Annotated in this window: 108 protein-coding genes, 34 tRNA genes, 5 rRNA genes, 1 pseudogene and 1 other annotated feature (2 of these 149 cut by a window edge); of the genes and pseudogenes, 17 read left to right on the top strand and 131 right to left on the bottom strand. The window is 40.6% G+C overall.

What is annotated here, in order from left to right; all coding sequences use genetic code 11:
* Both PL11_RS10475 and PL11_RS00320 read left to right on the top strand, forming a co-directional pair.
* Positions 1-484: pseudogene (locus tag PL11_RS10475) on the top strand (amino acid ABC transporter substrate-binding protein/permease) (its annotated part extends 875 nt beyond the left edge of the window); the annotation flags it as partial.
* Complete coding sequence (locus PL11_RS00320; protein ID WP_035166808.1) at positions 481-1,233, top strand: amino acid ABC transporter ATP-binding protein; 753 nt, start codon at positions 481-483, stop codon at positions 1,231-1,233. The pseudogene PL11_RS10475 and the gene PL11_RS00320, both read left to right, overlap by 4 nt.
* Before the next feature lie 65 nt (positions 1,234-1,298).
* Here PL11_RS00320 and PL11_RS00325 read toward each other — a convergent pair whose 3' ends face one another.
* The 18 genes from PL11_RS00325 to PL11_RS00410 form a co-directional block, all read right to left on the bottom strand.
* On the bottom strand, positions 1,299-1,775 hold the full coding sequence (locus tag PL11_RS00325) for a prolyl-tRNA synthetase associated domain-containing protein (RefSeq protein WP_257787911.1): 477 nt from the start codon (positions 1,773-1,775) through the stop codon (positions 1,299-1,301).
* Positions 1,776-1,880: 105 nt separating this feature from the next.
* Positions 1,881-1,964: transfer RNA gene (locus PL11_RS00330), tRNA-Leu, on the bottom strand.
* Between the two features lie 39 nt (positions 1,965-2,003).
* Positions 2,004-2,074, bottom strand: a tRNA-Cys gene (locus PL11_RS00335).
* 76 nt (positions 2,075-2,150) lie between these two features.
* Positions 2,151-2,223, bottom strand: a tRNA-His gene (locus PL11_RS00340).
* A 14-nt stretch (positions 2,224-2,237) separates the two neighbouring features.
* A tRNA-Trp gene (locus tag PL11_RS00345) sits at positions 2,238-2,308 on the bottom strand.
* A gap of 1 nt (position 2,309) precedes the next feature.
* Positions 2,310-2,395, bottom strand: a tRNA-Tyr gene (locus tag PL11_RS00350).
* A gap of 5 nt (positions 2,396-2,400) precedes the next feature.
* Positions 2,401-2,473: transfer RNA gene (locus PL11_RS00355), tRNA-Phe, on the bottom strand.
* Positions 2,474-2,531: 58 nt separating this feature from the next.
* Positions 2,532-2,606, bottom strand: a tRNA-Asp gene (locus tag PL11_RS00360).
* A gap of 16 nt (positions 2,607-2,622) precedes the next feature.
* Positions 2,623-2,695, bottom strand: a tRNA-Val gene (locus PL11_RS00365).
* 6 nt (positions 2,696-2,701) lie between these two features.
* Positions 2,702-2,773 (bottom strand) — tRNA-Glu (locus PL11_RS00370).
* Positions 2,774-2,789: 16 nt separating this feature from the next.
* Positions 2,790-2,881 (bottom strand) — tRNA-Ser (locus PL11_RS00375).
* A 14-nt stretch (positions 2,882-2,895) separates the two neighbouring features.
* A tRNA-Asn gene (locus PL11_RS00380) sits at positions 2,896-2,968 on the bottom strand.
* Between the two features lie 6 nt (positions 2,969-2,974).
* Positions 2,975-3,091 (bottom strand): 5S ribosomal RNA (gene rrf, locus PL11_RS00385).
* Positions 3,092-3,167: 76 nt separating this feature from the next.
* Positions 3,168-6,088: ribosomal RNA gene (locus tag PL11_RS00390) — 23S ribosomal RNA — on the bottom strand.
* Positions 6,089-6,264: 176 nt separating this feature from the next.
* A tRNA-Ala gene (locus PL11_RS00395) sits at positions 6,265-6,337 on the bottom strand.
* A gap of 27 nt (positions 6,338-6,364) precedes the next feature.
* Positions 6,365-6,438, bottom strand: a tRNA-Ile gene (locus tag PL11_RS00400).
* Positions 6,439-6,524: 86 nt separating this feature from the next.
* Positions 6,525-8,099: ribosomal RNA gene (locus PL11_RS00405) — 16S ribosomal RNA — on the bottom strand.
* Together the 16S, 23S and 5S rRNA genes with 13 tRNA genes alongside form the textbook arrangement of a ribosomal RNA operon.
* A gap of 340 nt (positions 8,100-8,439) precedes the next feature.
* The gene (locus PL11_RS00410; protein WP_035168433.1) at positions 8,440-8,820 is read right to left on the bottom strand and encodes a CvfD/Ygs/GSP13 family RNA-binding post-transcriptional regulator; all 381 of its coding nucleotides are present in this window, start codon (positions 8,818-8,820) and stop codon (positions 8,440-8,442) included.
* A gap of 154 nt (positions 8,821-8,974) precedes the next feature.
* Between PL11_RS00410 and PL11_RS00415 the strand changes: the two genes are divergently transcribed.
* Positions 8,975-9,616, top strand: a complete 642-nt coding sequence (locus tag PL11_RS00415) for a VTT domain-containing protein (protein ID WP_035168435.1) — start codon at positions 8,975-8,977, stop codon at positions 9,614-9,616.
* Positions 9,617-9,671: 55 nt separating this feature from the next.
* Positions 9,672-9,760, top strand: a tRNA-Ser gene (locus PL11_RS00420).
* A 42-nt stretch (positions 9,761-9,802) separates the two neighbouring features.
* Here the strand turns inward: PL11_RS00420 and PL11_RS00425 are convergent.
* The 5 genes from PL11_RS00425 to rnz all read right to left on the bottom strand — a co-directional run bounded on the left by PL11_RS00425 (position 9,803) and on the right by rnz (position 14,376).
* Positions 9,803-10,033: a hypothetical protein gene (locus PL11_RS00425; protein WP_035168437.1), complete on the bottom strand. Its 231-nt coding sequence runs from the start codon at positions 10,031-10,033 to the stop codon at positions 9,803-9,805.
* A 94-nt stretch (positions 10,034-10,127) separates the two neighbouring features.
* Positions 10,128-10,646 carry an adenine phosphoribosyltransferase gene (locus PL11_RS00430; RefSeq protein WP_035168439.1) on the bottom strand — a complete coding sequence of 173 codons (519 nt, stop codon included), beginning with the start codon at positions 10,644-10,646 and terminating at the stop codon, positions 10,128-10,130.
* Positions 10,636-12,993 (bottom strand): single-stranded-DNA-specific exonuclease RecJ, encoded by a 2,358-nt coding sequence (recJ, locus tag PL11_RS00435; RefSeq protein ID WP_035168441.1) that lies wholly within the window; start codon positions 12,991-12,993, stop codon positions 10,636-10,638. The genes PL11_RS00430 and recJ overlap by 11 nt, the downstream gene beginning before the upstream one ends.
* A gap of 23 nt (positions 12,994-13,016) precedes the next feature.
* Positions 13,017-13,418: a lipopolysaccharide assembly protein LapA domain-containing protein gene (locus PL11_RS00440; protein ID WP_035168443.1), complete on the bottom strand. Its 402-nt coding sequence runs from the start codon at positions 13,416-13,418 to the stop codon at positions 13,017-13,019.
* A gap of 22 nt (positions 13,419-13,440) precedes the next feature.
* Positions 13,441-14,376, bottom strand: a complete 936-nt coding sequence (rnz, locus tag PL11_RS00445; RefSeq protein ID WP_035168445.1) for a ribonuclease Z — start codon at positions 14,374-14,376, stop codon at positions 13,441-13,443.
* 106 nt (positions 14,377-14,482) lie between these two features.
* Between rnz and PL11_RS00450 the strand changes: the two genes are divergently transcribed.
* Positions 14,483-14,770, top strand: a complete 288-nt coding sequence (locus PL11_RS00450) for a hypothetical protein (protein WP_035168447.1) — start codon at positions 14,483-14,485, stop codon at positions 14,768-14,770.
* 11 nt (positions 14,771-14,781) lie between these two features.
* Complete coding sequence (locus PL11_RS00455) at positions 14,782-15,579, top strand: hypothetical protein (protein ID WP_035168449.1); 798 nt, start codon at positions 14,782-14,784, stop codon at positions 15,577-15,579.
* A 64-nt stretch (positions 15,580-15,643) separates the two neighbouring features.
* Here PL11_RS00455 and PL11_RS00460 read toward each other — a convergent pair whose 3' ends face one another.
* From PL11_RS00460 to PL11_RS00480, 5 genes are all read right to left on the bottom strand, one after another.
* On the bottom strand, positions 15,644-17,578 hold the full coding sequence (locus tag PL11_RS00460) for an acyltransferase family protein (protein ID WP_035168451.1): 1,935 nt from the start codon (positions 17,576-17,578) through the stop codon (positions 15,644-15,646).
* A 31-nt stretch (positions 17,579-17,609) separates the two neighbouring features.
* Positions 17,610-18,902 (bottom strand): GTPase ObgE, encoded by a 1,293-nt coding sequence (gene obgE / locus PL11_RS00465; protein WP_035168453.1) that lies wholly within the window; start codon positions 18,900-18,902, stop codon positions 17,610-17,612.
* A gap of 117 nt (positions 18,903-19,019) precedes the next feature.
* The gene (uvrC, locus tag PL11_RS00470) at positions 19,020-20,828 is read right to left on the bottom strand and encodes an excinuclease ABC subunit UvrC (protein ID WP_035168455.1); all 1,809 of its coding nucleotides are present in this window, start codon (positions 20,826-20,828) and stop codon (positions 19,020-19,022) included.
* Between the two features lie 213 nt (positions 20,829-21,041).
* A complete protein-coding gene (locus PL11_RS00475) occupies positions 21,042-21,791 on the bottom strand; it encodes an amino acid ABC transporter ATP-binding protein (protein WP_035168457.1) in 750 nt (249 codons plus the stop codon).
* Positions 21,784-23,253 (bottom strand): ABC transporter substrate-binding protein/permease, encoded by a 1,470-nt coding sequence (locus PL11_RS00480; protein ID WP_035168459.1) that lies wholly within the window; start codon positions 23,251-23,253, stop codon positions 21,784-21,786. Before PL11_RS00480 ends, PL11_RS00475 begins: the two co-directional genes overlap by 8 nt.
* Positions 23,254-23,439: 186 nt before the next feature.
* On the opposite strand from PL11_RS00480, the gene PL11_RS10300 reads away from it, so the two are divergent.
* Positions 23,440-23,616: an SPJ_0845 family protein gene (locus PL11_RS10300; RefSeq protein WP_191982071.1), complete on the top strand. Its 177-nt coding sequence runs from the start codon at positions 23,440-23,442 to the stop codon at positions 23,614-23,616.
* Between the two features lie 62 nt (positions 23,617-23,678).
* Here the strand turns inward: PL11_RS10300 and argH are convergent, their stop codons facing one another.
* The 10 genes from argH to rpsO all read right to left on the bottom strand — a co-directional run bounded on the left by argH (position 23,679) and on the right by rpsO (position 34,880).
* Entirely contained in the window at positions 23,679-25,061 is a 1,383-nt protein-coding gene (gene argH / locus PL11_RS00485) for an argininosuccinate lyase (protein WP_035168461.1), read from the bottom strand.
* Positions 25,061-26,350: an argininosuccinate synthase gene (locus PL11_RS00490; protein ID WP_035168462.1), complete on the bottom strand. Its 1,290-nt coding sequence runs from the start codon at positions 26,348-26,350 to the stop codon at positions 25,061-25,063. Before PL11_RS00490 ends, argH begins: the two co-directional genes overlap by 1 nt.
* 180 nt (positions 26,351-26,530) lie before the next feature.
* Positions 26,531-26,824: a nucleoside triphosphate pyrophosphohydrolase family protein gene (locus PL11_RS00495; protein ID WP_035168463.1), complete on the bottom strand. Its 294-nt coding sequence runs from the start codon at positions 26,822-26,824 to the stop codon at positions 26,531-26,533.
* A gap of 1 nt (position 26,825) precedes the next feature.
* The gene (yihA, locus tag PL11_RS00500) at positions 26,826-27,407 is read right to left on the bottom strand and encodes a ribosome biogenesis GTP-binding protein YihA/YsxC (protein WP_035168464.1); all 582 of its coding nucleotides are present in this window, start codon (positions 27,405-27,407) and stop codon (positions 26,826-26,828) included.
* Between the two features lie 70 nt (positions 27,408-27,477).
* Positions 27,478-28,725: an ATP-dependent Clp protease ATP-binding subunit ClpX gene (clpX, locus tag PL11_RS00505; RefSeq protein ID WP_152638979.1), complete on the bottom strand. Its 1,248-nt coding sequence runs from the start codon at positions 28,723-28,725 to the stop codon at positions 27,478-27,480.
* A gap of 150 nt (positions 28,726-28,875) precedes the next feature.
* Entirely contained in the window at positions 28,876-30,192 is a 1,317-nt protein-coding gene (gene tig / locus PL11_RS00510; protein WP_035168467.1) for a trigger factor, read from the bottom strand.
* Positions 30,193-30,349: 157 nt separating this feature from the next.
* The gene (tuf, locus tag PL11_RS00515) at positions 30,350-31,537 is read right to left on the bottom strand and encodes an elongation factor Tu (RefSeq protein ID WP_035168468.1); all 1,188 of its coding nucleotides are present in this window, start codon (positions 31,535-31,537) and stop codon (positions 30,350-30,352) included.
* A gap of 183 nt (positions 31,538-31,720) precedes the next feature.
* Complete coding sequence (locus tag PL11_RS00520) at positions 31,721-32,644, bottom strand: hypothetical protein (protein ID WP_035168469.1); 924 nt, start codon at positions 32,642-32,644, stop codon at positions 31,721-31,723.
* Positions 32,645-32,720: 76 nt separating this feature from the next.
* Positions 32,721-34,478 carry a ribonuclease J gene (locus PL11_RS00525; protein WP_035168472.1) on the bottom strand — a complete coding sequence of 586 codons (1,758 nt, stop codon included), beginning with the start codon at positions 34,476-34,478 and terminating at the stop codon, positions 32,721-32,723.
* Positions 34,479-34,610: 132 nt separating this feature from the next.
* Positions 34,611-34,880 carry a 30S ribosomal protein S15 gene (rpsO, locus tag PL11_RS00530; protein WP_035168476.1) on the bottom strand — a complete coding sequence of 90 codons (270 nt, stop codon included), beginning with the start codon at positions 34,878-34,880 and terminating at the stop codon, positions 34,611-34,613.
* 239 nt (positions 34,881-35,119) lie between these two features.
* Here rpsO and rpsT point away from each other — a divergent pair, with 239 nt between their 5' ends.
* A complete protein-coding gene (rpsT, locus tag PL11_RS00535; RefSeq protein ID WP_035168479.1) occupies positions 35,120-35,371 on the top strand; it encodes a 30S ribosomal protein S20 in 252 nt (83 codons plus the stop codon).
* A gap of 79 nt (positions 35,372-35,450) precedes the next feature.
* On the opposite strand, the gene holA is transcribed toward rpsT, so the two are convergent.
* From holA to pdhA, 16 genes are all read right to left on the bottom strand, one after another.
* Positions 35,451-36,476: a DNA polymerase III subunit delta gene (gene holA, locus PL11_RS00540; RefSeq protein WP_035168482.1), complete on the bottom strand. Its 1,026-nt coding sequence runs from the start codon at positions 36,474-36,476 to the stop codon at positions 35,451-35,453.
* Between the two features lies 1 nt (position 36,477).
* The gene (locus PL11_RS00545) at positions 36,478-38,520 is read right to left on the bottom strand and encodes a DNA internalization-related competence protein ComEC/Rec2 (protein WP_035168621.1); all 2,043 of its coding nucleotides are present in this window, start codon (positions 38,518-38,520) and stop codon (positions 36,478-36,480) included.
* A gap of 203 nt (positions 38,521-38,723) precedes the next feature.
* On the bottom strand, positions 38,724-39,200 hold the full coding sequence (locus PL11_RS00550; protein ID WP_035168484.1) for a ComE operon protein 2: 477 nt from the start codon (positions 39,198-39,200) through the stop codon (positions 38,724-38,726).
* Between the two features lie 46 nt (positions 39,201-39,246).
* On the bottom strand, positions 39,247-40,002 hold the full coding sequence (locus PL11_RS00555) for a helix-hairpin-helix domain-containing protein (protein WP_035168486.1): 756 nt from the start codon (positions 40,000-40,002) through the stop codon (positions 39,247-39,249).
* Between the two features lie 58 nt (positions 40,003-40,060).
* Complete coding sequence (locus tag PL11_RS00560) at positions 40,061-41,098, bottom strand: SepM family pheromone-processing serine protease (RefSeq protein ID WP_035168488.1); 1,038 nt, start codon at positions 41,096-41,098, stop codon at positions 40,061-40,063.
* A 16-nt stretch (positions 41,099-41,114) separates the two neighbouring features.
* Entirely contained in the window at positions 41,115-41,594 is a 480-nt protein-coding gene (coaD, locus tag PL11_RS00565) for a pantetheine-phosphate adenylyltransferase (protein ID WP_035168490.1), read from the bottom strand.
* The gene (rsmD, locus tag PL11_RS00570; protein WP_035168492.1) at positions 41,591-42,151 is read right to left on the bottom strand and encodes a 16S rRNA (guanine(966)-N(2))-methyltransferase RsmD; all 561 of its coding nucleotides are present in this window, start codon (positions 42,149-42,151) and stop codon (positions 41,591-41,593) included. The genes coaD and rsmD overlap by 4 nt, the downstream gene beginning before the upstream one ends.
* Positions 42,148-42,429, bottom strand: coding sequence for a DUF2129 domain-containing protein (locus PL11_RS00575; protein WP_035168494.1), 282 nt, complete (start codon positions 42,427-42,429; stop codon positions 42,148-42,150). Before PL11_RS00575 ends, rsmD begins: the two co-directional genes overlap by 4 nt.
* 19 nt (positions 42,430-42,448) lie before the next feature.
* Positions 42,449-43,615, bottom strand: coding sequence for an FtsW/RodA/SpoVE family cell cycle protein (locus PL11_RS00580; RefSeq protein ID WP_035168496.1), 1,167 nt, complete (start codon positions 43,613-43,615; stop codon positions 42,449-42,451).
* A 164-nt stretch (positions 43,616-43,779) separates the two neighbouring features.
* Entirely contained in the window at positions 43,780-45,615 is a 1,836-nt protein-coding gene (typA, locus tag PL11_RS00585; protein ID WP_035168623.1) for a translational GTPase TypA, read from the bottom strand.
* Between the two features lie 90 nt (positions 45,616-45,705).
* Positions 45,706-46,485 carry an inositol monophosphatase family protein gene (locus PL11_RS00590; RefSeq protein ID WP_035168498.1) on the bottom strand — a complete coding sequence of 260 codons (780 nt, stop codon included), beginning with the start codon at positions 46,483-46,485 and terminating at the stop codon, positions 45,706-45,708.
* Positions 46,478-46,771, bottom strand: a complete 294-nt coding sequence (locus tag PL11_RS00595) for a UPF0223 family protein (protein ID WP_035168500.1) — start codon at positions 46,769-46,771, stop codon at positions 46,478-46,480. The genes PL11_RS00590 and PL11_RS00595 overlap by 8 nt, the downstream gene beginning before the upstream one ends.
* 143 nt (positions 46,772-46,914) lie before the next feature.
* Positions 46,915-48,339 (bottom strand): dihydrolipoyl dehydrogenase, encoded by a 1,425-nt coding sequence (gene lpdA / locus PL11_RS00600; RefSeq protein ID WP_035168503.1) that lies wholly within the window; start codon positions 48,337-48,339, stop codon positions 46,915-46,917.
* A 7-nt stretch (positions 48,340-48,346) separates the two neighbouring features.
* Positions 48,347-49,666, bottom strand: coding sequence for a 2-oxo acid dehydrogenase subunit E2 (locus PL11_RS00605; RefSeq protein WP_035168505.1), 1,320 nt, complete (start codon positions 49,664-49,666; stop codon positions 48,347-48,349).
* A 28-nt stretch (positions 49,667-49,694) separates the two neighbouring features.
* On the bottom strand, positions 49,695-50,672 hold the full coding sequence (locus PL11_RS00610) for an alpha-ketoacid dehydrogenase subunit beta (protein WP_035168508.1): 978 nt from the start codon (positions 50,670-50,672) through the stop codon (positions 49,695-49,697).
* A 2-nt stretch (positions 50,673-50,674) separates the two neighbouring features.
* Entirely contained in the window at positions 50,675-51,796 is a 1,122-nt protein-coding gene (pdhA, locus tag PL11_RS00615) for a pyruvate dehydrogenase (acetyl-transferring) E1 component subunit alpha (RefSeq protein ID WP_035168510.1), read from the bottom strand.
* 288 nt (positions 51,797-52,084) lie between these two features.
* Between pdhA and def the strand changes: the two genes are divergently transcribed.
* Entirely contained in the window at positions 52,085-52,645 is a 561-nt protein-coding gene (gene def, locus PL11_RS00620; protein WP_035168512.1) for a peptide deformylase, read from the top strand.
* A 62-nt stretch (positions 52,646-52,707) separates the two neighbouring features.
* On the opposite strand, the gene PL11_RS00625 is transcribed toward def, so the two are convergent.
* Positions 52,708-53,163 (bottom strand): hypothetical protein, encoded by a 456-nt coding sequence (locus tag PL11_RS00625; RefSeq protein ID WP_237047499.1) that lies wholly within the window; start codon positions 53,161-53,163, stop codon positions 52,708-52,710.
* A 222-nt stretch (positions 53,164-53,385) separates the two neighbouring features.
* Between PL11_RS00625 and PL11_RS00630 the strand changes: the two genes are divergently transcribed.
* From PL11_RS00630 to PL11_RS00645, 4 genes are all read left to right on the top strand, one after another.
* Positions 53,386-53,604, top strand: coding sequence for a DNA-directed RNA polymerase subunit epsilon (locus PL11_RS00630; protein ID WP_035168519.1), 219 nt, complete (start codon positions 53,386-53,388; stop codon positions 53,602-53,604).
* Positions 53,604-55,289, top strand: coding sequence for a ribonuclease J1 (rnjA, locus tag PL11_RS00635; protein ID WP_035168521.1), 1,686 nt, complete (start codon positions 53,604-53,606; stop codon positions 55,287-55,289). The genes PL11_RS00630 and rnjA overlap by 1 nt, the downstream gene beginning before the upstream one ends.
* Positions 55,290-55,363: 74 nt before the next feature.
* Entirely contained in the window at positions 55,364-56,308 is a 945-nt protein-coding gene (locus PL11_RS00640) for a diacylglycerol/lipid kinase family protein (protein ID WP_035168523.1), read from the top strand.
* 33 nt (positions 56,309-56,341) lie between these two features.
* Complete coding sequence (locus PL11_RS00645; protein ID WP_035168524.1) at positions 56,342-57,301, top strand: ADP-ribosylglycohydrolase family protein; 960 nt, start codon at positions 56,342-56,344, stop codon at positions 57,299-57,301.
* A 54-nt stretch (positions 57,302-57,355) separates the two neighbouring features.
* Here PL11_RS00645 and PL11_RS00650 read toward each other — a convergent pair whose 3' ends face one another.
* The 43 genes from PL11_RS00650 to PL11_RS00855 all read right to left on the bottom strand — a co-directional run bounded on the left by PL11_RS00650 (position 57,356) and on the right by PL11_RS00855 (position 96,706).
* Positions 57,356-57,565, bottom strand: coding sequence for a hypothetical protein (locus tag PL11_RS00650; RefSeq protein WP_035168526.1), 210 nt, complete (start codon positions 57,563-57,565; stop codon positions 57,356-57,358).
* 153 nt (positions 57,566-57,718) lie between these two features.
* Complete coding sequence (rbsK, locus tag PL11_RS00655; RefSeq protein ID WP_035168528.1) at positions 57,719-58,636, bottom strand: ribokinase; 918 nt, start codon at positions 58,634-58,636, stop codon at positions 57,719-57,721.
* A gap of 95 nt (positions 58,637-58,731) precedes the next feature.
* A complete protein-coding gene (gene rbsR, locus PL11_RS00660; protein WP_035168530.1) occupies positions 58,732-59,739 on the bottom strand; it encodes a ribose utilization transcriptional repressor RbsR in 1,008 nt (335 codons plus the stop codon).
* A 94-nt stretch (positions 59,740-59,833) separates the two neighbouring features.
* Entirely contained in the window at positions 59,834-60,823 is a 990-nt protein-coding gene (locus PL11_RS00665) for an aldo/keto reductase (RefSeq protein WP_035168624.1), read from the bottom strand.
* Positions 60,824-60,853: 30 nt separating this feature from the next.
* The gene (locus PL11_RS00670) at positions 60,854-61,813 is read right to left on the bottom strand and encodes a ribose-phosphate diphosphokinase (protein WP_035168532.1); all 960 of its coding nucleotides are present in this window, start codon (positions 61,811-61,813) and stop codon (positions 60,854-60,856) included.
* 71 nt (positions 61,814-61,884) lie between these two features.
* The gene (recD2, locus tag PL11_RS00675) at positions 61,885-64,347 is read right to left on the bottom strand and encodes an SF1B family DNA helicase RecD2 (protein ID WP_035168534.1); all 2,463 of its coding nucleotides are present in this window, start codon (positions 64,345-64,347) and stop codon (positions 61,885-61,887) included.
* 18 nt (positions 64,348-64,365) lie between these two features.
* Entirely contained in the window at positions 64,366-65,118 is a 753-nt protein-coding gene (locus PL11_RS00680) for a tetratricopeptide repeat protein (protein WP_035168536.1), read from the bottom strand.
* Positions 65,119-65,127: 9 nt separating this feature from the next.
* Positions 65,128-65,784 (bottom strand): histidine phosphatase family protein, encoded by a 657-nt coding sequence (locus PL11_RS00685; RefSeq protein ID WP_035168537.1) that lies wholly within the window; start codon positions 65,782-65,784, stop codon positions 65,128-65,130.
* 139 nt (positions 65,785-65,923) lie between these two features.
* Positions 65,924-67,060: a tRNA 2-thiouridine(34) synthase MnmA gene (gene mnmA / locus PL11_RS00690; RefSeq protein WP_152638980.1), complete on the bottom strand. Its 1,137-nt coding sequence runs from the start codon at positions 67,058-67,060 to the stop codon at positions 65,924-65,926.
* A gap of 101 nt (positions 67,061-67,161) precedes the next feature.
* Positions 67,162-68,232, bottom strand: a complete 1,071-nt coding sequence (hisC, locus tag PL11_RS00695; RefSeq protein WP_035168540.1) for a histidinol-phosphate transaminase — start codon at positions 68,230-68,232, stop codon at positions 67,162-67,164.
* 14 nt (positions 68,233-68,246) lie between these two features.
* A complete protein-coding gene (gene hisE, locus PL11_RS10205; RefSeq protein WP_035168541.1) occupies positions 68,247-68,576 on the bottom strand; it encodes a phosphoribosyl-ATP diphosphatase in 330 nt (109 codons plus the stop codon).
* Between the two features lie 3 nt (positions 68,577-68,579).
* Positions 68,580-68,912, bottom strand: coding sequence for a phosphoribosyl-AMP cyclohydrolase (gene hisI / locus PL11_RS10210; RefSeq protein WP_035168542.1), 333 nt, complete (start codon positions 68,910-68,912; stop codon positions 68,580-68,582).
* Positions 68,909-69,667, bottom strand: a complete 759-nt coding sequence (gene hisF, locus PL11_RS00705; protein ID WP_035168543.1) for an imidazole glycerol phosphate synthase subunit HisF — start codon at positions 69,665-69,667, stop codon at positions 68,909-68,911. Before hisF ends, hisI begins: the two co-directional genes overlap by 4 nt.
* Positions 69,657-70,385 (bottom strand): 1-(5-phosphoribosyl)-5-[(5-phosphoribosylamino)methylideneamino]imidazole-4-carboxamide isomerase, encoded by a 729-nt coding sequence (gene hisA / locus PL11_RS00710; protein ID WP_035168544.1) that lies wholly within the window; start codon positions 70,383-70,385, stop codon positions 69,657-69,659. Before hisA ends, hisF begins: the two co-directional genes overlap by 11 nt.
* The gene (gene hisH, locus PL11_RS00715; protein ID WP_035168546.1) at positions 70,363-70,992 is read right to left on the bottom strand and encodes an imidazole glycerol phosphate synthase subunit HisH; all 630 of its coding nucleotides are present in this window, start codon (positions 70,990-70,992) and stop codon (positions 70,363-70,365) included. The genes hisA and hisH overlap by 23 nt, the downstream gene beginning before the upstream one ends.
* Positions 70,992-71,576, bottom strand: coding sequence for an imidazoleglycerol-phosphate dehydratase HisB (gene hisB, locus PL11_RS00720; RefSeq protein WP_035168547.1), 585 nt, complete (start codon positions 71,574-71,576; stop codon positions 70,992-70,994). Before hisB ends, hisH begins: the two co-directional genes overlap by 1 nt.
* Positions 71,573-72,217, bottom strand: a complete 645-nt coding sequence (gene hisG / locus PL11_RS00725) for an ATP phosphoribosyltransferase (RefSeq protein WP_035168548.1) — start codon at positions 72,215-72,217, stop codon at positions 71,573-71,575. Before hisG ends, hisB begins: the two co-directional genes overlap by 4 nt.
* Positions 72,210-73,361, bottom strand: coding sequence for an ATP phosphoribosyltransferase regulatory subunit (locus PL11_RS00730; RefSeq protein ID WP_035168550.1), 1,152 nt, complete (start codon positions 73,359-73,361; stop codon positions 72,210-72,212). The genes hisG and PL11_RS00730 overlap by 8 nt, the downstream gene beginning before the upstream one ends.
* A 50-nt stretch (positions 73,362-73,411) precedes the next feature.
* Positions 73,412-73,672 (bottom strand) — a binding site (T-box leader).
* A 44-nt stretch (positions 73,673-73,716) separates the two neighbouring features.
* Positions 73,717-74,571 carry a histidinol-phosphatase HisJ gene (gene hisJ, locus PL11_RS00735; RefSeq protein ID WP_035168552.1) on the bottom strand — a complete coding sequence of 285 codons (855 nt, stop codon included), beginning with the start codon at positions 74,569-74,571 and terminating at the stop codon, positions 73,717-73,719.
* Between the two features lie 6 nt (positions 74,572-74,577).
* The gene (locus PL11_RS00740) at positions 74,578-75,615 is read right to left on the bottom strand and encodes a branched-chain amino acid aminotransferase (protein WP_035168554.1); all 1,038 of its coding nucleotides are present in this window, start codon (positions 75,613-75,615) and stop codon (positions 74,578-74,580) included.
* 178 nt (positions 75,616-75,793) lie between these two features.
* Positions 75,794-76,141 (bottom strand): DUF1831 domain-containing protein, encoded by a 348-nt coding sequence (locus PL11_RS00745; protein WP_035168557.1) that lies wholly within the window; start codon positions 76,139-76,141, stop codon positions 75,794-75,796.
* On the bottom strand, positions 76,141-77,304 hold the full coding sequence (locus PL11_RS00750; RefSeq protein ID WP_035168560.1) for a cysteine desulfurase family protein: 1,164 nt from the start codon (positions 77,302-77,304) through the stop codon (positions 76,141-76,143). The genes PL11_RS00745 and PL11_RS00750 overlap by 1 nt, the downstream gene beginning before the upstream one ends.
* Before the next feature lie 5 nt (positions 77,305-77,309).
* A complete protein-coding gene (locus PL11_RS00755) occupies positions 77,310-78,011 on the bottom strand; it encodes a 5'-methylthioadenosine/adenosylhomocysteine nucleosidase (RefSeq protein ID WP_035168562.1) in 702 nt (233 codons plus the stop codon).
* Positions 78,012-78,020: 9 nt separating this feature from the next.
* Complete coding sequence (locus tag PL11_RS00760) at positions 78,021-78,308, bottom strand: hypothetical protein (protein WP_035168563.1); 288 nt, start codon at positions 78,306-78,308, stop codon at positions 78,021-78,023.
* A gap of 8 nt (positions 78,309-78,316) precedes the next feature.
* Entirely contained in the window at positions 78,317-78,868 is a 552-nt protein-coding gene (locus PL11_RS00765) for an NUDIX domain-containing protein (protein ID WP_035168625.1), read from the bottom strand.
* A 69-nt stretch (positions 78,869-78,937) separates the two neighbouring features.
* Positions 78,938-79,147, bottom strand: coding sequence for a cold-shock protein (locus PL11_RS00770; protein ID WP_035168564.1), 210 nt, complete (start codon positions 79,145-79,147; stop codon positions 78,938-78,940).
* A gap of 67 nt (positions 79,148-79,214) precedes the next feature.
* Positions 79,215-82,022, bottom strand: coding sequence for an isoleucine--tRNA ligase (ileS, locus tag PL11_RS00775; protein ID WP_035168565.1), 2,808 nt, complete (start codon positions 82,020-82,022; stop codon positions 79,215-79,217).
* A gap of 218 nt (positions 82,023-82,240) precedes the next feature.
* On the bottom strand, positions 82,241-82,915 hold the full coding sequence (locus PL11_RS00780) for a DivIVA domain-containing protein (RefSeq protein WP_035168566.1): 675 nt from the start codon (positions 82,913-82,915) through the stop codon (positions 82,241-82,243).
* Positions 82,916-82,927: 12 nt separating this feature from the next.
* Entirely contained in the window at positions 82,928-83,719 is a 792-nt protein-coding gene (locus tag PL11_RS00785) for a YlmH family RNA-binding protein (RefSeq protein ID WP_035168567.1), read from the bottom strand.
* Between the two features lie 19 nt (positions 83,720-83,738).
* On the bottom strand, positions 83,739-84,014 hold the full coding sequence (locus PL11_RS00790) for a YggT family protein (RefSeq protein ID WP_237047500.1): 276 nt from the start codon (positions 84,012-84,014) through the stop codon (positions 83,739-83,741).
* A gap of 23 nt (positions 84,015-84,037) precedes the next feature.
* Positions 84,038-84,292, bottom strand: a complete 255-nt coding sequence (locus PL11_RS00795) for a cell division protein SepF (RefSeq protein WP_237047501.1) — start codon at positions 84,290-84,292, stop codon at positions 84,038-84,040.
* Positions 84,293-84,421: 129 nt separating this feature from the next.
* Positions 84,422-85,723, bottom strand: coding sequence for a cell division protein FtsZ (ftsZ, locus tag PL11_RS00800; protein WP_035168570.1), 1,302 nt, complete (start codon positions 85,721-85,723; stop codon positions 84,422-84,424).
* 30 nt (positions 85,724-85,753) lie between these two features.
* Positions 85,754-87,058 carry a cell division protein FtsA gene (gene ftsA, locus PL11_RS00805; protein WP_035168572.1) on the bottom strand — a complete coding sequence of 435 codons (1,305 nt, stop codon included), beginning with the start codon at positions 87,056-87,058 and terminating at the stop codon, positions 85,754-85,756.
* Positions 87,059-87,158: 100 nt separating this feature from the next.
* Complete coding sequence (locus PL11_RS00810; RefSeq protein WP_052127848.1) at positions 87,159-88,070, bottom strand: cell division protein FtsQ/DivIB; 912 nt, start codon at positions 88,068-88,070, stop codon at positions 87,159-87,161.
* Between the two features lie 23 nt (positions 88,071-88,093).
* Positions 88,094-89,185, bottom strand: a complete 1,092-nt coding sequence (murG, locus tag PL11_RS00815) for an undecaprenyldiphospho-muramoylpentapeptide beta-N-acetylglucosaminyltransferase (RefSeq protein ID WP_035168574.1) — start codon at positions 89,183-89,185, stop codon at positions 88,094-88,096.
* The gene (murD, locus tag PL11_RS00820; protein ID WP_035168576.1) at positions 89,182-90,564 is read right to left on the bottom strand and encodes a UDP-N-acetylmuramoyl-L-alanine--D-glutamate ligase; all 1,383 of its coding nucleotides are present in this window, start codon (positions 90,562-90,564) and stop codon (positions 89,182-89,184) included. The genes murG and murD overlap by 4 nt, the downstream gene beginning before the upstream one ends.
* 69 nt (positions 90,565-90,633) lie before the next feature.
* Positions 90,634-91,593 (bottom strand): phospho-N-acetylmuramoyl-pentapeptide-transferase, encoded by a 960-nt coding sequence (gene mraY, locus PL11_RS00825; RefSeq protein WP_035168578.1) that lies wholly within the window; start codon positions 91,591-91,593, stop codon positions 90,634-90,636.
* Positions 91,594-91,615: 22 nt separating this feature from the next.
* The gene (locus tag PL11_RS00830) at positions 91,616-93,775 is read right to left on the bottom strand and encodes a penicillin-binding transpeptidase domain-containing protein (protein WP_035168580.1); all 2,160 of its coding nucleotides are present in this window, start codon (positions 93,773-93,775) and stop codon (positions 91,616-91,618) included.
* A complete protein-coding gene (ftsL, locus tag PL11_RS00835; RefSeq protein WP_035168583.1) occupies positions 93,772-94,149 on the bottom strand; it encodes a cell division protein FtsL in 378 nt (125 codons plus the stop codon). The genes PL11_RS00830 and ftsL overlap by 4 nt, the downstream gene beginning before the upstream one ends.
* A 23-nt stretch (positions 94,150-94,172) precedes the next feature.
* Positions 94,173-95,123 (bottom strand): 16S rRNA (cytosine(1402)-N(4))-methyltransferase RsmH, encoded by a 951-nt coding sequence (rsmH, locus tag PL11_RS00840; protein WP_035168585.1) that lies wholly within the window; start codon positions 95,121-95,123, stop codon positions 94,173-94,175.
* A gap of 36 nt (positions 95,124-95,159) precedes the next feature.
* Positions 95,160-95,585: a division/cell wall cluster transcriptional repressor MraZ gene (mraZ, locus tag PL11_RS00845; protein WP_035168587.1), complete on the bottom strand. Its 426-nt coding sequence runs from the start codon at positions 95,583-95,585 to the stop codon at positions 95,160-95,162.
* A 283-nt stretch (positions 95,586-95,868) separates the two neighbouring features.
* Entirely contained in the window at positions 95,869-96,321 is a 453-nt protein-coding gene (locus PL11_RS00850; RefSeq protein WP_035168589.1) for an NUDIX hydrolase, read from the bottom strand.
* 4 nt (positions 96,322-96,325) lie between these two features.
* Positions 96,326-96,706 carry a DUF3397 family protein gene (locus PL11_RS00855; protein ID WP_052127849.1) on the bottom strand — a complete coding sequence of 127 codons (381 nt, stop codon included), beginning with the start codon at positions 96,704-96,706 and terminating at the stop codon, positions 96,326-96,328.
* Between the two features lie 93 nt (positions 96,707-96,799).
* On the opposite strand from PL11_RS00855, the gene PL11_RS00860 reads away from it, so the two are divergent.
* Positions 96,800-96,922, top strand: coding sequence for a DUF4044 domain-containing protein (locus tag PL11_RS00860; RefSeq protein ID WP_078256877.1), 123 nt, complete (start codon positions 96,800-96,802; stop codon positions 96,920-96,922).
* Between the two features lie 65 nt (positions 96,923-96,987).
* Here the strand turns inward: PL11_RS00860 and PL11_RS00865 are convergent, their stop codons facing one another.
* The 5 genes from PL11_RS00865 to yjbM form a co-directional block, all read right to left on the bottom strand.
* On the bottom strand, positions 96,988-99,309 hold the full coding sequence (locus PL11_RS00865) for a DNA translocase FtsK (protein ID WP_035168590.1): 2,322 nt from the start codon (positions 99,307-99,309) through the stop codon (positions 96,988-96,990).
* Positions 99,310-99,326: 17 nt separating this feature from the next.
* Entirely contained in the window at positions 99,327-99,839 is a 513-nt protein-coding gene (locus PL11_RS00870) for a tRNA (cytidine(34)-2'-O)-methyltransferase (RefSeq protein WP_035168592.1), read from the bottom strand.
* A 178-nt stretch (positions 99,840-100,017) separates the two neighbouring features.
* Positions 100,018-100,920, bottom strand: coding sequence for an RluA family pseudouridine synthase (locus tag PL11_RS00875; RefSeq protein ID WP_035168594.1), 903 nt, complete (start codon positions 100,918-100,920; stop codon positions 100,018-100,020).
* Positions 100,913-101,725: an NAD kinase gene (locus PL11_RS00880; RefSeq protein WP_035168596.1), complete on the bottom strand. Its 813-nt coding sequence runs from the start codon at positions 101,723-101,725 to the stop codon at positions 100,913-100,915. Before PL11_RS00880 ends, PL11_RS00875 begins: the two co-directional genes overlap by 8 nt.
* Positions 101,703-102,356: a GTP diphosphokinase gene (gene yjbM / locus PL11_RS00885; RefSeq protein WP_035168598.1), complete on the bottom strand. Its 654-nt coding sequence runs from the start codon at positions 102,354-102,356 to the stop codon at positions 101,703-101,705. Before yjbM ends, PL11_RS00880 begins: the two co-directional genes overlap by 23 nt.
* A gap of 203 nt (positions 102,357-102,559) precedes the next feature.
* Between yjbM and PL11_RS00890 the strand changes: the two genes are divergently transcribed.
* A complete protein-coding gene (locus tag PL11_RS00890) occupies positions 102,560-103,183 on the top strand; it encodes a DsbA family protein (RefSeq protein ID WP_035168602.1) in 624 nt (207 codons plus the stop codon).
* 146 nt (positions 103,184-103,329) lie between these two features.
* On the opposite strand, the gene pepF is transcribed toward PL11_RS00890, so the two are convergent.
* A complete protein-coding gene (gene pepF / locus PL11_RS00895) occupies positions 103,330-105,141 on the bottom strand; it encodes an oligoendopeptidase F (RefSeq protein WP_035168605.1) in 1,812 nt (603 codons plus the stop codon).
* A 47-nt stretch (positions 105,142-105,188) separates the two neighbouring features.
* Complete coding sequence (locus tag PL11_RS00900; protein ID WP_035168607.1) at positions 105,189-106,292, bottom strand: competence protein CoiA; 1,104 nt, start codon at positions 106,290-106,292, stop codon at positions 105,189-105,191.
* An 84-nt stretch (positions 106,293-106,376) separates the two neighbouring features.
* Here PL11_RS00900 and PL11_RS00905 point away from each other — a divergent pair, with 84 nt between their 5' ends.
* Complete coding sequence (locus PL11_RS00905; RefSeq protein ID WP_035168609.1) at positions 106,377-107,870, top strand: hypothetical protein; 1,494 nt, start codon at positions 106,377-106,379, stop codon at positions 107,868-107,870.
* Between the two features lie 44 nt (positions 107,871-107,914).
* On the opposite strand, the gene PL11_RS00910 is transcribed toward PL11_RS00905, so the two are convergent.
* From PL11_RS00910 to PL11_RS00920, 3 genes are all read right to left on the bottom strand, one after another.
* Positions 107,915-108,580 carry an adaptor protein MecA gene (locus tag PL11_RS00910; RefSeq protein ID WP_035168611.1) on the bottom strand — a complete coding sequence of 222 codons (666 nt, stop codon included), beginning with the start codon at positions 108,578-108,580 and terminating at the stop codon, positions 107,915-107,917.
* 115 nt (positions 108,581-108,695) lie between these two features.
* A complete protein-coding gene (gene spx / locus PL11_RS00915; protein ID WP_035168613.1) occupies positions 108,696-109,094 on the bottom strand; it encodes a transcriptional regulator Spx in 399 nt (132 codons plus the stop codon).
* 111 nt (positions 109,095-109,205) lie between these two features.
* Positions 109,206-109,946, bottom strand: a complete 741-nt coding sequence (locus PL11_RS00920; protein ID WP_035168615.1) for an MBL fold metallo-hydrolase — start codon at positions 109,944-109,946, stop codon at positions 109,206-109,208.
* 108 nt (positions 109,947-110,054) lie between these two features.
* Here PL11_RS00920 and PL11_RS00925 point away from each other — a divergent pair, with 108 nt between their 5' ends.
* Positions 110,055-110,543, top strand: a complete 489-nt coding sequence (locus tag PL11_RS00925) for a hypothetical protein (protein WP_035168617.1) — start codon at positions 110,055-110,057, stop codon at positions 110,541-110,543.
* Positions 110,544-110,584: 41 nt separating this feature from the next.
* Here the strand turns inward: PL11_RS00925 and PL11_RS00930 are convergent, their stop codons facing one another.
* From PL11_RS00930 to PL11_RS01040, 23 genes are all read right to left on the bottom strand, one after another.
* Positions 110,585-111,001, bottom strand: coding sequence for an OsmC family protein (locus tag PL11_RS00930; RefSeq protein WP_035168619.1), 417 nt, complete (start codon positions 110,999-111,001; stop codon positions 110,585-110,587).
* A gap of 130 nt (positions 111,002-111,131) precedes the next feature.
* A tRNA-Ser gene (locus tag PL11_RS00935) sits at positions 111,132-111,221 on the bottom strand.
* Between the two features lie 102 nt (positions 111,222-111,323).
* A tRNA-Asp gene (locus PL11_RS00940) sits at positions 111,324-111,398 on the bottom strand.
* Between the two features lie 4 nt (positions 111,399-111,402).
* Positions 111,403-111,476: transfer RNA gene (locus PL11_RS00945), tRNA-Met, on the bottom strand.
* Between the two features lie 26 nt (positions 111,477-111,502).
* A tRNA-Glu gene (locus tag PL11_RS00950) sits at positions 111,503-111,574 on the bottom strand.
* A 7-nt stretch (positions 111,575-111,581) separates the two neighbouring features.
* Positions 111,582-111,669, bottom strand: a tRNA-Ser gene (locus tag PL11_RS00955).
* Positions 111,670-111,678: 9 nt separating this feature from the next.
* Positions 111,679-111,752: transfer RNA gene (locus PL11_RS00960), tRNA-Ile, on the bottom strand.
* A 14-nt stretch (positions 111,753-111,766) separates the two neighbouring features.
* Positions 111,767-111,837, bottom strand: a tRNA-Gly gene (locus tag PL11_RS00965).
* Between the two features lie 26 nt (positions 111,838-111,863).
* Positions 111,864-111,936 (bottom strand) — tRNA-Phe (locus tag PL11_RS00970).
* 6 nt (positions 111,937-111,942) lie between these two features.
* A tRNA-Asp gene (locus PL11_RS00975) sits at positions 111,943-112,017 on the bottom strand.
* A gap of 4 nt (positions 112,018-112,021) precedes the next feature.
* Positions 112,022-112,095 (bottom strand) — tRNA-Met (locus PL11_RS00980).
* A 9-nt stretch (positions 112,096-112,104) separates the two neighbouring features.
* A tRNA-Ser gene (locus PL11_RS00985) sits at positions 112,105-112,194 on the bottom strand.
* A gap of 43 nt (positions 112,195-112,237) precedes the next feature.
* Positions 112,238-112,311, bottom strand: a tRNA-Ile gene (locus tag PL11_RS00990).
* 10 nt (positions 112,312-112,321) lie between these two features.
* Positions 112,322-112,395, bottom strand: a tRNA-Met gene (locus tag PL11_RS00995).
* Between the two features lie 37 nt (positions 112,396-112,432).
* A tRNA-Pro gene (locus PL11_RS01000) sits at positions 112,433-112,506 on the bottom strand.
* A 6-nt stretch (positions 112,507-112,512) separates the two neighbouring features.
* A tRNA-Arg gene (locus PL11_RS01005) sits at positions 112,513-112,586 on the bottom strand.
* A gap of 6 nt (positions 112,587-112,592) precedes the next feature.
* Positions 112,593-112,678: transfer RNA gene (locus PL11_RS01010), tRNA-Leu, on the bottom strand.
* A gap of 7 nt (positions 112,679-112,685) precedes the next feature.
* Positions 112,686-112,757 (bottom strand) — tRNA-Gly (locus tag PL11_RS01015).
* A 5-nt stretch (positions 112,758-112,762) separates the two neighbouring features.
* Positions 112,763-112,835: transfer RNA gene (locus PL11_RS01020), tRNA-Thr, on the bottom strand.
* Positions 112,836-112,875: 40 nt separating this feature from the next.
* A tRNA-Lys gene (locus PL11_RS01025) sits at positions 112,876-112,948 on the bottom strand.
* Between the two features lie 4 nt (positions 112,949-112,952).
* Positions 112,953-113,025, bottom strand: a tRNA-Val gene (locus PL11_RS01030).
* A gap of 6 nt (positions 113,026-113,031) precedes the next feature.
* Positions 113,032-113,148: ribosomal RNA gene (gene rrf, locus PL11_RS01035) — 5S ribosomal RNA — on the bottom strand.
* 76 nt (positions 113,149-113,224) lie between these two features.
* Positions 113,225-115,343, bottom strand: a 23S ribosomal RNA gene (locus PL11_RS01040); it runs 802 nt beyond the window's last position.

Here is a 115,343-nt window from a genome sequence, read left to right on the forward strand (position 1 = left end):
CATTATTTATATTTTCCGGGGTTTGCCACTTCTTGTGCTCGCCCTATTCATCTATACTGGTATTCCAAGTTTGACTGGTACAAAAATTCCAGCATTCATTGCCGGGGTTGTAACCTTGACGTTTAACGAAGGTGCCTACATTGCAGCGTTCGTGAAGGGTGGAATTCAAGCAGTAGATTCTGGTCAAATGGAAGCTGCTCGAAGCCTTGGATTACCGTTTGGTAAATCGATGAGGAAAGTTATTCTGCCACAAGGAATCAGGATCATGATTCCATCATTCATCAACCAATTCATCATTACATTGAAAGATACCTCAATCTTGTCAATTATTGGATTACTAGAATTGACCCAAACTGGTAAGATTATCATTGCCAGAAACCTTGAAGGGTTTAAGGTTTGGGCAATCATCGCGGTAATTTACCTGGTTATAATCACCCTCTTAACTTGGTTATCCAATTGGGTACAAAGGAGAACTAAACTATGAGCGAAAAAAATGAATCTGCAAAAGTAAAAGTAACTGGTCTCACAAAGAAGTATGGCGATAATTTGGTTCTTAAGGGAATCGATCTCTCCGTAAAAAATAACGAAGTGGTCGTTGTTATTGGCCCTTCTGGATCAGGAAAAAGTACATTCTTAAGAACATTAAACAAGCTTGAAGAACCATCTTCTGGTTCAATCATTATTGACGATGTAGATATTGCAAAGAAAGATACAGACATCAACACAGTCCGTGAAAATATTGGGATGGTTTTCCAACATTTTAATCTGTTTAATAACTTAACTGTCGGCGAAAACATCATGCTTGCCCCGGTACAACTCAAAAAAGAAACTCCTGAAGATGCTGCTGAACATGCCAAGAAATTACTAAGTATGGTCGGATTGGCAGAAAAGTTCGATGCTAAAGTTCAGTCACTATCAGGTGGACAACAACAACGGGTTGCAATCGCTCGTGCTTTAGCCATGAAGCCAGACGTAATGTTATTCGATGAACCAACCTCGGCCTTGGATCCTGAAATGGTTGGTGATGTATTGGCCGTTATGAAGGATTTGGCCAAACAAGGTATGACTATGATCGTTGTTACCCATGAAATGGGATTTGCTAAGGAAGTTGCCGATCGTGTTGTCTTTGTTGATGATGGTCGGATTCTTGAACAAGGAACTCCAGAAGATGTATTTAATCACCCACAGAATGCCCGTCTCCAAGACTTCTTAAACAAGATTCTAAACGTTTAAAAAGCTATTCAATACACAAACACCCGTAACTAGCGAAATGCTAACTACGGGTGTTTTTTTGCGTTTTAAAAAATATCGGTGATAACCACTTGATTACCATGCTGTTTGATAATGTTTACCAAATCCTTAGTTTTCATCCAGACAGTGGCTGTATTATCGTTTGGATGGACTCCAATAATCCCAGGGGCTTTAGTGAACTGCTTATCTAGGTATAGGTCCACGTCATGTGCCTTGTTGTTAAGCAAGCCAAATGGCGTTACCGAACCAGGACTTAGACCAAGCTTATCTTTTAAAACAGTCTCAGACGCAAATGATAAGTGTCTGGTTCCATGATCCTGGCTAAATTTCTTTAAGTCCACTCTATGGGAACCGTCTACTGTAATTAAATAATACTTTCTGTTCTTATCATCTCTAACGAAAATGTTTTTTGCATCTGCATTAGGATACGGGAGATTAACCTTACTGACTTCTTGCATGTTATACACGGCTTGGTGCTCAGTGACTTCAAACCAGACATCATGCTCGTCAAGAAACGAATAGATTTGTTACTTATCCATCAAGATTATCTCCAATTCAATATATACAAAGAAAGGAAGCATTGAATAATCAATGCTTCCTTTCATTAGCAAACTCGTGTAATTCTCTTATACCGGAGGTGGGGTTCGAACCCACACGTCCTTGCGGACACTAGATTTTGAGTCTAGCGCGTCTGCCAGTTCCGCCACTCCGGCAAAATAACTGATAAATATTAGAATAACATGATTGGAAAAAGGCGGTAATCGGATTCGAACCGACGATGAAGGTTTTGCAGACCTCTGCCTTACCACTTGGCTATACCGCCAGAACAACCTCTGAAACCTCAATAAGAGATTCAAAGTAATCTATTGCCTTACCACTTGGATATCATCCAATCAAAGGGCGGTATGTGGGAATCGAACCCACGCGTGTCGGATCCACAAACCGATGTGTTAACCACTTCACCAATACCGCCATAACATTATTAACAGGGATAGTAGGAGTTGAACCCACACCGACGGTTTTGGAGACCGTAGTTCTACCATTAAACTATATCCCTATGGTGGAGGGGAGTGGATTCGAACCACCGAACCCGAAGGAGCGGATTTACAGTCCGCCGCGTTTAGCCAGACTTCGCTACCCCTCCATAAATGGCGCGGGACAGAATCGAACTGCCGACACATGGAGCTTCAATCCATTGCTCTACCGACTGAGCTACCGAGCCAAATACCAGAGTATATAATGCTATATAATGTTGTGTATTCAATTGTAATACATAACAACGGTCCGTACGAGACTCGAACTCGTGATCTCCTGCGTGACAGGCAGGCGTCCTAAACCAACTAGACCAACGGACCAGTGCTGCTATGAAAATGGAGGATACAGGGATCGAACCTGTGACCTCCTGCTTGTAAGGCAGATGCTCTCCCAGCTGAGCTAATCCTCCATAAAGTGACCCGTACGGGATTTGAACCCATGTTACCGCCGTGAAAGGGCGGTGTCTTAACCACTTGACCAACGGGTCATTCTCTTATTATTAACGGAGAGTAAGGGATTCGAACCCTTGAAACAGGCGTTTACCCGTTTACATCATTTCCAATGATGCTCCTTCGGCCAGCTCGGACAACTCTCCATTTTTAATAATAACTCCGGCAGGCGGGCTCGAACCGTCGACAACCTGATTAACAGTCAGGTGCTCTACCAACTGAGCTATGCCGGAATAATCGCGTGGCAACGTCCTACCCTTGCAGGGGGCGATCCCCCAACTACTATCGGCGTGCTGAAGCTTAACTTCTGTGTTCGGCATGGGAACAGGTGTATCCTTCAGGCTATCGCCACCACACTATTTACTTTAGAGAACTTTGTTCTCTCAAAACTAGCTAATATTAATTTTCTGCTGCCGATACTTACCATTTATTTTGGTTAAGTCCTCGACCGATTAGTATTGGTCCGCTCCGTACATCACTGCACTTCCACTTCCAACCTATCTACCTCATCATCTCTGAGGGGTCTTACTTCCATATAGGAATGGGAAATCTCATCTTGAGGCGAGTTTCACACTTAGATGCTTTCAGCGTTTATCTCATCCATACATAGCTACCCAGCGATGCGCCTGGCGGCACAACTGGTACACCAGCGGTATGTCCATCCCGGTCCTCTCGTACTAAGGACAGCTCCTCTCAAATTTCCTACGCCCGCGACGGATAGGGACCGAACTGTCTCACGACGTTCTGAACCCAGCTCGCGTACCGCTTTAATGGGCGAACAGCCCAACCCTTGGGACCGACTACAGCCCCAGGATGCGATGAGCCGACATCGAGGTGCCAAACCTCCCCGTCGATGTGGACTCTTGGGGGAGATAAGCCTGTTATCCCCAGGGTAGCTTTTATCCGTTGAGCGATGGCCCTTCCATGCGGAACCACCGGATCACTAAGCCCGACTTTCGTCCCTGCTCGACCTGTCTGTCTCGCAGTCAAGCTCCCTTCTGCCTTTACACTCTATGAATGATTTCCAACCATTCTGAGGGAACCTTTGGGCGCCTCCGTTACTGTTTGGGAGGCGACCGCCCCAGTCAAACTGCCCACCTGACACTGTCTCCCGCCACGCTTAGTGGCGCGGGTTAGAGTGTTCACACAGCGAGGGTAGTATCCCACCAACGCCTCAGTCGAAACTAGCGTTCCGACTTCATCGGCTCCTACCTATCCTGTACAAGCTGTGTCAACACCCAATATCAAGCTACAGTAAAGCTCCATGGGGTCTTTCCGTCCTGTCGCGGGTAACCTGCTTCTTCACAGGTATCTTAATTTCACCGAGTCTCTCGTTGAGACAGTGCCCAGATCGTTACGCCTTTCGTGCGGGTCGGAACTTACCCGACAAGGAATTTCGCTACCTTAGGACCGTTATAGTTACGGCCGCCGTTTACTGGGGCTTCATTTCTGGGCTTCGCCGAAGCTAACTCATCCACTTAACCTTCCAGCACCGGGCAGGCGTCAGCCCCTATACGTCATCTTACGATTTTGCAGAAACCTGTGTTTTTGATAAACAGTCGCCTGGGCCTTTTCACTGCGGCTGACCTTGCGGTCAGCACCCCTTCTCCCGAAGTTACGGGGTCATTTTGCCGAGTTCCTTAACGAGAGTTCACTCGCTCACCTTAGGATTCTCTCCTCGACTACCTGTGTCGGTTTGCGGTACGGGTAGTTGATTACTCACTAGAAGCTTTTCTCGGCAGCGTGACATCAGTCGCTTCCCTACTTAAATTTCGGTCCTCATCACTACTTGTCAACCCGCTGAGAAGCATTTGACTCCTCAACTGACTTGTAGCTTGAACGCACATTTCCAATCGTGCGCACAACTTAGCCTTCTGCGTCCCTCCATCGTTCAAACATAATCAACTAGTACAGGAATCTCAACCTGTTGTCCATCGCCTACGCCTCTCGGCCTCGGCTTAGGTCCCGACTAACCCTGGGAGGACGAGCCTTCCCCAGGAAACCTTAGTCATTCGGTGGATCAGATTCTCACTGATCTTTCGCTACTCATACCGGCATTCTCACTTCTAAGCGCTCCACCAGTCCTTACGGTCTGACTTCATTGCCCTTAGAACGCTCTCCTATCACATGACCATAAGGTCATGTCCACAGTCTCGGTAGTATGCTTAGCCCCGGTAAATTTTCGGCGCGGAATCACTCGACTAGTGAGCTATTACGCACTCTTTAAATGAGTGGCTGCTTCTAAGCCAACATCCTAGTTGTCTATGCAACTCCACATCCTTTTCCACTTAGCATACATTTAGGGACCTTAACTGGTGGTCTGGGCTGTTCCCCTTTCGACGATGGATCTTATCACTCACCGTCTGACTCCCGGATATAAATCAATGGTATTCGGAGTTTATCTGAATTTAGTAACCCATGACGGGCCCCTCATCCAAACAGTGCTCTACCTCCATGATTCTAAGTCCGAGGCTAGCCCTAAAGCTATTTCGGAGAGAACCAGCTATCTCCAAGTTCGTTTGGAATTTCACCGCTACCCACACCTCATCCCAGCACTTTTCAACGTACACGGGTTCGGCCCTCCAGTAAGTTTTACCTCACCTTCAGCCTGGACATGGGTAGATCACCTGGTTTCGGGTCTACGGCAACATACTTAAACGCCCATTTCAGACTCGCTTTCGCTGCGGCTCCGGCTTTTTCACCTTAACCTTGCATGTTACTGTAACTCGCCGGTTCATTCTACAAAAGGCACGCTATCACCCATTAACGGGCTCTAACTGCTTGTAGGCACATGGTTTCAGGAACTATTTCACTCCCCTTCCGGGGTGCTTTTCACCTTTCCCTCACGGTACTGGTTCACTATCGGTCACTAGGGAGTATTTAGCCTTGGGAGATGGTCCTCCCGGATTCCGACGACGTTTCACGTGTGTCGCCGTACTCAGGATCCTGAACTGAGGGTCATTGATTTCATCTACGGGGCTATCACCCTGTCTCGCCAATCTTCCCAGATTGTTCGATTATCAACAACTTTGGTAACTCAAATGTTCAGTCCTACAACCCCAAAGAGCAAGCTCTTTGGTTTGGGCTGTTCCCCGTTCGCTCGCCGCTACTTAGGGAATCGATTTTTCTTTCTCTTCCTGTGGGTAATTAGATGTTTCAGTTCCCCACGTCTACCTCTGATCAGCTATGTATTCACTGAACAGTAACAGTCGATTAAAACTGCTGGGTTTCCCCATTCGGAAATCTCCGGATCAAAGCTTACGTACAGCTCCCCGAAGCATATCGGTGTTAGTCCCGTCCTTCATCGGCTCCTAGTGCCAAGGCATTCACCATGCGCCCTTAATAACTTAACCTAGTATCACTTCGTGATACTCAAGTTAATTGAGTTTTACGCGAATAAAACATTTCGTTAATTTGACTCAATAAACGCGGTGTTCTCGGTTGAAATTATATTTTAAATATAATTCACTACAGAAAATTAATATTATCTAGTTTTCAAAGAACAAAATCCCTGACGCTCTCGCGTCAATGGAGAATAGCGGGATCGAACCGCTGACCCCCTGCTTGCAAAGCAGGTGCTCTCCCATCTGAGCTAATTCCCCATACTCTCCGGTCGTATGGCCGGTGGATGGGCCTAAATGGACTCGAACCATCGACCTCACGCTTATCAGGCGTGCGCTCTAACCAGCTGAGCTATAGGCCCAAAAAAGCGTTAACCAGAATTGAGAGTAGACCTCTCAAAACTAAACAAAACTTTCGACATGTGTAGGTTTCCGTATTATTCCTTAGAAAGGAGGTGATCCAGCCGCAGGTTCTCCTACGGCTACCTTGTTACGACTTCACCCTAATCATCTGTCCCACCTTAGGCGGCTGGCTCCAAAAGGTTACCTCACCGACTTTGGGTGTTACAAACTCTCATGGTGTGACGGGCGGTGTGTACAAGGCCCGGGAACGTATTCACCGTGGCATGCTGATCCACGATTACTAGCGATTCCAACTTCATGCAGGCGAGTTGCAGCCTGCAATCCGAACTGAGAACGGCTTTAAGAGATTAGCTTGACCTCGCGGTTTCGCGACTCGTTGTACCGTCCATTGTAGCACGTGTGTAGCCCAGGTCATAAGGGGCATGATGATTTGACGTCGTCCCCACCTTCCTCCGGTTTGTCACCGGCAGTCTTGCTAGAGTGCCCAACTAAATGCTGGCAACTAACAATAAGGGTTGCGCTCGTTGCGGGACTTAACCCAACATCTCACGACACGAGCTGACGACAACCATGCACCACCTGTCATTCCGTCCCGAAGGGAACGCCCAATCTCTTGGGTTAGCAGAAGATGTCAAGACCTGGTAAGGTTCTTCGCGTAGCATCGAATTAAACCACATGCTCCACCGCTTGTGCGGGCCCCCGTCAATTCCTTTGAGTTTCAACCTTGCGGTCGTACTCCCCAGGCGGAGTGCTTAATGCGTTAGCTGCAGCACTGAAGGGCGGAAACCCTCCAACACTTAGCACTCATCGTTTACGGCATGGACTACCAGGGTATCTAATCCTGTTCGCTACCCATGCTTTCGAGCCTCAGCGTCAGTTACAGACCAGACAGCCGCCTTCGCCACTGGTGTTCTTCCATATATCTACGCATTTCACCGCTACACATGGAGTTCCACTGTCCTCTTCTGCACTCAAGTCTCCCAGTTTCCGATGCACTTCTCCGGTTAAGCCGAAGGCTTTCACATCAGACTTAAAAGACCGCCTGCGCTCGCTTTACGCCCAATAAATCCGGACAACGCTTGCCACCTACGTATTACCGCGGCTGCTGGCACGTAGTTAGCCGTGGCTTTCTGGTTAAATACCGTCACGGTGTAAACAGTTACTCTTACACCTGTTCTTCTTTAACAACAGAGTTTTACGAGCCGAAACCCTTCTTCACTCACGCGGCGTTGCTCCATCAGACTTTCGTCCATTGTGGAAGATTCCCTACTGCTGCCTCCCGTAGGAGTTTGGGCCGTGTCTCAGTCCCAATGTGGCCGATTACCCTCTCAGGTCGGCTACGTATCATTGCCTTGGTGAGCCGTTACCTCACCAACTAGCTAATACGCCGCGGGTCCATCCTCAAGTGATAGCCGAAACCATCTTTCAAATGAAAACCATGCGGTTTTCATTGTTATACGGTATTAGCACCTGTTTCCAAGTGTTATCCCCTGCTTGAGGGCAGGTTACCCACGTGTTACTCACCAGTTCGCCACTCGTCCAAATGTTGAATCAGAATCCGTGCAAGCACTTCAACTTCATCAGCGAGGACGCGTTCGACTTGCATGTATTAGGCACGCCGCCAGCGTTCGTCCTGAGCCAGGATCAAACTCTCATTTTAAAAATGATAAGCTTGTAAGCTCATGATTATATTTGTTCTTTATCGCGAATTGACTTCGCAAATGTTTGTCTTTGATCTAACGATCAAAGGACCCTACACATTTGTTTGTCGAAAATTTTGTTCAGTTTTCAAAGGTCTACTTTGTTCAGTTAATGTTGCCTCAACGACTGATGTCATTGCTTTTGACAACTATTATAATATATCAGATTTTCAATTTGAAATCAAGAAGTTTTTGAATTAAAATTTCAAATTTCTTAATCGATACAACTGCGTGTTACCAAAAGGCAACGAAAATAAGTTTATCAAGTATAGCGCCATAGGTCAAGGCTTAAATCCAATTTCATTGAAAGTTTTTTTCTGCTTCACTTAACCAGCTGTTACGATTTGCTTCAATTGAGCTAAATCCTCGGTTAATGTGGTAGTTAGTCCAATAGTTCTGAGTCCTTTTAGCTGGGCGTCCACGGTCGTCTAAAACACCGAAATCAACGGTATTTACCCGAGTCGACAGACTAATTCTCCCTGAGTATTCATCTATATCAATAATGGTCGCAGTAACCACATCCCCTATAGTAAACAATTCGTTGATATCAGAAACATATCCTTCTTTGCATTCTGAAATATGGATTAATCCACGATATTCACCCATGATGTCCACAAACGCACCATAGGGTTGAATGCCGGTAACTTTAACAGGAATCCTCATCCCTACCTTTGGTTTCATCTCGCTCACATCCTAACTTAGAAGTATTTTACTTGCTTTATTTGTCCTTGTCCACATTTCTAAAACTTACATTTTGTTTAACACCTTTACCAAATTGATGAATAAGATATGGTTTTTGGTATTATAGTAGACAAACATTAAAAGGACTGATTATTTGAGCACACTGATTGACTTCATCCTACATATTGACGCTCACCTGGTCAATATCGTAACCACTTTCGGGAATTGGACATATCTAATTCTATTTGCCATTATCTTCATTGAAACGGGTGCAGTAATCATGCCGTTTCTCCCTGGTGATTCACTTTTGTTTGCCGCCTCAGCACTGACCGCTAATCCCACGTATGGTTTACAGCCTTGGATATTTGTGGTCATCTTCTTGATTGCTTCTATTGGTGGAGACTCATTAAACTTCTACTTAGGAAGTAAATTCGGAGAATTAATTCCTCGTCACAAGTTACTTGGCCGGTTCATTAAAGAAAAGGATTTACAAAGTGCCAGAAACTTCTTTGATAAATACGGGGCCTGGGCAATCTTTCTAGCTAGGTTTATGCCAATCATCCGTACACTTGTACCGTTTGTTGCTGCCACCAGTAATTTCTCATACAAAAAATTCGTTAAGTACAACATCCCAGCATGTATTACCTGGGTAATTATTTGTTGTGGTGGTGGCCACTTCTTCGGTAACATCCCATTTGTGAAGGAACACTTCTCAATGGTTGTAATTGGCATCGTTTTAATCTCCCTAATTCCAGCAATCGTTGGTTTTTTAAAGGGAAAACTATCCAAGTCTTAATCACTAGATTCTAATTTACAACTCCCGTGACAATTGATATAATTATCTCTGTTGTGGTGAGTTGGCAGAGTGGTAATGCACCGGACTCGAAATCCGGCGAACCCGTGTTGAGCGGGCGCGCAGGTTCAATTCCTGTACTCACCTTAATAATAAAGGACCAGTCATTAAATGACTGGCCCTTTTTTATTAACTAATATTGTGTTCCTTTTCGTAATCAGCTATGGATTGATTTCCCTTATCCGTCAAACCGTTTATAAATCTATCTGCATCAATATACCCTTCAGCTATTAATGGGCGCGGATCACCACCAATCACGTTATCGCAATAGTCAACAAAGTGACTAGGACTTGTTCCGGACTCTACTCGCCCTGATTGGATTGCCTTTAAAATATTGTAATCGGTCTGTGTAATTTCCACACTACTTCCTCCTTTATTTAGTTGATACCAAAATTCTAACACAATCATTTTCTCTAAATACAAAAAGAGCACTCAAAATGAGTGCTCTCGTTTTTTAATATTTAACTAAGCTCAAAATGTCGTAATCTGCAATCTTGTCACGACCCTTTAAATCTTCTAATTCAACGATGAATGCAGTTCCGATTACGATTCCGCCTAACTCTTCTACCATTCTGATAGTAGCATCAATTGTTCCACCTGTGGCAAGCAAATCGTCGGTAACCAAAACCTTCTGGCCCTTCTTAACTGCGTCCTTACGCAAGCAAAGAGTGGCTTGACCATATTCTAGATCATAGCTAGCACTAACAATTTCACCAGGAAGCTTGTCTTGTTTCCTAGCAGGAGAAAAACCAATTCCAAGTTCATTTGCAACTGGACAGCCGACAATAAAGCCACGAGCTTCTGGTCCAACTACCATATCAGCGTCACGTTCACGTGCAAACTTGACGATTTCATTTGTAGCCGCCTTGTAAGCATCCCCATTTTCAAGTAGTGGGGAAATGTCTCTAAAGAGCACCCCTGGTTCAGGATAATTCTCATAAGAAGCTATATACTGTGTAAAATCAATTGCCATTTAATTTCTTCCTTTCATCAGGCTCCAAATATTGAGATATGAAGCTGACTAATTCCCTTGTGTTTGCTAACAATAGATGTTGTTCTGCGTCGATCTGCTTTTCTCTAAGTTGGTAGCTCGGTGCTGTTTGCAAATTTTTGCTTTCAGGATTATCGATTAAATTAATCTGGTTCCCTGATTTTGACACAAAGCCAAGTTCCAAAAACACCTTAACCATAAACGCGAGCGTCCGTTCACTTACATCAAGTGCTTTGGCCGCAACTGAGCGCTGATTAACTATGTCGAAATCATGATGACTTGAAACGAACTTAAATAGTTTAGCATAAGATTGTCTTTCTGGCATCCCTATTTTTGAAAGCATCTGTTTTTTATATAAATAAAAGACTGTAGTATCAGGCTGAGCAACATCTAATACTTGAGTTAAATCATCGATAGAATCTGGACAATCAACAACAAATAAAGTGTCCTGATGAATGTTCAAATCAATCAAATCAGTATACAGAATTGGTTTCCCCGTTTCCGGGATTACACTCATTAATTGTTTCATAATCGATTCATGGAAAAACACATATGTGCCAGGTCTACTAAACATCTTTTTGTGGAGCTGATTAGTCCGCAAATCAACGATTGGAGCACTAATTTGCTGAATATCCTCCACCATGATTTGCAAATTAGTACGATTACGCCACGTATTAACTCCAATCTCACCAATCACCTTAGTGGAGGCAGTCGAGCTAACCAAATCATCAGCACAATCCCCCATTTGAAAGGCAATTGCCCCGATTTTTTTATGAGTCCCTTGGAAAGCAAACTTCAAGTGAGACGAATCTTGACCGATCCGTTTCACATCAACTAACTGATCAAATTTAAACTCAAAAACCGGTTGTGGATTATCCTCACCAAACGGTGCCAGTTTCCGTAAGTCTTTGTAAAAGCTATTATCTAAAGAATCAACGTTAACCGATGCCGTAATCAGTTCAGACTGCTTGGTTGTTAAATCAAGACCCTGTTCATTAGCAGCAACCTCCAATTGTTTCCTAAGGTCAGCTACTTTGTCTGACTTAATCGTCAACCCGACTGCTGAATGGTGGCCACCGAAACCAACCATCTGGTCACGAATTGGATTAATTGCTGCAAATAAATCAAAGTCAGAAATACTTCTTCCTGAACCTTTAACTTCATCAGAATCAGGTAAAGTTGTCATAACGATTGCTGGTCTTTGGTACTTATCAACTAACCGGCTGGCAACAATTCCTAGAACCCCCTGGTGCCAATCCTGCCCAACTACAACAATCACAGGAGGCATTTCATCATCATGATTCTTCTCTAACATTTGAACTGACTTGTCGAAAAAGTCTGCCACATAGTCCTTACGCTCATCATTTTGTTGGTCAGCAAACTTGGCAATCTTTTGAGCTTCATCTTCATCAAAAGTATGCAATAAGTTTACGCCAACCTTTGCATCACCCATTCTCCCAAGAGAATTTAAGCGGGGAGCAATGGCAAAACCAATATCCTGCTCGTCGAAATTTTCAATATCTGTCCCTGCTTGCTTAAGCAATGCACTAAGACCAGGGCGCTGAGTGTTTTTGATGGCTTGGATTCCAAACGAAACAATTGCCCGATTTTCCCCAGTTAAAGAAACAACGTCTGCGACAGTCCCAATTGCGGCAATGTCTAACAAATCATAGGGAATCTCCTCTAATAGAGCCGTTGCTACTTTGAAAGCTACGCCTGCTCCGGAAAGCATTCCAAATGAATACTGAGCACCATCCTTTGCTACTCGAGGATGAATAATGGCAAACGCATCCGGTAACACCTCTGGTAGATCATGGTGATCAGTAATGATAACGTCACAGCCTAGGTCTTTAGCAAGTTTAATTGAATCATTACCAGCAACCCCATTGTCAACAGTGATGATGAGGGTAGTCCCATCGTCAATAATCCGCTTAAACGCATCATCGTTTGGGCCATAACCATCTGTAAACCTATTTGGAACGTAAAAATCAACATTTCCACCTAGATCTTCAATAGTTTCATACATAATGGTCGTACTAGTGATTCCATCGGCATCATAATCACCATAAACAGTAATTTGCTCCTCATTTGCAATCGCTGTTTGAATACGCTCAATCGCTTTTTGCATATCTGGAAATTCAAATGGGTCATTAAAGTCACTAACGTCAGGATTCAAAAAATGGTTAGCTTCATCAACTGACTTAATTCCCCTAGCTACCATAATCTTAGCAATCAGTTCACTAACACTTAGTTCATCAACAATTTGGCTAACTAGTTGACTATTTGTCTGTGCGTCAACAACTTCCCAGTTGTACTTTGAATTAATCATTAAATACCTACCCTAACCTGTGATTACAAATTTTTGTTGAGACGCTCAATTTGTTTTTCGAGATCTGCAATTTGTTGATCCTTTGCGCCGATTTCTTGTTTGCCGGCAGAATTCTTTAACCGAGTTTCCATTTCCTTTAGACTTGTCTTAAGTTCCTGGATCTGGGTTGCCAATTCTGCTTGTTTTTTATCACTCAATTTTTCAAAACGCTTGATTTGCCGATTTTTCTTAACATTTTGAGTCGAAGAGAACACAAAAATAATCAGTGCACCAAATAATAGCGAAAATAAAATCAAAATAATCAGCGGCGCTTGTAATCTTGTAAAACCAAAGTTTACCTCGACAGAATTTAAATTCATCAATGAGAATGCCGCCACGATAATAATTAAAATAATCCCAATAATTGTACCAACTTGTTTTTTCATACTGTTCTCCCCCTACGTCAAATTATTTATTAAACGGTACATCCACGATGTCAAAGTCACGGACAACCTTTGTGTTTGGAAAGACTGACTGAGCTTGCTTTTCAAGCTCATGAGCCATTTTACCTGTATACCTAGCTGAGATATGGTTTAATAACAGTTTTTTAACTCCGGCCTTTTTTGCCATCGTAGCTGCTTGAATATTTGTTGAATGGTAGTAATTTCTGGCAAGCTTATTTTCGCCCTTGCTAAAAGTACTTTCATGAACTAATACATCAGCTGACTCAGCTAGGGTTATTGCGTTATTTGTTTGTCTAGTATCACCAAGAATGGCAACAATTCTACCAGGTTGAGCATGGCCAATTACATCATGACCATCGATTACTCTGCCATCTGCCAGGGTAACAGTCTCTCCATTCTTAAGTTTACCGTAAACCGGGCCGGATGGAATATTTAACTCTTTTAACTTGTCTACCATTAATTCACCCGGATGATCATGTTCAACTACCCGGTAGCCAAAACTTTCGATTCGGTGATCAAGTGGCTCAACGTAAACTGAAAATTTCTTATCTTCAAAAATTAGCCCAGATTGCTTGTGCTCAAGTTCATGATAGTTAATGTTGTACGATAATCTGGTCGCTGAGACCTTTAAACTAACTTCGATATACTGTTTTATCCCTTTAGGCCCATAGATATCAAGATCACCCTCGCCACCTTGAAATGAGCGACTGCTTAACAGTCCAGGCAGTCCAAAAATATGGTCGCCATGAAGATGAGTGATAAAAATCTTATCAATTTTTCTTGGTCTAATCGTTGACCTCAAAATTTGGTGTTGAGTACCCTCACCGGCATCAAACAGCCAAACTGAGTTGATTTCATCTAGTAATCTAAGTGCTAGACTTGAAACGTTACGAAACTTACCCGGAGACCCTGCTCCAGTACCTAAAAATTCAATTTGCATGTTTATCTTTTCCTTATTTGAGTCGATTTACCATTTCTGGTTTCAAGAAATACTATATAATTGTATCATAATTCGCAGTCGATTTTTTATGTTAGGAGGCGGAACATTGAACCTAGATGAGTTTGCACGCGCTACATATTCACTGAATAAGAGCTTGACACTACTAGTTGCAAAGGAAAAACATTTTGAGCCAGTTACCCAAATCACGTTGGGAAAATCTGAAATTTACTTACAGGTAAAGGCTGATGCCCCAACAACGAACTCTACCCTTAGCTTAGAACAATTTGAAGCAAGAGTTAAGAAAACACCAAGTTCTTTCAATATTAGGTTCTTTTCATCCCAAAAATTGGCTTTTGGGTTTAGAATCATTGGTAAGACATTAGTATTTTATTAGGGAGAGCGCTTATGAAAAAAATTGGATATGTATTGGGGATAGCCAGTCTAACTTTACTTCTGGCAGCATGTGGTAATAACGCCGATAAAAAGACGGATAGCGAAAATAGTACTAAGGATTCTTATTCTGCAAAAATGCAGAACAATTCTTCAACTAGTAAAACTAATAAAAATCAATCATCAACTAATAATTCCGGATCTGCAAATAACGCTTCATCAAAAGCAGATTTATCTAATTACCAATATTCAGTTCCTAAAAAGGACACAAAAAAAGCTAACTACGTTAAAACTGGTAATTTAGCTAAACCAAGACAGTTTACCTTTGATCGATTCGGAACTCGTCAGCAATTAACTAAAATTAGTCAATCTCCAAAATCAATGACTGCTGACGGATTGACGTACAAAATTACTAAAGTCAGGGTTGTTGAGAATAGTCCAAAGACTGAAGCTGCAAAACAAGCTGCGGCACAGACTTTAAACCTTCAGAGTGTTCCAAACAAATACTACACATTTGTAATCAATTACTCCGTCACTAATAACCGCAATTCATCAGTTGCTCTAAATGGAATTAACAACATCAAAACGAACCGAGGCCAAACGCTGACAACCGCAAGCCAGCTATCTGATTCATCTGCTGGTAATCACCTTACAAAAGGTCAAAGCAAAACTTTTGTTTCAGTTGGCTACTTGCATGATTATGCTACACAACCGACAACCAAAGTCACGATGAACTTTGGTGCAATTTATGATTTAAATGGCAAGCAACTTGCCGCCGCTCCAAATCAAGGACTGCTAGTTTCCTTAAACTAAATATTTCCATTAAAAAAGCAGGTTATCTATCATTCTTATGGAATGGTTGATAACCTGCTTTTGTCTATTTAACTTTTAAAACTTTACTCATATCAGATGCAACTAATCTAACGAAAGCAACGTTTCCAGTTGGGTTTGGATGGACATTGTCCTGCCAGAACCACTTAGAATTACCTTCACTGTATCCATGCCAGTCGATCATGTAGACATTTGAATACTTCTTAGCAGCCTTGGAAATAGTTCGGTTAACTTCATCTTCCCAATTTCTAGTTGGGACGTGACAGTTAATCCAGAAGATTTTCCGCTTTGAACCGATTTCTTTAATAACTTCAGTAATTTGTTGTGTGGTCATTGGTGAGTTAGTTCCCAAGTTGATAACAACGTTGTCAGCTAATTCATCCTTGCTCTTCAACTGCTTAATTACTGATGACGCTTGCCAAATCTGACGGCCGACGGCAGCAGACACGTAAGCTTGTTTAAATACAGTTTGGAAATCATGACTAGTATCCGCCATGATTGAATCACCAATTGCCGTAACTGGTTGTTGATGAACCGTCAGGTACTGCTTCTTCGACAAACTAAACTTATTAGCAATCCGTTTTTGCTTAGGCGTCAATTTCTTCTTTAGCAAAGCCTTTTGCTTCTTAACATCTCGGGCAGCAGCCTGAGCTTTCTTTTGCTTTGCCAATGCCTGTTTGTTGTTTTGAGCAGCCTTCTTTTGATTCTTAGTAATGTCATTTTGAAGTACTGTCTTAGTAGCTTTTGATGGTGCAATCGCACTTCCGTATGCACAAACTCCAATTAAAAAGATGGCAGGAACTAACCATAATCTCTTTAACCCATAAGGAGATTGAGTTGAAAAGAAGTATTTAATCGCACTAGGCAATTGTAAGTAATGATAGCGCCGCAGAGGCGTTTCAATATACCGATAAGAAAGTTCACTAATTACACAGATAATCACAATTTCAATCAGTGCGTTCATCAGTGGGTGAGCCGCAATGTTCGTGACCTTCATTTCATAGAAGATCATAACTGGAAATTGATAAAGATAAATCCCGTAACTTCTTGTTCCTATCCAGGCAAACACTGGGTTAGTCAACCAACGGTTAACGTCAGATCCTGGGTGAGCACAAGCAGCAATCAATGCCGCAGAGGCAACGGCCATAATGAACATCCCGCCACGATAAGTGAAGGTATTTTGGCCTGACAGTGTAAAGTAGAACCACGCCATTACAGTAAACGCTGCTATCCCAATCCCATTAAGAGTCCAACGCCCTCGGCTGGAGATTGCGGCTTTCAAATGTGTAGATGGCCAAATAATGGCTAGCGTTACACCTAAAATGATCGAGAACATTCTAGTGTCTGTACCGTAATATACCCGGTTTAACGCATCAGGTCCTGTGTAAAAAAGCCCCATCAGAATTGCTGATAATACTCCAAATGCGAATGTGATCCAAGCAATAATCTTCTTTCTTCTGATTAGAATAATCATTGCTGTTAAAAGTAACGGCCAAATCAGGTAATATTGGCCTTCAATCGAAAGTGACCATAGATGAGTAAATGGAGACTCACCATTAAACCTATCAAAGTAACTTTGCCCGTGGCCAACTTCCCACCAGTTGTATAAGTAAACTAAGTTAGTGCCAATAATCGATCGAAGATTGGTTAATAAAGATCTTTGAAATAAAGTTATGTATGCCCCAGTCCCAATCAACATCGCGACAAGAGCTGGGTACAATCTCTTTAATCTTCGAACATAAAAACCGATAAAATCAATGCGACCATTTTGCTCCCATTCTTGAAGCAAGAGGTCCGTAATCAGATATCCTGATACCGCAAAAAATATCGGTACCCCCATATATCCACCTTGCAAATTATACGGTAGCAAGTGATAAATAATTACCCCCGCCACAGCTAAAGCTCTAATTCCATCAAAACCTGTAATGTATCGACTCTTCTTGAGTCGCTTCCCTTTTGAACTGCTGTGTACTTGTTGCATATTAAATTCCTACCTTGTAATTACTTTTTAATTATTCTACGTAAGTAAAGGAGAAATCAAGGATCGTAACGGTGTCCCCATCTTTGGCTCCAGCTTCCCGAAGAGCCTTATCTATCCCCATTCCCCTCATTTGACGCGCAAATCTTAACATACTTTGTTCATGCATTGTGTCAGTCATCTTAAAGAGTTTTTCAATCTTTTCTCCAGAAATGACCCAAGACTCAATTTCATCATCAAAACTAATGTGAAATTCATCTTCACTTGTTCCATGATACTCGTAATCTTTAGTTTCTTCCAGAGTATTCATAGGAATTACAGCAGTTTTTTCAAGTAAATCAGCCGTTTTCTGAATCAACTCTTGCAAACCACTATGAGTAACTGATGAGATTGCTAAAATTTCATTCTCATTTTTATCAGATTCTGCTAACTTTTGCTTAAACTCTTCTAAGTTGTCTGCAGAATTTGGTAAGTCCATCTTAGTCGCAACAATAATCTGTGGCCGTTCCAAAATTGACTCATCGTACGCAGTTAATTCCTTGTTGATTGCAAGGTAATCCTCATAGGGGTCACGTCCTTCTTCACCAGACATGTCGACAAGATGAAGGATAACCCTGGTCCGTTCAACGTGTCGCAAGAATTGGATTCCCAGTCCAACTCCCTCTGACGCACCTTCGACTAATCCAGGTAAGTCAGCGACGGCAAAGTCTCTACCATCGTCTAACCTAACCATTCCTAGGTTAGGCACCAACGTCGTAAAGTGGTAACCCGCAATCTTTGGTTTAGCACTGGTAATTACAGACAGCAACGTACTTTTCCCTGCTGATGGAAAACCAACTAAACCTACATCAGCCAAGACTCTAAGTTCTAGTTTTAGAGCAACTTCTTCACCAGGTTCACCATTTTCGGCAATTTCTGGGGCGGGATTTTTGGCACTCGCAAAGTGGATGTTTCCACGACCTCCACGCCCCCCCTTAGCAACAATTAGCTCTTGGTTGGCATCAGTAAGGTCGCCGATTACATCACCAGTTTCCTCGTTTATGACCGTTGTCCCTTCTGGAACTAGAACGATCATGTCTTCAGCACTCCGGCCGGTCATTGACTTATTAGCGCCATTTCCACCGGAAGGTGCTTTGAATTTACGATGATAGCGGAAATCCATCAAGGTATTCATTCCTGAATCGACTTTAAAAATCACGTTAGCTCCGTGACCGCCATCCCCGCCAGCAGGACCACCATTAGGAACATACTTCTCACGACGGAAGGCAACCATTCCGTTACCACCGTTTCCTGCCTTAACATCAATTTTAACTTGATCAACAAACATGTTTTTTCACCATTTTTACCTTACTAATTTTAATTCAGTATATACAAACCCAATTTGAAGTATACAGACAATATAAATCAACGTCAAAGTAATTTGTGAGTCTACACAAATCTTTAACTATTCTGACGAATCACTAGATTTACCTATCTTGCCTAAAGAAAATTTAATTGTCTTGGCGACTGTTTCGCTAATCCCCAAATTCCTGATATCCTGCTCGGAAGCATCAGAAATTTTTTTAAGCGATCCAAATTTTCGCAGCAGCTTGTTACGGGTTTTAGGACCGACACCAGAGATTGCATCCAATCTGGAGGTTAATGTGTTCTTTGTATGCACCTTTCGATGAAAAGTGATTGCAAACCTATGAACTTCATCTTGAATTCGTTGCAACAAATAAAACCCTTGGCTCTTTGGATCAAGATGGAGCGGTGTATCTGCATCCCCAAACAATAGGTCAGCAGTCTGATGATGGTCATTTTTGACCATTCCACCAACCGGAATGTTTAGGCCAAGCTCATTAACCAGAACGTCCTTAGCCGCATTCATTTGAATCTCGCCACCATCCATCAATATCAAATCAGGCATATCTGCATGCTCTTTTAACAATCTGGAATAACGCCGACGAATTACTTCTTTTGTACTTGCAGTTTCATCAGCATGATCAACCGTCTTAGACTTATACTTTCGGTACATATTTTTGTTTGGCTGACCGTCTTCAAACACAACCATTGCCGAAACAATGTCAGTTCCTTGAATGTGGGAGTGATCAAACGCTTCAATTCTATGCCCTGGGGCAATCCCCATCGCGTCAGTCAACTCTTTCATCGCACCCGTGGTCTTTGATTCATCCAATTCCATCAGCCTGAATTTCTCTTCTAAAACCAGTTGAGCATTAGTTCCCGCCATATTCAACAGGTCCCGCTTTTGGCCACGCTGTGGTGTCCTTACGGGGACATCCTCAACTACGTGACTAATCACATCGGTTGGTAGCGTATTCGGCACCAAAATCTCTTTTGGTAATAATTGATTTTTTTGTTGATAAAACTGGGCAATGAAACTGACCATTTCTTCATCAGGATCATTAATAATTGGGAAAAGGCGCTTTTCTCGTTTCATCAGCCTTGATTGCCGAATGAAAAAAATTTGAATCGACAGCCACCCCTTATCCATATAGTAGTTAAAGATGTCTCGAGGTGTATTATCATTACTAATAATCTTTTGCTTTTCAACCGTAATTTCGATGTACTTTATTTGATCACGGATTTCTGCAGCCCGCTCATATTCCATTTTTTCAGCTGCTTGTTGCATCCGCTTAGTTAATAACTTTTTTGCACTGTCCACATTTCCATTTAAGAAGGATTTGATCTTCTTGATTTGCTTATCATACTCTTCTTTTGGAACCTCTTTAAAGCAAGGCCCCAGACACTGCCCCATGTGATAATAAAGGCATGGACGGCCTTGATAACCGTTACAGCGTCTTAGCGGATAAACCTTTTGGAGAAAATTTACAGTTTCATCTGCGGCATACACGTTGGGATAAGGGCCGTAATAATATGCCCCGTCCTTTAGTAGCGTGTTCACAATTTTAATTTGTGGGTCACGTTCATTAGTAATTTTAATGTACGGATAACCGCCATTTCCCTGTTTCAACTTAATGTTGAAATAAGGTCGATGCTTTTGAATCAAAGTTATTTCTAACAAGAAGGCTTCCTTATCCGTAGAAGTCACAATGGTTTCAAAATCTGCAATTTCAGAAACAAGCTTCGCAGTTTTCCCCTCATGACTACTCTTGAAATAAGAGCGGACACGGTTCTTCAAATTCTTCGCTTTCCCGACATAGATAATCTTACCGTTGATGTTTTTCATCAGGTAACATCCCGGCATATCGGGTAATAGCGCTAGCTTATGTTCTAAATACTCACTAGCCAAGTTGTCCACCCCCTTCTAAAAGTCCATTCAAAATTATATCGCGAATATACGTTTGCTTCAATTAATCTGAACCACTCAGATACAGTACCTTGATTAAACAACAAATGGCCGAAAAAAATATAAAAGTAGCCACGATGTGTTAATCCTAAAAACATCGCAGCTACTTTTTTATTTTGGTGATGCTTCCCCCCTCAGAAACAAAGTGAAAGCAAACTACCTAGTTTCAATAATTTTTGAAATGAAGTCCTTTGTCCGTTCATTTTTAGGGTTTTGGAAAATTTCATCCGGCTTGTCTTTCTCCAAAACATAGCCATCTGCCATAAACCAAACTTCGTCTGCAACTTCCTTGGCGAATCCCATTTCATGGGTTACCACCACCATGGTCATCCCCTCCTCAGCGAGTTCCTGCATAACCGCTAAGACTTCACCAACCATTTCTGGATCAAGTGCCGAAGTTGGCTCATCAAACAGCATCACTTCCGGATTCATTGCTAATGCTCTGGCAATCGCAACCCGTTGCTTCTGACCACCTGAAAGACTGTCTGGATATGCATCAGCTTTTTCAGCTAAGCCAACTCGATCAAGCAACTTCATCGCCACTTTGGCAGCCTCTGCATCACTCATCTTTTTAACCCTCACCGGAGCAAGTTTTAGATTATCAAGAACAGTCATGTTGGGGAAGAGGTTAAAGTTTTGAAACACCATTCCCATCTTCTCGCGAACTTGAACTAATTCCGCATCGCTAATTCCCATTAAATTCTGACCGTCAAACTGAACAGTTCCTTTAGTAGGCTTTTCTAATAAATTTAAGCATCTTAGAAAAGTACTCTTTCCAGCTCCGGAGGGGCCAATGATACAGATTACTTGGCCTGATTTAACCGTTCCTTCAATGTCCTTCAAAATAACATTGTCGCCAAATTTCTTTTCTAATCCACTAACTTCAATAACTGATTTATCAAGCATGTTTCATCTTCCCTTCGTAGTAGTTTAGCAATCTAGTCAACGCAAACGTCACAATAAAGTAGATTACCATGGCAACGAAAATTGGCATTACTCCACGGTACGTATCAGCCCTAACAATGTTAGTTTGGTAAATCAAATCGGTTACCCCGATGATAGAAACAATTGAACTTTCCTTAATCAACGAGATGAATTCATTACCGAGGGCAGGCCAGATGTTTTTAAATGCTTGCGGTAAGATAACAAACCTCATTAGATCGGTTTTCGATAGCCCTAAACTAGCTGCTGCTTCGGTTTGCCCCTTTGCGACTGAGTTAATTCCACCACGAATGATTTCAGCAACGTATGCACCACTGTTAAGTGAAACTGCAATAATTCCTGAAAGTAGCGCCGGAATATTGACGATGACACCAATCCCAAAGTAAACAAACATTACTTGGACCATCAACGGGGTTCCCCGAATAAACTCGGTATAACTGATTGAAATTCCCCGTAGAATTTTGGACTTACTGAAACGCATCAGTGCCAAAGCAACCCCTAGAACAACTCCAAACAGTGATGAAACTAATGAAATCAGAACGGTGTACTTAATTCCCTTTACAAAGTATGACCAGTAATGAGTCATCGAAGTGTTGACTGTATTGACTTTCATGTACTTTCCTGCTGACGCCAAATACTTTTCAGTCAAGTTTTGCTTTTTAATTTTGGCAATGGTCTTATTTGTTGCATTGACTAATGAAGTTGATCCTTTCTTCATTGCAATTGCCGCACCAACTTCATTTGTGCTTAGCTTATACCCTGACGGAATCATTGCCATTGTCTTATCGTTCTTCACGTAGGCTTCAGCTGAAGGCTTTTCAATTCCCAATGCATCAATCTTGTGCGTTTTTAGAGCCAAAACCAAATCGGTCGACTTATCCATCCCTTTAACATTAGCACCTGGAATTTTCTTCTTGGCTAAATCATATTGTAATGTTCCGGTTTGAGCACCGATTTTTTGGTTTTTCAGGTCTTTAACACTCTTTATCTTGTTCACATCTGATTTGTTAATCAAAAAACTTTGACCACCGTTGTAATAGATATCAGAAAAATCAACGCTCTGCCGTCTTTCCTTAGTAGGATTAATTCCACCAATAGCCATATCAGCTTTACCAGTTTCAATTGCTACTAGTAGTGAATCAAAATTCATACTCTTGATGACTAGCTTAACGTGCAAATCATCAGCAATCTTCTTAACCACATCCATATCCATCCCAACGATTTTATCCTTGCCCTTATGATTAACTTGAAACTCGTACGGTGGGTAATCAGGACTAGTTACCACAATCAATTCTTTTCGCTGCTTGACTCGATTTAGTGAATCATCCGCAGCGTATGTATTGATACTTAGTAACGCTGTAAAACTAATAATTGCAATCAAACTAAGAATAATTTTGGATAACCATTTAGATTTTAAAATATTCATCAACAAACCCTCTCAAATTTAATAATGACAAGATTACACTTATTTTTGTATTTATGCAACAAATTTTGAAAATTAATTGTTTTTATTCATAATTTTAGCCAACTAATGAATAATGTTATATTTAAGCGCTGTCAGTGACAATAAATCGGATATCTGCTATTATCTTGAATGAAGGAGTGACATGCCATGGGATTAAAAGTTAATCGCCAAGATAACCTTGACGCAATGTTTGGTAAATTTTCCGAACTTGATCTAGATGATAAAAAGCGGGACAAGTTTTTAAAACACGACCGCAAAGATAATAAAAAGCGTAAGAACGAGAAGCGTCCTGAAAAGAAACATCATGACACTGACAACGATTAAATTGCGCAATAAAAAACTGTCAAAGACATTTGTCTTTGACAGTTTTTTATTTCTTCATAATTCTATTCAGAAAGTTCAGCTTTAGCAGCTTTAATCTGCATCCGAACTTGGTCGAATCCAGTTCCACCTAATGAGTGGCGCCTTTCAACCGCAACTTCTGATTTAAGGTCCTCGAATACATCCTCATCGATTTTATCTGATGCTTCTTTTAGCTCAGTAATCGACATGTCTTGCAGATTTTTACCTTCATTGATCCCCTTAAGAACCAATTTACCAACGATTGCATGAGCTTCCCTAAATGGGATTCCCTTTGCTGCAAGGTAATCGGCAAGCTCAGTTGCGTTGGAGAAATCATTTTCAGTTGCAGCTTTCATCCGCTCAACATTAGGCTTTGCCGTTTTGATCATCCCATTAAACACCTTCAAGCAAGGCAAGATAGTTTTGACAGTATCAAAAACGCCTTCCTTATCTTCTTGAAGGTCCTTATTATATGCAAGTGGCAAAGACTTCATAGTGGTCAATAGTCCCATTAAGTTACCATAAACCCGACCAGACTTGCCCCTAATTAATTCATCCATATCTGGATTCTTTTTTTGAGGCATGATCGAACTGCCAGTCGTGTAAGCATCACTGAGTTCAAGATAGTTAAATTCATGTGACACCCACATACTGATTTCTTCACAGAACCTGGTTAAATGCATCATCAAAATTGAAGCATTACTCAAAAATTCAAGAGCAAAGTCTCTGTCTGACACAGCATCAAGCGAATTTAGGTAGATTTTCGAAAAGCCTAGTTCATTTGCTGTGTATTCACGGTCAGTTGGAAAGGTCGTCCCTGCCAATGCAGCGGCACCAATTGGTGAAATATCAGTATGAACATTATTAAACTGAAAACGTTCCTTATCACGTTTAAACATCTGATAATATGCCATCAAATAATGCCCGTACGAAATTGGTTGGGCATGCTGCAAATGAGTATACCCTGACATAATTGTCTCTACATTTTTCTCAGCCATTTCAACCAAAGTAGTCTGCAAAGTAGTAATTTCTTCAATTACTTGTGGCAGGCGATTTCTAACATAAAGGTGAAAGTCTAATGCAACTTGGTCATTCCGAGAGCGTGCCGTATGCAACTTACCGGCAACTGGACCAATTTTTTCGGTCAACAGAGCCTCCATGTTCATGTGGATATCTTCATTTTCAGTCGAAAATTCAAGCTTTCCTTGATGAAGCTCATCTCTGAGTTCTTCCAAGCCAGCCACGATCTTGTCACAATCATCCGCTGGTAAGATTTTTGTATGCTTAAGCATTTTCACGTGGGCAAGCGAACCTTCTAGGTCTTCATCTGCCATCAACTGGTCGAATGAAATTGATGCCCCAAATTCGTCGACCCATGATTCAGCTTGGGCAGTAAATCGACCGCCCCATAACTTTTTAGTGCTCATTATTTCTCTTCTCCTTTTGAAGAGAAACCTCCTGAAACAGTAACCTTTTGCTTTTCGTCATTATGGGTCACTGCGTTCACAAATTCTGCCTGCTTATTCTTTAACTGAACTTGTGAATATACTTGGGTTGGAAGTCCCCACAGTTTGATAAATCCTTTAGCAGCCTCTTGATCAAATGAATCTGAAGAAGTATAGGTTGCTAGGTCCTTATCGTAAAGTGAAGAATCTGATTTACGTCCAAGTACCATTACGTTTCCCTTGAATAGTTGTAACTTAATGATACCATTTACAACTTCTTGGGTCTTATCAATGAATGCTTGCATTGCATCCATCAATGGTGAGAACCAAAGTGCATTATAAATCATTTCACTTAATTGCTTTTCAATAACTGGCTTAAAGTGAGCCAAGTCACGTTCAAACGTTAGGTCTTCTAGTTCCTTATGCGCTTTAAGTAAAACAGTTGCTGCAGGGGCTTCATATACTTCACGAGATTTAATCCCTACCAAACGGTTTTCGATATGATCGATTCTGCCAACTCCGTGTTCACCTGCCACATCATTCAACTTCTCGATGATGTCAGCAAAGCTCATTTTTTTACCATCAAGGGCTACTGGAATTCCCTTTTCAAACGTAATTTCAAGTTCAACCGGCTTATCTGGAGTTTCAGTTAATGGCTTAGTAATTGCAAAAGCATCTTCCGGTGCGCTTTCCCAAGGATCTTCCAAAACACCGGCTTCATTTGCACGACCCCAAATGTTAGCATCGATTGAATATGGTGAATCCAAATCAATTGGAATTGGAATGTTATGTTCCTTTGCATATTCAATTTCTTGCTCACGTGACCAGTGCCAGTCACGAACTGGACTCAACACATCTAGTTGGGGATCAAGTCCATGAATTGCAACTTCAAATCGGACTTGGTCATTTCCCTTACCAGTACAGCCATGGGCGACTGCTTCAGCATGCTCTTGGTGAGCAATTTCGACAAGCTTCTTTGAAATGAGGGGTCGTGAAAGGGCAGAAATTAGTGGGTAGCTTCCTTCATAAAAAGCATTTGCCTTCAAAGCAACTGCTGCATAGTCATCAGCGAATTCATCAAGTGAATCCAAAACATATGCTTTAACTGCGCCGACTTTAAGCGCCTTTGATTTAACAAAGTCTAAATCTTTTCCTTCACCAACGTTGATACAGCACGCAACAACGTCGTATCCTTTATCTTTTAGCCATGCAATGGCAACGGAGGTATCAAGTCCTCCTGAATATGCTAGTACTACTTTCTTTTCTGCCATGAAATATCCCTCTTTCATTTAATTGGTTACAAAAGAGAATAACACCTCTATACAAAAACCGCAAGGAATTTTAATTTTTATTCAAAAATAATTTTAAAATAACCTAAAATATTCATTTCAGTACAGGATTCTTGATTTTTAGGGTATAAAAAAAGGCCTAGATTTCTCTAGACCTGTAATTTAATCATTAATTGCAGATGGATAGCGCTGCTTCAAACGGTTAATGTTATCCGTAGCAACTTCATCGAATGGAATATCAGCCCACTCAGCGATTTGAGAAAGGTACCATAAAACATCGCCCATCTCTTTTACAATCGCATCATGATCCAAATTTTCACTATTAAATGTATATTTGCGAACCAAATCAGCAACTTCACCAGCCTCGCCTGTTAGGCCTAGCGCACAGTTAGTTAAAACTTGTTCCTTACCCATTAAAGTCCGATTTGCAGCTTTTTGATAATCGTTAAAATCCATGTTACAGTCTCCCCTCAATCCAATCCCAAACTTGATCCTTACCCTTTTTACTTACAGATGAAAATAGTACTAATGCATCATCTTGTGACATAGATAGGGTCTTACGAATTAATGACTCTTGCTTATTCCATTTTCCGGGAACGATTTTGTCCATCTTAGTTGCAACTGTGAGAATGTCAATCTCGTAGTATTTTAACCACTCGCGCATTGAAATATCATCATCACTTGGTGCATGTCGGCCATCAACCAACGTGATTACCCCACGTAATTGTTCACGCTGGCTAAGGTAGGTTTCAATCATCTTGCCCCACTTTTCACGACTAGCTTTTGAGGCTTTAGCGTAACCATATCCAGGAACATCAACAAAAAATAGTTGGTCCTCCACGTTATAGAAGTTGAGTGTCTGTGTCTTGCCTGGCTGGCCTGATGTGTGTGCCAAACTTTTCCGGTTGATCAACGTGTTTGTAAGTGATGACTTACCAACATTTGAGCGCCCAACTAGCGCAATTTCCGGATAATTCGTCTTCGGATATTGTTTTTCCTCGACAGCACTAATTGTCAAATCGACATTATGAACGTCCAAAAGTACCCCTCCAATTTGTATGTAAAAAACTGATGCAAACTAATAGTAGTTTACATCAGTTTAGACAAAATTACGATGCTTGTTTTAATACCAACTCTGGTTCTTTGTGGTCTGTCACGGTTTCTGGAGTAATAATTACTTTTTCGATATCGTTTCGGCTTGGAATGTCGAACATAATATCACGCATTACTCCTTCGATAATTGATCTCAAACCACGAGCTCCAGTATTTCTAGAAATTGCTAGTTGAGCCATACTCTTAAGTGCTTCTGGTTGGAATTCAAGTTGAACTCCATCCAATGAAATCAACTTAGTATATTGCTTAACCAAAGCATTTTTGGGTTCAGTCAGAATTCTAACTAAGTCTGCCTCAGTTAATTTATCAAGGGCAGTCAAAATTGGCAGTCGACCAATAAATTCGGGAATCAGTCCGAATTTAAGTAAGTCTTCAGGAATAACTGACTGCATGATGTTATTTGAGTCTAAATCAGGTGCAACATCCAAGTTAGTACCAAAACCAATCGTCTTGTCACCTAAACGGCTCTTAACAATGCCTTCAATCCCATCAAATGCTCCACCAACGATGAATAAAATGTTAGTGGTATCAATTTGAATGAACTCTTGTTGAGGGTGCTTACGACCACCCTGAGGTGGAACGTTAGCAATTGTTCCTTCCAAGATTTTAAGCAAAGCTTGTTGCACACCCTCACCAGAAACGTCACGTGTAATCGAGACATTTTCTGACTTCTTAGCAATTTTGTCAATTTCATCGATATAGATAATTCCCTTTTGGGCACGATCAACATCGTAATCAGCATTTTGCAATAGCTTAAGCAAAATGTTCTCGACATCTTCACCGACGTATCCTGCTTCAGTTAAAGTAGTTGCATCAGCAATTGCAAACGGAACATTAAGAGTCCGTGCAAGGGTTTGTGCAAGGTATGTCTTACCAGACCCAGTCGGTCCAATAATACAAATATTACTCTTTTGAAGTTCTAATTCCTCATCGGGATTCTCAACCATTTCATTGACACGTTTGTAGTGGTTATATACCGCTACGGAAAGCGTCCGTTTAGCGTTATCTTGACCAATTACAAACTCATTTAATTTATCAAGAATTTGTTGTGGAGTAAGAACTTTTAGTAGGTCAGCTGGGGCACTTTCAGGAGCAAGCTCTTCATCAATGATTTGCTTACATAAATCAATACATTCATTACAAATGTACACACCTGGTCCCGCAACGATTTTCTTTACTTGGTCCTGAGACTTGCCACAAAAAGAACAAGTTACAGTCCCGTTAGTTTCTGTATCATCAAACAATATATCCACTCCTCATACTAATCGGAAGCATAGTTACTTATAAACACCAGAAGTAACTTTATCACATACTATATAAAAATCAATCATAAGGTTTAATTAGGAAAAAAAGACCCGTCATAAATAACGGATCTTTTTTGAAGAATCTACTAATTAGTCGTTTTCTTTACTTGAATCTTTAGCTTTTGCGTCTTGCTTTGAAGAATCAACAATCAAATCGATTGCCTTCTTAATAGCAATATCATGTTTCAACATGTCTTCAGTAAGGGCGTTGCGAACAGCGTCTTCCTTCATACCATATTGGTCAGCTAAGTTCTTAACTTCAGCATCAATGTCCTTCTTGTCAGGTTCGATGTCTTCAGCTTCAACGATAGCTTCAAGAACTAAGTTAGTCTTAACACGTCTGTCAGCACCATCAGCAAATTGCTTCTTCAAATCGTCTGGTGAAGTACCAGTCAATTGGAAGTACATTTGTGAGTTGATACCTTGTTGTTGCATACCTGCAAGGTATTGGTCCATTTGACGTTGGATGTCGTCGTCCATCATTGATTGAGGAACGTCCTTGATCTCAGCGTTATCAACAGCTTGGCTGATAGCAGCGTCTTCAATGGCATCACGCGCTTCGTTCTTCTTTTGTTCTTTAAGTTCTTCTTTGATCTTGTCTTTTAATTCATCAAGACTGTCAACGTCTTCGTCAACGTCCTTAGCGAAGTCGTCATCAAGTTTAGGCAATTCCTTAGCTTTAACTTCGTGAATTGTAGTCTTGAAGATAGCTTCTTTACCAGCTAATTCCTTAGCTTGGTAATCTTCAGGGAATGTAACTTTAACGTCTACATCTTCACCGGCTTTATGACCAACTAATTGGTCTTCAAAACCAGGAATGAATGAACCTGAACCTAGTTCAAGTGAGTAGTTGTCAGCCTTACCGCCGTCAAATTGCTTGCCGTCTACTGAACCATCAAAGTCAATGACAACAGTATCGCCATTTTCAGCAGCCTTGTCTTCTTTAAGTACAAGTTCAGCTTGGCTTTCACGACGCTTTTCAAGCTCGGCATCGATATCTTTTTGGTATACACGAGTGTTTTGCTTAGGAACACTAAGTCCTTGGTAGTCACCAAGTTTTACTTCAGGCTTAACGTAAACAGTTGCCTTGATAACCCATGGCTTACCTTTTTCCATTGATTCAACACTAATTTGAGGTTGATCAACTGGTTCGATTTTTGAATCTTTAACAGCACCTTCGTAGGCTTCTGGTAAGAGAATGTTCAAAGCATCTTCATAAAGTGCTTCTTCGCCGTACATTTGGTTAAATACTTGGCGTGGAACCTTTCCTTTACGGAATCCTGGAACGCTGATGCTAGTCTTATTTTTTTTGAATGCTCGATCTAAACCTTTTTCGATCAAGTCAGTACTAATTTCAAAAGTTAATTCTCCGTCATTAGTACCTTTCTTTTCCCATTTTGCAGACATTTTGTTTCCTCCGAGACAAAAGATTATTTGTACAATTTCTCATTGCATAACATTGTTATTTTAACGTATTAACAAGTAAAAGTAAAATCTATTTGAGATTTAAACAAAAAAGCCATGGGAAAAATCCCATGACTTTAAAAATGATGTGAAAATGAAATTAGTCTTTAACTTCACCAACAACACCGGCACCAACAGTATGTCCACCTTCACGAATAGTGAACTTAGTACCTTTTTCAATGGCAACTGGCTTAGTTAATTCAACGTTAAATTCAACGTTATCACCAGGCATAACCATTTCTACGCCGTCTTCCAATTCAATAACACCAGTAACATCAGTGGTATGGAAGTAGAATTGTGGACGATAGTTTGAGAAGAATGGAGTATGACGTCCACCTTCTTCTTTAGTCAAGATATAAACTTGGCCAGAGAATTGTTTGTGGGTTTGGATTGAGCCAGGGGCTGCAAGTACTTGTCCACGAACAACTTGTTCACGGTCAACACCACGAAGAAGTACACCAATGTTATCACCGGCTTGACCTTCGTCAAGTGTCTTACGGAACATTTCAAGACCAGTAACAGTTGACTTAGTTGGTTCGTCATGCAATCCAACGATTTCAACTTCGTCACCAACTTTAACGATACCACGATCAACACGTCCTGATGCAACAGTACCACGACCTGTGATAGTAAATACGTCTTCAACTGGCATTAAGAATGGCTTAGTATCGTCACGTTCTGGAGTTGGGATGTATTCATCAACAACGTCCATCAAGTGTAAGATAACTTCTTCTTGTTCCTTGTCGCCTTCGAGAGCCTTAAGAGCTGAACCGCGGACAACAGGAATGTCATCTCCAGGATAATCGTATTCTGAAAGTAATTCACGAACTTCCATTTCAACCAAGTCGATCAATTCGTCATCATCAACTAAGTCTGTCTTGTTCAAGAATACAACGATGTACTCAACACCAACTTGGTGAGCAAGCAAGATATGTTCACGAGTTTGTGGCATAGGACCATCAGTTGCAGCAACAACCAAGATAGCACCGTCCATTTGAGCGGCACCAGTGATCATGTTCTTGATGTAATCAGCATGTCCTGGGGCATCGATATGAGCGTAGTGACGAGTTTCTGTTTCGTATTCAACGTGAGCAGTGTTGATCGTTATACCACGTTCACGTTCTTCTGGAGCTGCATCAATTTCAGCATAGTCTTCAGCCTTTGCAAGACCTTTAGAAGCCAATACCTTTGTGATAGCAGCAGTTAAAGTAGTTTTCCCATGGTCAATATGGCCGATAGTACCGATATTAACATGGGGCTTTGTTCTTTCATAATGTTCTTTAGCCATTAATGAAACCTCCTGTTGTTTTCAAGAATTACATCAACTTTCATCAATGCATTTCTGATAGATATTATACTACATCTTCTCTAAAAGACAAAGCCGTCAATTTTTCGAAGAATCCTTAAGTATTATATCGATACTTAAATTGTTTGTAAACATATTACTGTTATTTTTTTGTTTTTATTTTCATTACATATATTTTATTCTTTGTTCTTGGTTAAGAATAATTTCAAACCAGCTAAGCATAACCGCCCCAGATTCAGTGTTCGGTGCGAATTCATCCCCCGCCAAATAGGATTGAATAATTTTAATCCAGTCATCGGAATTAATTATTACATCCTCGGCGTACGGAAACAAATAATTCCCCAACTGATATATTTGGGCTGATAATTGCTGGGCAAAAATTGGGTCATCATTCGCAAACTTCTCATCAACAACGTTGATTGTTTCTATGATTGGCTGAACACTATCAGCAATATCTATATTTGCTGGAATCACTTGATGAATTTTATCATCTAACCACAACAAATCAATTTGGTCATCAATTTTTAAACCAATCAATTCAAATAAAAATTGAGTTTTGATTACCTGCCAACCAGCTCGATCAATTAAAACTGCCTTCACCCCTTCCAGATATTCAGCAAGTGGCAGGCGATTTGCTTCAGACACAATTTTTGCCTGAACATCTGCGCTATGGCTTCCGATATAAAATAATCGCCGTTGCAGTTTCATGACCTCTTCACGATGATATTTTTTAAACTTAAATTCCGCAGTCTCAATTTGCGTAATTAGCTCTTTTGCATATTGATGATCAAGTACCACGGTAACCTTTCGAGCTGGGATAAATTGTTTATCCGCCAATAATGTCTTAACAGCAAACGTTACATCGCCAGGCCGCAAATTCTCCGTCCCGGCATCATCAATTAACTCAACAGCTGTTTGAATATCCGCCAACTTTGTGTATGCTCTGGCTTGTAAAAGTAAAAAATCGTATTGATCCCCATTTTGTCTTCTTAAGTCATCAATTTTTTTGATAGTTTGGTGATACTTTGCGTCAAGGAAATCTGCCTTGGCACTTTCAAAAATCACGTTATCATTCTCAGAAAGGTTCATGCAAATTCTCCTTATCGAATCAATATAAATAAGGTACAAATATGGCCTCAAAGGCGGTATTTGTACCTTGCTTACATTATTTATTATTGTTAGCTTTTTTCTCTGCCTTAGCAAGTTCTTCGGCCTTGTTGTTCTTAGAATGTTTTTTATTTGTCCGCTTATGGTGTTGGTTAACTTCCATAATAACCGGAAGAATAACTGGATGACGTTTAGTTTGTTGATATAGATAATCACTTAGACTTTCACGTACATCCTGTTTTAAATTACTCCAGTCAAATTCCTTATGCTCAAGGTTATTTTTGACCGTTTTTTCAATAATTTCAGATGCTTCATTCATTAAATCTTTATTGGCCTTAACGTAAACAAAGCCTCGCGAAGTCAATTTCGGCGCAGAGATAACTCGTTTTTTCTTTCTATCAATTGTAACTACGGCTACAAATATCCCATCTTCTGAAAGGACCTTACGATCCCGTAAAACGATGTTACCAATGTCACCGATTCCGCTACCGTCAATCATGGTATCAGCTAGGTCAAGGCCAGCTGAGATCCAAATTTCATCGTCATCGATTGAAATAACGTCGCCTTTATTTGGAATCACGATATTACTATCATTGTAGCCTAGTTGTTTTGCCAAGCCGGCATGGGAAGCGAGTAAGCGGTACTCACCTTGCACTGGAATAAAGAACTTAGGCTTCAAAATGTTTATTAATAGTTGTAAATCATTTTGACTAGCATCTCCGGATGAATTCATTTCATCAGCAATCATCTTAACTTCAGCGTCGGCTCTGTAAATCATGTCACGAGTCTTAGCGACTGTAGTTTCCATCGCAGTTGACGGTGTTGTAGTAATAAAGACTAAATCGCCTGATTCGATGTTGATGTCCTTCTGTTCGCCATTAGCCATCCGTTGTAAAGCTTTAATTGGCTCGCCCATTTTACCAGTTTGAATAATTACAATCTGATTTGGTTCAAGTTTCTCAAGGTCCTTTGCGTTTTCAATCAATAATTCTTGATCTGGCAATTTCAACATTGAAAGTTTAAGGGCAGTTTTAACGATTTTATCTAAGTCTTGGCCACTCAAAAATACTTTGCGGCCAGTTTTAGCTGCTGCATTGAAAACTTGTTGCATTCTGATAATGTTTGAAGCCACACTAGCAACAATGATTCGACCTTGATGGTCATTAAAGACACCATTAATGTAGTCACTAATCTGATTTTCGGATGCAGATGGCGTTGGATTCTCAGCGTTGCTAGAATCGCTCAACAGCGCTAGTACCCCTTGATCACCTAACTTAGTTAGTTGCGAATAATCAGTGTGGTACAAATGTGATGCGGTTTGGTCAAACTTAAAATCACCAGTGTAGACAATTGATCCGGCATCAGTGTGTACTGCAATTCCCAAAGATCCTGGAATTGAGTGAGTTGTTCTAAAGAAAGTAATCCGGACATCTTCAAAATCGATTTCACTCCGGTCACTTACGACATGAAAATCATCGAAATCGGTAACCTCATCAGCGTCAGCGACACTGATTTTTGCTAATTCGATAGTCATCTTTGAACCAAATACGGGAACATTAAACTCACTCAAAAAGTATGGTAAAGCGCCAATTGCATCAGCATGACCGTGAGTTAAAAATACCCCCACAATTTTATCGCGATTTTCTTCCAAATATGAAAAATCGGGGATAACTACGTCAATTCCTAGAAGTTCGTTTTCAGGGTACTTTAACCCACAATCTAAAATGTAAATACCATCGTTAATATTTACGGCATACATATTCTTACCGTTTTCTCGCACACCACCAAGTGGTATGACCTTAATCTTACTGTTCATGTTTCACCTCAAAATTTTTCCTTTTTTTACGTTCGTAATTCAGCTTCTTATAGTTTACCATACTTAAGCAAGCAACGAAATTTTGGGCAAAAAAAAGAGCCGAAAAATCGGCTCTTTGGAACAAATTTAATATTAACGACGAAGACCCAAGCTTTGGATAAGGTCACGGTAGCGTGAAACGTCCTTGTTACGTAGGTAAGCAAGTAAGTTACGACGGTGACCAATCTTCTTCATAAGACCACGTTGTGAATGGAAATCTTTACGGTGATCTCTCATGTGACCGTTGATTTCGTTGATGTCAGCAGTTAGTACAGCAATTTGTACTTCGGCTGATCCAGTGTCGCCTTCGTGACGAGCATATTTTTTGATGATTTCGTTCTTTTCACTTTGAGTAAGTGCCATGATATATTTACCACCTTATATTTTTAGTCCAACAACTGAGTACCCGGTAAGTGGCCCCGAAGTACTAAGTTGAAGGTCGTGCTTAACACACAAAGAGTATTATAAGTGATTTAACTTGATTACACAAGGATTTTTTAAATATTCAGTTAGAACTCCCCTTGCAAACACATGTGGTAATCTGTATAATAATGCTTGTTGAAATTTTACTTATAATAGTTATCGACTCGGAGGTGAAACCAATGCCAATTATCAAATCAGCCATCGAACGTGTGAAGACTAACGAAAAAGCACAAGAAAGAAACGCTTCACAACTCAGCAAAATGAGAACTGCCGTTAAGAAGTTTGAAAAAGCTCAAGCTGCAGGTTCAGATGATGCCAAAGAACTTTACATCAACGCCATCAGTGCAGTTGACCACGCAAAGTCAAAGGGATTAATCAAAGCAAACAAAGCTGCTCGTGACAAGTCACGTTTAACTAAGTTAGCTAAATAATAATTAGGTTAAGGCTTCAAGGCTTCAAACCGAATAAAAAAACAGGTTATCGCAACAGTTGTTGTGATAACCTGTTTTTTTACGCTGTCTTTTTCATAAAGTTGACCACGAAAAGTTCAAACAATAATTCTGGAGAACGGGCAGATGATTTCATCTCCCGCTCTATATTGACAAGTCCAAGGTACGCTGTTTTCAATTCGTCGTATGAAAACTTCCGAATTGATTGCAACGCTAATTTGACCCTATATGGATGCACTTTTAAGGAAGACGCAATGTTCCCTTGAGAATAACCGTGCTGTTTTAAAATCATCACCTGAATCAATAATCTAAACTGTTGAATTAAAACTGCATTGATTCTAATCGGTTCGTCGTTTTCCAGCAACAACTGATGGTATATATCTAATGACTTAGTTGGCTGCTTAGCTAACACGGTGTTAACCAAATCGAACACGTTTTGTTCCATTGACTTTGATACAAGGGCAGCCACAGATTCAGAATCGATCCGCTTGGATTGTTGATTATAGATTGTAAGCTTGGGGATTTCATTCATCATCTTTGTCAGATTACCAGATGTTAACTCAAGTAGTTTTTCAAGCGCAGCATCGTCAATGCCGCAACCAGCTTTTGCAACCTCACTCTTGATAATTGCTTTTGCTTCATTTTCAGTTGGGTTACCGATACTGACAACTGTTGCTAGCTTCTTAATTTGTTTAGTAATTTTCTTTCTAGCATCTAATTTTTCATAAGCAGCAAAAATTACCATAATTGTAGATTCCTGCGGGTGTTGCAAGTACTCAATCAATTCATCCAAATCATGATCAATTTTTGACTTTTTCTTGGTAGCTGTTAAAAAGTATGGATGAGAAATCATCACCAACCGCTTCTCACCGAAGAAAGGCATTGAAACAGCGTCCTCAACAGCGTTACTCAATGGTGTTTCTTCCATATCGTAAGTTGACATATTCATTGCTCGCTCTTCTTCAGGAATCAGCTCAGTAAATGTTCGCTTTATTTTATCTGAAAGGTAGTCCTGTGCCCCATCAATAAGGTAAACCCGATCAACGGTGCCGCTTTTGATTTGCTTTGTAAATTCAGAATACTTCATTTTAGCTTCCCTTCAAATTTACGGTTGGAACAAACCGACCGCGATTGTTTCGATAAACATATCTTACCATACCAGAAATTTGCGAATTAATAACCTTCACCCGATTACAACGCAAGGTCTGCATCGTTTCATCGTTTGGATGATGATAACGATTATTTCTTCCTGCAGAAATAAGCGCAATTCTAGGCTTAATCGTCCTAATAAAATCCGGAGCAGAAGACGTTTTACTTCCATGATGGCCAGCTTTTAATACATCGACTTTTAAGTTGGGATAGCGTTGCAAGACTTCAATCTCACCCGCCTGATCCAAATCACCAGTAAACAGCCATCTTTGATGGCCAATATTGCCAAAAACAACCATTGAATCATGATTTTCACCTTTACCAGCAACAAACGGATGAAGAATTCTTAACCCACCAACCAGACAGTTTTGCTTATCTGAAACCGGAACTAACTCAGTTGCAGTTCCAGCTTTCTTCAAACGTTTAATAAAGCTAGGATTCTGATTCATACCTATAGGAACCACTACTCTTTTTACCCGTAACTGCTTCATGTAAGCTGGTAAATCCCCACAATGGTCAGCATCCTGATGGCTTAGCAAAATTTCATCAACCGTATTGATTCCAATACTCTTTAAATAATTAATTCCAATGCGTTCGGCACGATAAGTTTCACTCTGTCGTTGCCACGGTCGCTCACCGAAGTGCACCTTTCCACCCGTATCGATAAGAGTTACTCGGCGATTGAAAGGACGTCTGATTAGGAAACTGTCTCCCTGACCAACATCAATCATCGTGACCTCACCATTCATTGGAAAATGAATCCAAATAAAAGTGCACAAGTACATACAAGATAACCCAACCAACAGTAGTTTCCGACGTGAATTATGGACACTAAGAGTAACCCAGAAAGTAACGACCAGCAAGACAATCGTTATCCAGACTCCAGGTTTTCCAAATACAATCATTCCCGGTAATTCCCCACAAAAATTTAGTGAAGCAGTAAACACAGACACTATTCTTTCTGCAATAGATATCACAATTGGCAGGTCACCAAAAACACTTGCAGCCAATACTAACGGGAAGATAATTACGGAAAATATTGGTAAAAATACCAGACTGGCAAGAATTGACAGGATATGCCACTGGTAAAAATTTTCTAGCAAAATTGGTAGGGATATCATGTTTAACATAACTGTCTTAGAAAATAGTTTCCACTTAGCAGTGGCAATTATCCCTAGAGACAAGGAGTAACTAAGTTGAACGCTAAGCAAATAGGTAGCTTCTGGCAGCCAAAACAGCTGTAAAATTAACGTGATACTCCAGGAGTCTAAACTCGATAGGTCACGGCCAAGTAGCACTGCAAATTGTCTTAATACTGCCATAATAACCGCCCTAAATAACCCAGGGCTACCACCAGCAAATTGAAAGTAAACCACTAAACAGATGATTTTTAATAATGCACTCGTTCGTTTTGGAAATTTAACCCCTGCTAATAGTCTTTCGACTAACCCCAGAAAAAATGCAACATGCATCCCCGAAACAGAAAAGACATGCAATAGTCCTAGTTTTGAACTACCAGTCATTTCTTGATAAAAATCACTATCTCTGACACCAATTACCAATGCCTGGCAATAACGCTTTATGTTTGGTGGATAGTTTGCCGTTCTACATAGCAATCCCGTTCGCAATGCATGTGGCAGTTCATTGATCTGTATTTTTGCTGGTGCAGGGACAACAGTAAGGTTCGTAACGTTAACTAGACTACTAATTCCCTGATGCCGATAGTACAGACCAGTATCAAACTCATTAACATTAGTTGCTGGTTTGAACTTTTCAAGCTTACCAACAACTGTAAGGAAAAGTGGCCCATTATTTCTTTGAATCATCAATTTTTGTGATTCTGAGCTTAACCTTGAAAAATACACCCTTTTCTTATTATCAAAATGTGAGTTGGCAACAAGGTTTATCTGCCCACCATTCAACTTTATCTCATCTGGAAAAATTCGGATTGTTTCGTGAATTTCGGAATTTACAGTCTGCATTTCTACCTGTTGTTTAAAAGTTAAGCAACGCCATGTAAATAGTGTTCCCACTATTAGCGCCACTATCCATAGAACATTAAAATTTAGTTTCCATACTCTTATCGCCCAGAAAATCAAGCCAATCACACCAACGAGAGGATGAAATTCCAAGGCGCTGAGGCAAACTAATAGAATTGCAATAAATATCCATAGTCTCTTAATTATTAATCAGACAAATAGGAGTCAAACGGAATTTTGGTTAGGTCTTCATGAGTTAATTCAATTTTATTCAGCTCAATGTTTTTAAGTTTGATTAATTTTTGAGCATACTCATCATTGTGGTAGTTACGTAGATAGTTAATCTTTTTTATTCCTGCTTGTAACAACATCTTAGTACATTGTAGGCAAGGAAAATCAGTGACGTAGACTTCTGCACCGTCAGTCCGCTCACCAAACTTTGCACATTGCAAAATTGCGTTCATCTCGGCGTGAATCGTTCTAACACAATGACCATCAACAAGGTAGCAGCCTTCATCGATACAGTGAGCATCACCTGCTACTGAACCGTTGTATCCTCCAGCAATAATCCGTTTATCTCGCACTAACACCGCGCCAACAGATAGACGCTCACATGTACTCCGTGAAGCTAATAAAACTGCTTGGGTCATAAAATATTGATCCCATTTGATTCGGTTATCCATTCCGTTCACCTTCCAAGAAATTTATATCGCTTAAAATTATCTCACGTTATACGCAAATTGACGACTTTAAATTTGCAAATGTTTTATCGCCAAATCCGGGAACCTCTTTTAAATCTTCAATCTTCTTAAAATCTCCATGTTCTTTTCTGTATGCAATGATCTGATCCGCCTTTTTCTCACCGATTCCGGTGAGTTCTTGCAACTTAGTTTTGTCAGCAGTGTTCAAATTAATTTGGTTGCCCCCGGATTCGCTATCGGTGGTAGAACTGCCATCGTCATTCGCTGCAGTGACTTCCTCCGATTGGTTGGGATTTGCTGGTGCACCAGCTCCTGCCTTAAACTGATTTCCCTTGATTTCACCACGAATCGGAATGTAAACCACTTGCTGATCAGAAAGTCGTTGAGCTAAGTTAACTTGCTTCTTGTCCGCAGACTTGTTAAACCCACCTGCTAGATCAACTGCATCACAAATTCGCATATTGGGATTAACTTGATAAACGCCAGGATTTCGAACCGCTCCCTTTACGTCCACATAAATTTGTTTGTGACCGCCTGAAGACAAGTTGGTGGTTCGTTGTGAACTCGTCTCTGTTTTTTCATCAGCCGAGCTTGATTGTTCATTAGTTGATAAATTGGTAGAACTGTCTGCTGAACCGACAATATCACTTTGCATTGAAGTTTCTGACTGAGTGTTACCATGAACTGCAAAAACCAATCCCAGCAGAAGAATTGCACTGACTAAAGCAAGGCCGCCGATTGTTTGATACAAGTGATCTTCAATAAATTCCTTGATCCTATCCATCACATTCACCCCTTTCTCAATCTTTAGATACGAAAAAAGAGCTGGAAAAATTCCAACTCTAATTATTTTTTAAATATGATATTGCTTGAGAAAAAGTAGAAATCGGTACGACTTTCATTTTAGGTGCATACTTTTTAGCTGTTTGCTTCGCTACTTCATAGTTCGTTTTATGTCCAGGCTCCAACTTTAGGATTTCTTTTGAAGGCTTAACATAAGGGGCAAGGAATACTTTAGCACCAGCTCGTTTTGCTGTGATGATCTTCTTATCAATTCCGCCAATTTCACCAACATACCCATCTCCATTAATGGTTCCGGTACCCGCAACCTTATTGCCGTGCCGCAAATCTTGGTTAGTTAGCTGAGAATAGATTTGAAGTGAAAACATTAGGCCACCAGAGGGTCCCCCAACTTGGCCAGGATTAACCTTAATCGGGGTTTCAGTCTTAACCTTCACATCATCAGTTAAAGTAATCCCAATGCCAGGACGATTCTTGGCAATCTTAATCAGTTTTCTTGTAATCTTGTGGGTTCGCTTATTTCTAATAAACTGAACCGTTAGTTTTTGACCAACTTTTTGCTTCTTAACATAGTTAACAAAGCCATTAGAGGTCTTGAATGAGTGATTGTCTACCTTCGAGACTACGTCACCCACTTTTAACGCATCTTTAAATTTTGATTTTTTCGACACGTTTAACACATATATGCCCCGATATTTCCGAGTAACTTGCTTATGAGCATGCTTGTAGGCAGTGTAAATCGCCTCTCCAATTGAGCTTTGCATATAAAAATTTTGAACTTTATTATACTCAGTTTCATTTTGGCCAGAGGTTACTGCGTCATCAGATTCGATGGAGTAATGGGGTGCCAACTTTGCATAAAGGTAAGTGAAGGGGCGCGCCCTTGCGATTCCCACTGATGTCAATAGAAACTGCCCTTTATGGTCGTCTGGATGGTTTTTAATAGAAACTACCTTACCAAGGTTAAATGCCTCTCCAGGCCCCTCTATGTATTGTGGCAGTGGTATGGTAATCCCTAAAATCACTAGAATCAATACCACCAAGCTGATTATAAATCGCTTTGAAGATGCTTTTTTCATAAATGAAGAAACTTCCTTATTCGAATTTGGCCCGGAGAGCGGTCGCTACATTTTCCGGAACCATTTTGGTAATATCGCCATTGAATCTTGCAATTTCCTTGATCATCGTCGATGAAAGAGCCCGGTAGTTAGGACTTGTTGGCAAAAAGATAGTCTGGATGTTACTTGCTAGTTGCTCGTTCAAATCAGAAATTGAAATTTCACTATCAATATCGGCGCTTCCCCGGACACCTCGGACCAAGAAATTAGCCTGATGCTTAATTGCAAAATTTACAGTCAATTCTTCAGATTTAGTGACGGAAACGTTGGTCAAGTCAGCTAATGCTCCCTTAACAATATCAACCCGTTCGTCGATTGTAAATAACGTGTGTTTGCTGGTATTAATGCTAACCACAACAAGCACTTTATCAAATAGCTTAGCTGCTCGCTTAATTACGTCAACGTGACCTAGCGTAATTGGATCAAAACTGCCAGCGTAAACTGCGGTTTTTATCATTCGAGTTCTCCTTCGTATTTATAAATTACCAAATTAGTTAAACCATAGTTTTTCCGTTTTAGTTCATTAAATTCACGATAATTTGCTGGAAGTTCAACTGTATTATCTGTTTCAGCAATTACAACTGCGGCGTCACTTAACAACTCTTTATCTATTAATTGATCTAAAACCTGCATGATTTTTTGCTGCTTATAGGGAGGATCGATGAAGACCATATCAAACTTAGTGTTTTTAGCGGCAAGGTCATCCAAGATGCTAAATGAATTGCCCCTAATAACGTCAAAACTGTCATCGTGTAACTTAGCTAAATTTTCGTTGATGGTATCAATCGCTTGTCGAGAACGATCAATCAACACGGCACGATCCATTCCCCTGGATACTGCCTCCATCCCTACCGCACCCGAACCGGCAAACATGTCTAGGAACACCCCACCATCAAAGTAAGGGCCAGTCATGCTGAAGATTGCTTCTTTTAATTTATCGGTAGTTGGTCTGGTTTTATCACCTTTAACAGGGTTAAGTCTGATTCCACCATACTTACCAGAAATAATTCTCATTCTTCTGAATCATCCTCTATTTCAGTTTTCCCAGAAAGTGATTTTAATGCATTATCACGCAATTCCACCTGGCGTGATTCAATCACTTCTTTAACAAAATGCTTTGCATTTAGTTTTGCTACTACTTCATCTTTATCTGCCACATCAACGTACAACAAAGCATACCGCAACCTTTTTGAAAAATAAACCACTTTTCCAAACGAGTTTAAGCTTCTAACTTGCCTAGGTGAATGGAGATATACAATTAATTCAACTCTACTTGCTAATGAAAAATTCAAAGCACAACCTCCTAATTCATCACTTGTTTTCTGCTAGCCGTGTTTGGCGTTGCCGCGCACTAATATTTAATACAATACCGATACAAAACGATAGGGTTAAGATACTTGACCCACCGTAACTAATAAACGGGAAAGTCACTCCAGTGATGGGTAAAGCCCCAACGACTCCACCAATATTGAACAATGTTTGCACAGTTAAATAGGCAGCGACTCCATAGCATATCAAACTCTGGAAAGTATCATCACTCCTGATTCCAATTAAAACTGTCCTAGCAACAATCAAGGTAAGCAATCCCATAATTGCAAGAGCAGTGATCACCCCAAGTTCTTCAGTCAATACTGACATAATGAAATCCGTGTTTGGTTCTGGTAAGTAACCAGTCTTTTGAATACTGTTACCCAGTCCAACCCCTAAAAGGCCGCCATTACTAATTGCATAATACGAATTAACAAGTTGTTGCCCCGCTCCTTGAGCGTGGCTAAAGGGATCTGTGAAGGCCACGATTCGTTGTATCTGGTACGAATGCTCTGCCAAACTAGTATGTGAAAGTGGAATCAACACAAATCTGACCCCAACAATAATTAACGCAATCAATCCTCCAAGAGAAATCATTGCCCGTTTAAATGGCATTCCACTAGTAATCAAGAGGATAAAGAAAATAATGAAGTTAATCGCTGCCCCCCCTGAGTCCGGTTGTAGCAGAATCAAAAGAATGATTATGCCAATTCTAATGAAGGTTCCTCTCATGGTTGCAAGCCAATCAACAAAACTGCCAGTCAACTCATCTTGATGAGTGTCAATCGTATTTGCCACCCTAATTATCAAGAAGAACTTAACAAATTCAGCAGGTTGAATGTTAATTGGTCCTAATCTAATCCACCCAGCTGCACCATTGATAGTTGTTCCAACTAAAAGTAAGCCTAACAAAACTAACATAAATAAAATTTCAATAGTCGACAACAGCTTTTTATTTTTTAATTTGTTGATATTTACCGCAATCATGGTAACCACAATCACCAAACTAATCCCCACAAACAAACTTTGTTTGATCAGGTAACTTAGTGGTGAGCCACCATTTTGCGCCCCGATATTTGCACTCGCTGAATATACCATAATGATTCCCACCGCACACATAATTACATATGGTAAGAAAATATAGTAATCTAAGTTTTTTAAACGATTCATATTCTGTTCCCACACCTAGCCTATTTATTCAATCTCAATACGAACAATTATATCATATACCACTTATAGCAATTTCTAAACTTATGATAATCCAGGGAATTATGTAAAAAAATGCCGCCGACAAATTGTCAGCGGCATTTTATTTTTAATCATAAATCAAATGATTATTGATGTTTTCTACGCTTTGCAGCCTTCTCACGTTCGTTGGTGTTCAATAAACGCTTACGTAAACGAACAAAGTTAGGTGTAATTTCACACAATTCATCCTCGTTGATGAATTCAAGTGATTCTTCAAGTGATAAATGAGTTGGTGTCTTGATTCTAGCCATATCATCTGAACCAGCGGCACGAACGTTAGTTAAGTTCTTACCTTTAGTGATGTTTACGGTAATATCGTTTTCACGGTTATTTTGGCCAACAACCATTCCTTCGTATACTTCAGTACCTGGATCGATAAGTAAAGTACCACGGCTTTCAATACCCATCATTGCGTAAGTTGTTGCCTTACCTGAGTTCATTGAAACCAAAGTACCCTTTTGACGACCTGGGTTCCAGTTCTTAATAACTGGCATATACTTTTCGAAAGTATGGTTCATGATTCCGTATCCACGTGTAAGTGAGAGGAATTCAGTTGAGTATCCGATCAAACCTCTAGAAGGTGCAAGGAATGTCAAACGAGTTTGGCCATTACCAACACTTTCCATGTTTTGCATTTCTGCTTTACGTTGTGAAAGAGTATCAATGATTGAACCAGAATATTCTTCTGGAGTATCGATTTGAACTGATTCAAAAGGTTCGCTAAGAACATTATCAATCGTCTTGTAGATAACTTCTGGACGTGATGCTTGTAGTTCATATCCTTCACGACGAAGGTTTTCAATCAAAATTGAAAGGTGAAGTTCACCACGACCTGAAACGGTCCAAGCACCTGGATTGTCAGTATCTTCAACTCTAAGTGAAACATCAGTATGCAACTCACGTTTCAAACGATCTTCCAATTGACGAGCAGTAACAAACTTACCATCTTGACCTGCAAATGGTGATGTATTAGTACCAAATGTCATTTGTAGAGTTGGTTCGTCAATTCTAAGCACTGGCAATTCTTCTGGATGAGCTGGGTCAGTTACAGTTTCACCAACACTGATTTCATCCATTCCTGAAACGGCGATTAAGTCACCAGCTTTTGCTTCGTCAATGTCAAGACGCTTGAGACCAAAGAATCCCATAAGCTTAGTAACGCGGAAGTTTTGTGTAGTACCGTCAAGCTTCATAACAGTAACACTATCGCCAACCTTGATCTTTCCACGGAATACACGACCAATACCAACACGGCCAACGAAATCGTTGTAATCCAATAAAGCAACTTGGAATTGAAGTGGTTCGTCAGAGTTGTCAATTGGAGCTGGAATATCCTTAACAATAGTGTCAAAGATTGGCTTCATTGTGTGTTCTTGGGTGCTAAGATCTGAATCATAACTTGATGTACCATTCATTGCTGAAGCGTAAATAACTGGGAAATCCAATTGTTCTTCGTCAGCACCAAGTTCGATAAATAGATCAAGAACTTCATCCACTACTTCTTCAGGGCGAGCACCCTCACGGTCGATCTTGTTAATAACAACGACTGGTGTCAAATGTTGTTCAAGAGCTTTTTTAAGCACAAAACGAGTTTGTGGCATAGTACCTTCAAAAGCATCAACAACTAGCAATACACCATCAACCATTCGCATGATACGCTCTACTTCACCACCGAAGTCAGCATGTCCTGGTGTGTCCAAGATATTGATTTGCTTACCGTTGTAACGAACAGCGGTGTTCTTTGAAAGGATAGTGATTCCACGTTCCTTTTCAATATCATTAGTATCCATGGCACGGTCTTCAATTTGAACGTGTTCTTCTAGTGTATCTGATTGTTTAAGTAATTCGTTAACTAAAGTTGTCTTACCGTGGTCAACGTGGGCAATAATTGCAATGTTACGAATATCGTCTCTTGTTTTCAAGTTCGGTTGCTCCCCTTCGTTTGTAAAATCAATAAGTTCATTTTCAACAAATATTAGCATAAAAAAACTGTGACAATCGTCACAGTATGACTACTTCTTTACTATCGTAAGAATGTCTCGATGTGCATTTTCTGTCGCTAATAATACCGGTTTTGATGATAACACACCCAATTGTTGTCCGTCAATAGTTGTCATCTTAAGTCCTAATGTTTCAGCAAAGATTTTTCCAGCACCAAAATCCCAAGGCTTTAAATAGGAAATATATCCGATTAACTCACCCTTAAAAACAGAAATCATGTCTATACCTGCACTGCCATAGATTCTCATTCCTAACGAAGTCTGGGCAATGTCTTGCATATGAAAATTATCATTAATGACAAGTGGCCCACTTAAGCCGATTAATCCGTCACTTAAATTGGTATTTTTCACTTCATCAATTTTAGTGGAATTTAAATAAACCCCGTATTCTGGCCCGCCGTAAAGCAATTCATTATTGATCACATCCATAATGAACCCCAAAACTCCTTGACCATCGATATAAAGGCTAATCATCATGGCAAAGTGGTTTCGCTGTTTGACAAAGTTCATCGTGCCGTCAATTGGATCAACAATCCATATCCTGCCATCAATGTTGTCAACTTGGTCACCAAAACCTTCTTCTCCTAGAATTTTCGCTTCTGGATCAAATTGGCGAATCTTACTAACGAAAAACTGTTCGTTCGCCCGGTCAATGTTAGTTACCAAATCACTTCTACCACTTTTGGTGTCGACTTTTAGCCTGGAATCAATTTTTCTTAATACATTATCCCGAGCTTCAACCAGCCAGTTTCTAACAACCTTCACGGTGTCCTTTAATTCATCACTATTCATTATCGTCACCAACTTTAATGAATTTTGCATCAGTCTGTTCGAATTGCTTAATTACGGTATATGCTTCAAATCCAGATGCCTCAGCAAACTTCTTTTGTAGTTGGCGCTGCTCTGATTTTGCCGGCACAATGTCCCTAAACCGATCGTAAGCCATTTTAAAATCATCTCGGGCAATTCCCCGATTAGTTTCGTAGGCAGCTTCTACAGCGTTATAAAAAGCAATTAAATCAGAAATTTCAGAAACACTTATTCCTTCAATTAAAGGGTATTCATAATTTTCTGCCATTTTGTACTCTCCAAAATTTTATTAATTTAATTATAAGCTACCTTATGAATATACAAAAGGAATTTCACAAACTTGTAAATAAAAAACTCGGAAAGCCAAATGACTTTTCGAGTTTTTTTGATTGGTATTAATTTTTCTTGGTATTAAACGTGAGTTGGGAATCCAAGAGCAATGTCTGCAGCTTCTTGAATTGGTTCGCTCAAAGTTGGGTGTGGATGAATCGTTAATGAAATATCTTCAACGTTCATGCGCCCATTTACTGCCAAACTAAGTTCAGCAATCAAGTCACTTGCACCAGGGCCAACAACTTCCCCACCAAGTACTGTTCCTTCATCCTTTGTGAAAATCAAACGAACAAATCCGTCAGCTTCATAAAGAGAAACAGCCCTAGCATTACCAGCAAATGGGAATTTAGCCGTCTTTACTTCTAGTCCTTGGTCCTTTGCTTGTGCTTCAGTTAACCCAACAACCGCTAGTTCTGGGTCAGAGAAGCAAACTGCAGGTACGCCAATGTAGTCGTTAGCAGTCTTGTTACCAGCAATTGCACCAGCAGCGACCTTTCCTTGGAAGAATGCCTTGTGAGCAAGAGCTGGACCTGAAGCAATATCTCCAATTGCAAAGATGTGCTCTGATGCGGTTCTACCCTGTTCATCTGTTTTAACTAATCCACGGTCATCTAATTCGACCTTAGTGTATTCCAAGCCAAGCTCGTCAGTATTTGGTTTACGACCAACTGTAACCATGCAGTAATCTGCAGTAATAGTTGCTTCCTTACCATCGGCTTCATAGGTAACAGTAACGCTCTTGTCATCTTGTGCTGAAGATTTAGCCTTAGCACCGGTAATCACATCGACACCCTTTGCTTTTAACTGTTTCAAGACGACAGCTACCATATCCTTGGTAAAGCCAGCAAGAATCGAATCAGTTCCTTCAATGATTGTTACGTGAGCTCCTAGATTTGCGTATGCTCCGGCAAGTTCAGTACCAACGTAACCACCACCGATAACTACAAATTCTTTGGGAACTTCTGGCAAGTTCAAACCACCAGTTGAGTCAATTACCCTGCCCTCAAATTTGAAACCAGGAATTTCAATTGGATGTGAACCACTTGCGATGATCAAGTTATCAAAATCGATCACTTGACCATTGTTATTATCCATAAATTGGCGAGGACCTACAGGCATAACCCGTAAACGAGTATCACTGTCCAAAACAGCTTCACCTTGAATAACTTCAACTTTGTGCTTCTTAAGTAACATCGAAACACCATTAGTCATCCGGTCAACAACGTCGTGTTGTTTCCATTCTTGAGTTTTTGAAAAATCAATTGTAGCACCCTTGCTTGTAATTCCATATTCACTGGAATCATTAGCTTCTTGCAGGTGATGTCCAGCAGCAATCAATGCTTTTGAAGGAACACAGCCAACATTTAGACATACACCGCCAAGTGTATCTGATCTTTCAATCAACGTAACTTTTTGGCCAAGTTCGGAAGCCCGAATGGCAGCAACATAGCCACCAGGTCCAGCTCCGATAATAACCGTTTCTTTCTTTTCAGCATCAGCCATTATTCAATCATCCTTCCATCAATAGCATATCTGGATCATGAAGCAATTTGTTCAACATGTTTAGAGCGTTTTGAGCCAATGCACCATCAATTAAACGGTGATCGTAACTTAATGATAGCTTCAACATGTTGCCGACTTTAATTTCACCATCGTCATCAACATATGGTTCCTTGGCAATTTTACCAACACCCAAAATTGCAACTTCAGGATAATTGATAACTGGAGTGAACCAGCCACCACCAATTGAACCAACGTTACTAATTGTGATTGAACCACCGCTCATCTTGTCTGCAGACAACTTATTGTCATATGCAGCTTGGGTGTTTTCAGTAATTTCCTTAGCAATTTCAAACATACCCTTTGAATCTGCATTCTTAACGTTTGGAACGTAAAGTCCATGTTCAGTGTTAGTTGCAATACCAACGTTGTAGTAGTGCTTGTAAACAACTTCTTGGGTAGTGTCATCGATTGATGCATTCAATTCTGGATAAGCTTTCATAACGGCAACCAATGCTTTAACAACGTATGGCAAGAATGTTAAGTGAATATCACGATCCTTTGCCATTTCTTTGTAGCGCTTACGGTTGGCCATCAAAGCTGTGACTTCAACATCATCAAATGATGTAACGTGAGGAGCAATATCCTTAGATAAGCGCATTTGCTTAGCAATCGCTTTTCTGGTCATTGACATCTTTTCACGAGTTTCAAGTTCAGGTGCTGAAGATGAGTATGGTTGAATTGGAGCGCCTGCTGGCTTGTCGCCTGATGTGGCAGGGGCAGCAGCTTGTGTAGGAGCAGCTGCAGCAGCTGGGGCAGCACCGCCATTAAATCCATCAATATCAGCCTTCGTAACTTGGCCATGGTTTCCAGTAGCAGGAACAACTGAAATATCAATTCCTTTGTCACGAGCATATTGACGAACTGAAGGCATTGCGAGAACCAGCTTATTTGGATCCGCAGCGGCAGGAATTGCACTGCTTGCTGCAGGTGCGGGTGCTGCATCAGCTGCTGGAGCTGGACTTGCCTCAGCGGCTGGAGCTGCTTGTTCAGCTGAAGCGGCTGGAGCCTCATCATCGCCGGTGTCAGCAGAACCGTCGTCGATAACAACTAAAACGTCACCGATCTCTGCAGTTTCCCCCTCTTGTTTTTGAATTTCTTTGATTGTACCTGCAACTGGTGAAGGCAATTCAGAAACTGATTTATCGTTTTGAATTTCAACTAAAGGATCATCTTCTTTAACGGTGTCACCTGGTTTAACTAGCCAAGTAGCAACTTCACCTTCGGCCATTCCTTCTCCTAGCTCTGGGAGTTTAAACTTGTAAGCCATAGGGTCAAACTTCCTTTCTTATTTAGAATTAGTAATTCAAGATTTCACGTACTTTTTCTTCGATATCGTCTGCATTTGGTAGCCAGTCGTTTTCAGCCATTGCAAATGGGAAGACACTGTCGGGTGCTGCAACTCTACCAATAGGTGCATCAAGTGACATAATCTTGTTTTCAGCAATTTCAGAAGCGACCTGGGCGCCAACTCCAGCCATTTTCTGTGCTTCTTGAACTAGAACGACCTTATGAGTTTTTTCAACTGATGCGAAGATGGTATCAGTATCAATTGGAGAAAGTGAGCGAAGGTCAATTACTTCAACTGAAATGTTTTCTTTTTCTAGCTTTTCGGCAACCTTCAATGATTCGTTAACCTCAGCACTGTAAGCCACGATGGTAATATCTTTACCTTCACGAACTACATTTGCTTTGTCTAGCGGAACAGTGTACTTACCTTCAGGAATTTCGTCTTTCATTGAACGGTATAACTTCAAGTTTTCCATAAATAACACTGGATCGTTGTTTTCAACAGCTGAAATAATCAATCCTTTAGCATCATATGGGTTTGAAGGGGTAACCACTCTAAGTCCTGGAACTCCAGTAAAAATGTTTTCCATAGAATCACCGTGAAGTTCAGCGGTATGTGTACCACCACCAAATGGTGTTCTAATTGTAATTGGCATTGACATCTTACCGTTGAAACGGAAACGGTTACGAGACATTTGACCAACAATTGAATCAACTGCTTCAAATGTAAATCCCATAAATTGAATTTCTGGAATTGGTCTCCAACCAGTAACTGCCAACCCAATTGCTAAACCTAAGATTCCTGATTCAGCTAATGGTGTATCAAACACACGGTCTTCACCATGTTTTGCTTGGAGTCCATCAGTAGTTCTGAAAACTCCTCCGTTTTTACCAACGTCTTCACCGAAAATAAGAGTCTTTGGGTCGTCTTGTAAAACTTGATCTAATCCTTCGGTAATTGCTTTAATATAAGTTAGTTTAGCCATGATTACTTCGACTCCTTTGCTTCGTATTTTTCAATGTCGCGTTGAACGTTTGGAGTTGGGGTTTCAAAGGTTGTCTTCAAGAAGTCGGTAACCTTTTGTTCTGGTGCGGCTTCGGCATTCTTCATAGCTTCCTTAAATTCACCCTTGTATTGTTCAACAAGTCCGTCTTCTTTAGCTTGATCCCAAAGTTTCTTATCAGTAAGAACCTTTCTTAAACGAATTAATGGGTCACGATCGAACCATGGTTTTTCTTCATCTTTAGTACGGTAACGACTAGGATCATCACCGGCTGAACTGTGGGCACCGAAACGGTAAGTTAAGGTTTCAACCAGAACTGGGCCATTTCCTGCTGCCGCGAATTCACGAGCTTCTTTAGCTACTAGGTAGGTTGCTAAAATATCCATTCCATCTACTTGTGTAGCAGGAACACCTGAAGCAACACCCTTTTGAGCTAATGTTTCAGCTGCAGTTTGCTTATGGCGAGGTACGGAAATTGCAAATCCGTTGTTTTGAACAAAGAATACAGCTGGTGCTTGGAAGGCACTCGCAAAGTTGATTCCTTCATAAAAATCACCTTGAGATGTTCCACCATCACCAGTAAATGCATAAGCAACTGTGTTCTCTTCCCCGTTCTTCTTGATACCAAGAGCTGCTCCTGCAGTTTGTACGTACTGAGCACCAATAATAATTTGAGGGAATAATGAACGTGTTCCTTCTGGATTATATTGGTTTGCTAAGTAGTGTCCCTTGGACCATAGGTATCCTTGTTCAACAGTTGCACCATGTTGGATCAATTGTGGTAAGTCACGGTATGCCGGAAATAGGTAATCTTGCTTCTGCATTGCATGGGCAATTCCCATTTCTGAAGCTTCTTCCCCGTAGGTAGGAGCATAGAAACCAAGTCGGCCTTGACGTGAAAAGTTCATGGTTTGTTCATGGAGCGTACGTTCCCAAACCATCTTTTCCATCAAAGTAACTAATTCGTCGTCGCTGAATGTATCGAATAGTTCCTGGTCAACTATCTTTCCATTCTCGTCGATAACTTGAACTGGTTTCTTGTATGGATCGCTCATTGTTGATTTGATCTTGGCAAAGTCAACAACTTGCTTACTCTTTGCTGCCATATAAATAACTTCCTTTCCTAAAAAGCTAGACTTGTGATGCACAAACGATCTTTTTACAACCACAAGTAAAATTTAGCATTGTTTCTGAAAATTTGCAAGCCCTTACAACTGCTTTAGAGCAACTTTTTCACTGCTTACCTTTTAAAAGTAGTAAACGGGTTTCACTATATTTTCATTTCTCGACTTTGTGAAAAAATTAATAAGGCTTAGTGATAACGCTCCATGGTATTTTTTGGAAATTTACGCTAAAATAAGCTGTAGAAAATTTTTACTTCGGAGGTTTTAACTTTGTTTCTTATGAAAGATATCGTCCGTGATGGAGATCCAGTATTACGGCAACAAGCTGAAAAGGTCAGCTTTCCCCTTTCGGATGAAGATCGTAAGTTAGCTCATGATTTAATGGAATATCTTGAAGTGAGTCAAGATCCTGAATTATGTGAGAAATACGGTCTCCGTGCTGGGGTTGGACTAGCTGCTCCTCAAGTTGGGGTTTCAAAAATGATGGCTTCAGTAATGGTACCTGCTGAGGATGAAAATGAAGAGCCTGTTTTCAAAGATGTAATTATTAATCCAGTTATCGTTTCAAATTCAGTTCAACGCGGAGCTCTGACTGAAGGTGAGGGTTGTCTCTCAGTGGATAAAGATATCCCTGGATACGTTCCTCGTGCAGCTAGAATTACGCTTGAATATACTGATGTTGATGGCAAGGACCACCACTTACGTTTAAAGAACTACCCCGCCATCGTGTGCCAACACGAAATTGATCACTTGCATGGAACTCTGTTCTATGATCACATTGATAAAGAAAATCCGTTCTCAAAGACTGATGACGAGGTTTTCATCTACTAATGTTTAAGCTAACTAAAAAATCTCCCGAATGGCAATTTTAAAAATTGTCTCGGGAGATTTTTTTATGTTAAACGATCTAAATCTTCTACATATTCAATTGTTGTCTGGTTAACCATAAATGCGACATCAAAATGAAGCTTATCCTCCAACTCCCAAACATCGGTTAACCGAAACACAGATTGGTCATTCTTCACAGCACTTGACTCAAAATGATGATGCTTGCCATACTCATCAAGGCTCGTAGTTAATTGCTGGCGAAATTCATCCGCTGATAAATTAGTTTTGTCTTTAGCAATTTCATATTCAAACGCCATTACCCCGCGACCCCAAACTTTGGCAATCTCTTGGGACCTGATGGGTAGAATATCTACCTTTGTTACTAGCTCCGGTAGAACACCATTTACCGCTTGATCAACAACCTTTTGCCCCATTTTGAGTCGTTTTCGAGTTGGCCTAGATACAAACAAGTAATGAATCAAATTGTATACGATCAGTGCAAGTATCAATCCAATGATCACTTGAAAGAAAAGCACCATTTCATTCACCTCAGTTTCTTAGCCTAATTTTACCACTTAAAGACAGCTTGTTTCAGGACAAAGCTACTATCAGTTGGGTTTATATACTTATTTTTACAGTTATGGTAAACTACAAATATTAGTTGTGTTTAAAAGCAACCACCTGTGCGAAAAGAGATCACTGATTTCTTAAAAAAACAGAATAAATTTAAAGGAGTTTTTTCAATGATTTTTAAAGTATTGTACCAACCTCAGGAGAACGAAAACCCAAGCAGAGAGAACACTCAAAGCTTGTACCTAGAAGCTGATACTGAAGTAACAGCTCGTCAACTAGTTCAAGATAATACCAATTACAACATCGAATTTATCGAACCTTTAACTGGTAAGCACCTTGAATACGAACAAGAAAACCCAGATTTTAAACTAACGGAGTTCGATAAATAATGAAAAAACTAAACGTCAAAAATAACGAAGCTGCTATTTACGGCGTTGGTGGTTTAGGTGAAATTGGTAAGAATACTTACGGAGTTCAATTTCAAGACGAAATAATCCTAATTGATGCCGGAATTAAATTTCCGGAGGATGAACTTTTAGGGGTCGATTACGTTATTCCGGACTATCAATATATCGTAGATAATAAGGATAAGATTAAAGCTTTAGTAATTACTCATGGTCACGAAGACCACATTGGTGGAGTGCCTTACCTATTAAAAGCACTTAATGTTCCAATTTATGCTGGGCCATTAGCCATGGCTCTCATCAAGAATAAGCTTGATGAGCATGGCCTATTAAATAGTGCCGAATTACACGAAATTGGTGAAGATACTGTTCTTAAATTCAGAAAGACAAGCGTTTCTTTCTTCAGAACAACCCACTCAATTCCAGATACTTTGGGAATTGCGGTTCACACTCCTGTTGGTGTGATTGTTGAAACTGGTGACTTTAAGTTCGACTTGACTCCAGTAACTAAGCAAGCACCTAACCTTCAAGCAATGGCTAAGTTAGGTGAAGAAGGCGTTCTTTGTTTAATGTCTGATAGTACGAATGCCGAACGGCCAGTTTGGACAAAGTCTGAAAAATGGGTCGCTAATTCAGTTGCTCATATTTTCGACCAAATTGAAGATCGGATTATTTTCGCAACTTTCGCATCAAACATCTCAAGAATTAAAACGGCATGTGACAACGCCCTTGCACACGGCCGTAAAATTGCTGTGTTCGGTCGAAGCATGGAAGCAGCTATCGTAAACGGTCGCGAGTTAGGATATTTGGAAATTCCAGATGAAGCCTTTGTTGACGCCAACGAATTGCAATCACTTCCTGCAAACAAAACAATGATTCTATGTACTGGATCACAAGGTGAACCAATGGCCGCCTTATCAAGAATTGCTAACGGAACTCACAGACAAATTTCAATTCAACCAGGAGATACAGTTATTTTCTCAAGTAACCCAATTCCTGGTAACACCACCAGTGTTAATAGCGTTATCAACAAGCTTGAAGAAGCTGGTGCAAACGTCATTCATGGTAAGGTAAATAACATTCATACTTCTGGACACGGTGGTCAAGAAGAACAAAAATTGATGTTGCGATTAATGAAGCCTAAATTCTTCATGCCAATCCATGGGGAATACAGAATGCTTAAAATCCATACCGAACTTGCTGAAGAATGTGGTGTGCCTTTAGACCACAGTTTCATCATGCAAAACGGTGATGTCTTAGCCCTTTCAAAGGAAAATGCTAGGTTTGCTGGACACTTCCAAGCTGGCGATGTTTACATCGATGGTAGCGGAATTGGTGATATTGGAAATATCGTACTGAGAGACCGTCAATTACTTTCTGAAGAAGGAATTGTAGTGGTAGTTTCAACTATTAATCTTAAAAACCAAGAGATCCAATCAGGTCCAGATATCTTATCGCGTGGATTTGTTTACATGCGTGAATCTGGTGAACTACTTGATGAAGGTCGTCGTCTCGTATTTAAGACAATTCGGAAGGCAATGCGTTCAAAGAAAGTCACTGAATCAACGATTCGTAACATGGTAATCGATGAACTACAAGAGTTCTTGTACGAAAAAACCGAACGTCACCCAATGATTTTACCAATGCTAATCATTAGTGAAAAAAAATAATCGTGTAAGTGGCTTGAACCTGAAAAAGGTTCAAGCTATTTTAATACATAAAATTAAAACTAGGGGGCACTACTATGGCGGAAAAGTTTTATTTCGTCGTTAATGAAGCTGCAGCTGGTGGGAATGTAGCTAAACTTTGGCCGAAAATTGATCAACGATTGAACCAACTAAACGTCACACACTCAGACTTCAAAACTAATTTTAAAGGAGACGCCGTTCGTATCGCAAAAAAAATCTTAGCTGCCGATTCGAGCAAAGAATCAGTTATTGTTGCTGTTGGTGGTGATGGAACGCTTCACGAAATTCTTAATGGCTGCAAACAGTACTACGCCTCCCATCCAAGTGAACACCAGGTTCCAATCACGTTTCTCCCTGTCGGGTCTGGAAATGACTTTGCTAGAGCAATGAAAATTTCCGACAACTGGTCTGTTGCTTTGGATCAGATTCTACGAGTTTCCAGCCCCCAATCTCTCGTGGTCGGTGAATATCAGGAGAATCTACGTGGCACACATGGTTACTTTATTAATAATTTTGGGATTGGTTTAGACGCAACAATCGTTCACGATGCTAATCATTCTCAAGTTAAGCACAGCAAAATCTTTGGAAAATTCAGTTACATCCTGGCAGCCTTGCATGTAATTAGGACATTTAAGCCCGTACCAACCACAGTGATTACTGATTTTGAAAGACACCACTTCAATAATGGATTTTTGATAACCACAACTAATATCCCCTATTTTGGCGGGGGAGTTAACATTGTTCCCACTGCTTCCGCTCACGCCAATAATCTTGATTTAGTGCTAATAGAAAAACCTTCTTGGAAACAAATAACATCATTTATTTGTCATTTGCTGGTAAAAAAACATTTAAATCTTAAATTCGTTAATCATTTTTCACAAAAACACTTTACAATAGTAACTAGAGAGAAAAGATTTAGCCAAATTGATGGCGAAGAAACACCAAGACAGGAGTTTGATGTAAGTTTCAGTACTTCAAGTTACCCCTTTTGGATCAAGTGATTGAATTAATCTAATGACACCGAGGTTTTTCTCATGTATTCAACCAGCTACTTACTTCTACAGGCAACAACTGCCGTCGCAATCGGTGACGCTTTAGGAGTGCCCGTACAGTTCAAAGACCGTGCAGAACTACTTAATAAACCCCTTGACCAGATGATTGGTCATGGATTCTTTGACCTTCCCAAGGGAACATGGTCAGACGATACTTCATTAACATTAGCTGCTTTGTCTAGTCTCAGTTTTGGATTTAATATGCACGACATGATGATGAGATTCGCGCAGTGGTATGACTTCGGTCAATACACTCCCTTTGGAAGAGCATTCGATATTGGTCGCACAACGCAAGCCGCAATCCTCCGATTTAAACATGGAACTGAACCCACGAAATGTGGAGGTAACAAAGAGTCTGATAACGGTAATGGTGCCTTGATGAGAATGATGCCATTAGCCTTTTATATGCTGTCTCAAAATACTCCATACAAATTCAATAGTGTGACTGCCAACTTGTGTGAACAATACACTTCAATTACCCACCGTCATCCACGAGCCCTAATTGCCTCTGCAATCATGGCAAACGTCACCGCAACCATTATCCTAAATCCAAACAAATACGCCATGCTTAGAGCAATCAGAGAAGTTCTGGAGTATTATCGGAATATTCCTAGCTTTGCAGGTGAAATCAGACTTTTCGAAAAATTCGATGATCCCAACCATTACCGCACTGAAAACGGAGAAGTTCGTAGTTCTGGTTATGTGATCGATACTCTAGACTCCGTTTTTTGGTGCCTTATGAATTCTGAAAAATACAATTCTGCAGTTAAAAAAGCAGTTAACATGGGAAACGACTCTGATACCATCGCTTCAATTACCTCAATGCTTAGTTCCATGCTTTACGCGCCAGTGTCATTTCCACACGAATGGCTTAACGCACTTAAAGGGAGAACCCAAATTAAGTGGATTGTTGCAATGGCATTGCAAACTGAATATTTTTAAAAAGAAAAACCGGATTCACAACTAGTTGTTGTGAATCCGGTTTTTTTATTGAGATTAATCCTCAGAAGCATTCATCGCTTCAATAACCATGCTCAACTGAGCACACTTAGCGTTTAATTCATGCATTTCATCGCCAAATTTAGGTTGGATCACTATAGTGTCGTCTGTTCGACTTGCTGCAGTGTTTGCTTCCTTGCTCTTTAATTGATTTAACTTTGTTTCTGCCTGTTTAAACTCTTCAAGAATTTCTAACTTATTACTCATAGCTAAAACCCCTTTAAGTGATTAAAATATCCGCAAATCGAATATAACACCTAAACTCCATTATGTTAATTTAAATTTCTGTTTTACCAACGAATTGCATATTACCAGATAAAAATAGACAAATCAATCTTTTCTGAAAACATTTTTGATTAATTATTTGTATTCAGCCGCAATCTCTTTACTGGTAGGGATTGAAGGCAATGCACCAGCTCTTTGAACGGTAATTGATGATGCTTTTTGTGCGTAGACAAGTGCCTCCTCAACGTTAGATAAATCTTTTTTCACTTGGGAGCTAAATGCACCTATAAATGTATCACCTGCCGCAGTCGTGTCAACCGCCTTAACCTTAAATGCCTTTACAAACCCACTATCATTCTTAGTATGATAGTATGCTCCACGATCACCCACAGTAATTATCAAATTATCAATTCCCATTTCGGAGAACTTGGCAGCATTATTATCCATCGATTCCGTGTCGTCAACAGTGATCCCAGTCAAAGTAGCGCTCTCAGTTTCGTTTGGAACAATCAAATCTGTAACTGCTAATAGACCATCAATTATTTCAGTGGCAGGAGCTGGGTTCAAAATCGTAGTAACTCCATGTTTCTTAGCAATTTCAAAAGCCCGAAGAGTAACATCTTGAGGTGTCTCAAATTGAGATATCAAAATATCTGCACTTGCAATTAAATCTTCACATTCGTCTGCCATTGCTGGTTTGATTGCTTGGTTAGCTCCACCATAGACCATAATACAGTTTTGGCCAGCTTCGTCTAATAGGATAACTGCAGATCCAGTTCCCTCTTCAGAGATTTTACTAATCTTTTCGGTATTGATTCCATTGCCATTTAAAGCATCAACCATGAAACCACCTAATTCATCATCACCAACCTGACCAATAAAACTGGTATCGGCACCCGAACGAACAGCAGCAACTGCTTGATTAGCTCCCTTACCACCAGCTGAATTTGTCTTAGACTGCGCACTGATTGTTTCCCCTGGTTTTGGCATCTGTGCGATATGCAGAGTTGTATCAACATTTAAACTTCCTAAAACAACCACTTTATTTGTCATTGTTAGTTACCCCTTATTTAACGTTTTAAAATTGGATAAAACCTTTCACTAAAGAATGGTACCAAAAACCCATCCCATTCACAAGCTAAACGCGATTAATTGATTTTCTTAACGCTGTCACGTTCAACTAATGACACCGGCAACGAAATCTTTTGATTTTCGATGCCCTCATTTTCAATTCTTTGAATGATCAGTTTTGCAGCATTAGTCCCCATTTCAAATGCAGGTTGATGCACAGTTGTTAGCTTAGGTGTGAAGTACTCACTTAAATCAATATCATCATAGCCCACAATTGAGATATCGTCTGGAATGGAGAATCCAGACTCTTCTAAACCTCGATACAACCCAAATGCCATCTCATCATTGATGGCAAAGACTGCAGTTGGTTTATTAGCAATCACCTGTTCAGTAGCCCCATATCCGCCGAGCTTAGTCAATTCAGCCTCAATAATCTGATCTTGGTTAATCGAAACATTGTTTGCTTTATATGTGTCTAAAAAGCCTTGTAAACGATCCTGAATGTTTCTGGTAGGTTTTACTGCAGTTACAATTGAAACACGCTTATGCCCGTTTTTTATCAAATATTCGGCTAGTAGCTGGCCACCATGGTAATTATCAACGTCAACCATGTCACCTTCATGGACGGGGGCCTGATCAATTAACATGTACGGAATCTGATTTTGGCTAAGCACATTGTCAATGTAGCTCAAGTCAGACACTGCTGAAGCAATAATCATCCCATCAGCCGCTCTGCGCACAGATTCAAACAGGTAGCGAGATTCCATCTGTTCATTATTGTTTGAACCGAAGATCAATGGTACATAATCCTGTTTAATTGACTCATCCTCGATTCCCCGTAAGAAACGACTAAAAAATGGGTTGTTGATATTGGGCACCAACACACCAATTGTTCTACCAGATTTTCTAATTAAGCTTTGCGCATTAAAGTCGGGGACGTATCCCAATTCGCGTTGAAGTGAATTGATTTTATCAATGGTTTTTTGGCTAAACCGTTGATCTTTACCGTTCAAAATTTGGGAAACGGTAGTTACGGACACTCCCGCAATTTTTGCTAAATCAGTAATTGTCACTTTTTTAGTCATTGCTTTTATCCATCCAATCATTCTTATTAATTCGATTATAACAAATAAAAGCACTAAACGGAGTAAGTCCATTTAATGCTTTTATTCAAAGTAACTATTTTTTCAAGATTGAGTCAATTTGATCAAGCTCATCTTGGGTAAATTCTAGATTATCTAATGCTTTCAAGTTGTCCATCAAATGGTTAACCTTTGAAGCACCAGTTACAATGCTAGCAACAACATCGTCATGAAGTAACCATGCAATGCTCATTTGGGCTAAAGTTTGGTTACGGTTCTTAGCTAAATCGTTAAGTTGGTTAAGCTTAGAAACTAATTCGTCCTTACCATTATCGACAACAAAGTTATTACTCCAGTGAAGTTTAACGTCATCTGGAATTCCATTCAGGTACTTGTCAGTCAATAATCCTTCAGCAAGAGGTCCGTATGAAACTAACGCCTTGTTGTTGTCCTTGAGAACATCAAGCAGGCCATCATCCTCAACCTCACGGTTCAACATATTATACGAAGCTTGGTTAACCACGAATGGTGTGTGTAATTCTTTAAAGTACTTGATAATTTCTGCAGTTTGCTTTGCATCATAGTTTGAAATTCCAACGTATAGAGCTTTACCGGACCTAACGATGTCATTTAAGGCATCTGCGGTTTCAGCAAGGTTAGTGTTTGGATCAAACCTATGACTGTAGTAAATATCCACGTAGTCTAATCCCATTCGTTCCAGACTGCCATCAATAGCATTGATAAGCGTCTTTCTTGATGAGAAGTTACCATAAGGTCCTGGCCACATGTTGAATCCTGCTTTTGTAGTAATAACCAATTCATCACGGTAAGGTTTGAAGTTTGCCTTATACACATCACCAAACATTCTTTCTGCCGCACCTGAACCTGGTCCATAGTTATAAGCTAAATCAAAGCTAAAGATTCCTTTGTCAAAAGCCTCTAACATTACTTTTTCACTATCGCCATAGTTTGCGTCATCCCCAAAACTATGCCACATTCCAAACGAGAGGGCGGGTAATTGTAATCCAGAATCCCCTGCTCTTCTAACCGCCATCTTGTCATACCGATCTTCACTTGCTTTATACATGTACATTACATATCACCTTTCAAGTTAAGATTATCTACCAAATAATTTACCAACTGATTGTTGGTTATGAATCAAGTTGATTGCTTCCCCAAATAGCTTATCAACAGATACCAATTCTAATTTATCAAACTTATGCTCATCACTAAGTTTAATTGAATCAGTAACGATAACGTTTTTAATTGGTGCTTCTTCAAGCCGTTTAACAGCATCCCCTGAGAAGATTGCGTGAGTGGCTACTGCATACACTTCACTTGCTCCAGCCTTTTTCAAAGTTTCTGAAGCAATCTGTGTCTTAATAGCAGTATCAATCATGTCATCGACAACAACTGCCCGTTTTCCTTCAACGTCACCAATTACAGACTCTGGAATCGTATTTGCGTCTTCCGGTGAGCGGTTATCAATGATTGCAATTGGCGCATCGAGTAACTCAGCGAATGTTCTTGCCCGTGACACACTTGCATGGTCAGGTGAAATAATTACTAAATCATCCTTACCGTGTTTGCTTTCAAAGAATTTTGCAAGCAACCTAGCAGCACGTAAGTGGTCTACGGGAATGTCAAAGAATCCTTGAATTTGGTCAGCGTGTAGATCAAGGGTAACCACCCTGTCAACGCCGTCCATTTCCAAGAATGAGGATAATAATTTTGCGGTAATTGGTTCACGAGAACGTGCCTTCCGATCAGCACGTGAATAGCCGTAGTACGGAATTACCACGTTGATTGAACCTGCCGAAGCACGCCTTAGGGCATCAACCATAATCAGCAACTCCATCAAATTGGTGTTAACTGGATCAGAAATTGATTGAATTACGTACACTTCAGTTCCACGAATACTCTCATCAACACTGATTTTGATTTCGTCGTCACTGAACTTTTTGGTAGTGGCTTTGCCCAATGGCACACCAACTGCCTTGCTAATTTTTTCAGCTAGCTCACGGTTTGAGTTAAGGGAAAATAATTTAATATTTGGTCGAGTATTATCGTCCGTCATGATTGCCTCCAGGGGTTGTTGTTTATAAAAATCATAACATAAAAATTAATAAATTTTGAGTCTTGAAATCTTTATTTGGCCTCAATAAAATCGGTTGGTTTTATTTTTTGCATGCCAATCATTGGATCAACTACGTTTTCTTGAATCATTTTCATAGTTAAAATTCCGTCATTTTGAGGCTCTTGCTCTTCATTTTCTGTGTCGGTAGCGATCTCAGTGCTATTTGCGCTAATTATTTCAGTGTCAACTTTTTCCTCAGTCGGTGCCTCATTGCCAGAAATTACCGACCGTAGTCGTTCGACTAAACATGTTTTCCGGTTCGCAGACACCGTGCTAACACACTGTTGGTAGGCAGATTGTTCACCCACCATGATCAAAAAGTCACTTGCTCTAGTGACAGCTGTATATAACAAATTTCTTTGCAACATTCTGCTGAACTGACGAACCAGCGGCAAAATTACCATCTTAAATTCGCTACCCTGCGCTTTATGGATTGAAGTACAGTAAGCTAGCGTAAATTGTAACCACTCATTCTTTTGATAAGTAACTTCAACTTCATCGTAATCAATCGTAATTTGTGATGGTGAATCCTCATCTTTATTCTGTTTCATCGAAACGATTATCCCAATGTCACCATTGAAAACATTCTTTTCTGGATTGTTCTCCAGCTGCAAAACCTTATCACCAATTCTGTAAGTATGCTGCCGAATGGTCACCGACTTATTCGCATTTGGACTTTGCCATACATCTTGAATAGTGTCGTTCAACTTATCGATGCCTGCCCTACCGCGATACATCGGTGCGAGAACCTGAACATCCATTTTGCCAAATCCCTTATTCTTCGCGCGCTCAGTGACCTGTTGAACAACCGAAGCAATTTGATTCTCACCACAGGGAATAAATGACCGGTCACTCTGATTATTAGTAAAGTCAGTAGGTAACTGTCCTTGATGAATTTCGTGAGCCAGTGCAATGATTGATGAATGGGCATCTTGCCGATAAATCGTATCTAACTTCATGTACGGTACCGACTGCGAACTCAACAAATCATGGAACACTTGGCCAGGGCCGACAGATGGCAGTTGATCTTGATCCCCTACCAATACGACCTTCATGTGATTTGGAATTACACTAACTAACATCTTAAATAAGAATGTATCAACCATCGACATCTCGTCTATAATCAACAGTTCGCCATCAATATCTTTAGTTGCAGACGCATTTTCGCTGTCTGAGCGATTCAATCCAAGTAACCTATGAATGGTGCTGGCAGGCAATCCAGTGCTATCAGTCATATGTTTAGCAGCTCGACCGGTAGGTGCCGCTAAAATCACTGGAAACGGCTTATCCTTGTACTGATTAATATCCATCGAATAATCATTTAGCTCACAAAAGGTGTTCACAATTCCGTTAATAATTGTGGTTTTTCCAGTACCTGGTCCCCCTGTTAATAAGAAAACTGGAGACTTAATTGCATCTGTGATTGCATTGATTTGTGACTGATCATAATCAATCTGGTACTTTCTTTCAACTTTTCTAAGTTGCTTCTCGATTTGGGCATCCGTAAATGAAACCTCATCATTATTTTCAACAATTCGATTAAGGTGCTCAGCAATTTGAAACTCGGCTCGATACAAATTGGCCGGAAAAATCTTGTCATTTTCACCAATTACTTGGTTGCTTTTCGCAAGTTCAATCAGGCCATTAGCAATTTTATCAGCGCCAATCTGGCCTTGACCGCCAGACTCTAGCAACCGTGTCGTTTCTTGTAATACCGGCCCAGTAGTGGTGTAAGTATCACCATTTTTGACACAGAGCTGATCGATTGAATACATTAACCCAGTAGCGATTCGCTGTGGAGAATCGATTTGAAACCCATTTTGCAAAGCGATTGCGTCTGCTTTTTTGAACCCAATCGACGGAATGTCAGTCACTAACTTATATGGGTTTTCAGAAATAATTGAAAGTGCATCCCCGTGATATTTCTCATAAATCACAGAACTTAACTGATTTGAAAAGCCGTAACTATTTAAGCCAATGATAATATTTTCAAGATTATCACCTAATTCCAAATTTTCAGCAATCACTTTTTTAAGTTTGGCCTTTAACCCGACTTTGTCCAGAACACTTGGATCTCGGTCAATCTTATTCAGAGCATCGGTGCCCAAAATATCCACAATCTTTTCAGCGGTCTTTTCACCAACTCCAGGAAATTTGTCACCAGATAGGTATTTAATAACCCCTCCACGCGTTGTTTTTGCCAAATTGGAGTAGTTATCTGCTTGAAACTGCTGACCATATTTAGGGTGGTTAACTACTCTACCAGTAAAATGGTAGGCATTATCTTCAAGTAAGTCACCGAAATTTCCAGTCACAACGACCTCATCATCAGGAAGGGAAACGTTGGTGTTGGTAACCTGAATTAATACCACCTTATAAAAACTATCCTCACTAGCAAAAAAGACGGCCTTTAATTGCCCGTCAACAAACTTTTCTTCATTTGGATTATCAAATAGATCTAATGATTCAGCCAATTGATTTCTCCTACTCCACTAATCGTCGTTATTTTGGTTATCTGATTTCTTGTTAAGTTGCAAAAACTTCTCGATGTCTTGTAGCTTTTGTTGCCCCTTTTCATAATAATCTGGGTCAAACTGCTTTGCTTTTTCAAAATAATCTTGGTAGTTGTCGCCATTAACCAAAGCGACGATTCCCCGATCAAAGTTAGCAGGGCCATCTTCAGGACTTGCTTTCAAAACCAAGTCATAGAACTCACCAGCCTGATTAAAGCTACCAAGTGAAAGTAAGTTGTCACCAATCATCTTATTAACCGTTGGATCATCCTTAGCCTCACCTTGAGCAGATAAAGCGAACGCCATTGCCCGCTTATTGTCACCTTTAGCCATGTAGCTTTGCGCCAACATGATGTAAGCCTTGGTCTTTAGCTCACTATCTTCAATGTTTTGAAAAATACCAATTGCCTTGTCGTATTCTTCGGCAGCATAATAAACGTTTCCCAAGCCATACTTCAACAAATCAACCACTGATTGTGGTGACTTTTCAAAAAGTCCAAGAGCCTTCATCAGCAACTCTTCCGCCTGTTCATAGTCCTTACCTTCAACCAAAACCGTTGCCAACTCGTAATAGTTTTGGTAGTCATCAGGGTTCTGATCAATCTTAACTACTAAACTGTGAACTAGTTGCTTAGCCTTAGCCTCTTCTTGTTCACGTTTCTTCATGTAGTTACGTTGATTTTCTTGATTCTTTTTTTGTAAGTCATTAATTTTTTGTGAGTCATTTTCCATTGTATTCACCTACACAATATCAGTTTTATCGATCTTGCGATTTAAGTAATCTGTGTCGTTCCAGTCAATAAGTTCAAATGACTGACCATTATTTTTGGTATCAATTATTGTAGTACTGGTATTTGCCAGTCCACCACGTTTTTTTAAGTTAGGTAAGCTAGCCCCTAATAAGTGATTCATTTCGGCGTTCAGGGCAGCCCCGTGACTAACGATCATTACATTTTCATTTGGATACTCTCGAACAATATCCATAATGGCAGGAGTCATTCTGTCGATTACATCTTGGTAAGATTCCCCACCAATCCGGCTTGGATCATACCGATCGGGTTGAGTTCTAAAATTAATGAATTCTTCGGGAAATTGCTTTTCAACGTCCGCAAACTTCATTCCTTCCATTTTACCAAGATTGAACTCAGCAAGTCGCGAAAGCAACGTGATTTGTGGTTGTGTCTTTAAATGCTCAGCAATGGTTTCGGCAGTTATCCTTGCCCGCTTAATTGGGCTCGCAAAAATGTGTGCAAAACTAACATTATAAAAATGGTCAGCCAGCTCCTTCATTTCTTCATAGCTTTGTTCAAGTAACGGTGAATCGCCACCGGCACCTTGATACCTGCTTTCTAAGTTCCATTCCGTCTTACCGTGACGGACAAAGTATAGTCTAGTCAAACCTCTGCCTCCAAAATTATCTATCAACTATTATGACAGGACTTGATAAGTTTTTCAAAGTAATCGTAAGCAACTGGCTGGATATAACACAAATAAAAAAGATTCCAGCATTTTGCTGGAATCCAATTCAAGTCAATTATTAAACGTACTGAAGCTCCATCTCGTTCTTGTAAGCAGCATCGATAATCGCAGAGCCTAAGCACTCTTCACCATCATAAAATACTACTGCCTGACCAGGGGTAATTGCCCGAACTGGCTCGTCAAAGTCAACTCGAACAGTCTTACCATCGTCACTAATGTGAACGGTAACGCCCTGATCCTTTTGCCGGTAACGGAACTTAGCTGTGCAATGGAAGTCTTGACCGCGGTCAAGTGTGTTTACCCAGTGAATATCTGAAGCATCCAAATAGTCGGCGTAAAGTAAGTCATTCTCATAACCCTTGCCTACATATAGAATGTTCTTCTTCAAATCCTTACCGATAACAAACCAAGGTTGGTTGTCAACACCATCCCCACCAATTCCAAGGCCTTTTCTCTGACCGATAGTGTAGTACATTAAACCAGCGTGCTGGCCCTTTACTTCACCATCAACGGTCATCATTTTACCTGGAGTTGCTGGTAGGTAGTGACCCAAGAACTCTTTGAAGTTCTTCTCACCAATAAAACAAATTCCAACGGAATCCTTTTTAGTGGCCGTAGCCAATCCAGCTTCCTTAGCAATTTTTCTAACCTCAGGCTTAGTCATATTCCCGATTGGAAACATTACTCTGTCCAGTTGGTCAGCTGACAGTTGACTCAAGAAATAAGTTTGGTCCTTATTCATATCCGTAGAACGGAGTAGATGATTGTGGCCATCTTCGTCTCGAGTCAACTGTGCATAATGTCCAGTCGCGATGTAATCGGCACCGAGTTCAAGTGCATAATCTAAGAACGCCTTAAACTTAATTTCCTTATTACATACAACGTCTGGATCTGGGGTTCTACCCTTTTTGTACTCATCCAAAAAGTACGTGAACACACGGTCCCAGTACTCCTTTTCAAAGTTAACAGAGTAGTATGGGATACCGATTTCGTTGGCAACCTTAGCTACATCTTTGTAATCTTCCGTAGCCGTACAGACACCATTCTCATCAGTATCGTCCCAGTTCTTCATGAAAACGCCAATCACATCGTAACCTTGTTGTTTAAGTTGGTAAGCGACTACTGAAGAGTCAACTCCCCCACTCATTCCAACAACGACACGAGTTTGACTGTTGTCTTGCATTAAAACCACCATCATTTCAATTAGATTCTGGAGAATCCACGAGTTGAAGGTCGTAATTTCCAGTAAGAGTTATAATAACTCAATTTGAAACGAATTTCCACACTTTAAGTAAGTTATTTTCCAGATATAAATGTTTGGACAATTTTCTCGATGGCTAGGTTATCATCAGGTTTCCCGATTGTAATCCTCAGCCAACCAGGCAAGAGCCCAGTTCTGACTAAATACCCACTCTTTGCTAACTCATCGGCTAAACCATTTTCATCTTCCACTTTTAAAAAAATAAAGTTAGTTTGCGAAGGAACAAACTGAATTTTTAACCCCGTAAAAAACTTCATTAACTGCTGGCGACTTTCCTTAATCTTCTGAACTCCAGCTGATAAAAACGACTGGTCAGCTAAAGCAGCCACAGCCGCCACTTCAGCTGCAGTACTCAGATTATAAGGTAACCTAACAGTTTGAAATACAGAAACCAATGAATTTGGGCAGACCGCAAAGCCAACCCGAAAATTGGCAAGACCGTATGCTTTGGAAAGGGTCCGCAACACAATTAAATTTTCATTTTCTTCAACATCATTGATCAAAGTTTCATTGGTATCCGTAAAGTCGATATAGGCCTCGTCAACGACCAACAATGTGGTAGTCGGCAACCCACTAGCAAATTTCAAAATCTGTTGCCGGCTCAGAACACTACCAGTTGGATTATTAGGATTACATAGCCAAATCAGTTTAGTTTTTTCAGTTACCGCTGCTTTTAGTTTTTCAAGGCTAATATCCAAGTCGGCCGTCAATTCAACCGGAACAATTTGTGCGCCTTCGATCGAACTATGTAACTGATATTCCGAAAAAGTTGGTGTTGGAATTAATACCTCATCATCAGGCTCTAAAATCACCCGACAAATCAACTGAATAATTTCGTCCAACCCATTGCCAAAAACTAAAGAAGATTGATTGAGATTAAATTGTTTAGCAACAGCCGCCCGTAATTTGCTTGCATTGCTGTCCGGATACTGACTTGCTCCAGCGGCGGCCCAGTTTAACAAAGCTTCACTCACCTTAGGAGACGTACCATAGACATTTTCATTAGCTGATAGTCTAACCAAGCTGCTAACGCCTAATTCTGACTTCAATTCGGAAAGTGGTTTTTCTGGTGTGTAGGGTCTTAATGATTGCAATACCTTTTTCATGGGCAACCTCCATTTTATAATTTATCGATTGGCTTACGATCAGCAGTTTTGCTCATCTTGCCCTCACGACTTGCGAGTTCTTCTTTGATTTGGTCGAGACCGATTCCTCTTTGCACCAATAGAACTAAAACGTGATAGGTTAAATCGGCAACCTCAAGAATAAAATCAGGATCAGATTCATTTTTAGCGGCGACAACTACCTCAGTAGATTCTTCACCGATTTTTTTCAAGATTTTATCCAGTCCCTTTGTAAATAGGTAATCAGTGTATGAACCTGCCACCGGATTCTGCTTTCTTTGTAATATCAAATCGTATAATTCTTCCACAGTTTGTTGAGCTTCCATATTTTATTCCTCGCTTTCATTCATTGGCACTTCGTTAAAGAAACAGCTAACTGCCCCCGTATGGCAAGCCGGACCAGCGGGAACCACCTCAAGCAACAAGGCATCTTGATCACAATCCAAAACCATACTGACAATTGTTTGAACATTACCGCTGGTTGCACCTTTGTGCCACAACTCCTGACGGCTCCGCGACCAAAACCAAGTTTGCTTAGTCTCTAGACAGCGGTTAAAGCTTTCTTGGTTCACATATGCCATCATTAAAACTTGCTTGGTGTTGGTATCAACGACAATCGTTGGGACCAAGCCATCTGAATATTTTTCAAAGTCTGGTTTCATCTGACTGTCACCCCGTCTCGTTTCAAGCTATTCTTGACGTCGTCTATCGTAAATTCACCAAAATGAAAAACCGAGGCTGCTAAACCAGCATCTACGTTAGTTGCTTCAAACAAATCATTAAAGTCCGTTGCCTTACCGCAACCCCCGGAGGCAATCACCGGAATGGAAACTGCTGCCGTTATTGCCTGGTAAAGCTTAAGGTCAAATCCCGACTTGGTACCATCCTTATCCATACTGGTAACTAGTAATTCCCCTGCACCAAGCTGTTCGACCTGTTTTGCCCACTCGATTGCATCGAGCTCAGTTGGTTTATGACCACCTGCAACGTAAACCTTGAATTTTTGTTCAACTTCACTCCATTTAGTGTCAATCGCAACCACTACACACTGAGAACCAAACTTTGCTGCTCCATCACTGATGATTTGTGGGTTGGCAACTGCTGCGGAGTTGACCGCAACCTTATCAGCACCTGCTGCTAGTAACGCCTGCATGTCAGAAATACTGTGTACTCCACCACCAACAGTCAGTGGCATGAATACCTTAGAAGCAACTTCAGATATGGTTTCGACGATTGCATTTCTTCCTTCAGTCGTGGCGGTGATATCTAAAAACACTAACTCGTCTGCTCCTTGTTGCTCATACGTTGCAGCAATTTCAACCGGATCACCAACGTCTCTAAGGTTGACGAAGTTGACTCCTTTCTTTACCCTGCCGTGATCGACATCCAAACACGGAATAATTCGCTTAGCTAACATTTTGATTCACCTCCGCTAGTTCGGATAAAGAAATTTTTCCAGTTGCCATCGCCTTGCCGACGATTACTGACTGAATTTGCGACTCGCCTAATTTTTTAATGTCTAAAAGACTACTAACTCCGCCTGATGCAATGATTGTGACGTTTGGAAATTGAATTTGTAATTGGCTAAATAATTCATAATTAGGACCAGCTAAAGTTCCGTCCCTAGCAATATCAGTGACGATAAATTGGTTAACCCCGATCCCCACCATTGAGTTTAGTAGGTCAACCATTTTCATATTGGACTGTTCTGTCCAGCCTGACACGCTGACTTCCCCGTTTTTACCATCAATTCCAACAACAATTTGGTCAGTGCCAAATTGAGTGATCGCTTGCTCAACTAATTCGGGATTGCTAAGGGCAACGGATCCTAATATTACGCGATCAACCCCACTAGTAAGGTAGGAATTGATTTGACTCAGGGAACGAATCCCGCCACCTACTTCAACTTTTAATGGGGTAGTCCGACAAATTTCTTCAATGACAGCACGGTTGACGGGCTTGCCAGTTTTGGCACCATCTAGGTCGACGATGTGAATTCGTTCAAATCCGGCTGCCGCAATTTGGTTAGCCTGGTTGACGGGCGAGGCATCGATTACCGTTTGTTTAGCAAAGTCTCCCTGATACAAACGCACACTTTGCTGGTCAATTAAATCAATTGCTGGAATTACTTGCATTATCAACTACCTCCTTGAATTTTGCTAACCCATTCAGGCCAACGCGACTACTTTTTTCTGGGTGAAACTGGATTCCAATCACGTTTTCTTGCCTAACGACACTTGGAATCTGCACTTTACCGTAATCGTTGATTGCCACAATGTTTTCAGCCGGTGTGTCTACATAGTAAGAATGAACAAAGTAGGTAAATTGGTTTTCAAATTCAGCCCCAATCGGATCTGGTTTAACTAGTCGATTGTCATCCCACCCAACATGTGGAATTTTAAAACCCGGCTGTTGGGGAATGGGAACCACATTCCCAGGAATTAGGCCCAAACCCTTGGTAACACCAAATTCATACCCAGTCTCAAACAATAGTTGCATCCCCAAACAAATTCCTAAAAGCGGAGTGTGATTTGCTACTGCCTGGTTGATTGGGTCAATCAAGTTTCGGCGCTTGATTTCAGCCATTGCAATTTTAAATGCCCCAACTCCGGGAAGAATCACACCGTCCGCAGAAATGATTTTATCAGCGTCAGCGGTAATTTCATTTTCCATCCCTAAGTAGGTCAATGCTTTACTAACACTTTTGGTATTCCCGGTATCATAATCAATAATTGCAATCATCAAATCACTCCCTTAGTTGACGGAACTCCCTTAATATCTGGATTAAGTTCAACGGCTTGGCGCAACGCTCTTCCTAATGCCTTAAACAGTGTTTCAATCTTGTGGTGAGTATTTCTTCCGTACAATACTTCGGCATGCAAATTCATTTCGGCATTAAATGCTAATGACTGAAAAAAGTCTTCAGTAACTTCCGTATCGTAATCCCCCAATTTGGGGTTATTTAATTCAGCATTGAAAACTAAATAGCTTCTTCCAGACAAATCAATGACCACTCTGCTTAAAGTCTCGTCCAAAGGAATCAAAGCTGAACCAAACCGCTCAATTCCTTGCTTATCACCGAGTGCCTCTTTTAATGCCAATCCCAGCGCAATTCCCACATCTTCAGTAGTGTGATGTGGGTCAACATTGAGATCACCATTTGCTTTTACCACCAGTCCGAAACGACCGTGCTTGGCAAAGGCAGATAACATGTGATCAAAAAAGCCAATCCCAGTATCAATTTCTATTGTTGAGTAGTCATCTAAATTCAAAGATAAAGTAATTTGCGTTTCCGCTGTCTCACGATTAATAGTTGCTGATCTCATTTGACTACCTCCGAAAATTTTTCGTTTGCTTGCTGAAGTTGATTAATAAAGTTGTAGATTTGCTTTTTTTGTTGTCTCAATCCTAGGCGGTTAACGACGACCCTAGTATTTACTGGTTGTAATTTCGCGTATATCTGTAGGTTGTTTTCTTTTAATGTCGTTCCAGTTTCTACAATGTCAACAATGGCATCTGCTAACCCCGTAATTGGCGCCAGTTCTACTGACCCTTCAATTCTAATAATTTCGACGTCCTCGCCAATTCGTTTGAAATAGTTTCTCGTAATGTTTGGATACTTGGTAGCAATTATTTTCCGTTTTGAGGCACTAGGATCGAAGTTTTTCCCAGAGGCTAGAACGAACCGACACCTTCCAACATTCAGGTCCAACATCTGGTACTGATAGTTTCCTTGTTCTTCCAAGATGTCTGAACCAACGATGCCAATTTGGACTGTCCCATTATTTAGATAGGTCAGCACATCTTGACCCTTAACTAAAATAATTTCAAAATTTTCATCTTCGTCAAATATCAACCGCCGTTGTTTGTCTCGTAGACCTGAGCAATCGATCCCACTTTTTTCTAGTAGTGGAACAACCTGTTGTTCGGTTCTTCCTTTAGTTAAAGCGATTTTTAGCTTACTCATTAGGCTTACCTCCTTGGGAAATGTCAACCAACTCTACGCCTTTGCTAACTGCGATTCGTCTAGCCTCTTCGATATCTGTGGCAAGGCACATCGTCAAATCCTGATTTTCTAAAACTAGTTTTTCGGCCTCCTGCCACTGATCAGAATTGAAAAATAGTAACCGTTTAGCCACTGTCTTCTTATCAAGTAAATGGCGGCTAAGCCCATCAACATTAAATGCCAGACCCACCGCTGAAATTTGATTTTGTTGAAAGTTTTTTAGTAAGTCATCATATCTACCACCACTGAATAGGTACTCGCTAGAGCTATTCGAGAATCCTTGAAATATCAGACCAGTATAGTAATTTTGTGGCGACTTCATACTTAAATCTAAAGTAATCTCTACGTTCGGAAAATTATCAGAGATAAAATCTGCAGCTACCCTAAATCTCTGCAGCATTTCATCAATTTCCGGAATGGATACAAAGCTTTCCAGCTTAGTCATTACTTCTGAAAAAGTTCCAAACATCCATGGCCATTCCTTAAGAAACTGGCTGAACTTTGAATCGACCATTGTCTCAATCAACTTGTCATACTTGCTTAGATTCTTTTCAAACAATGCTGATCGTAACTCCTGTTTACTTGGATCAGTTAGTGGCAACTTAGTTAGTAGTGAGTCAATAAATTTGGCATCCCCTAACTGAACGGTGACACCGCTAATGTTTAAGGCTTGGCATCCTTTCAAGGCAATCATCAAGCACTCAAGCTCAGCTTTAAAATCTGGATAACCGATTATTTCAACCCCTGCTTGGGTTTCCTGGTTGTAACTACCTGACAGCTCTTTTTTTAACCTAAACACATCTCCCGTGTAATACCACTTGACTGGTGGCTCGATTCCAGTTGCACTCATGACCCTAGCAACCGGTAACGTTAAATCAGGTCTGAGAACTAAAGTCCGACCACGATCGTCTAACATTTGATATGGACGATAATTGTCTGCTTGTAATGGCTCAAATACGCTAGCAAACTCAACGACTGGGGTCTTTAATTTTTCGTAACCGCGATGATTAAATAAGTCGCTTAACTGTGATGTTACATAATCTTGTAATTGTGCTTCTGCGCCAAACTGATCTTTTGTACCAACTGGCAAACTTAAATTATCCATTCCATATCACCTCATTAAAATAAAAAAAGTCCCCGAAGACTGTCATAGTCTTCGAGGACGAGTTAATCGCGGTTCCACCTCAATTTGTCAGCTACCTCACGATAGTTGACCTTACGTTGCTAACAACTAGTCGTCCTTTCGGAGAACAGTTGCAGTAACCCTGATAACGCTAAACATGCGAATTAGCCTACTAGACACTTCAGCTAATTGGTTCGTAGATGTGTTTCGTTAAACTTCTGGTGTGCCATCTCATCTCCCGGCGACTTTCTGTGATCCAAAAGCAAAACTACTATTCTACTCATAACCTTTTTTATTAATATAATTTTAATGTTGTTAAGAATAATATCACTGGATATTAATTTGTCAACTGAGATAATTCAAATTCTGCTAAACTGTGTGCCCGACCCACATCCACGATTCCGTGAGAATCACTACCGAAAACCATTGGAATTGCTAGCTTTTTAGCCCTTTGTCGAATCCATCCGTCTGGGTATAAATCGTTGCAATATTGTTTGTACAATCCAGCTGTATTCAAATCTAATTCCAATCCAGAGTTCTTGACGGCTTTGAGAACTTCAATAATTAACTTCTGGTTTGAATTTGAATAATCATTGGTTAACGAATAGTAATCCTGAAACTTTTTAATCAGCGTCATGTGGCCAATTCGACTAACATATCCGTGCGTGGCCAAGAAGTTCACCGAATCTTGAACCGTTAGGAAATATTGTCGATATAGTTTCTGAGAATCGCCATAGTAGTTGAATAATCCCTCAGCAAATTCTTCAAGTTCATTATCTACACACCAGTACTTATTGCCCTTTCCCTTTAGGAAATGGACCGATAAGATACTGTCTTCAATTACATCTGCATATTCATTTATAAAGTCCTCTGTATAGGTTTCAAAGTCGGCAAAATAATCAATCTCAAATCCCAGTTTGATATTAATTTGATCACGATATTTTTGTTTAAGAAACTGGATTTTCTTAATGTACGGCTCTACATCCTGAATTCGCATTGATGCTTCATCAATACCGCTGTCAGAGCCCCGATAGTGATCCTTTAATTCCAGCGGTAATGGTGCGTGCTCCGTCACCGAATAGTCAGTAAATCCTAAATTAATCGCTTTGATAATCATTTTTTCGACATCGTCGCCACTACCATGAGGACAAAACTCAGTGTGAGTGTGACCATCGCGTTTAACTAAGTTCATTAAACATTAAACCTCAACTTTTTGAATCCAACCTTCTGGTGCTTCTACGTCACCAAATTGAATTCCAGTTAATTCATCATACAGTTTCTTAGTCAATGGACCAACTTCTGTTTCACTGTAGAATACGTGCTTCTTACCGTTATGAGTAAGACTTCCAATTGGTGAAATAACCGCAGCGGTACCACAAGCACCAGCTTCTTTGAATTTATCAAGGTCATCAATGTCAACTACACCTTGGGTCGCCTTTAAACCAAGACGATTTTCTGCCAACCAAAGTAATGAGAACTTAGTGATTGATGGTAAGATCGATGGTGATTTAGGAGTGATGAATTCATCGTCCTTGGTGATACCGAAGAAGTTAGCCGAACCAACTTCCTCAAGGGTCTGGTGGTTAACTGGATCAAGGTAGATTACGTCTGAGTAACCATCTTTATGAGCTTGGTCACCAGGAAGTAAACTGGCGGCGTAGTTACCACCAACTTTTGCTTGACCAGTACCGTGATGAGCGGCACGATCGTAGTCAGATGTTACGTACTTAGTTGGAGTCATTCCACCCTTATAGTAAGCACCAACTGGCATTGCAAAAATGGTAAAAATGTACTCAGTAGCTGGATGAACACCAATGTTACCACCGACACCAATCATTAATGGACGAAGGTATAATGTACCACCAGTTCCATAAGGAGGAACGTAATCAGCGTTAGCCTTAACAACTGATTTAACTGCGTCTACAAACTTGTCTTCTGGGAACGGAGGCATTAATAACCGTTCACAACTATTATGCATTCGCTTAGCATTTTGGTCTGGTCTAAATAATTGAATTGAACCATCTTTAGTTCTGTATGCTTTCAATCCTTCAAAGTCAGCTTGACCATAATGTAATGCGGTTGAACCTTCACTAATATGTAATGTACTATCTTCAGATAATTCACCATCGTCCCACTTGCCATCTTGATAATGTGCCAAGAAACGATATGGTAAATCCATGTAGTTAAAGCCTAAGTTTTCCCAATCGATTTCTGATGCTGGTTGTGCTTTTGCCATAAACTGTACCTCCAATAAAAATAATAAAATCTAATTGATTTTTAATATGATTCTAATTTGAAATCACCCAACTGTCAACAGGTTCCGGGAAATTAGGCAAAAAAGAATAAGAAAAAAGAGCAATCCATGCTGTTAAATACTGACACCACGCGATTACCCTATACTAAAACATTTTTAATTAATCTTGACTAACTTTAAATACACCACGATCAACTAAATTTTGCATTACAAATTTAAACTGCTCAACTACCGGTTTAGTGTCGTCAGTTTTAAAAATATTAACCTTGGCTAAACCATTACCAGTGGTGACTGACATTTTAAACCCACTAAGGTCTTTATCAATCATAACCTTTAGCTTGTATGAAGCATTGTAAGGCGATGTGGGATCAAGAGACCGCTCCAATGAGTAGTTTCCGTTCTTTGTTTCAACGAAGCCCACATCCTTAAGTGTGAACTTTTTGATGGTGCTGGCAATTTCGTAAGTTACTGAGTCACCAGTTACCTTCACTGCATTTGCAAATGCCATTAGTTCTTCACTCCCCTTTTTTCAAGTCTGCTAATTGTGTTGGCGATTGCCTCTACCAGCTTTGTTAAGTCATCCTTAGTTGTATAACGACCAAAACTAATTCTGATTGACTCGCCGATCCGGGGACTATCTTCACCATACATTGCCACTAAAACATGTGAAGGTTCAATACTCCCCGCTGTACATGCCGACCCACCAGAAACTGCAATTCCCGCTAGATCAAGGTTGGTTTGCATCACGTAAGTAGAAACACCCTTAAGCCAAATATTTAGAACGTGGTTTAAGTTATCAGGTTTAATCTCACCATTTATCTCAAACTCAATTCCTTTATCCTTAAGTTGTTCGACTACATATTGCTTAAATTCAAAGTACTTCTTTTGCCGATTAGCTTTTTCTTCAGCAGTAATTGTTTCGACGGCCTTTGCAAAACCCGCAATTGCTGGTACGTTTTCAGTACCTGCGCGCCGCTTGTCCTCTTGTTGGCCACCCTTAACAAAGCTAGGGAAGTTAATTCCCGTTCGCTTGTAGAGAAAGCCAATCATCTTAGGTCCATTGATTTTATGGGCTGAAGTTGATAACAGATCAATATAATCGCGCTCAACATCAATATCCAATAAACCATATGCCTGCACTGCATCTGTGTGGAACCAAGCTTGGTGGTCTTTTAACAATTCACCAATTTCGTGAATTGGCATTACGGAACCAACCTCATTATTTCCCATCATAATTGAGACCAAAATTGTATCATCAGTCAAGGCAGCTTTGAAATCGGCCATGGAGATGTTGCCATTTTCATCAACAGGTAAGTAAGTAACTTTAAATCCTTGTTTTTCTAGAGCCTTCATTGGCTGCAATACAGCTTCATGCTCAATTGCTGTTGTGATAATGTGCTTACCTAATTCCTTACGGGAATTTGCGGTTTGCATAATTGCAGTATTGTCACTTTCAGAACCACCACTAGTAAACACAATTTCTTCTGCATCGGCATTGATACTTTTAGCAATTGTTTCTCTAGCGGATTCCATTACTGACTTCGCCTCACGGCCTAACCCATACAGCGTTGATGCATTACCGTAAACGTTTTTATACTTGTCCATCATTTCGGCATAGACTTCATCTGACAACCTGGTTGTGGCCGCATTATCTAAATAAATCTCTTCCAAAATTTTCACTTCCTTGATGATTGTTCCTGGAATAAGTTAAGTAACATTTGTCCTGAGCGTTTTCCCGCATCAATAATAAATTCATCAAACGATTGGTCAGCATCTTCGTCCCCAACATCTGACATTGCTCGAATCACTGCATAGGGAATGCCGTTTTCATAAGCAACTTGGCCAATCGCGGCGCCTTCCATCTCACAACACATTGCGTCTGGAAAGTTGTTTTTAATCGTTGCTATTTTTTTAGAATCGGCAATAAATTGGTCACCAGAAACGATTAATCCCTTTTGTGACTCCATTCCGCTAGCTTTCGCTGCAGCCATGATTTCATCAACTAGTTCAGGATCAGCATCAAATCTGGCAGGTAGTCCAGGTAGTTGGCCAACTTCATAGCCTGAAGCGGTCACGTCAACGTCGTGATAGGCAGTTTGACTAGATACCACTACTTCTCCAACTGAAAGGCCTTCACCGATTCCGCCAGCTGAGCCGGAGTTAATTAAGGCATCGACCTCAAATTCATTAATTAAAATTGAAGCCGTAATTCCAGCTTGGACTTTACCAATTCCTGATTGAACAATGATCACTGCCTGTCCAAAAATTGACCCTCCAAAAAACTCAGTATGGCCAACTTGTTTGCTAATTTCGTTATCTAAATTACTCTTTAGGATGGCAAGTTCTTCATCCATTGCGCAAATAATTCCGTATATCATAATTTTCTCCTAGTTCACAAAAAACAATATTAAATAGACAATAATGATCAACACAATCAATACACCAATTGAGATGTTAAGTCGGCGATTAATTCTTAGCCAACGTGGTGTCTTATAATCCTCGTTGTTGGTTGGTTGAGTTTCCCCAGGGCTAACTCTTGAAACCCGTTCTGAGGGTTCAAAATCGCCTGGATTTAGATCATCATCTTTTTGTTGGGGGCGTTTATTCCCCCGAATTTTTCTATATTGTCTTCTAGTAAGATTTTCTGGTTCTTGGTTATTTTGGTTATCAGCCATATTATCACCTACTTCTGTTGATCAAGCATCTGCCAGTACAGGATTGCAGTGATTGTCTTGGCATCCTCAATTTCACCGCTCTTAACCATTTTAAGTGCTTCTGGCAATGATACAGTTGATAGTTCTAAGAACTCACCTTTGTCACGGGGAAGTTCATCTTCAACCGGCTTTAAATCAGAAGCTAAGTATAACTCCATGAATTCGTCACTAAAACCAACAGTCGAATAAAAGCCACACAACCGCTCAACGTGATTAGGCACCATCCGAATTTCTTCGTTTAGTTCCCGATAAACAGCGTGATCCAGATTTGCCTCATCTCTGCTATCAACTTTTCCGGCTGGAATTTCCAAGACTGTCTTTGCAACTGGTGCCCGCCATTGACGTTCCAAAATCATTTCATTTTGATCAGTTAAAGCCAAAATCCCCACTGCTTTTGCATGACGAACTATATCTCTATGACTTATCTGGCCATCTGGTAACTCAACTTTTTGACGAACAACGTTGATAATTGCGCCGTCGTATACTTCTTCCGTTGATAAAACTTTTTCTTCAAAATCCACAAAATCACCCATTTTCATCGTTAAAACCATTTTACATAGAAAAATTGCTGAATGCAATCCACCAAATAATTAGTCTTCAATGATTGAAATTTTAGCTCCTTGAGGGCCCTTTTTTCCTGGTGCTGTCACAAATTCTACCCGTTTACCGGCGGCAATTTGATAGATTTGGTCAGATCTTACAGCATCCTTAAAGAAAAACAAATCTTCTTCTTCATCATCTTGATCAATAAATCCGAACGCATTCTTTTCGTTGTAACTCTTAATCGTTCCTTTTAACATAATATTTCCTCCTTAAATAAATAACTCCCACAGACTTAATCTACGGGAGTTATCAAGCTATTGCAATTTATTTTTCTTCAAAACCTTCAGTTGCGGTTTCAGGAAATTCACTACGAACAATCTCTGCACATGAAGCACATAGAGTTGGGTAGTCAGTATCCGCACCAACGTCGGTCTTTGTGAGACGGCAACGTTCACAAACTTGGCCTTCAGCGTGCTTAACTGCAAGGGCTAAACCATCTGAGTCAAATTTTTCGGCATCATCACCAGCTGCTTCAAAGTCTTCAACATTTAATTGAGAAACCATCAAAACAGTTGCTAAATCAGTATCCAATTTAGTAAACAAATCTTTAACCCCAGTAGTTGCATAAATTGTTAATGCAGCTTCTGAAGATTTACCAATCAATTTGTTGTCACGAGCCTCTTCAAGCACTTTCAACACATCGCCACGGACTTCCATAAATTTGTGCCAGTTGGTCAACAATTCATCAGCACCGGCATAATCCTGAACTTCTGGCATTTCTGAAAGTTGAACATAGTCTTCTGGTTCCTTTAAGAATTCCCAAACTTCTTCAGCAGTGTGAGGAAGTACTGGGGTCATCAACTTAGTCAATGCAACTGCAGCTGCATACATAACGGTTTGCATTGAACGGCGCTTATGACCATCTTCACGGTCGATATAAACAACGTCCTTAGCAAAATCAAGATAGAATGCAGATAGATCATTAATAATGAAGTTTGATAACTTCTTATTCAAATCAAGAAAATCATAGTTATCATAATCTGCTTTAGCACCCTTTACGAACTCGTTGAGGGCAACCATCATGTATTTATCAGCTGATTCAAGATCGTTAAAGTCAACGGCGTTAGTCTTTGGATCAAAGTCTGACGTATTGGCTAATAGATAACGAACGGTATTTCTAATTTTCTTGTATGAATCAGAAATCTTAACAAAGTTATCAATTGAGACCCGCACATCGGCTGAAGTATCCACTGAGGTAACCCACAAACGAACGATTTCGGCACCCATCTTCTTGATGACCTCATCAGGAGCAATGGTGTTACCAAGTGACTTACTCATCTTGTGACCTTCACCATCAAGGGTGAATCCTTGTGATACAACCTGTTTGTATGGTGCATGACCAGACACGGCAACACTTGTGATCAAACTTGAGTTAAACCAGCCACGGTATTGGTCAGAACCTTCAAGGTACATATCAGCAGGGTAAGTTAATTCATCTCGTTCAGCAAGAACACCTTGATGTGATGAACCAGAATCAAACCAAACATCCATGATGTCATTTTCCTTGGTAAACTCACCATTAGGTGAATGTTCACTAGTGAATCCCTCTGGCAACAAGTCCTTAGCATCACGTTCAAACCAAACATCTGAACCATATTCAGCAAATAGGTCGGCAACGTGGTTAACTGTTTCTTCAGTGATAATTGCTTCGCCATCTTCACCGTAGAAGATTGGTAGTGGAACACCCCAGACCCGTTGTCTAGAGATCACCCAATCACCACGGTTTTTAATCATGTTAGCAAGCCGAACTTTACCCCATGATGGGAAGAATTCAACTTCGTCGATTGCATCAAGAATTTCATCCTTGATCTTATCAACTGAGGCAAACCACTGAGGAGTTGCCCGGAAGATAATTGGCTTCTTAGTCCGCCAATCAAATGGGTAACTATGCTCAATTGGCATGTAATCAAGCAATAAATTTTGTTCTTTTAATTTATCAAGAGCGATTTCGTTAGCGTCATCATAAAAAACTCCCGCAAAATCAGCACCGGCTTCTTCGGTAAGGTAACCCTTATCATCAACTGGAGCAAAAATATCCAAGTCATATTGACGGCCAATGTTAAAGTCATCTTCACCATAACCAGGAGCGGTATGGACAAGTCCAGTACCGGCATCGAGAGTAACGAAGTCTCCCAACATCGTAACTAACTTTCTGTCATGGTCAAATGGGTGTTCTGCAAGAACGTATTCAAGGTCGCGACCCTTAACAACTTTGAGTTCTTTAACGTTTTTCCAGCCAAACAATTCTTCGTCTTTAGCAAGCAATTCAGTGGCAATAACAAACTTGCGGTCATCACCTTCTGGTTGAACAACCGAGTAGTCAAAGTCAGCATCAACAGTAATTCCCTCTGAAGCTGGAATCGTCCAAGGAGTAGTTGTCCAAACAACCATGTATGTGTTGTCGTTTTCCAAAACGCCTTTACCGTCAACAACCTTTTCACCATAGAATGCTGATGGTGAAGTAATGTCATGATATTCAACTTCAGCTTCAGCCAAAGCTGATTCTGATGACCATGACCAGTAAACAGGCTTCTTACCCTTGTAGATCAATCCACGTTTAGCGAATGCACCAAACACCCGAACTTCTTGGGCCTCAAACTCAGGCTTTAGAGTTAGGTATGGGTTATCCCAATCGCCTGCAACTCCTAAACGCTTAAATCCAGCCTTTTGCCGTTCAACTTGTTCCAAGGCGTAATCACGACAAAGCTTACGGAATTCGTTAGTTGTCATTTTCTTACGGTCATAGCCTGCCTTGGTCAATTGTTGTTCAATTGGCAATCCATGAGTATCCCATCCTGGAACATAGGGAGCTCGGAACCCATTCATTGACTTATAACGAACGATAATATCCTTTGAAATCTTGTTCATGGCATGACCCATGTGAATATCACCGTTTGCATATGGAGGCCCGTCGTGAAGCACAAATGATGGCTTTCCTTCATTTAATTTTTGACGAAGTTGATAAACTTCGTTTTCGTCCCATGCCTGTTCACGTTCCGCTTCCTTAACTGGAAGATTTCCACGCATTTTGAACTTGGTTTTTCCAAGGTTCAGAGTATCTTTGACTCGCATAGCTGACATCCTTTCCTGATTCAAATTAGAAAATAAAAAAGAGACTTCATCGCAAGGGACGAAATCTCCGTGGTACCACCCAAATTTAGAATTAAAAATTCTCTCGTTGAACTTCGATATATGTAGAGGTGATCTGAAATTAACGTTGAATACTAGCTCTCACCAACCACTAGCTCTCTGAAAGTATCGTTAATCTCTTTCTGTTCTCTAATCGAATCTTATTTAGTTTGACCGTCCGGGAAAATAACAACAGTTTCTTTAGAATCATCAACTGCTGGAGTATCCTCAACTAGGTCTGCAGATTCACTCTGCTGTGAATCTGATTGTACGCTCTTAGTGGAATTACTGTCAAGTTCAGATACAACCTTTTCGATATCTTCGTAAGTTGTTGTGCCTGAATCTTCAACTAGCTGATCCCAATCACGACCCTTAATAACTTCAAGCTGGCTTTCTAGCATAACTTGTAGGCGCTGACGGAATACGCGGGTATCCTTCTTCAGGTCATCAGTCTCAATAGCCAATTTTTTAGCTCGCTTTGAAGCTTCTTCAAGAATCTTGTTAGCCTTACCGTTAGCTGCGTTAACAGTGTCATCAGCACGCTTTTGGGCTTCACGATTAGTGATTTCTGCTTCTTTTTTAGAATTAGTTTTAACCTTATCAGCGGCTTCTTGAGCAACGATGATTGATTGGTTCAAAGAATCCTTCAAATCATTGAAATACGTTAACTTGTCCTTACTTTCACCAAGTTGTGAACGTAATTCCTTGTTTTCTTCAAGAACTGATTGATAATCCTTAATAATTTGATCTAAAAAATCGTTAACCTCGTCAACATTGTAACCCCTTAATTTTGACGAGAACTCCTTGTTATGAATGTCCTGTGGACTTAATACCATGACGCATCCCTCCTATTTGTTACGTTTCAAAATGTTCATCACAATTCTAATTTTACCTTTTTTGGTAATTCCGGCAACATCCCTCACACTGATTCTGCCAAACTTTCTAACAGAAACAACATCAGATACAGAAACTTCCACGTCCGGACGTTCTGCTGTTGCCCAATTGAGTCGAACTGATTTCCCCTCAACTAATTCCTTTGCGTGGTGCCTGGAGATATTGAATCCTTCAGCAACGATTGCATCAAGTCTAAGTGACGAAACGCTCGCACCCTTTTCCTCAGATTCATCCACTGGAAAAATTAGCTGATCCACATCAATTGGCTTTAATTTAACCTTGATCTTACCGATTTTTTCAATCTGTTGCTGAAGGTAATCACCCATCTCAGCTTCACACATAAATTGCCATGTTTCACCATCAGTGATGATGTCCCCAATCACATCTCGATTAATTCCACTACCCATAACGGTTCCTAAAATTTGTCCATGCGAAAGCGTGGCAAACTTGGTTGGATAATCAATCAAAAACGCAGTGATATGAAAGTCATCATCAGTTGGTTCAAAGTAGTCTGGATAGACTAAGGCTCTCTTCATTTCGGCACCCTGATGACCGCCAAAAAACTTGTATGATACTGAATCAAACCGGTTTGCGATTGCTTCAAAAATGTACATTTCACGAGGATTTAAAAAATCGGTCAGAATTGGTCGATATTCATTTTCGGCGCGGCCACAAATATCCTCAACCGATTCCAAGAACTCCTGCTCTTCAGGACGAAAGTGTTGTGAAATATTTAACTCAACCATCGTTACTTCCCCCGATTAATTAAAATCCAACTAGCATTTGGCCAACGTACATTATCCCCATTTGAATGAAGTACAGGACCAATAATGCAACCACCGGTGCAAAACTTAGCATTCCAAAACTAGCAAAGTTAAATAGACTTTGATATGGTTCAACAATCTTTGCTAAAAATCTGCCGATTGCAGAATCATAAGCTCCTGGGAACCAACTGAGTAGTGCATAAATAACAATCAGCAACATGTACAAGTTAATCAACTTGACTAGCGCCCAAACGATATAAGATACAATTGTTACCAAATATTTTCTCCTTAAAATCCAGATTACTTAGAAATTTGAAAGTTCGCTGGTGTACAAATAAAGATGTTTTTATCCAACCTGTTGATTGCTCCATGAATGGCAAAGATTGTTCCATTTAGGAAATCTACCATTCTAGCAGAAGAATTGGCATCCAAGTTATCAAATTTAACGATAACTGCATCCCCATCCATTAGCTTTTGAGCAATCATGTCAGTGTCTGAATAACTGACCGGAGCAAACACGATTATTTTACTTTTTAGCGGTTCTTTTGGTGTCATAGACACGACATTATTTCTTTTCTGCTGCTTTTCCTGGGAAGGCTCTTCCATTCCAAAAAAAGTTGCGAAATTGAATTTCTGTGACATATTGTTCCTTTCAGACCCAACTTCTGGCAGTTTGGTTTGATATTAACGGTTACGACGGTGCTTCAAGAATGGTGGAACATCGTCAGCGTCGTCGCCGCTATCCTTTGTAGGATCATCATCCGGAAGATCTGCTTGGAATGGATCAAAATCCTTTTTTTCAACGTCATTAAACTGACCACTGTCTGGGGCATCAGTTCTGGAACTTGATGGTTGCTTACGAATGTCCCAGTTGCCCAAGGGGTCTTCAGCAGGTTGTCTATCAGAGGTATCAGCTAAATCTCTGTCATTATTAGAAGCTGGTGCTGCTTGTGGTTGTTGAGGTGCAGCAAATCTAGTTGCTGGACGTGAACGTCTAGCCTCACCACGACCACCGCGTTGTTGTTCTCTGCGGGCATCGATTCCAGTTGCAATTACAGTAACTCGAACCTCATCACCAAGGTTTTCATCAATTGAAGTACCAAAGATGATGTTTACGTCACTTGTTGCAGCTTGGGCGACAATGTCGGAAGCATCTTGGGCTTCAAACAATGATAGGTCTGGTCCACCAGTAATGTTAAGTAGAACTTGTTCAGCACCATCAATTGAAACTTCAAGTAAAGGTGATGAAATGGCTTTTTTAGTAGCTTCTGCAGTTCTGTTTTCACCGTTAGCTGTACCAACTCCCATCAAGGCTGAACCTTGATCAGACATTGTTGTCTTAACATCAGCGAAGTCCAAGTTAACGTAACCAGGGCTTGTGATCAAGTCAGAAATACCTTGAACACCTTGGCGAAGAACGTTATCTGCCTCTTTAAAGGCTTCCATCATTGGTGTCTTCTTATCAACCATTTCTAATAACCGGTTGTTTGAAATTACGATTAATGTGTCAACGTTTTCCTTAAGTTGAGCAACGCCATCATCAGCGTATTTAGAACGCTTAGGTCCTTCAAAACTAAATGGTCGAGTAACAACACCAACTGTCAGTGCGCCTGAATCCTTTGCGATTTTGGCAACTACTGGAGCAGCACCGTTACCAGTACCACCACCCATTCCGGCAGTAACAAAGACCATGTCTGCACCTTCAAGTGCTTCCGTGATTGCTTCTTCGCTTTCTTCAGCGGCCTTAGCACCAATTTCTGGGTTTGAGCCAGCTCCAAGTCCCCGAGTAAGTTTAGGTCCAAGTTGGATTCTAGTTTCTGCCTTTGATGTTTCTAGTGCTTGAACATCAGTGTTAGCAACAATAAATTCAACACCCTTAACATCCTGACTGATCATTTGGTTAACGGCGTTACTACCACCACCACCGACACCAAATACTTTAATTTTCGCACCATGGCTTTGTGCGGAATCAAGTGAGTATTCCATATTCTTATTACCTCCGTTTTGTTGATATTCCTAATCGAAGAAGTCGCTGAAGAAGTTTTTGATTCCTTCACCGCGCTTTTTCTTATTTTTTGGTCGTTTTGGTTTACTTTGCTTTGCAGGCTTACTTGTAGGCTGAGCACTTTGTTCAACAACTTTAGGAGCCTTGGTCATGGTAGCTCCAACTGCCGAACGCGTCGTCAACTGAATATCAGATAAGTCTGAATAGTAAGAAACAAGTGATAAAACTGACGAGAACGATGGGTGTCTTAATCCCATTTGATCAGGAATATAAACCCTAACATTGGCGTTAAACTGGTCAGCTGCTAAGTCAGCAATTCCTGGCAATGCAGCCACCCCACCAGTCAAAACAATACCCCCTGGTAAGTCTAGTGCAGACACTTGTTCTAGTTGATCCTTTAAGCGGTCAAATATTTGACTTAATCTAGCTTCGATAATTTCGGCTAGGTACTTTTCGTCAACGTAGGTTGGTTCTGATTGCCCGACAACTTCAACAGGAAATTCATTGTCTGAAGAAGCTTGGAACGAATCTGCGTACCCATAATCTCGCTTAATTTTTTCGGCGTTACTCATCGATGAGTTCAACACAATGGAAATATCCTTTGTTATGTACTCCCCACCTTCAGAATCAGTTGTTGCAAATTTTAATTGATGATCGTGGAAAACAGTTGCAGTAGTTTGACCGCCACCTAAATCAATGATGATTGTCCCAAAGTCTTGTTCACCATCATTTAGCATTTGGTGAGCTTCTGCCAATGGAGTCAAAATCATTGACTGGATGTTTAAACCAGCTTTCTCAACTGCCTTCTGTAAGTTATGCATAATTCCCTTAGAGCCAGTGATTAACTTACCACGCATCTCTAAACGAACCCCAACCATTCCACGAGGATCCTTAATGCCGTCAAACCCATCAACGATGAACTCTTCTGGCTGGATGTCAACCACTTCACGTTCCTGTGGCAAACTTGTTCCCATGGCTGAAGATGCGACATTACGGACATCCTCAGCAGTAATCTCTCGTGACTGGTCATCAATTGTGATCAATCCGTTACATGGTTCAATTCTCAACATGTTGGCAGGTGCACCAACAATTACATCTTTAATTTCAATACTTGCTTTTTCTTGAGCTTGATTTACTGCGCCCCTAATTGCTTCTGCCGCTTGGTCGATATCGACAATAACACCACGGCTTAAACCATTAGATGGTTCATTCCCCACACCAATAACGTTCAATTGCCCTTTTACTTTTTCTGCAACAATTACTTTTATTGAGGTGGTTCCTATATCAAGTCCCACATATAAACCTGAATTATCCATAATTATGTAAGGAACCTCCACACTATTAATAAATTTTTAATACAAACCAATTCTACCACAACCCGTTTCAATTAAAAAAGATAATTGAGTCGCAAAATCCTTATCTACCAGTAGTGGAACGGGTGTTCTGCTTTTGCTTAGTGGTTTGCGGTTGCTTTTTAGTGGAAACGGTACCACTAGCAGAAGCCTTTTTAGACTTCATTGGGTATGAATATGCTCCCACCTGCATATCAATAACACTCTTACTTTTCAACTTAGAAACCATACTTGGATAGTAATTCATCTTATCGCCAAATGTATTAATGGTGCCAAGCACAACGTTTTTGTCGTGCATCTTCAACACCACCCGATTCTTATTTAACTTAGTTGGTGAATAAGAAACCGTCACAATGTTTGCCCTAACATCTGGTTCAATTTTTTTATACTGTGCCAAACAATTTTTCAATATCTTTGGATCTTTAAACTTTTTAACGATTGGGTAATTTGCCGTTGGGTTCAAAATCTTATTTTTAATAATGACCCCGCTTTTTAAAATTGGTTGGTATCCACGGTCAATGTATAAATAGCCTATCGTTGGATACTCCTTAACCTTAATCAGTACTTCGTTAAAGTTTCTGGTAGAGATTTTAACCGAATCCAGTCGCTGACTTTTATTCTTTAATTCCGTTGCCAATTTATGTTGGTGACCCCAAACGTTAATCAATGGTTCATTTTTTCTCACCGACGTAAACTTATTAATTGTTGCTGTGCTAACCATCTCATTACCAGTGATTGTTACTTTGCTTACCCGACTATATGGCGTAACAAAGAATAAACAGATCAACAGTCCTAAAGTAAAAATCACCAATAAGGGTGACATTCGCTTTAAATTAGTAACTTGGAAATCTTTTAATTTCGATTTCCGTGAATCGCGTTTTCGATGATTTCTATGCTTTTTCTTTTGGCTTTTTTGTTCATTACTTATTCGTTCCCACGGCGTTAGTTCTTCTTCATGCTTATTCTTCTTTGCCATCACAATTTCCCCTTAACAAATGGCTATTTATGAATCGACCTCGCAAGATTCAAGACTCGATCAGCTGAATCAACTACCCCCATTTGTTTTGAGTGTTCAGCCATCTGGTTTCTTTCGTCATCATCATGCATTAATCGATCAATATTTTTCAATAATGATTCACCGTTCAGCTCATCTTCCTTAATCATTAAAGCAGCATGATTATCGACTAAGCTCATTGTATTCTTAGTTTGGTGATCTGCAGTAACGTATGGGCTCGGAATCAAAATCGCCGGAATCCCAAGTGCTGTAATTTCAGCAATGCTTGTTGCCCCTGAGCGCCCGACAATCAAGTCAACCCTTGGCAGTACAGAAGGCATATTGTCAATGTAAGGCAAGACCTTCACGTTGTTAGCCAATTGAACTTTATCAAGTTGCTGCATAATGCCATCATACCGCTTTTGCCCGGTAACAAAAACTACTTGGTAGTCTCTTTGACTAAATTTATTAATTGCATCAACTACGGCAGAATTAATCTTAGGTGCCCCCTGGCTACCTCCGAATATCAAAACGGTTTGCTTATTGTCTGCTAATCCAATATTAGACCATTTAAAGTCGCTGTGCATGTTTGCTACTTGCTGTGCTCGCGGATTACCGACAAATTCAACCTTATCAGCAGGAAATTGACTTTTAGCAGCTTCAAAACCAACCCCAATTTTATCAACGAATCTGCTTAAAAATTTATTTGTTAGCCCAACAACGCTATTTTGTTCATGGATCAACGTTGGCACCTTCATCCTGGCTGCTGCATAGACTACCGCACCAGATACATACCCACCCGTTCCAATAACAACGTCTGGTTTAAAATCTTTAATGATTTGTTTGGACTTCTTGACACTCTTTAAAAATAAAGCAACTGTCTTAAAGTTATCCAAAGATAATGACCGTTTAAAGCCCTGGATTTCTAAAGCAATAAACTTCAGCCCTTGCTTTTTAACGATGCCACCTTCTAAGCCTCGCTCTGACCCAACGTAAAGAATTTCAGAATCAGGTTCTTGCTTCAGTAGATCTTCAATGATTGCGAGTGCTGGGTAGATGTGTCCACCAGTACCTCCACCTGAAATTATGAGTCTCATTCTGCTTCCTCCTGTTTATGGGTTAGATTTTCAACTTCCTTTACAAACTTATCGCCACGTTCTTCAAAGGTTTTGAATTGATCCCAGCTAGCATTAGCTGGTGAAAGTAGAATAATGTCCCCACTGTCACTATCTGCATACGCCTTGGGTACAGCCTCTGCCAAGGTATCGACAATTTGAATGTCGTCAACACCGGCCTTTTTCGCTGCATCTTCGAGCAATTCTTTAGTTTCGCCATATAAAACGGCAGCTTTAACGTGCTCTTTAAGCTGAGGCACCAATTTGTCAAAAGTGTAACCACGATCAAGGCCACCAGCAATTAAAACGATTGGTTTATCAAAGCCTTCAAGGGCAATTTGGGTTGCTTCAATATCTGTTGCCTTTGAATCATTGTAGAAACGGCGGCCGTCAGATTCAAGTACAAATTGCAATCTGTGACGAACCCCTTTGAACGTCTCTAAAACATTGGTAATGGCTAAATTGGATTTGCCAAGGGCTTTAGCAGTGGCAATTGCTGCAAGCGCATTTTCAACATTTTGTTTTCCAGGAACCTTGATATCATCGGCATCCATAATGAATTCGTCGTTGTAGTACAGTTTTCCGTCCCGTTCGTATGCTCCCTTATCGGTAACGGACTCCCTTGAAAATGGGACAACGGTTGCATTTGATTTACTACTTAGATTACGCCATTCCTCATTATCAAAGTTGACTACGAAGAAGTCGTCAGCTGTCTGGTTCATAGTAATTCTCATCTTCGCATTCACATAGTTCTCTCTAGTCTTATGGTAATCCAAATGATTAGAAAAGATATTTGTCAAAACCGCTACATGTGGATGTAATTCCTTAATTCCTAATAGCATAAAACTTGAAAGTTCCAGCACAATTGTATCGTCCTTTGTTGCCTTTTGCGCAACCTCAGTTGCAGGAATTCCAATGTTTCCGGCAGCAAACGCTGTTCCTTTATCTCTTTGTTGGTTCAAAATGTTAGCAATCATTGTTACCGTGGTAGTCTTACCGTTACTTCCAGTTACACCGATAATCTCCGCATCCGTAATTTTGGCTGCGAGTTCAACCTCCGTAATAATTGGAATTTGTTTGTTTTCTGCTGCAGCAACTACAGGATTATCGTACGGGATTCCCGGGTTCTTAACCAATACATCAAAATGGCGTGCCAATAAGTCATCAGGGTGGCCACCAGTAATTGTTTCAATCCCCAAGTCTTCAATTTCATTTAGTTCCGGTAAATCACTTCTGTCCTTTGCATCGTTTAAAGTGACGTTTGCACCTAATTCCTTAAGTACTTTGGCTGCATTTGTACCGCTTTTACCAGCCCCCAAAACTAAAACATCTTTTTGCTTGTAATCATCAATCATTTTCATAGTGTTTTCCCTTCAACTTTAAAATATCGACTTAAATACAACAAAAAACTGGATAAAATCCAGTTTTACTTAGGCTATTGTGCTTACTGCGATTACGGCCATCACTAGACCGATGCCCCAGAATGTGAAATCGACCTTCCATTCTGACCAGCCCAACATTTCAAAATGATGATGGATTGGCGTCATTTTGAAAATCCGTTTACCGGTTAATTTAAACGAAGCGACTTGCAGTATTACACTGGCAGTCTCTAAAACAAAAATCAACCCAATTACTAACAGTGAGAATTCATGGTGCAGCAAAATCGAGACCGCTGCAATGGCCCCACCTAAAGCAAGTGACCCCATATCTCCCATGAAAATTTTTGCTGGCTTGTGATTGAAGATAAAGAAGCCAATCAACGCACCCACAACTGTGATACAAAATACCATGACATCAGTTTGGCCCTGAGCATTAGCAATAATTGCATATGCTGTAAAAGCAATAATTCCCAAACCGGAAACTAATCCATCTAATCCATCTGTTAAGTTAACAGCATTTGAAAATCCAACCAACCAAAAAATCACGAACAAGATATACAAGTAACTAAGATTTAAGTCACCCGCAAACGGAATCTTGATGGCCATTGGAAAACCTTCGGAAATATATACGATAGCAAATATTACCGAAATCACGATTTGGCCTAACATTTTCTGCCATGCTTTTAGGCCTTCATTTTGGCGTTTAAAAATTTTAATGCTATCATCAAACATCCCCAAAAGTCCAAAGAAAACTAAAACAAACAGTAATATTAGTAGCGATGGGCTTAGTAAGCCTTTAATACCACCATAAATCAGATCAACTAGGGTAATGGCAAAGATAAACAGAATTCCTCCCATTGTTGGAGTCCCTGACTTTTTCTCATGCCATGATGGCCCTTCCTCACGAATCATCTGACCTTCTTTTTTACTTCTAAAATACTTGATCAAGCTAGGCATACAGACTGCCGTGATTAAAAATCCTAAAATTGGTGGTATTAACCAATTACTCATCGTTTTCTTCCATCCTTTTTAACTATTCAAAATTTACTTTCAAAACTTCATTTTCCTTTATCTTCTTAGAAAATGCAATACTCTGACTATCAGCATACCCAGATCCCGTTGCTTCAAGTTTCATTCCAGTCAACTTACATAATTCTTGAACGTCAGCTTTACTCCAACCGATAATTCTTGGCATCGTCCAGTTGCCATTGGTCAGCAAGATAATTCGCTTGTCGCCCTTTACCTTAGTTCCAGCGGCAACAGATTGTTTTGATACTAAGTTACCATCACCAATAATCGATGCTTCAAAATCATGTTCAGTTAACGACTTTTTAGCAACGTCCGTCGCCCTAAATTGGGTTTCTGGAACCGTACGAACCGTTTCGTTTTTACCACCATTAGCACTTTGCAATGCCCGACTCAGTACTGGCTTGAAAATTTGCGCCATCAATTGGGTAGCTGTCTTCGTTCCCGTTAGCTTAGGCTGTTTCATAGTAATGTACATTACATACTTAGGATTCTTAGCTGGTAGCATTCCGGCAACAGAGTAAAGATAACTATCGTCCCCAGATGCGTACCCGCCTGCGCCATTGCTTACTTGCGCGGTACCGGTCTTAGCAGCAACTCGATAACCCTTCATCTTATAGTCGCCACCGATTCCGTAACTCTTATAAACAACGTCTTCCATGTGCTTACGCACCTTTTTGGCGGTATCTGCACTAATTGGATGGCCAACAACTTCTGGTTTATACTGTTTGATTACTTTTTTGTTGCTTGGGTCAGTGACCTTTGAAATGAAGTAAGGTTTCATCATCTTACCGTTATTGGCAACCCCTGACAAAGCACGCATCATTTGCATGGCAGTTACTTCGATACCTTGTCCAAACGCAGTATCAGCTTGCTCGATTGGGTACTGGAATTGTAATTTCCCAGTTGTTTCGCCCGCTAAACCACTGTCAGTACTTGTGATGAATTGGAATCGTTTAATGTAATCTTTCCAAGTCTTAGCACCCATCTGTTGCTCCAAATGAGCCATGGCAACGTTACTTGAAAGGGCAAACCCTTTGTTATAAGTAATGTATCCCCAACCACCTTGGTTCCAGTCAGGAACGATTTTGCCATCAACTGCATAACGACCTGATTCATATAAGGCATCTCCATTGTAATGCCCCGAATTAATCGAAGCAGACATGGTAAATATCTTCATCGTAGAACCTGGTTCAAACGAGTCCTGGACCAGGTTATTAGTCCAAGCTGTGTTTAATCCCTTCAAAGTAGACGAGTTGAATGATGGCCGTTGAGAAACTGCCACAATTTTTCCCGTCTTTGCTTCCATTAGGATTGCGTTCATAGATGCTGGGTGAACCTCGGACTGAACTGCACTCATTTCAGTTTCCATTAGGTTTTGTAAATGACTGTCAATCGTTGTGTAAACATTGTCACCATTTTGGGCTGGGCGTTCCTTTTGCTTACGTCCCGGCAGTCTGTATCCATACACATCATACTGACCGTCACGATAACCATTTTCACCAGACAATTCGCTGTTAAACGCTTTTTCGATTCCCATCTGGCCCACTAAGTTCTGTGCCCCAGTCTTCTTGTCACTCTTTGGAGTTGCTAGTCCAATTAAATTAGATGCAAACATTCCATTTGGATACGATCGTGCTTGTTGCTGGATAAAGTTTATCCCTGGTAACTTATGTTCTTCGATTTTTTCCTTAGTCAAAACCGAAATATTTGTTCCAGCACTACCAAATTCAACTTGGAACGTATCCTTATTTTTTGGAGTCAGTGCCTTATAAATCTTTTTTTCTGATAACGGTATGTACTTAGCTAAAACCTTTGCCGTTTTTTTCTTGTTAACCACGTAAAGTGGCTTATGATCTGAACCAACTTGGCTCTTACTCAAAACTGCGTAAAGTGAGTAAGTACTGGTATCTTCTGCTAATGGCTCGCCATCGGCATCATAAATTGTTCCGCGCTTCGCCTTTAGCGTTCTGGTTTGTGTATACAGCTGCTCCGCTCGCTTAGAGAGGTTCACATTCTTAACATTCTTGCCAACCGCAATCACAAACATTCTTGATCCAAGGGCAAAAAAGACCAAAATAAAAAAGAAAAATAGGGTGACACCCACTTTTTTTCGATTTTGTTTGGCCTTTAATTCTTCTTCATTTTGATTTGATGAATCCTTCATTTCGTGACATTCCTTATGTTCGAGTTAGAAAGCGACATACCGCTGCTTTTAGCGATTTTTTCTAATCTACTGCTGCTTTGCAATTCCCCGATTTGCTGTTTATAGTTTGTATTTTTATTATGCATTGTTGCCACCTGATTGTCTAGTTGCTGTAACTCATGTTGAGAATTACTTAGCGCAATTTTTGATGAAACAACATAAATCATCAATACTGATGCCACGATAGCTAGGGTTGCCCCTAACACTTTTTCGAAGGTTGAAACTTTTAATCTTTCTTTTACCTTTGGTTCTGATTTAACTGCCGGTTGTTCTGGTGCAAAAGTTGTTGTTTTTGGTTGTTGAAAAATTTCCCGTGCTAAATTATTTTGAGCCATTTTATGTATCCCCTTTTACATTATTAGTCTTTAATTCGTTCAATTACCCGCAACTTTGCACTATGCGAACGATGATTTGCTTCCTGCTCATCATCACTTGGCAAAATTGGCTTTCTCGTAATTAACTTGAACTTAGGCTTAATCCCCTCAGGAATAATCGGTAAGTTTGAAGGTAAGTCATCAGGTAATGAACTTTTTTCCTTAAACATCGACTTCACTAATTTGTCTTCTAACGATTGGAATGTAATAACGCAAATTCTGCCACCCACATTTAGCAGATCAAATGCTGATTCCAAAGAATCTTCCAAAGCAGATAACTCATCGTTAACTGCCACCCTAATCGCTTGAAAGACCTTTTTCGCAGGATGACCTCCATGCCGCCTTGCAGCCGCTGGAATCGCATCCTTAATAATTTCAACCAATTGCCCCGTAGTATCAATTGGTTCCTTTTCTCTTTGTTCCTCAATTTTACGGGCAATTTGCTTTGAGAACTTTTCTTCACCATAACGGAAGAAAATTCTAACAAGTTGCTCATATGGCCATTCGTTGACGACCTTCCAGGCATCTAAATCCTGTTCCTGGTTCATTCTCATATCTAGTCTGGCATCGTACCGATAACTAAATCCGCGGTCACCATCGTCAAACTGTGGTGATGAAACACCTAAGTCATACAAGACACCATTAACTTTTTCGATTTCCCGCTGATTCATCTCAGTGGTTAAATTCCTAAAATTATTATGGACGAGCGTTAACTTATTGTTGCTTATGTAATCAGCAAGCTTGTCTTGATTATATTCAATCGCCGTTTCATCTTGGTCGAAGGAATACAGATGGCCAGATTCTATATGCTTAAGAATATTACTTGTGTGACCCCCGCCACCAAGCGTGGCATCAATGTACGTACCAGCTGGATCAATATTTAATTCATTAACTGCTTCGTTTAATAGAACCGTAACGTGCGAAAATTCCGCCATCTCGTCGTTCCCCCTCCTTTTAGATTTTAAAACGGCTTAAAAATCAATCATATTTTCAGCAATTTCATTAAAATTTTCTTCAGCTTCTTTGCTGAAGTCTTCCCAAAGATCTTCACTCCAGATTTCAAAACGATTAGAAACCCCAACGACCACACACTTCTTGGCAATCTTTGCGTAACCACGAAGATTGCTAGGAATATTAATTCTTCCCTGTTTGTCAAACTCACATTCGACAGCAGCTGAGAAGAAAAACCTAGTGAAATATCGGGCATCCTTCTTACTTACTGGTAGCTCATTGATCTTGTTTTGAAATTTCTCCCATTCATCCATCGGGTAACCGAATAAACAGTCGTCCATACCCCGTGTGACGACAAATTTTTCCCCGAGGTCTTGCCGAAACTTTGCAGGAATGATGATCCGTCCCTTGGCGTCAATATTGTGTTTATATTCACCCATGAACATTTCATCACCCCCTAAAATAATTCCACAATCACATTCTACCACAATTACCCACAATCAACCACAAAGTGAATGAAAATTCAAATATTTTTTGAATTTTTTCTTTTCATCATGACCTTATCATTGATATACAAGCATTCTTGTTTATGTGGTAAATGGTGGTGAATTTTAAAAAAGTCCAAAAAAATAGCCAGAATTTACATGAAATAAACTCTGGTTATGGTTAAAAAGTACTTATTCACTTTTAATGGTTAACTGTGAACAACATCACGTAGAATCAATACTATTACTGTTTATACTCAAAAGCAAAATTCAGCATTTCTTGCGTTTGTTCATTTAGTAGTGGTGGAATATGGTGACTATCAAAAAAATCGGTACCAATAGTTTCAAATTGGCGTTCAGTGATTCGCCTACCACCCACTTTTTCAACTTCAAATAACACTGAAATCACTTGGCAAACATCCCCATTAGGATACTCAGTAAAACCTTGGTCAAATACTGCCAACTGCTTAACGGGTTTAATCTCTAACCCACTATCTTCTTTGTACTCACGGATAATCGTCTGTTCAAAGTTCTCGCCGTATTCCATGTACCCACCCGGAAGGCTCCAATTATTTGTATCCGTCCGTTCTTGAAGTAAAATTCGTCCCTGATCGTCAAATAAAACACCAGCACATGCATTCAAAATAATCGGCATGTGACCGACCCTGCCACGAATTGATTGTATGTAATTTGCCATTAATTTACCTCCACGTTAAACTCATCACCATTACAACTAGCCAAGCTATAAATAATAGTAGGTCTGAAAGTCGCCAAAGCAAGATCAACGTTTTCCGATAATTCATCTGCTGATCCGTAAAGATTCGCCAAATCAATATCCCGAGTGCAACAGCAAACCAAACCACTAATACCTCCGGAACCAGCGTACCATGTGGACCGTTACTTGATAGTTGGTGAATAAAAACGATTAGAAAAGGTGGCCACAGATCAAGCGGATTTATTTTAATTCTAGTTTTTAAAAACTTTATCTTTTTGATTAACACCACAAAAAATGCCAGTGCTAACAGCACTAATACCTGTAAGGCAACCAGTTTCAGGTTGCCACCATTAATTATTAACCGCACAGATTTTTCCCCCATTTGAATGTTCATATTGCATTGCTTACCAAACAACGTTACACTGATTTAAGGTAAACTATTGAGAAAGTGGTGCACATATTGGCTCGCAAAAAAAGAACTAGATTTCAAAAAATTACGCTTGTTTTTGTTTGGATTATGATCATTGCAACTGTCGCTTCCTTAGTGTTGTCAGCTGTAATAACCTTAATGGGTCAATTTTAAACCAAATAACAAACTATGGCTATATAACGAGAGTGACGGAATTAATTTTCCGTCACTCTTTTTGTTTATTCAGGTTTTTGTTTAAACACCTGTCGAGGGCGACTTCCGTCCTGAGGACCAATGTATCCACGCTGTTCTAAGTCATCAATCAACCTAGCAGCCCGGTTATACCCGATTCTAAAGTGCCGTTGTAATAATGATGTACTTGCCTTTTGCTGATCAACAACAAATTCTAACGCATCATTAAACAGGTCATCATCTGAGTCGGACTGATCTTCCTCTTTGATTTCTTCATCAGAAACCATCATCGATTCGTCGTACTCTGCAGAAGCTTGGTCAGTAATGAAGTCAACAACTGTAGAAACGTCCTTATCTGGAATAAAGGCACCTTGAACACGGACTGGAGTATTGGAATCAATTGGTAAGAACAACATATCCCCACGTCCAAGAAGCTTTTCAGCACCATTTGTATCAATGATAGTTCTTGAATCAATTCCTGATGAAACTGCGAATGCAATTCTTGAAGGCACGTTGGCCTTGATTAAACCAGTAATAACATCAACCGATGGTCGTTGAGTTGCTAAAATCATGTGAATTCCAGCAGCCCGCCCCATCTGAGCCAGTCTAATAATTGCAGCTTCAACATCATTAGATACCGTCATCATTAAGTCTGCCAACTCATCAACAATTACAACAATGTATGGCATTGGCTGTAACTTAACATCGTTTTGCTGATTATTCTTAGCAACAAACTCATTGTAGGTGCTAATCTTTCTTTGGCCATACTTAGCGAACAATTCATAACGATTTTCCATTTCGCTAACCACTTTTTGAAGTGCTCTAGCAGCTTTTTTAGGTTCAGAAACAACTGGACTCAGCAAATGAGGAATTCCGTTGTAAACTCCCAACTCAACTTTCTTCGGGTCAATCAGCATTAACTTTACTTGGCTTGGCTTGGCATTTAATAGGATGCTAGTAATAATCCCGTTAATTGCAACGGACTTACCACTACCGGTTGAACCTGCAATCAGCAAGTGCGGCATCTTCGTCAAATCCGCAGTAATCACATTACCGTTTACGTCTTTCCCAAGCGGAACTTGTAACAGATGCCCATGATTATCAGGGGAAGCCTCAACAACATCCCTGAACGAGACCGTTGCAATTTGTCGGTTAGGAACTTCAATCCCGATTAATGACTTTCCAGGAATTGGGGCTTCAATTCGAATATCCTTAGCCGCCAGTGCAAGAGCGATGTCATCCGCCAAATTAACAATTCGGCTAACTTTAACTCCAATGTCTGGGTGAAGCTCGTACTTTGTAACTGATGGTCCTAGACTAACATGTTTGATCTGAGCTTTAACTCCAAAACTATTCAATGTTTCTTGGAGAATTTTAGCATTCTTATCAATCGACTTTAACTCAGCCGATTGGTCATTTTGATCAATTTTAGTTAGCAGGTCAGGTGTTGGCAATTTATAATTATCGTCCTCTTGAACATCTACTAACTGAACTTCGTGTTTAGGCTCATCAATTTCTGGAGTGTTTTTTGATTTTTTCTTTTTCTCTGGTTGCTTGTCTTCAACCGGTTTTTTATCAGCAACCGCCATCCCTGAAACAGTTATGTCTGCCGGAGAAAATGGCGCATCATCATGTTGGTCATCACCAACCGGCATTGAGGAGGTTTCCTGAGCAACTGGAGTTGATTGCTGGTGCTGCTTACTAGCCAATTTTTGTTTAGCCGTCTTCCCTGCAGACTTACCGAGGTTAAAAAACTTCTTAAGTGAAAGTCCACAAAAAACAACTGATTCTTTAATGGCAAGAAACGCCTTAGATGCAGAAACATTAAACAGCACAAATAGTCCAACTAGAATCAGTAAGCTGGAAATGATTCCGACTCCAATCTTGCCTAATAATAATTTAATCCCCGCGAATAATGCTGCAGCAATAATTCCACCACCAATATCTGAATTAACGTTGGCAGAGTTCACATCGTCGAGCAGCTTCTCCCAGTTTGCCGTCACGAAATTAACTGGCTGTGGTGCCGAAGTATACTGAATTAGAGTTAGCCACAGCGTAATTCCAAGCAACAATAAAAGTGTTCCAGACCAAATCCTAACAGGTATCGCTGGCACTTTTGAAAATCCAGCTAATGCTATTCCAACTGCTAAAACTCCAATCAATCCCACAACGTATAGACTGCCTAAGAAAAAACGAACGCAGTTAACTACGAATGCTCCAACCATTCCAGCCGAGAACAGCCCACTAATTGCCAGAAGAATAATGATGATTCCAGTAATGTTTACCCAGTAACGGGCAAAAAAGCCAGTGGACTTTTTACTACTAGTTTTTCTCTTTATCGTTTTCCGGCGCTTTTTCTTAGCTGCCATCATCATTCCCCCTATGCTTATTTCAATTTATCGTGTTCATACATATGTGTTTTTTCTAGACTGTTAAAATTCTGCTGACGTAACACTTCATAGATAACGATTGCACAACTATTCGATAAGTTCAATGCCCGAATGTGACTATCATCTTGAGGAATTCTGATTGCCTTTTCTGGATTCTTACGCATAAATGGTTCAGGTAACCCCGTAGTTTCCTTACCAAACAATAAGTAATAATCTTGCGTATTATCCGAATAATCAGGTTCTGTATAATCTTGTTCTGCAAACTTTGAAACTAGGAAAAGATTCTTCTTGTTCTCAACAGTATCCAAAAATTCTTGAAGATTTTTATGATAGTTAATTTTAACTTTATCCCAATAGTCCAAGCCAGCACGCTTTAGGTGTTTATCATCCACACTAAATCCCAGTGGTTCAATTAGGTCAAGTACAGTATCCGTTCCAGCACAAGTTCTTGCAATGTTACCAGTGTTAGCTGGCATTAATGGTTCAAATAAAACAATGTGGTTAGCCATATTAATTTCTCCATCTATTATTAATCTAAAGGTTCAACGAACTCAATTATATCACAGTGTTCGCCTGCTTCTTACGTGAATAGGAGCGTTACAAAAATCATTGATTTTTGTAACGCTCCTCAGACGATAGCAAGTATTTACAATTTCGACAAATACTTTCAGTGCATCTCTCTTTAATTTATCCACTAACTAACTGTCTACTAGCAACAAAATGTGCCATGTCTTCAGGCATATTCGCTTCGACAGAAATTTGTTGTTCTTTAAACGGATCGTAAAAACTAACATGGTGACAATGTAGTGCCTGTCGTGGCATTCGTTTGTCATCTTCGTTATACAACCAGTCTCCTAACAAAGGATGGCCAACAGCCGCCATGTGAACTCTGATTTGGTGGGTTCTACCAGTATGAATAACTGCTCGAACCAGGCTACTATCACCCAAAACCTGCTCAGGATAAACACTAGTATACGCCTGCTTACCATCTTCCCGGATAGTTCTTTTAACAAATGATCCCTCAGCTCGACCAATTGGGAGGCGAATCTCGATTTGCTTAGAAATTAAATTTCCAGCAACAACCGCTAGATATTCCTTATGGATTGTCCTGTCTTTTAACGCTTTATCTAACACTGAATGAGCAAAGTGATGCTTCGCAAAGATCACTAATCCAGAGGTATCCCTATCCAATCTGGTGACAATGTGGATTCTTTGATCCGGTTTACCGTTCTTGGTGAAATAACCCTTCACCCGGTTGACCAATGAATCAGCCGCGTAAATATGCGAAGGTACCGAAGCAACCCCCGCATCCTTATTAACAATCAAGTAGTTATCATCTTCATAGGCTACATTAATCGGCTCATATGAAGGAATAACGTGGTCGTTTCCCTCCTCAGGCGGCAGAACCACAGTAACTTCATCACCGTGGCTGATCATTGTATTAGCAAAGACTGACTTTCCATTTACCAGTGTGTCGCCACCATGAAACTTGATTTTTTTGAGGAGTGTCCGAGTTACCCCGTGCTCCATAATAAAAGTTCGCACCTTAATTGGCGAACTTCCCTCATACCGGTAGTTAAATTTAATCACCAGAGTCAACCTCACCAATAAATGAATTCGTTACCCGTTTCCAAAATTGTGTATGCCGATACTGGGCAAATTTAACCTTACGTTTGGAAATTCGGTATTCAACTGAGGAAATTACCTTAGTGGAAATCACCTGGTGATCACAGGTCAAAATCGTCCGAGCATTAGTGTTAGGAATGATTTTAATCCACTCGTCGGGTGAAATAATCAGGGGTGAACCTAAAGTTCTAAATACTCGGTTATTGATTGAAGAAATCTCTGCCATTTGAATGGCACTCAAAGTTGGGTTAATAATTGCTCCACCGACAGATTTATTATACGCAGTAGACCCACTAGGAGTTGAGATACACAGACCATCACCACGGAAACTCTCAAATAGCTGTTCTTTGATGAAAACATCTGCAACCATTAAACCACTAATCTGCTTAAGGGTTGATTCATTTAGAGCCAAGCCAAAGTCACTTGGAGAATGGTCAGCATAGTTAACTTTAATGTCTAGCAACGGGTAAACCACGCTTTGACCATCGTCATTTTCCAAACTATCAATCAATTCTTGAACTTCGTAGTCCCGCCAATCAGTATAAAAGCCTAAGTGGCCTGTATGAATCCCAACAAGCCGCACCTTTTCAATAATGTCTTGGTAGTGGTGAAACGCTGATAGTAGCGTTCCATCCCCACCGACAGAAATTACAATTTCCGGATTAAGCCCATCAATTGTTAGGGTGTCTGATTGTTCAATTTTCTCCCTTAACGACGTAGCGACCCGGTTGGACGCTGCATTTAGGTTACTGTAAATTGCTATTCTCATCTGAAGGCTTCCTCGTATTGTGAGTATCATCTACTCGGTTAGTTTCTTGCAATTCGTCACGGATCTCAGACATTTCCTCATCCAAACGAAATGCGGCTTCTGCGGCACTTTGAAGGCGGTCCTTCAACTCCGTAGGAAATTCCCCTTGATACTTATAGTTTAATGAATGTTCAACAGTTGCCCAAAAATTCATCGCAAGTGTTCTAACTTGAATTTCTGCCAAAATTTTCTTTTCCCCTGAGAGCATTTGAACTGGATACTCAAATATAATGTGGTAAGAACGGTAACCACTTGGTTTTTTGTTATGAACATAGTCCCGTTCCTCTAAAATTGTGATGTCAGTTCGCTTTCTTAAGAGGTCAACGACTTGATAGATATCTTCAACAAACTGGCACATAATTCTCAAGCCTGCGATGTCTTCCATATCCTCTTCAAGTCGATCCTCATCAATATGACGGCGGACCATTTTTTCCTTTATACTGTCTACTGGTTTGACCCGTCCAGTTACAAACTCAATTGGTGACCTACCATCAGTTTTTAGGTACTCACCACGAATCCCCCGAAGTTTTACCTTTAATTCGTCGACAGCTTGCTTGTACGGAATTAAAAAATCTTCCCAATTATCAACCAAGCTAACACTTCCCATCTACTTTTATTTTTTCCATTCGAATATCTAAGCCTTGTTAATTTTAACACATTCCAGCTGGATGCTAAATCTTATCAATTAGTCTTAAGCAAATATATTGAGTTTTGTTGAAAATTTGGTATATTATTCCTAGCGCAAAAAAATGATATATTACTTTTATGATCAACATGACTTATTGGAGGAGTACTATGATTTTAGAGATTTATTTGTTTGTTGATCCGCTTAACGAACATTGTTACGAAGCAGAAAAAGCGGTTGACCAAGTATCTCAAAAATTAAACAAACAGATTTCAGTTCACTTCATTCCACTCCTCAACATTGCCGTATTAAATGATAACGACAACGAATTGAAGCAGCGGTTTGGGCGCACAGTCCCTTACGATATAATTTTGAACTACAAAGCAGCATCATTCCAAGGACAAAGGTTCGGTCGGAGATTTTTGATGAACCTCCAGAGACGCTTACTAACTGAAAATGAAAACTACTGCAGTTCACTAATCCACGAAATTGCTGAAGAATCTGGATTGGATCTTGAAATGTTCAACGAAGACTGCCAATCGGAGTTAGCAGTCCAAACTTACCATTCCGATCAGCGGACAGCTGCTGAGATGAATGTTGACGAACCAGCTAGTGCTGTTTTGTTCAACACTGAAGTCGATGATAGTGGTATTCTGATTCGCAACTTTGACTATTACTCACTACTTAGTTTCTGTCAGAATAGCATTGATTCATCTGATCACTTCAAAGAATTGGCGACTGAGGAAGAACCAGAACAAAAGATTGTTCAGTACCCGGATCTCCACAGCCTGTAATCTAAATGTCTAATCAACAAAAAGCCACGATAATTTAATATCGTGGCTTTTTTACTGTCATATATAATTTCACTCAGTGACACATTGCTTCTACATCCTAAAAGGATAAACAATGAAGCCAAAAACCTCATCTACCTTGAATTGCACTATTTCTCAACGAGTTTTTCAAATTCATTTAACCGTTCCTCAAAAATCTTAAAGGCTGTTTCCAAATAATCAGGTTTAGTCATATCAACGCCAGCACGTTTCATAACGTTAGTTGGAATGTCAGAACTTCCTGCCTTTAAGAAACTCAAGTACGCATCAACATCACCTTTGTCCCCATTAACTACCTTATTGGCAAGGGTAGAAGCTGCTGCAAATCCAGTTGAGTACTGGTAAACATAAAAGTCGTAGTAAAAGTGTGGAATTCGTGACCATTCAAGGCCAATTTCTTCATCAGAAATCACAGCATCCCCATAATACTTTTCGTTCAATTTCCGGTAATAGTCGTTAAGAAATGCAGAGGTCAATGGTTTCCCAGCAGCATCTTGCTCATGGATAAACTGTTCAAATTCAGCAAATTGAGTCTGACGGAAAACAGTTCCTTTGAATCCATCAAGATAGTAGTTCAGGATATGCTTCTTTAATTCTGGATCAAGATCATCATTTCCTAGCAATTTATTCGTTAAAATATTTTCGTTGGTGGTAGAAGCGATTTCTGCAACGAAAATCGAGTAATCTCCGTATTGGAACGGCTGGTTAGTCTTGGAGTAGTAACTATGCATACTGTGACCAGTTTCATGTATCAACGTGTACAGGTTATCCAGATTATCCTTCCAATTCAACAGAATAAATGGGTTGGTGTCGTATGTTCCTGATGAATATCCACCACTTCGCTTATAACGATTTTCAACCACATCGATCCAACGGTTATTAAATTCCTCATCAACGTGACTTACATAATCGTCACCTAAAACCTGTAATGCATCGCGAGCAATTTTCTTTGATTCCTCAAAGGTATACCGTGGTGATTTTTCGCCAACTAACGATGTATACATATCGTACATATGCAACTCGTCTAGCCCCAAAATCTTTTTTCTTAGGGCAACGTATCTGTGAAGTAGTGGCAAATGTTCATTTACCACATCAATCAAATTTTGGTAAACCGTTGTTGGAATTTCATTATCGGACAATGCCGCTTCCAAAGCATTATCATAATGTCTAAGCTTGGCTTTCAAATTATGATTCTTAACGTTAGTGGTCAATGTTGCACTTAAAGTGTGTTGAAATTGGCCATAAATTTCGTAGAGCTTTTTAAATGCTTGTTCACGAACTGACTGATCCGCAGATTCAAGCAAAACCCCATATACTCCTTCAGATAACTGGACCTGATTGCCATCTTCGTCAGTTACCACTGGGAATTTTAAATCAGTGTTATTTAATACGCCAAACGTCTTTTCACCAGAACTAAATACATCACCGGCAAGTGCTAAGACGTTTTCTACGTCATCACTTAAAATGTGGTCACGGCGTGCAAAAGTTTGGTCATAAAACCGTTGATAGTCTTTAAGTTTAGGCTCATCTGAGTAATACTTTGTCATCGTCGCTTCATCCAAGCCAAGAAGTTCAGGATCGAACCAAGCAATCGCTCCAGAAAATTGAGAAGACAGGTCAGAAGCCCGAGAATACATTGCTTGATACTTATCCACGCTGGTATCTTGATCATTTTTCAACTGGGCATAAACGTACAGCTTATACAGTAGTCGGGCACCCGATAAAATCTCAGTAGTTGCTTCTAAAAGTTGGGCAGCACCATTTTTTAATGTACCAACCAATTTAGAATACCCAGCAATTCGGTCCTGCATCGATTTAAAATCACTCTCAAATTCTGAATCATCTTTATAAATCGTCGTGAGGTCCCAAGTTAATTGGGGGTCAACATCTTTTCTAAGTGGTAATTCTTTTACTTCAGCCATAATGTCCTCCTCAAATTCTAATTAGTAATAAGACTACCACAAACAACCTAAATTCGCCCAACAGCAATTCTTTTGTGATCATAATCTAAAAACCACCGGGGTGAGCTTATAATTTTAATACCATCAACAGTATACTTGATGTGCCCCGCCGCTCTGAGTGATGAAATCAATTTTCTAAACTCGAGTAAGTAAAATTGCTCAACGCCCTTGACCTGGACCAGCGGGTTTAAGACTTGATCAAGAACTACGTGATAAATTTTCGTTAGGGTTGAATCATTTACTGTTTCTGCCTCATTTAAAAAAATTTTCAAAATTAATCTGAGCCGAAATTCAACCCCACCGTTTTTAAAAATTGGTAAAAATCTTCTCTCAGGAGAGTGGCAAATCAATGGAATCCCATTTAAAACTCTTCGGTTTAAATAACAGAGGTTAACCATTTCTAAGTAACGATTGCTTTTTAAATTAACTCCACAAAAAATTCGGTTAGTTTCGTGCATGACCTCTTGCCTTCGTTGATATGCTGTTGGGGCCAGCTGTTGAGTGAGTTTGATTACTTTTAAAATCGCCCCCAAAGTCTTTCGATTGAATATCCTGTAAGTATAAGTGCCGTTAGCCTCTTCGATTTGAGTCCAGGCAACGTATTCCAACCGAGTCGCTGAATAAAAAACTAAGTAGAAACCGCAATTTGCTGCAAACCGAGCAAATTTTTGGATCGTGGCAAAGGTTAATCGCTGATGTAAATATCGGTCACCTAGAATCCACCACACGCCGTACCCTAACTCGTGATATTCACTAGTTCGCTTTTGACACTGGGTTAATGATAACTGACTGCATTGGTATTCAAGTACCTTGTTTTTGTCAACGACCATCACATCTGCACGTTGTTCTCCATTTGCCAACACAACCTCCATGCGGGGAGTCATCCCCAGATCAACAATGTCCTTCACTAATGCCTGTTTCCCCAACTTATGTTCTTTGCTCTCTGCTTGCAAATTCAACTGGGACGGATTTCTAACGTGAGCAAAATATGGCTGCCTGTATTCACCATTTCGAAGGGCAACAGGCTTGCCACATTGGGGACAGGTATAATCGCCATCAATTTCGGCCTCACTAGCCAAAATTAATTCGTTTCTTTTCAAAGCTTTGAGCATTTAATCACCTTCTAGACTATATCTACGCAATCTAATCTAATTTTGTTTATAATTGATGTAATTAAGTGCTAGGAGGATTTACTGATGCTTAGAGATATCCTTAAATATGTACAGGAAATGGACCTATCGTCTGAGTTAAAACAAAGCATGTTGGGCGTGGAGATTGAGGAACACCGAATTTTAAAGAACGGTCGCCTCAGTAATCATCCGTACCCAAGCGATTTAGGTTCACGTCAATTTCATCCATATCTGCAGTCGGATTTTGCTGAAAGCCAAAACGAACTGATAACAGATCCACACTCTAAGCTTGAAGATACTATTTCTCAACTGAACAGTTTGCAAACCGTTTTACATAAGCATTTACGTTCAGATGAAGCCATCTGGCCTCTTAGTATGCCACCGGTGCTCACTGCAAAAGAGATTGAGTTCATTAAGGATAACTTCGACCGTCCTGCTTACGCAAAATATCGCGACTACTTGACCGAAAAGTATGGTATCCAAAAAAAGATTGTGACTGGAATTCACGTAAACTTTAGTTTGCCAAATTCTGTACTTAAAAAGCTTTATTCTAAGTACGAATCCGACTATAAAACATTCGTGCAGTTCAAGAACGCTGTCTATTTTGGTTTGGCACAACAGTTCGTTTTACATCGATACTTCTTAACTTATTTTCTTGGTGCCAGTCCAATCGCTGAAAAGGGCTTTTATGATTCAATGCCAACCGAACTAAGCCACCCAGTTCGCAGTATTCGGAACAGTACTTGGGGTTATGTAAACCGTAAGCAAGACGATGTGAACGTCACAGTATATTCTAGCCTCAAGCACTATGTAAAAAGCATCTCTAATGGAATTGCCAAAAAGAACCTATATTCTGCAGCAGAATTTTACGGACCGGTTCGGCTTCGGGGTCAAGAATCCTACTTGGATTATCCTAGTCAAGGAATTGATTACCTCGAGTTTCGTGTGTTTGATAACGACCCATTTGATTTAAATGGAATTAGTGCAGAAACACTAACGTTCTTAAAAACTTATCTACTATGTTTATTTATCAACGCGCCAGAGCCAGCTGATATGCACAAGGCATTAAAGAAATCGTTTGATGCTAATAATCAGGTGGCACTTGAATCACCAACATCAAAATCAAGTATGGAAAAAGAGATGCGAAAGCTAGTCGTAGACCTCAAAAAAACAGCGACAACCTTATCCGCATCTGACAAAGTTTTCCACATGATTCAAAGAATTGAACGGATGATTGATCATCCCGAACTAACCCCTAGCGGACGGTTAAGCCAATTGATGGTCAATGGTAGTTTGCAAAAGTTTGGTAGCCAGCAAGCATTCAAATTTAAAGCTGACCGTCAAGCAGAACCTGACGTTCTTCCCGCCCTAGACAGCTTTCCAGTTGCCGTTCAAAAACTTGTATCATTGCTGATCGAAATTGGTGCTCGTTACAAGTTTTTATCTCGTGATTCACTAAAAGTTTCTAACGGTGATAACCAATTTGAAATTGATTTATCTTCGGTTACGGAAGATAACTATCAAGAACAAACCCGAACACTTTTTCCAGAATTATTTTAGACCAAAAAAAGACCCCACTGCATTCGCAGTGGAGTCTTCTTTATTTACTTAAAGTAATGGCGACTTAATTCTAACGCGCTATTTTCCATCACTAAATCACCATATTCGGTGAGTACGTCTTCGGTGATGCTTGTCTTATTTCCATACTCATAAGCAATTGCAATTTCATCGGCAACAACTATATCAACAGGATCACTGCTGAATAATTGTAACTTCAAGTAGTAATGCCCTTTATACATGTATAAATCAGAAGTACCATTCTCAAGGCGAAGTGCCTTAGCCAAGGCAATAAACTCTTCAAGGCTGTCAAATTCAAAGATCACAGTTCGTTTTTGATGGCCAAACTCGTCAGCCTCACTCTTGTCAGACTTGCTTTGTTTAGCGGTGTCATGCTGATCATCAATAAACTTTGACACGCTGTCTTTTTTATTATCATCATTTGGTCCCAGAACTAAATCGTCCTTACCAAAATCAACATCCTTGCTAATAAACAGTTCCAAACCATTCTGATTAGGCAATACCTGGAAAGTTACGGCGTCGTTGTTTTGAAATTGGTGATCCTTATCAACTTCTTCGAGAATACTATAGAAAAAACTTTCGATTTGCTTGTGATTACCTAGTAAATCAAGCACAGTAATTCCACGCTTGTCTAAATCATCAGTACCAATTAGCACCCGAATCGTGTTCTCGTTAATCCGTTCCATTTCCATGTTAGTCCACCCCATTCCATAACCAAGGGTCATTTGATATCTATTAATTGTAACACTAAAACTATTCATGTAAATGATACGGCTTAAATAAACTGAACACAAGTGAAACACTTTGTTACTGTGCGTTGGAAATCATTCTTGCTAAATCTGTCTTACGGATATGGCGAGGTAGGAATCTTCTGATTTCATCATCGTTAAAGCCAATTTGTAGCCGTCGTTCATCTAACATGATTGGTCGACGAATCATTTCAGGGTGTGATGAGAGTAACGAAAGTAATTCATCTAAAGTCATTGTTTCAATTTTGTCGCGAAATTCTTGAAAAGCAAATGAACGAGTTGAAATCAACGCTTCTGTGCCCTCCTCAGAAAGCATAAGAATTTTCTTTAATTCTGCCTTAGTTAGTGGATCCGCAAAAATATTTCTTTCTTTGTAAGCAACCTCGTTTTCCTTAAGCCATGCTTTTGCCTTACGGCATGAAGTGCAACTTGGTGTTGATAAGAATTCTACAGTCATATTTAAATCTCTCCCTGTCTTTAATTGATGATTAAAGTATATAATGAGAATCTATTGGTTTGGAAAAGTTCACAGTTATTTCATGAATTTTCATGAAAGTTCACAAAATATTCACATTTGAACAACTAAATGAGTTTTAGCAACCATCACTGGAATATCTTTAGTAATTGCTTTTTTGGTCTCATTAATCAATCGATCGGTGTCATTGTCTGCAGGCAAATGGCTTAGCAGCACCTTTTTAACGTTAGAATCTGTGGCAAGCTTTCCCGTCTCAGCTGTGGTCATATGCCATTTTTGACCAGTTTTGTTAGAAAAGAAATTCGTATCTGTAAGCAACAAATCTGCATCCTTACATATTTCTTTCAATCCTTCAAAATAAGCGCTATCTGCCGTAAATGCAAGCACCTTCCCAGTTTTAATGTCTTCTATTCGTAAAGCATATGCCGTAACTGGATGGTGGGTTTTCTGAAAATTAATTTTAAAGGGACCGATTTTCAATTCAGCATCCGGATTATAAGCGACTTTTTTCGTTGATTTTGGCCAGTCTAGACTGTCAAAATGTTGCTGATCCTCCTGATGGCCGTAAATAGGTAACACGGCTTCTCTGGGCCGTTCTGCGTGTAATTGCCAGTAGTACTGCATAACCCCAACGTCAGCAATGTGATCATTGTGGTAGTGAGTCAAAATCATAGCATCAATTGTGAGCGGATCAGTAATTTTTTCTAGGCTTAATAAGGCACCACTACCAAAGTCAATAAGTAGCTTAAAACCGTCAGCCTCGAGTAAATATGAGCTCGTTCCATCTCCATGACTTGGATAGCCGCCTAGAAATCCTAAAACAGTTAGTTTCAATGTAAGCACTCCCTTTTTCCTTAGTATAAAAACATTGGGAATAATTGTAAATATTTGGTCGTCTTTCTCAAAAAAAGTATAATAAAGTTGAAATCGGAGGTGGGTAGCATGATTAGAAGTATTGCAATTACATTTGGTAGCGAGAAAGTACTTAACGATTTAAAGGCAAAACATCCGGATCGGGAATTAAGAGTCTACAACGCTTTGAGCAATCAAAACGAACTTATGATGTTGGATGTTTCTGGGGAGGAATCAGTGTTTAGCTCCCCCGTTGAATATAGTGTCCTCAGTCACATTGGAAACGATCATTGGAATGGTTTCATTAGCTTCATTACTTTAGAGTTGGACTTTGACCAACAAAAAGTGTTTGATGCCCGAATCAATAAGCTAATGGGCGACAGTCTTCCTGATGGCATGAAGTCAATGTACTCACTGCATAGTCACAATAACATCAGCGAACGAGTGTTACTGACAACTTGGGAATCTTCAAGTCAATTTGAACTTTGGAAGAAAGACAGCAACTTATTAATGCCAAGCACGTACAAGACAACTCCAAGTTTTTATAGTCATGAAGCTGACTACCGAGCTGTTAAATAAATAAAAGGTTGATTTCATTTTTTGAAATCAGCCTTTTTTGTTTATAGGTATTCAATGTCCATTGGAATCGATCCTTCGAGGGAAGCATGGACGGTACACTTCCTAACAACCTCGTTCATAAAGAAATTATGATCTTCAGGAGACAGGTTAGTCTCACCAGTCAATTTGATATCCATATGGGTTACTTTTGAACTACCATCTGGATACCTGGTTGTCTCACCATAAACATCAACCTTGAACTTTTTAATTTTTAAATCTGGTTCCTCGTTTTCAATTTGGCGAGCAGTTACACTCATACAACCACCAACCGCTCCTAATAAGTATTGTACTGGGTTAGGACCTGCATCAGTACCTTGGGCAACAGCAGGCTCATCTGATAAATATGAATGACCACCAGTTTGATTCATAACTTGAGTGCCCAACGGTCTTAAGGTTGAATGAACAACATATTTTCCCATATTTAAAATCTCCATTTCATAAATTAGTAATTGTATTTTATCCTGTTTTCAAATAAGTTGCTATGATTTTGGCTTTAATAAAAAAACTAGCAACAACCAAAAAGGTTATTGCTAGACAATTAAAAATTTAAGGAGGATGAGAGATTCGAACTCTCGCGTGGTTTGACCCACCTGACGGTTTTCAAGACCGTTCCCTTCAGCCAGACTTGGGTAATCCTCCATAATATAATCTTCAGCTCTCAATTATGAAAGCCATAGACATTGTATGAAAAGAAACAACAATAAATAAAAAAGCAGAGGATTTAACCTTTGCTATTTCGTCCGGTCCGTACGAGACTCGAACTCGTGATCTCCTGCGTGACAGGCAGGCGTCCTAAACCAACTAGACCAACGGACCAAAATTGCGGGAGCTGGATTTGAACCAACGACCTTCGGGTTATGAGCCCGACGAGCTACCAGACTGCTCCATCCCGCGATAATTAATATTCTACTAAAAGTGGATGACCCGTACGGGATTTGAACCCATGTTACCGCCGTGAAAGGGCGGTGTCTTAACCACTTGACCAACGGGTCATAAAAACGGAGAAGGAGAGATTCGAACTCTCGCGCCGCTTACGCGACCTACACCCTTAGCAGGGGCGCCTCTTCAGCCACTTGAGTACTTCTCCATAGATATATGGGCCTAAATGGACTCGAACCATCGACCTCACGCTTATCAGGCGTGCGCTCTAACCAGCTGAGCTATAGGCCCATTTTAACATAAAAAGCGGGTGACGAGAATCGAACTCGCGACAACAGCTTGGAAGGCTGTGGTTTTACCACTAAACTACACCCGCATAAATAAGATAATATTCAATTAAAGTGGCGCGGGACAGAATCGAACTGCCGACACATGGAGCTTCAATCCATTGCTCTACCGACTGAGCTACCGAGCCATAAACCGGTCCGTACGAGACTCGAACTCGTGATCTCCTGCGTGACAGGCAGGCGTCCTAAACCAACTAGACCAACGGACCAAAATTGCGGGAGCTGGATTTGAACCAACGACCTTCGGGTTATGAGCCCGACGAGCTACCAGACTGCTCCATCCCGCGATAATGTAAAGGAGGATGAGAGATTCGAACTCTCGCGTGGTTTGACCCACCTGACGGTTTTCAAGACCGTTCCCTTCAGCCAGACTTGGGTAATCCTCCAAAATTAACGCATATAACATTAACTCTAACAATGTTGAGTCAATGGACCTTGTAGGACTCGAACCTACGACCGGACGGTTATGAGCCGTCTGCTCTAACCAACTGAGCTAAAGGTCCAAGACCTATATCGCGGCAGGGGGGATCGAACCCTCGACCTCCCGGGTATGAACCGGACGCTCTAGCCAGCTGAGCTACACCGCGATCGATGATAGTGCAATATATAATATTTAGCTATCAATCGGGAAGACAGGATTCGAACCTGCGACCCCCTGGTCCCAAACCAGGTGCTCTACCAAGCTGAGCTACTTCCCGAAAATATGCACCCAGTAGGAGTCGAACCTACAACCTTCTGATTCGTAGTCAGACACTCTATCCAGTTGCGCTATGGGTGCATTTTATGCCGAGGACCGGGATCGAACCGGTACGGTCATCACTGACCGCAGGATTTTAAGTCCTGTGCGTCTGCCAATTCCGCCACCCCGGCATAATAAAGCGGAAGACGGGATTCGAACCCGCGACCCCCACCATGGCAAGGTGATGTTCTACCACTGAACTACTTCCGCAAAAATGCCGACTAGAAGATTCGAACTTCCGACCCCCTGTTTACAAGACAGGTGCTCTGCCAGCTGAGCTAAGTCGGCATATTTACAATATTATGCGCTAAGATATATTCAATTGTAATGAGCCGTGGCAGTCTCGAACTGCCGACCCTCTGATTAAAAGTCAGATGCTCTACCAACTGAGCTAACGGCTCAATATGGAGGATACAGGGATCGAACCTGTGACCTCCTGCTTGTAAGGCAGATGCTCTCCCAGCTGAGCTAATCCTCCATAATCGCGTGGCAACGTCCTACCCTTGCAGGGGGCGATCCCCCAACTACTATCGGCGTGCTGAAGCTTAACTTCTGTGTTCGGCATGGGAACAGGTGTATCCTTCAGGCTATCGCCACCACACTATTTACTTTAGAGAACTTTGTTCTCTCAAAACTAGCTAATATTAATTTTCTGCTGCCGATACTTACCATTTATTTTGGTTAAGTCCTCGACCGATTAGTATTGGTCCGCTCCGTACATCACTGCACTTCCACTTCCAACCTATCTACCTCATCATCTCTGAGGGATCTTACTTCCATATAGGAATGGGAAATCTCATCTTGAGGCGAGTTTCACACTTAGATGCTTTCAGCGTTTATCTCATCCATACATAGCTACCCAGCGATGCGCCTGGCGGCACAACTGGTACACCAGCGGTATGTCCATCCCGGTCCTCTCGTACTAAGGACAGCTCCTCTCAAATTTCCTACGCCCGCGACGGATAGGGACCGAACTGTCTCACGACGTTCTGAACCCAGCTCGCGTACCGCTTTAATGGGCGAACAGCCCAACCCTTGGGACCGACTACAGCCCCAGGATGCGATGAGCCGACATCGAGGTGCCAAACCTCCCCGTCGATGTGGACTCTTGGGGGAGATAAGCCTGTTATCCCCAGGGTAGCTTTTATCCGTTGAGCGATGGCCCTTCCATGCGGAACCACCGGATCACTAAGCCCGACTTTCGTCCCTGCTCGACCTGTCTGTCTCGCAGTCAAGCTCCCTTCTGCCTTTACACTCTATGAATGATTTCCAACCATTCTGAGGGAACCTTTGGGCGCCTCCGTTACTGTTTGGGAGGCGACCGCCCCAGTCAAACTGCCCACCTGACACTGTCTCCCGCCACGCTTAGTGGCGCGGGTTAGAGTGTTCACACAGCGAGGGTAGTATCCCACCAACGCCTCAGTCGAAACTAGCGTTCCGACTTCATCGGCTCCTACCTATCCTGTACAAGCTGTGTCAACACCCAATATCAAGCTACAGTAAAGCTCCATGGGGTCTTTCCGTCCTGTCGCGGGTAACCTGCTTCTTCACAGGTATCTTAATTTCACCGAGTCTCTCGTTGAGACAGTGCCCAGATCGTTACGCCTTTCGTGCGGGTCGGAACTTACCCGACAAGGAATTTCGCTACCTTAGGACCGTTATAGTTACGGCCGCCGTTTACTGGGGCTTCATTTCTGGGCTTCGCCGAAGCTAACTCATCCACTTAACCTTCCAGCACCGGGCAGGCGTCAGCCCCTATACGTCATCTTACGATTTTGCAGAAACCTGTGTTTTTGATAAACAGTCGCCTGGGCCTTTTCACTGCGGCTGACCTTGCGGTCAGCACCCCTTCTCCCGAAGTTACGGGGTCATTTTGCCGAGTTCCTTAACGAGAGTTCACTCGCTCACCTTAGGATTCTCTCCTCGACTACCTGTGTCGGTTTGCGGTACGGGTAGTTGATTACTCGCTAGAAGCTTTTCTCGGCAGCGTGACATCAGTCGCTTCCCTACTTAAATTTCGGTCCTCATCACTACTTGTCAACCCGCTGAGAAGCATTTGACTCCTCAACTGACTTGTAGCTTGAACGCACATTTCCAATCGTGCGCACAACTTAGCCTTCTGCGTCCCTCCATCGTTCAAACATAATCAACTAGTACAGGAATCTCAACCTGTTGTCCATCGCCTACGCCTCTCGGCCTCGGCTTAGGTCCCGACTAACCCTGGGAGGACGAGCCTTCCCCAGGAAACCTTAGTCATTCGGTGGATCAGATTCTCACTGATCTTTCGCTACTCATACCGGCATTCTCACTTCTAAGCGCTCCACCAGTCCTTACGGTCTGACTTCATTGCCCTTAGAACGCTCTCCTATCACATGACCATAAGGTCATGTCCACAGTCTCGGTAATACGCTTAGCCCCGGTAAATTTTCGGCGCGGAATCACTCGACTAGTGAGCTATTACGCACTCTTTAAATGAGTGGCTGCTTCTAAGCCAACATCCTAGTTGTCTATGCAACTCCACATCCTTTTCCACTTAGCATACATTTAGGGACCTTAACTGGTGGTCTGGGCTGTTCCCCTTTCGACGATGGATCTTATCACTCACCGTCTGACTCCCGGATATAAATCAATGGTATTCGGAGTTTATCTGAATTTAGTAACCCATGACGGGCCCCTCATCCAAACAGTGCTCTACCTCCATGATTCTAAGTCCGAGGCTAGCCCTAAAGCTATTTCGGAGAGAACCAGCTATCTCCAAGTTCGTTTGGAATTTCACCGCTACCCACACCTCATCCC

Origin of the sequence: Lentilactobacillus curieae, assembly GCF_000785105.2 — a bacterium.
In the GTDB taxonomy this organism is placed as follows: Bacteria; Bacillota; Bacilli; order Lactobacillales; family Lactobacillaceae; genus Lentilactobacillus; species Lentilactobacillus curieae.

Coding starts and splice junctions, on each gene's coding strand:
- PL11_RS00900 (WP_035168607.1), bottom strand. CDS start 106,292: ATGCTCAAAGCTTTGAAAAGAAACGAATTAATTTTGGCTAGTGAGGCC.
- PL11_RS10300 (WP_191982071.1), top strand. CDS start 23,440: ATGGGATTAAAAGTTAATCGCCAAGATAACCTTGACGCAATGTTTGGT.
- hisB (WP_035168547.1), bottom strand. CDS start 71,576: ATGAGATCAGCAACTATTAATCGTGAGACAGCGGAAACGCAAATTACT.
- PL11_RS00555 (WP_035168486.1), bottom strand. CDS start 40,002: ATGGATAGGATCAAGGAATTTATTGAAGATCACTTGTATCAAACAATC.
- PL11_RS00455 (WP_035168449.1), top strand. CDS start 14,782: ATGAAAAAAATTGGATATGTATTGGGGATAGCCAGTCTAACTTTACTT.
- PL11_RS00740 (WP_035168554.1), bottom strand. CDS start 75,615: ATGGCAAAAGCACAACCAGCATCAGAAATCGATTGGGAAAACTTAGGC.
- PL11_RS00730 (WP_035168550.1), bottom strand. CDS start 73,361: ATGGATAATTTAAGTTTGCCAGTTGGTACAAAAGATCAGTTTGGCGCA.
- hisJ (WP_035168552.1), bottom strand. CDS start 74,571: ATGAACTTAGTTAAACGCGATGGTCACACTCACACTGAGTTTTGTCCT.
- PL11_RS00755 (WP_035168562.1), bottom strand. CDS start 78,011: ATGATATACGGAATTATTTGCGCAATGGATGAAGAACTTGCCATCCTA.
- mraY (WP_035168578.1), bottom strand. CDS start 91,593: ATGAGTAATTGGTTAATACCACCAATTTTAGGATTTTTAATCACGGCA.
- PL11_RS00760 (WP_035168563.1), bottom strand. CDS start 78,308: ATGGCTGATAACCAAAATAACCAAGAACCAGAAAATCTTACTAGAAGA.
- hisG (WP_035168548.1), bottom strand. CDS start 72,217: ATGAGTAAGCTAAAAATCGCTTTAACTAAAGGAAGAACCGAACAACAG.
- PL11_RS00785 (WP_035168567.1), bottom strand. CDS start 83,719: ATGGTTGAGTTAAATATTTCACAACACTTTCGTCCTGAAGAGCAGGAG.
- mnmA (WP_152638980.1), bottom strand. CDS start 67,060: ATGGTGGTTTTAATGCAAGACAACAGTCAAACTCGTGTCGTTGTTGGA.
- PL11_RS00930 (WP_035168619.1), bottom strand. CDS start 111,001: ATGGGAAAATATGTTGTTCATTCAACCTTAAGACCGTTGGGCACTCAA.
- PL11_RS00580 (WP_035168496.1), bottom strand. CDS start 43,615: ATGAATCGTTTAAAAAACTTAGATTACTATATTTTCTTACCATATGTA.
- PL11_RS00645 (WP_035168524.1), top strand. CDS start 56,342: ATGTATTCAACCAGCTACTTACTTCTACAGGCAACAACTGCCGTCGCA.
- ileS (WP_035168565.1), bottom strand. CDS start 82,022: ATGCGAGTCAAAGATACTCTGAACCTTGGAAAAACCAAGTTCAAAATG.
- coaD (WP_035168490.1), bottom strand. CDS start 41,594: ATGATAAAAACCGCAGTTTACGCTGGCAGTTTTGATCCAATTACGCTA.
- PL11_RS00680 (WP_035168536.1), bottom strand. CDS start 65,118: ATGGAAAATGACTCACAAAAAATTAATGACTTACAAAAAAAGAATCAA.
- argH (WP_035168461.1), bottom strand. CDS start 25,061: ATGAGCACTAAAAAGTTATGGGGCGGTCGATTTACTGCCCAAGCTGAA.
- rsmD (WP_035168492.1), bottom strand. CDS start 42,151: ATGAGAATTATTTCTGGTAAGTATGGTGGAATCAGACTTAACCCTGTT.
- PL11_RS00560 (WP_035168488.1), bottom strand. CDS start 41,098: ATGAAAAAAGCATCTTCAAAGCGATTTATAATCAGCTTGGTGGTATTG.
- PL11_RS00595 (WP_035168500.1), bottom strand. CDS start 46,771: ATGGCAGAAAATTATGAATACCCTTTAATTGAAGGAATAAGTGTTTCT.
- PL11_RS00770 (WP_035168564.1), bottom strand. CDS start 79,147: ATGTTAAAAGGAACGATTAAGAGTTACAACGAAAAGAATGCGTTCGGA.
- holA (WP_035168482.1), bottom strand. CDS start 36,476: ATGAAGTATTCTGAATTTACAAAGCAAATCAAAAGCGGCACCGTTGAT.
- PL11_RS00640 (WP_035168523.1), top strand. CDS start 55,364: ATGGCGGAAAAGTTTTATTTCGTCGTTAATGAAGCTGCAGCTGGTGGG.
- hisE (WP_035168541.1), bottom strand. CDS start 68,576: ATGGAAGCTCAACAAACTGTGGAAGAATTATACGATTTGATATTACAA.
- PL11_RS00590 (WP_035168498.1), bottom strand. CDS start 46,485: ATGAATAGTGATGAATTAAAGGACACCGTGAAGGTTGTTAGAAACTGG.
- PL11_RS00670 (WP_035168532.1), bottom strand. CDS start 61,813: ATGACGGACGATAATACTCGACCAAATATTAAATTATTTTCCCTTAAC.
- PL11_RS00795 (WP_237047501.1), bottom strand. CDS start 84,292: ATGACACCAAAAGAACCGCTAAAAAGTAAAATAATCGTGTTTGCTCCG.
- PL11_RS00550 (WP_035168484.1), bottom strand. CDS start 39,200: ATGGATAACCGAATCAAATGGGATCAATATTTTATGACCCAAGCAGTT.
- mraZ (WP_035168587.1), bottom strand. CDS start 95,585: ATGTTCATGGGTGAATATAAACACAATATTGACGCCAAGGGACGGATC.
- recJ (WP_035168441.1), bottom strand. CDS start 12,993: ATGATTAATTCAAAGTACAACTGGGAAGTTGTTGACGCACAGACAAAT.
- rsmH (WP_035168585.1), bottom strand. CDS start 95,123: ATGGCGGAATTTTCGCACGTTACGGTTCTATTAAACGAAGCAGTTAAT.
- PL11_RS00525 (WP_035168472.1), bottom strand. CDS start 34,478: ATGAACAGTAAGATTAAGGTCATACCACTTGGTGGTGTGCGAGAAAAC.
- pepF (WP_035168605.1), bottom strand. CDS start 105,141: ATGGCTGAAGTAAAAGAATTACCACTTAGAAAAGATGTTGACCCCCAA.
- PL11_RS00780 (WP_035168566.1), bottom strand. CDS start 82,915: ATGGTATTAAGTCCACAGGACATTCATAACAAGGAGTTCTCGTCAAAA.
- PL11_RS00605 (WP_035168505.1), bottom strand. CDS start 49,666: ATGGCTTACAAGTTTAAACTCCCAGAGCTAGGAGAAGGAATGGCCGAA.
- PL11_RS00430 (WP_035168439.1), bottom strand. CDS start 10,646: ATGGCAATTGATTTTACACAGTATATAGCTTCTTATGAGAATTATCCT.
- murD (WP_035168576.1), bottom strand. CDS start 90,564: ATGAAAATGATTGATGATTACAAGCAAAAAGATGTTTTAGTTTTGGGG.
- PL11_RS00910 (WP_035168611.1), bottom strand. CDS start 108,580: ATGGAAATGGAACGGATTAACGAGAACACGATTCGGGTGCTAATTGGT.
- PL11_RS00475 (WP_035168457.1), bottom strand. CDS start 21,791: ATGCTTGATAAATCAGTTATTGAAGTTAGTGGATTAGAAAAGAAATTT.
- rbsR (WP_035168530.1), bottom strand. CDS start 59,739: ATGACTAAAAAAGTGACAATTACTGATTTAGCAAAAATTGCGGGAGTG.
- PL11_RS00495 (WP_035168463.1), bottom strand. CDS start 26,824: ATGGATTTTAACGATTATCAAAAAGCTGCAAATCGGACTTTAATGGGT.
- PL11_RS00870 (WP_035168592.1), bottom strand. CDS start 99,839: ATGGCTAACCACATTGTTTTATTTGAACCATTAATGCCAGCTAACACT.
- PL11_RS00320 (WP_035166808.1), top strand. CDS start 481: ATGAGCGAAAAAAATGAATCTGCAAAAGTAAAAGTAACTGGTCTCACA.
- PL11_RS00650 (WP_035168526.1), bottom strand. CDS start 57,565: ATGAGTAATAAGTTAGAAATTCTTGAAGAGTTTAAACAGGCAGAAACA.
- PL11_RS00410 (WP_035168433.1), bottom strand. CDS start 8,820: ATGAAACCAAAGGTAGGGATGAGGATTCCTGTTAAAGTTACCGGCATT.
- tuf (WP_035168468.1), bottom strand. CDS start 31,537: ATGGCTAAAGAACATTATGAAAGAACAAAGCCCCATGTTAATATCGGT.
- ftsA (WP_035168572.1), bottom strand. CDS start 87,058: ATGGATAATTCAGGTTTATATGTGGGACTTGATATAGGAACCACCTCA.
- PL11_RS00545 (WP_035168621.1), bottom strand. CDS start 38,520: ATGCAGACTGTAAATTCCGAAATTCACGAAACAATCCGAATTTTTCCA.
- PL11_RS00610 (WP_035168508.1), bottom strand. CDS start 50,672: ATGGCTAAACTAACTTATATTAAAGCAATTACCGAAGGATTAGATCAA.
- PL11_RS00880 (WP_035168596.1), bottom strand. CDS start 101,725: ATGAGAATAGCAATTTACAGTAACCTAAATGCAGCGTCCAACCGGGTC.
- PL11_RS00745 (WP_035168557.1), bottom strand. CDS start 76,141: ATGGCATTTGCAAATGCAGTGAAGGTAACTGGTGACTCAGTAACTTAC.
- PL11_RS00810 (WP_052127848.1), bottom strand. CDS start 88,070: ATGGCAAAGAAGAATAAGCATGAAGAAGAACTAACGCCGTGGGAACGA.
- hisH (WP_035168546.1), bottom strand. CDS start 70,992: ATGATTGCAATTATTGATTATGATACCGGGAATACCAAAAGTGTTAGT.
- rpsT (WP_035168479.1), top strand. CDS start 35,120: ATGCCAATTATCAAATCAGCCATCGAACGTGTGAAGACTAACGAAAAA.
- PL11_RS00460 (WP_035168451.1), bottom strand. CDS start 17,578: ATGCAACAAGTACACAGCAGTTCAAAAGGGAAGCGACTCAAGAAGAGT.
- ftsZ (WP_035168570.1), bottom strand. CDS start 85,723: ATGGAATACTCACTTGATTCCGCACAAAGCCATGGTGCGAAAATTAAA.
- rnz (WP_035168445.1), bottom strand. CDS start 14,376: ATGCAAATTGAATTTTTAGGTACTGGAGCAGGGTCTCCGGGTAAGTTT.
- PL11_RS00890 (WP_035168602.1), top strand. CDS start 102,560: ATGATTTTAGAGATTTATTTGTTTGTTGATCCGCTTAACGAACATTGT.
- PL11_RS00630 (WP_035168519.1), top strand. CDS start 53,386: ATGATTTTTAAAGTATTGTACCAACCTCAGGAGAACGAAAACCCAAGC.
- rnjA (WP_035168521.1), top strand. CDS start 53,604: ATGAAAAAACTAAACGTCAAAAATAACGAAGCTGCTATTTACGGCGTT.
- tig (WP_035168467.1), bottom strand. CDS start 30,192: ATGTCTGCAAAATGGGAAAAGAAAGGTACTAATGACGGAGAATTAACT.
- PL11_RS00490 (WP_035168462.1), bottom strand. CDS start 26,350: ATGGCAGAAAAGAAAGTAGTACTAGCATATTCAGGAGGACTTGATACC.
- PL11_RS00830 (WP_035168580.1), bottom strand. CDS start 93,775: ATGAAGGATTCATCAAATCAAAATGAAGAAGAATTAAAGGCCAAACAA.
- murG (WP_035168574.1), bottom strand. CDS start 89,185: ATGAGACTCATAATTTCAGGTGGAGGTACTGGTGGACACATCTACCCA.
- pdhA (WP_035168510.1), bottom strand. CDS start 51,796: ATGGCAGCAAAGAGTAAGCAAGTTGTTGACTTTGCCAAGATCAAATCA.
- PL11_RS00850 (WP_035168589.1), bottom strand. CDS start 96,321: ATGGCAAATTACATACAATCAATTCGTGGCAGGGTCGGTCACATGCCG.
- PL11_RS00520 (WP_035168469.1), bottom strand. CDS start 32,644: ATGAACCTTTCTGAGAATGATAACGTGATTTTTGAAAGTGCCAAGGCA.
- obgE (WP_035168453.1), bottom strand. CDS start 18,902: ATGTTTGTTGATCAAGTTAAAATTGATGTTAAGGCAGGAAACGGTGGT.
- hisF (WP_035168543.1), bottom strand. CDS start 69,667: ATGTTAGCTAAGCGAATTATTCCGTGTTTGGATGTCGATCACGGCAGG.
- ftsL (WP_035168583.1), bottom strand. CDS start 94,149: ATGGCTCAAAATAATTTAGCACGGGAAATTTTTCAACAACCAAAAACA.
- hisC (WP_035168540.1), bottom strand. CDS start 68,232: ATGAAAAAGGTATTGCAATCATTAAGACCCTACACACCAGAAAAACCA.
- PL11_RS00440 (WP_035168443.1), bottom strand. CDS start 13,418: ATGAAAAAACAAGTTGGTACAATTATTGGGATTATTTTAATTATTATC.
- hisA (WP_035168544.1), bottom strand. CDS start 70,385: ATGCAAGTAATTCCAGCAATTGATTTAATTGACCAGCAAAGTGTGCGT.
- PL11_RS00905 (WP_035168609.1), top strand. CDS start 106,377: ATGCTTAGAGATATCCTTAAATATGTACAGGAAATGGACCTATCGTCT.
- spx (WP_035168613.1), bottom strand. CDS start 109,094: ATGACTGTAGAATTCTTATCAACACCAAGTTGCACTTCATGCCGTAAG.
- hisI (WP_035168542.1), bottom strand. CDS start 68,912: ATGAAACCAGACTTTGAAAAATATTCAGATGGCTTGGTCCCAACGATT.
- PL11_RS00865 (WP_035168590.1), bottom strand. CDS start 99,309: ATGGCAGCTAAGAAAAAGCGCCGGAAAACGATAAAGAGAAAAACTAGT.
- rpsO (WP_035168476.1), bottom strand. CDS start 34,880: ATGGCACTTACTCAAAGTGAAAAGAACGAAATCATCAAAAAATATGCT.
- rbsK (WP_035168528.1), bottom strand. CDS start 58,636: ATGACAAATAAAGTGGTTGTTTTAGGAAGTTTAAATGTTGATACAACT.
- PL11_RS00665 (WP_035168624.1), bottom strand. CDS start 60,823: ATGTATAAAGCAAGTGAAGATCGGTATGACAAGATGGCGGTTAGAAGA.
- lpdA (WP_035168503.1), bottom strand. CDS start 48,339: ATGGCTGATGCTGAAAAGAAAGAAACGGTTATTATCGGAGCTGGACCT.
- PL11_RS00480 (WP_035168459.1), bottom strand. CDS start 23,253: ATGAATATTTTAAAATCTAAATGGTTATCCAAAATTATTCTTAGTTTG.
- PL11_RS00925 (WP_035168617.1), top strand. CDS start 110,055: ATGATTAGAAGTATTGCAATTACATTTGGTAGCGAGAAAGTACTTAAC.